Origin of the sequence: Mesorhizobium sp. M8A.F.Ca.ET.165.01.1.1 (assembly GCF_004792065.1) — a bacterium.
In the GTDB taxonomy this organism is placed as follows: Bacteria; Pseudomonadota; Alphaproteobacteria; order Rhizobiales; family Rhizobiaceae; genus Mesorhizobium.
The window spans coordinates 57,672-173,014 of sequence record NZ_SRTH01000013.1 but is presented as its reverse complement, the minus strand read 5'-3'; the positions used below and the strand labels follow the sequence as shown (position 1 = coordinate 173,014).

The window sequence follows — 115,343 nt, the reverse complement described above, 5'->3', positions numbered from 1 at the left end:
GTTGTCTCAACCTTCTAGAGATGCCATCGGCGGGACACCTGCGCATCTTTAGCGAGGAGGTCAGGCTGCGGGCAACGAACGGCAACCTATCAATCGCGGATCGCAAACAGGTCGATCGGCTCCGCACGCAAGTGGCGATGGTCTTCCAGAATTTTTGCCTCTGGAGCCATATGAACGTCCTCGATAACCTTATGGAGGCGCCGCTCCACGTCCAGCGCCGAAACCGCGCAGAGGTCCGGGACGAGGCCGAGGCCGTTCTCAAGCGGGTGGGCCTGCTGGAGCGGGCCAAGGCGTACCCAGCCCAGTTGTCAGGCGGCCAACAACAGCGAGCAGCCATTGCTCGGGCCCTGGTCATGAAACCGCGGGTCTTGCTCTTCGACGAACCGACATCCGCACTTGATCCCGAACTGGTTGGGGAGGTCTTGAAGGTAATGCGCGACCTAGCGGCGGAGGGCCGAACCATGCTCATCGTCACCCATGAAATGGCATTCGCACGCGACGTGTCGAGCCGAGTCTTGTTTCTGGATCAGGGGCGGATCGAGGCTGAAGGCAAACCCAATCGTCTGTTTGGTGGCGGCGCAAACGAGAGGTTCGACCGGTTTGTTTCCCGGTTTAACCAAGGTTGAGGCAAATACTCTGATCTGCAATAGATTCGGCCCTGGGGCTGCACCATGGCAAGGCCGTCCACCACGGATCAAGCGCGCGGCCGGAGGGAGCGGGCTAGGGGCCGACGTCACTGTGATGAAGCTGGAAGCTGACAGCCCGGTTCCGGCTCCAGCTGCCCGGCGGTAATGCGCCTCATCCCTGTCGTTCAGGGCCGCCTGTACACCCTCAGAAGCGGACATCGCAGGTGCCGACGATGCGCGGCTTGCGCCATTACGCGATACCGCAAATCAAAGCCTACACTTTTATTGTCAGGGTCGAGAGCTGGTCAGTGTCGTAACGGTCCCGCAAGTGGGCAAGCGCTTTCGGATCCGGAGAGCTGTGTGTAGCCAGTTTGGCAAGTTCTTCGAAATAGTGTTCATGCCCAGGCGGAGAGACGGTCATCAGCACCCGCGCAGGCTTTTCGCCGATATTGGTGATATTGTGCGGCGCCCCCGGTGGAATAAACAGGAAAGTACCTGGGGTCGCGTGGATCGTCTTGTTCCCTACATGCCACACGCATTCGCCCTCAAGCACAAAGAAGGTTTCCTCCTGCACGCGGTGAACATGAAGGCCGGTGGCGAACCCGGCCGGGATTGTCCAGTCGAACATACTCGTATGTTTCGTATCCTCGCCAGTGACGAGGAACACCATTGGATAGCCACGTAGCATGCCCCCCTTGTTCTCTTCGGGCATGCGAATGACGGGAGCGACGCTCATCTGATCCTCCATTGGTAACATGTGGGCAAGATGTGCTTGGCGTTTCGGCAAGTCCTTAGGCCGTTCCGAAATCGTTGCGAAAAATTCACAAACGGTATCTTCTTCGCAAATGCCAACACGCTTTGCATTTGGCCCGTTTCGCCTCGACGCCGATGCGGGAATTCTATTCCACGGCGTCGAGCCGACGCCGCTCGGCAAGCGGGCGGTCGCGTTGCTTGCGCGGCTTGTGGAAAAGGCGGGTGCGCCGGTTCAGAAAGAAGCTTTGATCGAGGCGGCGTGGTCCAGACAGGCCATTGAGGACAGCAACCTTACGGTCCAGATTGCGGCGGCACGGCGGCTCCTTGAGGACTTGGCGGGCGGCGCATGCTGGATCGAAACGCTGCCGCGACGCGGCTACCGCTATATCGGGCCGGCGGTCACAGCCGATAGCCGCGAACCGAGAGTCGATGGAGCAGAACCGGCAACGCTGACATTGCCGGACAAACCCTCGGTCGCGGTTTTGCCGTTCTCGAACCTAAGCGGCGATCCGGAGCAGGATTATTTCGCCGACGGTATGGTTGACGATATCATCACCGGCCTGGCGCGCATCAACTGGCTGCTCGTCATCGCGCGAAATTCGACCTTTGCCTACAAGGGCCGCGCCTTGGACGTGAAGCAGGTCGGCCGCGAGCTTGGCGTCCGGTATGTACTCGAAGGCAGCGTGCGGAGGGTCGGGGGCCACGTGCACGTGACCGGCCAGATGATCGATGCATCGACCGGCGCTCATGTATGGGCCGAGCGATATGACCGCAGCTCCGACGATATCTTCTCGCTTCAGGATGAGATCGCCATTTCGGCCGTCGGCGCAATCGCACCGAGCCTGCGGCGTGCCGAAATCGACAGGGTGAGGCGCAGGCGTCCGGATAACCTGGATGCTTATGACCTTGTGCTTCGGGCCCAGCTTGACGTTGATTCCGGAATGCCTGAGCGGGCGATGCGAGCGCTCGTGCTGCTCGAACGCGCCATCGAACTCGATCCGGCCTATGCGCTGGCGCACGGCAACGCTGCGATGTGTCACCACTGCCTCTTCCTCCGAAGGGGCTTGGAGGAAGCCCACCGCGCCGCATCGATACGCCATGCGCGCTCCGCCATCCTTCATGGACAGGACGATGCGTCCGCATTGACTCTCGCGGGATTTTCCCTCGGCATGGATGGTCATGACCGCAGCGCTGCTTTGACTGCAATGGAAGCCGCGCTTGCGATCAGCCCGTCATCGGCGCTGACCTACATTCTCGGCAGCGTCGTCCTCGGATGGAGCGGAGAAGCAGAGCGAGCCATCGAGTGGAGCGAACGAGGCATGCGGCTAAGCCCATTTGATCCTTGGGCCTTCGCCGCTTTCGACGCGCAGGCGATGAGTCATTTGCTGTGCGGCCGCTACGACGAAGCCTGTCGCGCCGCTTACAAGTCCGTTCAGGCCAATCCCGCACACAGCATCACTTATGTGCAATTGGCCGCTGCGCTTGCCAAACTCGGCCGGTTGGAAGAAGCGAGGGCAGCTGCCGCACGGGTGCTCGAACTGCACCCAACTTTTCGCTACGGTCGCCAGTTTGCGGGCGTGAACTGCGCTCAGGCGCTCGCGGAATGCCTTGGTGATGCGCTTCATGCTGCCGGGCTACCAGAATAGCGCGGCGCTCTCGTGAGTATGATCGGTCCGGGCCAATGAGCGGATGTCGCATGAGACGGCCGGTTGGCGGCGGTTCAATTCCGGTTGCCGGATTCTATGGGTGCAACCAAACTGGTGAAAAACGGCACTAAGCCAGGATTTTTGGTCCTTCATCCTGCCAATCGCCAAAATACATCAGGTGGTTGGATACCATCAAAAATACCAACACCGAGACGGGGGAAACCCACTTAATAATGGTGCCGGCCTTCATCGCGCCGCCGACCTAGCGGCCCCTCGAAACCTCTAGTGCAGGCGCAGGGCTTTCGTCCGCGTATTCGGGTATCGCCGCCTTGGCGTACCCCTGCCGGATGCGTTCGGCGTCGGCCGGATTGCTGAAGGGTAGCCGCCCCACGTGCTCTGAAAAGCGATAGCTCGGGTTTATCTCTTTTAGCTCGGCGCTCACGCGCCGTGCTTCATCGACGTCGCCGAGGTGGCCCAGCGCGGCAATAAGGAGCCCCCGCGACAGGTCGGTCTTGGGCGACACGCGGATACGCTCGCGAAATGCCTCGACCGCTTTCTGGTACTCCCCGGCCAGGAGGTAAGCCGAGCCGATGAAGTGCCAGGTCAAATGGCCCTGCAGCGGATCGAGGCGCAGCGCGTGCTCCAGATCCGGAATCGCCTCCAGCGGCGCGCCGTTGTAGATGTTGCCCACCCCGCGCAGGCCGAAGGCCAGTGCGAAGTTGGGGTTGAGAGCAAGCGCCTTCTCCACCTCCTCGCGATGTCCGGCCGGATCCTTCTCCCAAAACTTCACCAGCGCGGCCATGTAATGCCCATAGGGCAGGTTGGGGCCCTTCTCGAGCGCCAGCCGACTATAATGGGCAGAGAGTTCCTTGCTGTCGGTGCGCCCGCTCCAGTGGTTCTGAAAGTCGTGGTTGTAAGCGTGAGCCAGGCCGGCATACGGTTCGGCATAGTCGGGGTCGAGCTCAATCGCCTGGATGAACAAGGCGACCGCGCGCTCGAATGTCTCGTTTGTCTTATCAGGACCGGACAAGACCTCGCGCCCGCGCAGGAAAAGATCATGCGCCTGGATGTTTCTCGTTGGTGTATGGGCGATGCGCGCCGACTCGGCCGGGGTCAGGGCAACCCTGAGGGCTTCGACGATGCGGCGCGTCACGTCGTCCTGCAGCGCGAAGATATCGGTCATGTCGCGGTCGTAGCGGTCCGCCCAGACATGGGTCCCGGTCCGCGCATCGATCAACTGGGCATTGATCCTGACGCGGTTGCCGGCGCGGCGGATCGAGCCCTCGAGCACCGCAGTCACGCCGAGCTCGCGCCCGACCGTCCGGACATCGATGTTCTTGCCTTTGTAGGTGAAGCTGGAGTTGCGGGCGATGACCGAGAGGCCGGCGACCTTCGACAGGTCGGTTATGATGTCTTCGCTGATGCCGTCGGCGAAGTAGTCCTGCTCGGTGTCGCCGCTCATATTGGCGAACGGCAGGACGGCGATCGACAGCTTTGCCGACTTTGATCCTGCGGGCCGGCTCGTCGAGGGTTCCGACGTCGCGATCGCCTTCGCGCCGGCGGCACCGACCGCCAGCGAATAAACTCGGATCGGCTCGGCGATGTTCTTGAGCTGCGTGCTGCCGAGATCGGCGACCGAGAGGTTGAGCCTCGCTTTGACCTGGCGATAGGCATCTTCGGACAGGCAGATGGCCCCGGGCGCCGCAACGCCCTCCAGACGCGACGCGATGTTGACACCATCGCCCATCAGGTCGCCGTCGCTTTCCTCGACAACGTCTCCCAGATGAATGCCGATCCGGAACTCGATGCGACGGTCCTGCGGTACACCGGCGTTGCGCTCCACCATTCCGTTCTGCACCTCGATAGCGCAGCGCACGGCATCCACCACGCTGCGGAACTCGACAAGCGCTCCATCTCCGGTGCGCTTGATCACGCGCCCGTTGTGCACGGCGATGGTCGGATCGATCAGGTCGCTGCGTAGTGCCCGCAACCTCGCCAAGGTGCGATCTTCGTCTTCGCTGGCGAGCCGACTATATCCGACCACGTCTGCGGCTAGAATTGCGGCTAGCTTGCGATTCTCACCCATAGCGCCCTCCGCGGCTATCGAGGTTAGCACAACGAACCGTTGAGCGCCTCCCCATTCGATGGGTGCGATCCTGGCGAAAGTCGTCGTTGAAATTAGCGCGCCTAACGGCAGCTATTCAAGCTCGACGCCCGTAAGCCGACAGTCAGAACTCGGCCTCAAATCGGTTATCGGAAACGGCAGCGTATGATCGGTCTTGGCCACCTATCGGCGCTTTCCACCCTCGATCATCGCCCGCCGTTTAATTAGCCACGATGTCAGCATGCGTGACCCAACCGGTTGCGGATATTGTGATTGCGGCGGGTTATGGTTGGACCTCTGCGCCGAGCCGAGGTTGGACGCGTAGCGTGCTTTCAGTGCATATCCGACCTAAGTCCTGAGGTAGCGCCAGCGAAGGTCCTGCATTCGCCTTTTTCTGGGCATAGTGGGAATATCTCCGTCTCTTCTGCGTTGTCTCAATGTATTGAGGAGGAAACCTATCATGCAGAATCCAAAATTAACCCGAACCTTGCTGCTCGCCCTTCGGGCGTCAACTGTCCTGGCTTTGGTGGTGGCGCCCTATCAGCTCAGCTTTGTGAGCTCGGGCAAGATCCAAATAGCCGCCGCGTATGCCAAGAGCGAGGGTGGCGGCGGCAGTAGTAGTGGTGGTGAGGGTCATGGCGGCAACTCCGGGTCTGGCAGCGATGGAGATCACGACTCTGGGCACGGCGGCAACTCTGGCCGCAGTGGCAGCGACGATGGTGCAGACCACGATGCCGGTGACGACATTGGGCATGATGGGCAGGAGCACGTGAACGCGGCAGACGATAAGGTCGAGATTTCAGGTGACAAGACCGAAGTCACCCATCCCGACGGCACAAAGGAAGAGATTGAGAATGGCCGCCTGGAGGTGAAGGACCCTTCAGGGCGCACTATAGTTGAGCGTGCTGCAACACCCGAGGACATCGCGCGACTGCAGTCGCTGTAAGCACAGATCTGTATGGCACAACGCGTCAATTCACCTCCGTCTGCGGGCGAGGGCGCTCTGAAGCCTTTCAACAGCGTAACTTTTTGACGGACCCATGCGTCGGCTTTCGGTGCCGTAAGCAAAAAACCCAGCTAGATCAATGATCTAGCTGGGTTGAAACAATCGAGTCTGACCAATTCAGATCCACCCAAACGCCACATAAAGCTTCAAAGCATAAATGTTGGGGGAGCCCAAAGTTTGTGCTACAAATTGTGCTACCTATTGTGATATTGCGATGCTTATCCACTGGTTTGGACCTATTCGTCTCAGTCTCATTGATCGCACCCGTCACACTTACCTCAAGTACGAGGCGGCGCCGGACTGTGTCGAGGCGCTGGGTGCACTCAACCGCTGGCCCGGCCGAACCGGTATCCCGATCGCCGTGTATCTGAAGCGATGGGAGGCGAGCTGTGCTGAGCTTCAAGCCTCGCCCCGACTGCCTGTCCGCCTGCGCAAGCTGTTGCGCATCGCGTGATCAGCCCAAGCCAGCGAGTATTGTCATCTGGGATCGTCACGCGCGGAATAAAGTGCGGACCCGTCCGCTTGCGGGCTCAAGCCCTCGCGGCCACGCGCGCCAATGGCCGCTCCCATTGCGAGCGGAATTTCGCACCGATTGCACCGACCATAAGCTGCAGCCAGTCGTGCTGGGTCGCGCCGGAAGGTGTTCATCGACACAGTTTACGGCAGTTGCCCTGAATGTGCTACATATTGTGATAAAACTAAATAAAAACAACATTCTTATGTCGCATATCGACCCCAGCCAACGGGGCCTTATGACAAACGCGTCTCTTCGCTATGTATTGGCAAGCCCTGGGGTGAAAAATGCCTGGACTAAGCTTCGGGCCATAGGTCGAGTCCTCGTTCAACCCTTAGAACGTTTGACTCGCTCACGCACTGCGGAAAGGCGCCTTTCCTTCGCCTGAAGATTCTGCAGCGCGGCCTCCAGGTGGTCATATAGCGGAAGCCATGCCTCGCCTTGCTCGCCGCGTGCGACGATGATTTCTGCGATGCGGTCGAGAACTCGTTCGATGCGCTCGGTAGTGACCGGACGACGAGTGGTCGAGTGCGGTCTCACGAAATCACCCTCCTGCAAGGTCACCGGGTCAGCATCCCTCTGTAGTCGGATTTGGATCATGGGGGAAGGCTGGCGCAATATTGATCGATCGACAGCAGTAAGACATCGGCTGCTCTAGCCGCCTACGAGTGACTCTATAGTAATCGGCGATGCGCTCTCTTACGGACTTCCTTGCTAGCCTGCCTGGTATCATGCCCATTAAGACGAGAAGGCTCGTTCTTGAAGGAGATGTTCTGTCGAAAGCTGAGCGCGCCGACATCTACATACCCGAAAGGAATTGGCTCGATCTCGTTCTTGAGGTTGGTCCTGATGCAGCCGCAGCGATCCTGTTAGCCTACAAAAACGGGCGCCTTCCGATGAAGAGAGGCTGTACGCCAACGAATTCGCCTCAAGCAGAAGCTTATCTTGCCGAAGGAGACAAACTTAGGAAGCAACTCGCGGAGAGAAGGAGCAGAGCAAGCGGTTAAAGACCCATCGCTCATTCTAGAGCGAGATCTCATGCATCGCCTGATCGACAGCGTGTTTATTGCTAACATTGGCACCGGATCAGGTCCGATGGTGTTAGCGGGCATCACTGTGCATAAGCAGGTCATCGGCTACAAGAGCGATAGCGGGAAGAGCACAGGTTGGCGCCTTCGGTTGACTGGACAGGATCGGATGGTCAGCCCCGGCATTCCGAGACGGTCCCGCCGTAGGCCGACAATCGACGCAACGACCCTGATCGAAACTGGGGCTTGCATGAATGATGGCGCTACCAAGTGCCAATGGAGCAGGCTGGCTCTTTTGGTTGCGATGGATGGATCGCTCCAGCGGGGCGTGATAGACTGTGCTGACGGTACTTTTTGAGATCGGGTCGAGTGTGCGACTGAGCACCGAGAGAGCGAAAACCGACCGATTGGCTCCGATAGTCTATGAAACCTCAAAACTTTTTTTGCGGCGATTTTCCGTTTAAAGTCAATAGTGTAACTTTTTGAGGGGCCGTGTGTCGGCTTTCAGTGCCGCAGGAAAGAAAAAACCAAGCTAGATCAAGGTCCTAGCTGGGTTGGAAACGATCGAGTGGGAGCAGGGGAAACGGCGGCGATAGGGCGGGTTCGGCACTGTAGCCTTCGCTTCTACCCATTGCATCCAGTATCAGTCGCCTCCCAAAAGATGGTGGCAAAGCTGAATGCTGAACATGTCAAGCATTGATGTAAAGCGTCCTTAGAACCGTGTCGCGCTTTGGCGTACAATGACGTGCACATAGGCGGCTGAACCAGCAGCGATGGTTTGATATTGGAATCCTGCATCACTCGCTGCCTGCCGGCATGGCTTGAAAGTTTTCCTCGACAATCTGGCGCATCCGGCACTTCGGAATGGAATTGCCGCTCGTCTTGTCTTTGGCCATCCCATGACGAGGCCTTCCGACTTCACTGCACCCCGTCTCTGGGTTCAAGCTTGGTGAATGCGTCGGATCCGGACGGCCATGCCGGTGCGGTTAGACACTCATTGCGGATGGGTCTGCTCTGAGGTACCTTGCACATTCCGAAGGTGCCTGCTGCCGCGATGGTTTTTCAGTCTTTTTCCTGTTGCTGTTTCGGCGGATTGTGAGTTCTTCATCAGACCTTGATACCGCAATCTGGGGAGCTTGTGGTCGTCAGGTCGCGGCGGTTGAGGCGGTTGCCATGCTCCGGCTGTGCGGATTAATCGCGGTTTTCCTCGTGGCCGCCTTCACGACGTTCGATGCGTCGGCCGATCGAAGGGTCGCGCTGGTGATCGGCAATTCCGAGTACCGGGAAATCCCCGCCCTCAAGAATCCCGACAAGGATGCCGAGGACGTATCCAAGACGTTTCGGCTGGCCGGCTTCGAAGTGTTCGTTGCCAAGGACCTCACAAAGCTGCAATTCGAGGAGCAGTTCCGCAACTACCTTGCTGCGGCGGACGGCGCCGATCTGTCCGTCGTCTACTATTCCGGTCATGGCTTTCAGATTGGTGGCGAGAATTTCCTGATCCCCGTCGATGCCTCGCTGAAGAATGCAGCCGACATAGAGGTCCAGGCGGTCAAGCTGGATGATGTCCTGCAGCAATTGCGCGCGAAATCGAAGATCCAGGTGATCATCCTCGACGCCTGTCGCAACAATCCGTTTCCGCGCAAGGATTATTGGCTGAGGGACCAGCTGATCACGGCCGGCAACACCGGTCTTGCACAGGTCAAAAGCTCGCTGAATACGCTGATCGCCTTTGCCACCGAGCCAGGGGCGGTCGCCTATGATGGAGGCGGAGACCTCAGCCCGTTTTCGTCCGCATTTTCGCGTCGGGCGCTGGCGCCGAACCAAGAGATACGCACGGTCATGGCCGCGGTGCGCCGGGATGTGGTCGAGGCCACCGACGGCAAGCAGGTTCCCTGGGAAAACTCCTCGCTCATCGACGAAGTTGTCCTGATGCGCCGTGCCAGCCGGCCTTCGCTGCCGCCGGTTCTTGAGAAAGTCGTGCCGTCGGGTGTCGGGCCTGTTGCCCTTGACCTGCCGGAACCGGTCGATGTCGATGGCGGATCGATCACCGTCAGCATCGAAAGGCCGCCCGTGCTCGGACGCCTGCTGCTGGACGGCAGGGCCGTCGAGGTCGGCGAAGAGATTCAGGGCGTGGACCTGCCACGCCTGAAGATGGATGTGCCCAAGGGCGCCGGTGCGCCCGAAGAGGTGGACATGCTGGCCTACGCCACGCATGACAATTGGGGTGGCGAAGCCCGGGGCATCATGGTGTTCCGTGTCAAGGATGGCCACGGCGCCCAAGGCGAACAGATTGCGGCTTCGCTCGAGACCGAGCAGAAGCAGCAGGTGCTGGAGCGGGGCATTCATATCACCGGCGCCGCCGAGGCGATCGAAAACCGCGAGATCAGCGTCCCGGTCGGAGTAGGCCCGGTTCCGCTGAATCTGGATTTCCCCACAAAGGATCCCTCCGTCAGCCTGAAACTCGCGAGCTATCCGGCAACGGGAACGCTGTCCCTGCCGGATCGTGCCCTGTCGCCGGAGTCGAGCCTGATGGCGGACGAGGTCGACCAGCTGCGCTACGAACCCCAGATCGGTGCTGCCCAGCCGGTAGAGGTCGGCTTCGAAATCCGCGCCGACAGCAGTTCATCCAAGCCCGCCACCATGAAGCTGTCGCCACGCGTCGATCCTTGCGACCAGGCCGCCGGCGAGCCTCTCGACCTGCAAGGCGTCGTCCCCGGCCTGCTTCCGAATGAAATCGGCACCGAGGCCGTGAAGGCCTGCGAGGCGGCGGTGAAAGCCTATCCCGACGTCGCCCGCTTCCGCTACGAACTGGGCCGAGCGCTGCTGGCAGCCGGCAAGGTCGAGTACGCCAAGAAAGCCGTCCAGGCGGCAGCCGACAATGGTCACGTCCGTGCCGTGTTCGAGCTTGGCTACTTCAACGCGACGGGCACGGGAATGCCTGCCGACCGCAAGCAAGCCAATGCCTTTTATGCGGCGGCGTCCGACAAGGGCGATCCTTACGGGATGACGTCATGGGGACGTGCCCTGTTCAACGGCTATGGCGTCGAGCGCGACACTGGCAAGGGGCTGGACCTTCTGCTCAAGGCGGCAGCCATGGGCCATACCTACGCGATGAATGATCTTGCCGCGATCTTCACGGAGGGCCGCAATGGCGTGCCCGCCGATCCGGCCCGCGCCGTGGCCTTCTTGAAGGCGGGCGTTGAGCGGCAGGACATGTATTCGATGAACCTGCTCGGCCGAAATTACCTCGCCGGCGTAGGTGTCGGGAAGGATCCCAGCCAGGCGCACGGGCTCTTCCAGAAGGCCATGGATCTCGGCCAGCCTTACGCTCCGGCTAGCCTCGCGCGCATGTACCGGGACGGTGTCGGCGTCGGGCAGAACCTCGATGAAGCGCAGAGACTGTTCGAACTGGCCACGGCCCGCGGCGATCAGTCCGGCGCCTATGACCGGGCGGCTCTCGAAATGCAGAAGGGCGACAAGGCCGACCAGGCGATAGCGGTGCGCTACCTGGCCTTCGCGGTGGCACTCGATCTTCGCAAGGAATTGCCGGGCGCCCAGGCGACGCTGACAAAATTCGGCGTGAAGGCGAAAACGGCGGCGCTGAAGCAATTGCACGGCGAACTCAAGTCGAAGATCGCGGCGAACGGCTCGCTGGACGACCAACTGGTCAAGACGGCCAGAGCGGTCTGGGAGCAAGCCAATCCGCGTCGGGACTTGTTTTGATCACAAGGAGGCAATGGTGGGCACGGCAGTGAAGCAGGCATTGATTGCAACGGTTCTATCCGGTGCCCTGGCGGCGCTAGCGGGCTGCATGTCCGTTTCGCCCACGGCCGAACCAACGGTGACGACGACGAAGCACAGACAGAAGCTCGTTCGCACGACGTCCACGCCAAAGATCGACCAGCAGAAGAAGGTCACCGCCAAAAAGGTGATCAAGCCGGTTGAGGAAACGGCACCTGTCCCCCCGCCAGTCACTCCGTCCATGGGTGGAGGCGGGAACGGAGGTAGTGGAGGCGGCGGTTGGGGAGGTTGATCAAACCTCAAGAATGCCGGACGTAGCTACGACCATGTCCTGGTCGTGGCGGCACTGACTCCCGGATCGTTTCACACCGGCTTAGGCTTAGTTCAGGAATGGGGCAGCATCAGTTCTTCGCCGATTATCCTGCATTCTTAGGATTTGCAGCCGTACTCGCCAACCAACCGCGAGTGCTCTATGCTCCCCGCTTGATGTCGGGTCGATACGGTGGTCCTGGGCAGGGGCGTTCCATGTTCGAAGTCGTCGCATTCTGGTGGAAGACAACGTCGAAAGGCCTTGCTGCAGCAAGGGCTCTTGGCCTCACGTTGTTGCTGTTGCTCGGGTCGCAAGCCGCCAGCGCCGCGCCGAACTGGACGCTCGATCCCGCAGCTTCGGTGATCACCTACCAGTCGGTCAAGAAGAACACGATCGTCGAGACCAACAAGATCAGGAACATCACCGGCACGCTGAGCGCGGCGGGTGATGCCAAGGTCACATTCGACCTCAACTCGGTCGATACCGGCGTCGACCTGCGCAATGTTCGCATGCGCTTCCTGTTCTTCGAGACATTCAAGTACCCGACGGCCGAGCTGACGGCGAAGGTGGATCCCGCCGCATTCGCCGATCTCGCGACAAAGCGCAGGGTGAAGGCAACCTTGCCTTTCCGTCTCAATCTGCACGGCGTCGACAAGGACCTCGAGGCCAGCGTCGTCGTCACTATGATCAGCGACACCATGGTGTCGGTTGCTTCGGAGGCTCCGGTCGCTGTCCATGTCGAGGATTTCGGCCTGTTGCCGAACGTTGACAAGCTGCAACAGGCAGCCAATGTCACCAACATCGTGCCGACCGCGTCGGTATCGTCGATTTCGTCTTCACCGCTGACGGCAGCAAGCCGGCCGCCGCTCCGACCGCCGCGGCGAATTCAGCCGAGGTTGGCCCCGTTGCCACCGATGCCGCCAAGGCGAACTTCAGCGACGAGGAATGCCTGAACCGGTTCGCCGTGCTGTCGCGCACCGGCGCCATCTACTTCCGGCCGGCCAGCGCGCGGCTCGATGCGAAGAGCCGGCCGTTGCTTGAAGAGGTCGAAGGTGTCGTCGGCAAATGCCCGAGCCTCAAGGTCGAGGTCTCCGGTTACACCGATTCCGACGGCTCGCCGGAGGCGAACAAGCAATTGTCCGAACGGCGGGCCCAGGCGGTCGCCGATGCCATTGTTGCCGCGGGGATTGCGCGCACGCAGATCACGGCGACCGGGTATGGCGAGGAGCGGCCGGTTGCCGCCAACGATACGCCAAAGAACAAGGCGCTCAACCGGCGGATCGAGTTTTCCGCGACCAAGCTCTGAGGGTGCGGTGAGGTCCGGTCTGATCGCCCGTTGCGGCCGCTTCTTTCGCGCCGCCGGTCTCGTGGTACTCGCCTTGCTGTTGACTATGACGGCCGCCAGCGCCGAGCGCCGCGTCGCCCTTGTCCTCGGCAACGCCCAGTATCAGCACGCGGCACCCCTCGCCAATCCGGTGCGCGACGCCCAGGCCATGGCCGAACGCTTGAAGAAGCTCGACTTCGAGGTGGTTTCGGGCTTCGACCTGACCAAGCCGCAGACGCAGGCGACGATCGCCCAGTTCGCAAAACAGGTGCGCGGTGCCGATATCGCGCTGTTCTTCTACGCCGGCCACGGCTTGCAGGTTTCGGGCAAGAACTACCTGCTTCCGGTCGACGCCGCGCTGGAGGACGAGACTTCCCTCGACTTCGAGGCCGTGTCGTTTGATTTTGTTTTGCGCCAGATGTCACGCGAGACCAGCATCAGGCTGGTGTTCCTCGACGCTTGCCGCGACAATCCCCTCGCCGAAGTGCTGGCCAAGACTGCGGGCGTCCACGGTGCGATGAGCGGCCTGGCCGAGATCCCGATCGAGAACGGTGGCGCCGGCACGCTTGTCGCTTTCGCCGCCAGTCCCAATCAGGTCGCCTATGACGGGTCGGGCGAACATTCGCCGTTCACTGCGGCGCTGCTTCAGCACATCGGCGAAGCCAACGTCTCCATCACCGAGGCGATGAACCGGGTGACCGGTGATGTCTTCAAGGCAACCGCCGGCAAGCAGCGCCCCTGGCTCAACGTTTCGCTGACAACGGAGGTCGTCCTGCACAAGGTCGATCTCAATGCGCCATTGATCGTGGGCGAGGCGAGCACACCTCAAGCCGAAGGCGGCTCCGACGCGCGCAACACCAGCCCGGCTAGTCCGTCAGGCCCGAGCAACGACCAGCTTGCGCTCGATGTGCTGCGCCAGAAAATCCCCAAACTGGCGTCGGATGCCCCGATCCTTTTCAATCATCCGGTCGACTTCGGCGATGCGGCGATCGACGGCAAGAGCATCGCCGAACTGATCAAGGGCAAGCCCCTGTTCAGCCCGGTGGAGGGGTTGGACAAGTCGGTCTGGGAAGGCAAGCACTGCGACGGCTGCCATGAATGGAACGAGGCCCGGCTGTGCGATCAGGCGAAGAATTTCGCCGCCAATGATGTCTCTGTCTTGCGCCTGCAACATCCGCTGGGAACACGCTTCAAGGTGGCGCTGGCCAAATGGGCGCAAGGCGGCTGCAAGTAAGCGGCTCTAATAGGCATCAGCCGATTGGCGCGCCTCGATCTCCGCCATCTGGATGCCCATTTCGACAAATGCGGAAAGAACCGCAAACCGGTCCGCGAGAGCGACACGCGCCAGGCCGGCCAGAATCCCGGCATTGACGGCGTGGGCAGCAGGTAATGGCGGCAAGGCCGGTGTTGTCGTCGCGTCCATGGCCGAACCATTGTTCCGCCATCCAGCAGCCAGCGCAATCCAGCCGACTGGCGTTGTTGCTGGTGTCGTCGCGGCCGTGCGGACGGCTGCCTGATGGCGGGGATTGTCCGGTTCAGCCACCCAGTCGCGAACATGCGCAAGCAATTCCTGATCGGTTCCATCGAACAGCTCGGTCAGATGGCTCAGGCATTCATGCGCCCACCAGACCGCGGCCCGCTCGGCAAGCAGGTAGGCACAGAATGTGATCGCTTCCTCGGGAACGCGCCCGGCGAGCAGGTGGCGGCAAAACGCGATCGAGTTTTGGTCGGTTGGAAGGGTTCTCATGTCCTCGGCAATAGCCGGACAAGCCGTGAAAAGATCTCGTGCCGTCTTGAATCGGAGCCCATTGGCCATGACCGCCACGCTTTCATCGAGAAGCCTTGGTCACTCAAGCCTCAGGCGCGGCGCGGGTCAAGTCTCGACCAATGATCCGGTAACAGCCAACGGCACTATCGTGCCGCCGGCGTTTATCGACAGACAATTGCACTGGAATTTGGTATGATCGCCATCATCGAAATCGGATGCTCAGATAGGAGTAACCGTTATGCAGTGGGGCAGTTCAACTTTTGTCTTGGCGGTCGTGGTGTTTTTCTCGACCCACGCTTTCGCCGATCCTGTTCAGAAATCAGAAGACATTGTCAAGTTCTTTGCCGGCGCGGCCGATCTCGGCAAGTCGCGGGGAATTTGCGTCGGCACCGAGGAGGAGTGCAAGAGCAAGACCAAGACCAAGGCAAAAGAAGCGCCGGGAGAGAAATCGAGTCTCGATATGCTGATCAATTTCGGCCTAGATTCGGCCGCACTCGACACCACTGCGCGCTCTGAACTCGACGAGTTCGCCAAGGCGCTGAAGGACAGCCGGCTGAGCACGTTCAGCTTCGTCGTCGAAGGCTACACCGACGCCACTGGCACTGTGCATTACAATGAGGGCCTGTCGCAACGACGAGCGAAATCGGTGGCAGCCTTCCTGACGGCCAGTGGTGTCGATCCCGCCCGCATCGACGCCATCGGCATGGGCGAAAAGAATCCACGCAGCCCCAACCCGTATGATCCGGTCAACCGTCGCGTGGAAATGCGGATTAAGGCGCAGTAACGCGCGGCGGTCAGTGTTTGAGCACGCTGCCCACGGCCACACCAGCGCCGAAAATCAGTGCCCTGGCGAGAAAATTGTCCCGCGGCCGAGCAGGTTCATCCCGCCGCACCATGATCTCGCGGTCGCGCCACTTCTGAGCGACCTGCCGTTGTTTGCGGGGTCCTTGTGCCACCGGCTTCATCGCGCGGGCTTTCTGCACGACGGGCTTCCTCGGCTGTGCCGTACGGGCTTGATCGGCGTCATATCCGGCGCGCACGGCTGCCATCACGGGATCTGACTGGATCACCAGGAACGCCAGTTGCTCGCGCGTCAGATAGGTAGTTTGTGGCAGTCCGTTATCGGCTTGCCAGATGCCGATCGCCTCACGGGTCTGAGAGCCCAGGGTTCCGTCGATCAGCCCAAGCTCGTTGCCTAACGCTTCAAGCCGCAACTGCAGGTCGATGCGGCTCTGGCGGTCGAGGCCCATCGCACTTTCCGTCAACTCGGTGCCCGGCTTCTGCTTCATCTCGTCCGGAACGCTGACAGAGGTGCGCACGGCGGAGCCGGGACCGGCGTTCGCCTGGTTCGTATCGAGTGCCGCGACCTGCCGGTTTTGAGCGTTCGGGCCGTCCAATTCGTCGATGTTCAGCCGCGCTACGGTGGCGAAACGACCGTTCGGAAACTGGTCGAGATAGGCCTGGTAGAACGGACCAGAATTGTGCTTCGAGGCCTCATCCCAAAGACGTTGCTCGACTTCCCAGGAAAGAGAACCATTGGCGACAGGGGCAGGGGCGGATGTCGCGGATGCGTCGGCTACCGGATTTACGGCCGGCGGCGCCGCAGCGGCGACGGGTTTACCCAGGAAAACCTCGCGTCCCAGCGATGCGTTATGCCACGGCCGCTGGCGACCTTGCGTGGTTTCGGTCACCTCGCCGCGCACGCGCGTCAGCGCGCTCTGGATTTCGACGCCGGGCTCGGTCAGATGCCTGGCGAGCGCGGTGGAGTAAGGACTGTCGACCCCGTCGCCGTCGAAGGCGATGGCGCCCGGATCCGTTGCATAGGCAATAAGCAGGCCACCAGTATCGACGACGTCCGATCTTGCTTCGACCGGCGCCAGGCCGGTGCCCAACGAGGTGGATCGGCTTTTCGGCAGCGAGGCCGCCAGCGTCCTTGCCAGCGGATTGTCGCGGCAAGCGTCGAGGATGATGACGCCGATCGCCGGGTCGGGCGGAAGCGCGGCCATGAAGTCGTCGATCTGAATGGTGCGCGTCTTGAGATAGGCTGGCGATGTCAAATCGGCGTCGACCGGTATCAGGTAGTTCTTGCCGTCGACCTGCATGCCGTGACCGGCATAGAAAATGACCGCCAGGTCGGCGTCGTAGGCTTGCTCGGTGAACCGGCTGATGAGGCTGTGCATGCCTGCATTGTCCTGATCGACCCCTTCGATCACCTCGAAGCCGGCATCGCGCAGTGTCGATGCGATGAGGCGGGCATCGTTGGCGGGGTTGGGCAAGGTAACCGCATGGACATAGTTGGTGTTGCCGATCACCAGCGCGACGCGCTTGGCGTCAGGCACGGCTGCCTCGGCGCCGAAGGCGGCAACGAAAGCCAGGATAATCCCGCTCAGAAAGACTGTGATCGTTTTCATGGACCAGCCCTCTACCCACTGGGGGCACTGTTGATGTCTGCGGATGCCAGATTTCGTCGGCGACTGGGTCGCTTGTGCCAAAAATGGATCCTTGGACATATGTGATGCTGAGCCCAACTTTGGTTCACAGAGGCCCGAGAGATAGTGACACCAATGGCCTGAGGGGCTGATGCCGCACGGGCCGGGTCAAAGCGTATTCTGGATCGAGCTGATGAGGGCGGTGACGGCCTGCTTGTATTTTTCGAACTCCGGCGATGTCTGGCGGATCTCCGTAGTCGTCGACGGCGGGTTGGCGTCGGTGGCCACACGGCTCAGCTTCTGGCCCATCTTCCTTTCGGCCCAGTCCACCACATAGCTGGCTGTCTTGCCCGTGAGAAACGGGTTGGCCTGGATGACGGCGGACCCCAGCACGGCGCTCAATTGTGCCGAAGCTGGCGCCGACAGCACCTGATGCGCGCCTTCCATTCCCAGGAAATGACAGAGGTAGAGCCGGCCGGCCGTGATCTGGTGACCGCGCGCCCGAAGATACGCTTCGCCCTCGCGCGCCAGATTGCGAACCATCTCGCGCGAGATCGTGGCGTCGTAGCGCAGGGCGAGCAGGTCGGCGGTCGACAGCGAGCGCGCGAGGTCCGGACGGTAGGTATTCATCATCCGAATCCAGGTCTTCGTTATGAACTGGCCGGCGCCGGTCGCCGAGGAATTCGGGTTCTTGGCGCGGGCGCTGCCGCCACTCTCGACATGAACGATCCGCTCGGTCAGCGTTTCGACGGCGACATCGCCGGAATTGCCAGAATTGCCGGAATTGCCAGTCTCATAGGTGGCGACCGTGGTGGCAGTCCCTAGCGGATCGATCGCCTCGCCGTTCTGGTAGAGCTCGAAATGCAGATGCGGGCCGGTCGAGAGCCCGGTAGTGCCGATATAGCCAATGACGTCGCCGGCCTTCACCTTGGTACCGACTCCGCTCGCAATGGCGAATTTTTGCATATGCGCATAGCGCGTCTCGCGCCCGTTCGCATGCGAGATCTTCACCAGATTGCCATAGCTGCCGCCATCGCCCTGGAAGCTGATCTCGCCGTCGAAGGCCGCCATGATCGGCGTGCCGACAGGGGCTGCCCAATCCACGCCCTTGTGGATACGAACGACGCCGAGGATCGGGTGCTTGCGCGGGCCGAAGGTGGATGTCATGACCCCGTTCACCGGCGTGACCATGCCGTTGGCGACAGTTAGCGAACGCACCTCGTCATTGCCGGTGACGCAGGAGTACTGGCCGTCGCTCTGCTGGAAGACGAAACAGTCGATGGTCTTCTCACCGCCCTGGACGCCGACATAAAGCACCCGCCCGGACGTCTCATCCTTGCCACGCGGCGTCTGCGAGTAGATCAGCACTAGGCGCTGGTCCTCGCTGGTGAAGGCGTCGAGATCCTGTCCTCGCGACAGGTACATGATCGCCTCGCCGATGACGCCGGTCGGGACCTTGTTGCGCGCAGCCGTCGAATAGATCGCATCGAGCAGGCGGTATTGACGCTTGGGCCCGCCTTGATCTGCACCGGAGTAGTTGAACAGATCCTCTTGCACCCAGGGATCGACACCCGACACGAAGGCGCCAGGGGCATTGCGCGTCAACGTGCCGACAAAGACATTCTTGGCGTAGATCGAGACCTGCATGAGCGACATCGTCGTCGTTTCGCGGTTCGGCCGGAATCCGCGCATGGCGACGACATAACCCGCTTCCAGGCCGTCCCGGTTGAAGAGCGCCTTCAAGGCTTCGCCCGCCAGCTTGGCATCGTCGGCGGAGAAATGCGCATCGAGCGCAACGCTGTCCAGGCTGCGGTCGTTGAGGATCTTCACGAAGGTGTCTTCGGTCGCCTCGAAGCGCTGGTACTCGTTGGTCGCGGTTGCGACGGTCGTATTGTTCTCGATCTGGGTCTTCTTGAAGGCGGGCAGCGCTGCCTCGCCCTGATCGATGGTCTCTCCCCAGCCGGCCTCCGCGTCGCCGGCATCCGCCTTGGGCGCCGAACCGGCCGGGGCCTCGCTCGCATCGGGTGCAGCCAGCTCATTATCCAGGTCCCCCTGCTGGTCGTTCGGTGCCACCGGCGGGGCAGGCGGAGCGGCCTGCTCGGTGGGTGCGGCGGCCGGCGATGTCGGAGCGGTCCGCCGCTGTGCCTGGAAGAAGGCGAAGTCCTCCTGCGTCGACGGGATCGTCGTCATGAACTTTTCGCTGGCACTCAGCATGACGTCGGAGAGGATCTCGATCTGCGGTGAGGCGCCGGAACTGTCGAGTTCGGACGGGCGCGCTACCGCATGGCCCTTGCTTGCCGTGTCGGCGTCGGGCGCAAGCGTGATCCACATCGGATCTCCGGCCAGTTCGATAATGGCAGGCACATAGACGGATGCATCTGCCGGCACATCGTCCGTGCCTTCGACCGCGTGCAGCTCCTCGTCTTCGTCGCCGAACGACCAATAGTCCGCTGTGAGGTAGAAACCGGTGGCGATCGATAGCAGGACAACCACGGCGAAACCGGCAATGAGCCGGCGCCAGAGCGTGCGCCTGCGCAGCGCGGCGCGCGCCAGTTTTTTCTCCCTGAAGCTGGTGTCGATACTGTGCGTCACGGATTGCTTCCGGTCAGGAAGAAGGTCCACCGCACCTGTTCAAGCGTATCGACTTCGAGAAACTGCGCTGCGATATGGCCGCGCTGCCAGCACTCGTCGATGCCGCGGATCGAAAAACGCCGCCGCTCGATGCACATCTCGGTCGACCCGGTCAGGATCGCATGGCCAAAGACATCAGTCGCGTAGATGTAGATGTAGCGGTTCGTCAGTTCCTCGCGGATGACGTTCACGCATTGATTTGCGCCGATGGTCCACCAGCCGTCAGTCTGGTCCGCATTGTCGACCTTCTGGCCGACCGCGAGATTGACGACGTCGAGTGTCTGATTGCAGACCGTGAATTCGGCCCGCGCTTCGCCGGGCGCCAGCACGGCCAGCAATGCCGCCCCTGCCATGACCGCAAGCTTCATGCGGCCCGTCAGGGCAACCAGGGCTCGAGCCGGCTCACGCTGCCCCAAGGGCAGGTCGGCGGACGAGTTGGGGAAACGCGAGCGGCAGCGTTCCATCGGGCGCCCATGCTATCCGCCGAGCCGGAAATACTTGGCAGTGGCTGAAAATTGCGATCCGTCGGTCTCGATCTCTTCGAGAATCTTGGGCAGCAGCACCGAGGCCGGCGTCGGCGTCGCGAAGGCTGCCGCCTGAATATCCTGCGGACCCGTGATCACCATTATGATCTGCGGCACGGCCTTCCCGGCGGCCTTGTCGGCGGCGCCGAGGCCAATCGGGATGCTGAAGGTGGCCTTGTCGGATTGTGCGACGATGCGGTCGTCGAGATTGAACATCATGCCCTTGTGATCGATCAGCAGGACACTGGAGATGAGCCCGCCGTGCGTCACCAGCGTGCCGCTGATCGGCGTACCATCAGGCACCGATGTCCGGTCGAGAACAAGCTGCGGCTTGTCGGCCGTGGTCTGCCCGAGAAAGCGCAGAAAGTTGGTGACTTCGCATTGGCTCGGCTCGATGAGGCGGACGCTGATGTCCGGCTCTACGTGGAATTTTGCCTGGAAATCGCCAAGCATCCGTTCGAATGGCTGGACCGCCGTGCCAAAGCCTTCGATCGCGGCGGCCTTGTCGGTCGACGACGTCATGGTGGCATAGAAACAGTCGCCGCCGCCGAAGTCGCGAACCCAGGAGACACGTTGCGCGCTATCGTCGACGACCGGGGGGATCGCCGGTTTGGGTACGTTCAACGCGACGACTGGTAGGTCCGGCTGTTTGGCCGGCGGTGGCGAGGCGTTTTGGCCCTCGGCGTTCGCGGTATCCGTCTGGCTTACGCTTGGTTTGGGTGCTGGCACGGTCACCTTGGGTGCTTCCGGCTGGCTGATCTGTGGTTCGGGCTTTGGGGTCTCCACAACCTTTGGCTTGGCCGATGGCGGCGTTGCCACCTTCTCGGCTGGCGGGGCTGGAACTGCCGGTGCGGCTGGAGCTGTCGTCTCAGGCGCTGGAACTGCCGTCTGACTGTTGCTGACCATCGTATTCTGCTGGGGTGTCGGCGATGCCTTTGCGGACGGTTGCTGCGCATCCGTTGCCAATGGCGTTGGGGGTTCCATGGCTTGCGGGAGAGCAATAGGCTTCGCCGGCTCTGCCGTCTGCACGGCCTTGGCATCTGCCTGGTTTCCAGCCGGCGGTGCGCTCGCCTCTGTTTGCGGTTGGACTGCCATTGCCGGCGGCTTCGGGGCTTTAGCCTGCGAGGGGATTTCGGCGGGCTTGGCCGGCAGCGGCTGTTGGGTTGCCACGGCATCTGGCTGTTTTTCAGTAGGCTGGACGCTGGCTCCCGGCTCCGCGGCCGGACCTGTCATTGCCGGCTCGGGGGCGCTCGCGACCTTGTCCGTCGGCGCCGGCTTCGATGGTTCGGGCGAAAGCGATGTCTTGCCGGCAGTCGGCGTCACAGGTGTCATGAAGCCGCTCAGGTAAAGGCCGGCGACCGAGACGACAGCCAGCGTCGCAAGAGCAGCGATCGCGATGGTTCGGGTCTTCGCGGGTTTCCCGGGGACATTGCTCGCGGCCGTGCGCGGCGGGCTGGCGGCCGGCGAAGGCAACGGTTTGGACAGATGCGCTGGCCGGACATGCGGAACGAAGCCCTGCTCGCCCGGGCCCGTCGCCGCCGGCACGTTGTGCCCCGCGACATTGGATGGCTGGGGCTTGGGATCAGGAGCAAGGGTTTGCTCGGCTGGTGGCAAAGCCGGCCGGTCGCGGGGTGTCCTGGATGGGGGCGGTGTTGTCGCTTCGTCTTCGCCGCGCGTCATCCTGGCGATGTCAGCCATGCTGACCGGCCGGTCTTGCGGATCCGGTTGCACCATGGCTTCGACAATGTCACGAAAATCGTCGTCGATGTCAGAGAGATCAGGCACGGTTCGGCGCTTTTCGATGATCTCGTACTGCGATCCGCTCATGTCGATCGGCTTGCCGCGCAGGGCGGCGGCCAGCACCAGCCCAAGGCTGTAGATGTCGGACTGCTCGCTGACGTCGCCGCTGTACAGCCCGAGCTGTTCGGGTGAAACGTAGTTGTATTTTCCCGCGAACTTTCCGCCGATCAGCGTTTCCCCGCCCACCGTCGCTGATCGCGCGATGCCGAAATCGATGATCTTTGCGCGGTCGACCCGGCCCCCCGGCAGGATGATGTTGTCGGGCGACAGGTCGCGATGGATTGCTCCGGCTTGATGCACGGCGGCTAGGCCGGATGCGAGGCGATGGCAGAGCTTGCGCACCTCTTCCGTCGGCATCGGCCCCCTTCGCATTATGTCGAACAGCGACTCGCCGTCGACGAATTCCATGGCGAGGTAGGGCCGGCCGATTCCGGGATCGATGGTGAAGACGTGGTATCGCACGACCGCGTCATGCGACAAATGGTTGAGGATCGAGGCCTCCTTGCGGAACAAGGACAGGATCGTCTGGTCACGGGCAAACTCGGGCAGCACTATCTTGATCGCGACGTGGTCGCCGGTCTGGATGTTGTGGCCGCGATAGACCTCGCCCATGCCGCCAAATGCGATCCGCTCGTCAAGTTCGTAGATGCCGCTGAGCTGCGTGCCGACCGCGGTGTTGGCCACCTGCGGCGATATTCGCGTCTTGTCATCGGCGCTCATCGGCCTCAGCCCTCCGCTCTGGACAGATCAGGGTGGAGCGATTGTCCATTGCGCCCGGTTCCGATCTTCACCAGTACAATGGTCACATTGTCCGTTCCGCCCCGCGTCAGCACCGTTTGCAAGAGATTTTCGCAGGCCGCCTGAGGCGTTGCCGACACCACCGCGGCCTCGATCTCCGCATCTGTGACATGTGCCGTCAGCCCATCGGTGGCCAGCACGAAAATGTCCCCCGGCATCAGTTCGCCCTGCTGGAAATCGATGACGAAGTCGTCGCTGACGCCGACCGCATGCGTGATGACATTGCGGCGCGGCCAGGTCAGCGCCTCGGCCGCGCTGATCATGCCTCGATCCAATAGTTCCTGCACTTCGGTGTGGTCTTTCGAAATCTGCGAGATCGCGGCGTTGCGGATCAGATAGACCCGGCTGTCGCCAGCCCACAGGCAGGCAAACCGTCCGTCCATCGCCAACAGGGCGGCGACCGTGGAGCCGATGGTGATGCCGCGCGATTCCGATATGCCGCGGATCTCGGCATTGGCCCGGCTCAGTCTGTCCTCGAAGCGCGCCCGCAGGTCCGGAGCGGAGCTTGCGATGCCGATCGTGGCCAGGTGGTCGACAATGCTGGCCGAGGCGACTTCTCCGGCCTCATGCCCGCCCATTCCGTCGGCCACCACCCAAAGCCCGGTTCGTGGCTCGAGCAGGTAGTTGTCCTCATTGTGCTCGCGGACACAGCCTTTGTGGCTCACGCCGAAACTGTCAAAGGGAAGGGCGACATCGCTCACCTTGCCACCAAACGCTTCTCACGCGTCCTCTGCGGCCCAATCCCGGGCGCTCGCTCACGGCAGTCTGCCACAGGCTCGACCATTAAAGTATCGAAATTAAGGTCCGGGCGCCTGAGCCTCCCGAAGGGTGCTACCGCATTGAAAAGTTCGAAGCCCATCTCAAAACGCCTTCGGACAGCTGAATCCGGAAAGTGCCGGAAGCAGGAACGGGTTGGGGCCGGAGCCGGTCTGGATCGTATAGCTGACGTCGCGCCCGCCGATCACGAAGCGCGCTTGGACATTATTGTCGGTGCCGGTGATGGACGCCTTGTCCATGAGCCGCTTCAGCGCCCACGGCCCTTCGAACTTGATGGTGGATTCGCGGCCTGGCATCTCCGGCGTCAGCCTCAGGCTGGCGGAACCGGAAGCCGCGCCGCTGGGCCAGGTCACGATGCTCGGCGCGTTGCCCACCTGGTTGCTCTGGACGGTCTGGCCATCGACATCGAGCACCGCGGCATCAGCATCGCCATGCAGTGAGAACGGCGTGAAGGTGATGCTGATCGAGGGCGTCGAACCGCCTTGGGGAAAGAAGGCGCTGCGGATTTCGGCCGCCTGCTGGAAGATTTTCAGCGTCGATTTCGACAGGTCGCGCCCGAAGCGCACATCCTGTTTCCAGCTCCAGTCCTGGCCACTCATGTCGATCAGCGATGCGAGATTCTGCGCGAAGAACCGGTCCAGAAGCCCGCCCGGTGCGAACAGTTTCGCGAAATCCGCCATCGCCACATCCTCGGTGCCATCGCCGGCGAAAGGATAACGGCCGTTGACAGCCGCCTCGCAAGGAGCCGTGACCGCCCGGTCGAGCAGCTGGTTCAAATTCGCCACCGAAGTCTCGGCGACGTTGCCTTCGAATTCGTCCGCCGTCGCATTGACCATTCTGGCGAGTGGCTTGGGCAGGCGCGAGGAATTGGCACGAAGGGTGGCTATCTGCAGCTGCAGATTGGCGTTGACGCGATCCGTCTGCGACGGCACGTCGGTCGCCAGTTGCAGGCTCTTGTAGATGTCGCGGAAGTTCTGGGTCAAGGCATCGATCGGTCGGCGCCCGGCAGGACCGCTCACCAAGGCCTGGAACGATTGGAACTGCGCTTCAATGTTGCCCCCGGGGCTCTGGTTTTGCGCCGCCGCAGATCCCGTGCCGGCACGGCTTTGCGATTTTCCGGTAGCTATTTGTATGCCGATCCGAGCCAGACCCCTGGCCATCGACGGGCCTTGAACCGTGCCGGCTTCAACCCCGGTGGCTGGCTCCTTGCCAGAAGCAGCGCCCCGCGTAAGGGCAGTTTCGGCGGCGATCGCTGTAAACAGCTGTTCGATCGGCGAGGTTGGCGATGCGACGGCGGAAAGCGCGATATAGTGCGGCTTGTCCTTCAGCATCGCTTTGAATTTCAACCCATCGAGAACGCTGTTCCACGCGGTTGCGAACTCCTTGCCATAGCGATCGAGGAGCTGGGGGCCGAGCTTCAGCAACTCCTGATCGATGCCGCCCTGTTCGCCGCCGCCGCCAAGCACCCACTGGTCGTCGACGAGCATCTGCGCAATGCGCGAGAGCTGTCCGAGATAAAAACGGTTGAAGCCGGCATAGGTATAGAGGCCGGGAACACGAAGGCCTGACAGGTCGCCGCCATCGACACGCTCGAATACCAGCGGCGTTTCCGGTCCGCCCTTCGCTGAAACGGAGAAATCATCCAGCGCCGCCGCGTATACGGCAGACCTGATCAGCGCGGAGGCACGGTCGGCAAGGCTCATCCGCCCAAGCGAGCGTTGAGCCGCCTCGACGAGTGGTTGGTTGAGTTGGAAAACCGGATCATAGGCGTCGTCCAGCGCAAGCATGGCGCGCAAGTGCTTTTCAAGTTGCTCGCGTCCTGCGCGGTTGTTTTCGCCTGGATACCGGTTCTGCTCCCAATCCTGCTTCATCCAGGAGACGATCAACGCGTCGTCGACCTTCGGCGCCTTGCCGCCCAGCATCAGATAGATTTTCAACGGCTCGTAGAGCGCGGCGGGATCGGCCATCTTGGCCTGGATCGTCCGCTCCGCCTGGATCAGCAGACGCGATCGGAACATTCGTTCCAGCGCTTGCCGGTAAGCCGTCCTGGATGCCGAAAGCAGTCTTTCCCGTTGGCTGAGGCCGAACGTTTCCTCGATCGGTGTCGGCACGTCGCCGGTTTCGAACCCGGCCGGCAGATCGCGCAACTGGTCGAGTGGGCCAATGACGTTTTCGAGGTCGACATCGTTGACCTCGGTGCTCTTGAGCAGCGCGTCCGCCGTTGTGCGATACTGGCCCATGGCCTGCTTGGTGGAGGCGATCAGCGACCCGTTGGCGATGAAGCTTAGGGCCAGGATGCCGAGGGCCACCGCGGCGATCAACGCGATAGCGCCAAGCCCGGCAAATCTGGCGATCGCCGCCCGCCTTGCCGCCGATTTGTCGTACGAGACCCATCCGGATTCGGCAAAAATGACGCCTGTCAGCAGATCATGCAAAAAGAAGCTCTTGCCGCTTCCGGAAAGATGGGCGCTGGAATTGTTGCCGAAGTTGCGGCTGATCGCGCCCAGCACCTGATCGATGGGCGTTCCCTCCTGCGTGCCTGACGAAAAATAGAGTCCCCGCAGGCTGGCATTCACCTGGCTGCGGCCCGGATCGAGCAGGCCGGCGATAAAACTCGCAATTCGGCCCTTCAGCGCACCGAACTGTGCCGGAAAGCCAAAGACGGATATGCGCGCGACCGGGTCAGCCTCTTCTTGAAGTCGGTCGGGCATCTCCTCGACCAGGCGTCTCGCCAGCGCATCGAATTCGGCCGGGGCCTCCGCGGCCATGTTCTTCGTGCGATCGCTGGTCTGGAATGTCGCGCCCCAGACCTTGCGCCGGCGCGTCTCGTCGAAACCGCCGAAATAGTCCATGAACCCGACAACAAGATCGGCCTTGGTGAAAACCAGATACACCGGAAACTGGATTTTCAGCGTCTCGTGGATTTCGCGCAGACGGCTGCGTATCTCGACGACGTGAGCGTCAAGCTGCCGGTCGTCGAGGCCGATGAGATCGGCAAGGCTGATCGCCAGGATGACGCCGTTTATCGGTTGCCGTGTGCGGCATTTCTTGAGCAGCGACAGGAAGGCGAGCCAGCTCTTGCTGTCGCTCTGGGCATTGGACTCCTGCGTCGTGTAGCGTCCGGCGGTGTCGATCAGCACGGCCTGGTCGGTGAACCACCAGTCGCAGGCGCGCGTGCCGCCAACGCCGGCGACCGGCTGGGCATCACCCGAAACGGCCAGCGGGAAATTCAGGCCGGAATTGACCAATGCCGTTGTCTTGCCTGCGCCGGGCGGGCCGATGATGATGTACCAGGGGACCTCATAGAGGAAATTGCGCTTGCCGCTCGACCGTTTAAGCGCGGCGATCGCCTCGTTCATGCGCGCCTCGAGTACTTGCGAGTCGTCATCCCTGCCGTCGTTGCGGGCAACGGCGATCTCCAGCGCCTTTTGCGCCTTGCGCATCCGCCAGAAACGCAATCCATAGAAGAGCGCCACGGCCGCCACGATCACACCGATGATTGCCGCGCGCAACCAGACAGGTCCGAGGGGGCGGCTATCGGCGAAGCGGATCAAAGGTCCCGCAAACCACACCGCCGCCGCAAATCCGGCCAGCGCGATCATGCTGAATATCCACAGCAGCCAACGCTTCATCGGCGCTTCCAAACGGCCGTGCTCACAATGTTTCCTCCTTGGCGATCATCACATCGACACGGCGGTTAGCGGCGCGGCCTTCCGGCGTTGCATTGTCGGCGATCGGCTCGTCCTCGCCCTTGCCGTCGACGGTCAGTCGCGAGGGATCGCTGAACTTCGGCGCCATCATCGTTTCGACAGCCTTCGCCCGAGCCACGGAAAGGTCGAAGTTGGACTTGAACGGGCTCGATTTTCGCGGCTTCACATTGTCGGTGTGGCCGACGATCCTGATCGGTCCGCGCTCGGGTTCCAGGGCGGCAGCGATATCAGCGGCTATGGGCTGGAACTCTGGTTTCGCATCGGCCTTGCCGGACTGGAACAACAGGAGATTGTTAATTTCCACCACGATGAAGTCGCCCTTGGTGTCCACGGTCAGCCCGCCGGCTCCGACTTCCTTGGCCAGCGCCGAGCGGATGCGATCGATCTGCGTGGTTGTGGCAGGAGGCGGGGTGACTTTCGCCGGCTCGGCTAACGGCGCCACGCTGGCCCGTTCGATGGCGATCGGCGTCGATGGGTTGAGCGCCAGCAATTCATCCGCGGCGGCGTCGCCTTCATTGGTGATGAAGACCCGCAACGCGAAGAATGCGGCAGTCAGCAGCGCTGATGCCGCTGCCGCAACGACCCAGAGCGGCAGGCGCGTCGACGACTGCGTCACCGTCGCCGACAGGCCCCGCCAATGGGGCGAGATGTCTTCGTCCGCGCGGGGCTTGAAATAGCGAAGCGTTTCGAAGACGTCGCGCCGAACACGTTCGAGATTGGTGTCCTCGCGTGTCAGACCGCGATACTGGCCCTCAAACCCCAGCGACAGGCAGACATGCATCAGTTCGAGCAGATCGTAATGTGCCTCCGGGCTGGCTAGGACTTTGTTCAGCGCTTCGAAGAAGCCCGTGCCGTTGGGCTCGACGTGGAAGAACTGCGTCAGCATACTGTGCTGCACCCAGGCGTCTTTTCGTGGCCAAGGCAGGTTGCCGATGAGGTCGTCGGCTGTTTCGCACAGGACAAATTTCGCGATCCGCGCATCCTCTTCCGCGACCCCGGATTTCTCCATCGTTCGGTCGAACTTGTCTATCGCTTCGGCGACATGCTCCGCCAATGGCTCCGCTTGTCTCTCGACCGGGACAAGCCTGAGCTGGCCCAACAGCATCAGCAACGGTGCGGCCGCGGCAAGGATCGGGTTTGCCGCGGAATATCTGACACTTTCGGTGATATTGAGTAGGGTCTCCTGCCGCAGGGCCGGCGCCGGCGCCGCCGCAAGAGGAGTTCCCTGATACATCACGGTCCCGGATGTCCAGCCCGGCGGTGTCTGCCGGCCGACGCCGGGATCGAACACTGTCGAGTCCCTGATCTGCGAGGGTTGGCCGCCATCCGCGACAGGCTCCTGGGGGACCGGCGCCGGCTTTCGCTCGCGTCGTGGCGTGGCGCGAATGACGGTCTTGCCGGCCGGGCCGAAAGGATCGTCTTTCGAGCTCATGGCCAATCGTCCGTCCGCGCCTGACGCCCGCGCTCTTGCCGGCCAGGCGCAAAGCTTCTCGCGGTCAGGCAAAGCAAAGGCAGGCCCTGCAGGGCAGGGCTCTGTCTTAAGGAAAGTTGGCTATATTTTGCTATCCCGCCGTAAGATGACATTGTCGCAGACACCCAGGTCGACCAGCCTTACCCGTTTGGCGAATTGTCGTAAGCGATCGTAATCTCGGAAACTCTCGATTGGAACCGGATGCCACGCACCGAAGAGTTGTCTTCGTTGGCTGCAGCGCCACGGCTCCCCTGAAACGCCTATTTCTGCTTGTCGGCTTTTGCATAGGCTTCGCTGAAATAGGCCAGGAATATGTCCAGCATGCCGTTCTCGTGTGCTTCCTCCATGGTTCGCCAGGTCGTGACAAAAGCGTCCCATGCCTGGCTCTTCTTCGACGAGAACGATGTCGGCGGAAGCTTTCGTCCGATCGCTTCCGGAGACAGGTCGTCAAGCAGCCGCGACAGCGCGGCCTGCATGGCGGCATAGGTGGCGAATTCGTGGGTCTTGAGATCGCGGAATGCATCTTCGATGCTGCGCCTGGCATCGAGATAGCCGGCCCGGCGCCGTGCGAACATGATTTCGAGGATGTCGTCGGTTCCCGGAACGAACTTCAGGGGGTTGTTGTCGGCGGCACTGATCATCGTTCGCTGTGTGCTCTTGGCCAGCATCTTCGCCGCCGCGCGTGCCTTCAGCAGCAATGTCAGTTCCTCGACCACCGTTCGCAGCACCGCACCGATTTCGGCGGCAACTTCATGCGGGTCGCGCGATTGCAGCAATTCCGGCGAAATGCCGGCTCCGATGGCGATTTCCCTCAGCACTTCATCCCTGGTCGAGGGCAGGGGCGGTTGCGACGGGAACGTCGACGCCGCAACGCGCTGCCCGGACTGTTGCTCCGAGGGATCGAAAAACGGCCCATCTCCGAATTCCAGCGAGCGGCCTGCAGCGACCGGCATTTCGCGCTGCGTCGAACCGTGGCTGGGGTGACCGGTCGCAGCGCGCTCCTCATCGATCGACACAAAGACGACATAGCGGCCGATGAGCATCCGGTCGCCATTGGCCAGCCGCTGCGGGCTGGTCATGCGCTGGTTTGATCCGTTGATGTAGGTTCCGTTGCGCGAGACGTCGTGCAGCCAGAACGCGCCTCCCTCGTAGCGGACCTCGCAATGCCGGCCGGAGATGAACTTGTCGGGGTCCGACAAGGTCCAGTCGCAAGCATCGCGTCCGATCTCGAAGCTGCGATCCCGCGCCGCGTAGCCGGCCGAGATGCCCGCAGGCAAGGCGTCGACATTGTTGATTTGCAGACTGATGTACATCCAGGATCGCCGCCGAACACTGACCGATACTCCACATTCTAGCAGTTTGCACATACAACAGGACAGCAGCGTTTCGAGGCGATGCATCGACAGGTTAAGGTTTTCCGCCGTGCGTCCTCTTTGGTCGGCAGGACAACATGTGGTAGGCTCAACACGGCCTGGTGCGGCGGGCTCTCAAAAGTTCCTGGGCAGATGACGGGAGCTTCAAATCCACCGCGCCGGCGGCCGCGTCCAGGAGGGGCTCGACCCATGCCGAACGAACGTGCCACGGTTGTGCAGACGCCGGTCGGCGCCGAACTGACCTTCACGCATCTTGTCGGCCGCGACGAGATTAGCCGTTGCTTTGCCTATACGGTTGGCTTCGTCAGTCCCAGCTCCGAGATCGATCCGCTGAAGATGCTGGGAGGCATGGTTTCGGTCGAAGGGGAATCCGATCCGGAACGCTGGTTCTGCGGCCTGGTGTCCGAGTTTCGCCTGACTCGCATCGAGGACCGGCTGGCCTACTATGAAGCGGTCGTCAGGCCGTGGCTCTGGTTCCTCGGCAACGTCACCGATTGCCGGATCTTTCAGAACATGACCGCTGTCGAGATCGTTGAAAAGATCTTCTCGAAATACGGCACGGCGAAATTCGAGAAGCGGCTGCAAGCGTCGTACCCCTCGCGCGAATACTGCGTGCAGTACGACGAGAGCGACCTGGATTTCGTGCAGCGCCTGCTCGAACACGAAGGCATCTTCTATTTCTTCGAGCATGACGAGGGCAAGCACACGCTCGTACTGTGCGATGCGATGAGCAAGCTGAAGCCGGCGCCGGGCTACGAGAAGATACCTTATAACTTTGAGGGACAGGGCTCGCGGCGCGACGTCGAATACATCACCGAATGGATTCCGGGCAGTTCGGTGCGGCCGGGGGCTTATGCCCATACCGACTATGATTTCCAGAAGCCTGGCGCCGATCTGATGGCGAAGTCCGCCCAGCCGTTCAGCCACAAGGAAGCCTCCGGCGAGAACTATCGCCAGCCTGGGGCGCATCTCGATGTCGGGCGCGGCGACACCCTGGCCGGCATCCGGCGCGAGGAACTCCAGGCCGTGCACCAGCGCATCACCGCGGTCGGAACCGTGCGCGGCCTCCATTCCGGCTGTACGTTCAAGCTGGAAAGCTTTCCGCGCGATGACCAGAACCAGGAGTATCTGGTTGTCAGCGCCGAATACAGGTTGTTCGATCCGGGCTACAGGACCCAGAACGAAGCCCACAGTGAGAATTACAAGATCGTGCTGGGTGTCGCGCCGACTGCCTTGCCGTATCGCGCGCCGCGGATCACGGCGCGGCCGATCATGCGCGGACCGCAGACGGCGACGGTGGTCGGCCCTTCAGGCGAGGAGATATTCACCGACAAATATGCCCGGGTGAAGGTGCAGTTCCACTGGGACCGCCTGGGCAAGAAGAACGAAAACAGTTCCTGCTTCGTGCGTGTCTCGCAGACCTGGGCCGGCAGCGGCTGGGGCTTCATCCAGATACCGCGCATCGGCCAGGAGGTGATCGTCGACTTCCTCGAAGGCGACCCTGACCTGCCGATCATCACCGGCAGGGTCTACAATGCCTCGCAGATGCCGCCCTACGGCTTGCCGGGCAATGCAACGCAGTCGGGGTGGAAATCCAACTCCTCGAAAGGCGGCGGTGGTTACAACGAGCTGATGTTCGAGGACAAGGCCGGCTCCGAACTGGTCAATTTCCAGGCGCAGAAAGACCACAACCTTCTGATCAAGCATGACCGCACCAAGCTGGTCCAGCACGACCAGTCGGACCGCATCGACCACGACGCCAAGCATTCTGTCGGCCACAACCTCGACGAGGATGTCGGCAACAACAAGACGGTCAAGGTCGGCGTCGACCAGACCACGAATATCGGCTCGAACGACACCGAGACGGTGGGCAAGAACCGCTCGCTGACAGTGGGTGCAAACGAGACGATAGGCATCGGTTCGAACTCTTCGGAGACGATCGGCTCCAACCACTCGCAGACGGTGGGGATTGTCCAGACGGTCACTGTTGGCGCTGCTCGCATCGACACGGTCGGGGCGTCTGAGACACGAAGCGTTGGCGGGCCGCAAGAGAATACAATCGGTTCGACACGGTCGGTCACGGTCGGCGCGGCGCAGAGCCATACGATCGGGGCCAGCGACAGCTGGAACATATCCGCCAGCCAGAGCATCGAGATCGGCGCGGACCAGGGCATAAAAATTGGCGGCGCCCAGATGGCCGAGATCACCAAAACCCGCAAGACAGAGATAGGCGTCGACGACAGCACACAGGTAGCGGGCGCACATGAGCTGAAGGTCGGAAAAAAGAGCCTGGTCCAGATCGCCGACGACTCGGCCTTCAACGTAGGCAAGAATTATACGCTCGAGGCGAAGGACTCGATCACGCTGAAGTGCGGAAGTGCGGAGATCATCATGAAGAAGGATGGGACGATCAACATCAAAGGCAAGGATATTTCCATTGATGCTTCCGGAAAGATCAGCGGCAAGGCATCCGGCGATATCCAATTCAAGGGCAGCAAGATCCACCAGAATTAGAGGGACGAAGCATGGCTGAAGTTCGTGATCGCATCGATGGTGTCGTAATCGGCATTTTCCTGGGATTTGACGACACATCGCCGCTGGTCGTCTTTCCTGGAAACCCTGTCGAGACAGCGATCGCCGCGCGAAGCCTGATCAAACTCGATGCCAGCATGATCGGCGCTGAAGTTGCGCTGCTCTTTCGGGAGGGTGATCCCTTGCAGCCGCTGATCGTGGGTAAACTCGTGGAGCCTTCGCGTCGGGCTCACGCGCAGCAGATCGTGCGTGACGGTGAATTGGTCCACATTGTCGGCAATGAGCGCATCGAACTGCGTTGCGGCAAGTCCGTAATCATCATGGAGAAGGATGGCCACATCACCATCCGGGGAACCTATGTCACCAGCCACGCCAGTGCGGCCAATCGAATCCGCGGCGGCTCCGTGAACCTGAACTGATGCCGGTGCCAATCCTCTACGAAATCGTGCGCCAGCATGTGGAACAGGCAGCCTTCCTGTGGACGGTATACCATTACCATTTGCTGCATCCTGATGAAAACCCGGACATGGATGATGAGCGCCTTGCGAGGTTGATAGAGCGCCTTGAAGCTTTTCTCGATGGAGCCAGGGTCGCGGGTGAGGCCGGCCGAAAGATTGCGCAACAGCGCTTCGAAGAGTTCCCGGAAGCGGGAGAACTGTTCGTGGTTCAGATGCTCTCCGCCCAAAAGCCGATCCGCATCATCGACCTTGATCTTGCCAAGGTGCAGCGCTTTATAGAAGTCAATTTGGGAAAGGCCTGAGGTGACCCTCGACAGGGTAACGTTCCGAGGCAGACTATTCCGATCTTTCGAGAAGTTCGGGAGGCACAGGCATGAGAGTCCAGCCCATGCCGTCGTGACGAGCCAAGCCTTCACGATCGAAATACCAGATGATGCCTTGCTTGACCTCGATGTTCTTCGGGCTGCGATACTCGGCGGGCAGGGGTAGGGTGTCCAACAGGGTCAGCTTGGTGTCGAATATGAAGATTGCTGTCTTACCCAACACATAGAGTTTCGAGCTGTCGAGGCGGATACGGAGGAACTTCTCGCGCAAACCTTCGACGGAGGCGTCCTCCATCGTGCCAGGTCCTGTTCCCGTAACAATGGTACCGCCGCCGCCCACGGCAACGAGACGCGATGCGTCCACAAAGACAAGATCATACAAGGACTGATTGTTTGGGAGTTCTGCCTGGCCCCATTCCCCATCGTTGTAGAAGTAGAGGCAACCTCGTGCGGCATGCTTGGGGCGGCTGTGGGTGTATCCGCAGACCGCCAGTTTGTTCGGGCTGATCGCGGCGATGCCCTCCAGGAAATTGTTTGCCATTCCATCGACGTCACGCTCGCAAATCCGGACCCATTCATCCTTCCTGGGTCTGAAATAGACTTGGGAACCGTCGCCGCAAACATAGAGGATGCCCGCCTTCTGGGTGATGCCAAGCGTCGAACCAAGATCCTCGGCATCCTCGCTGAGGACGCCGGCACCGGGGATCTTTTCGTAGTCCACGTCCTCGGTCAGAAAGTAGAGGTCGCCCTCGTTGGTTAGAGCGACGAACACATTCTCGTTGTCGCTCTCGAATGGGTAGGCGCAAACGGAAACGACTGTTCGAGGGATGTCGACATCCGCGACCTGTTGCTCCGTCGTGTCCTGAAACATGAGGAAGCGCGAATACGGATCCTCGTCGTCGAGTTCGGTTGGGACCGCGGCGATAAGATCTGGAGCAATGTAGCCCGACGCTCGTATCTTCATCTGCGTACTCCTGGTGTGTCGGTCTATTTTCTGGGCTTTGGCGGCTTCATCGTCTTCTTGGCCTCCTTGCCGGGCAATGGGTTGGAGGTTCTACCCTTCTGGCTGGCCCCGAATGCGCTTTGCTGCTCCTCCACCGCTTCCTTTGCCTTCTTGATGCAATTCGCATTGAGATCCTGAAGGTCGTCGAGACATGAAATGGTTGCTTCGGTAATCTTGCTCATCGGCGCAACGCCGAGTTTGCCCTGCGCTTTCAACTTGGCTTTCGCATCCGCTAGTTTTTTGCCCTTGAGTTTGGCCAGGCCGGGTCGGCCCAGCGTTACGATCTGCTCACGGTCAGCCTCATGAATCCGTTCGTGATCATCAGGACTGAGACAGATGCATACCCCCTCTCCGAGCGTCGGAGCATTGGCGATGCGCGTCGATGTAACGTCCGCGTTCGCCCGACTACCCGTTCGGAAACACTTGTCCGGTACGATATGGTGTGCCTCGCCGCCATTGTCGTTGCAGACCGCGGCGATCGCGTCATAGGAGCCAATCAGGCATTTTTCCGTGCTGTAAATGACTCCGGCGCCGGTGGCCAGTTTCGGAAAGGTCAGCGTATTTCCCTGCGGTGAAGCATGATTGTTGGTGGACAGGTCCGTCATCCGGTTGACGGGCTCGCCGTCGGCCTTGACATTGCTCGACCAGGCGACGGCGTATTCCTTGCCGGTATTCTTCGATGTGATGATGCCCTTCTTGGTCGCGCAGCCCGCTTCAGTGCCACTTGTCTTGGTGTAGTAGGATTTGTTTTTCTGCGTGATCGTCTGGCCACCGATCTTGACGGTGCTGGTGCCTTTGTCCGTGTCGCTGTCGAAGCCGAAAGAAGGATAGGGAATCGGAACGCCAGGGGGCGTTGCCGGATTCTCCGGCGGCGTGAAGCAGACATCAGGAAAGGCCGCTATGACCTTGTTACCCTGCGCCTTGCAGGCGACTTCCAGACTGTTGGCGTAGACTGTCATCTATGCAGCCCTCGCAGCAAAGATGGCTGCGCCGCACGCGCCGGAGTCTTCGGACGCCTCGATCAGGACCGGATTACCGGCCGCGTAGCCCTTCCTTGCCGCCGCGAAGGCCATGCCGATCATCACAGGCACCGCCGCCGCTCCGATATTTCCAAGCGATTCACCCGGCGACCACAGGTCTTGAAAGTCATGCGCACCCCGCACGAGCCGAAGGCTTGCCAGGGCCGTTTGCTTGAACCAGTACTGCTCTCCGATAAGGTCCGAAATACGGAACCCCAACTGGTTCATCTCGATGCCGGCCTCCTTCAGCGCGTGCCGATAGGCGGTCGTCAACCCGTCCCCGCGCAGCGGTTCGTCAGCCTCGTTGTAGATGTATGCATTCTCTCGGGCGAGGCCCAGACCGTGCAGCCTTAGTCCGGATCCATGACCAGCATGGGTGCACAGCACAGCGGCCGCGGCCTCGCCTGGAATGAAGCCGTTCGGATTGTTGGTGGCCAGCAAGCGACGGTTCGCCAGATAGAACCCTATCGCCTCGGGAGTGAGGTAGCTGTCCACCCCTGCAACAATGACTGCTGAGGTTCCCCCTTCGGCCAGCAGCCGGCGCGCCTGCTCAAGTGCTACCAGTCCGGATGGCCGGCCATGCGATATGGTGCGCGATCGTGGGTCGACGGCCATCTCAAGGATCGCGCATACATTTCGCACGAGCGCGGAGGCATCCTGGACGGGTGAACCAGGCCGCGACGCCTCTGGAAGGCACAACAACATCGGCGTCCGTTCGCGTGCCTGTGGCACCGTGGTGCATATCTCGCTTATCGCGGCCGCCAGCATATGGGTCATACGCTTCTGGCCGATCCATTTTCGCGGCATGGTGACAGGGGAGCCAAGCAGCCACTCGCCTTCATCGTCGGCGTACTGCGTCTCCTTGAAGCCGTCCAGGCGGGCGCGGAGCGCCGCACAAGACGACGGCGCATCAAGGCCGACGGCCGTCACCATCCCGGTCGCTACGATGTCGAGCGCAGCCGTCATGCGTCCTCTGCCTCCGGCTGGATCGGCTCCGCGATCGGCCGGACATATGGCTTCTTGACGGCTTTGGCGTGGAGCATGCCTGGTGTCGGCGGCCCGACCCAGCATTCGGTAAAGTCGAGGATCGTGCGCTGGAGGCGTTGCGACACACGCCAGACCAATGAAAAGCGCCGATTTTCGGTGTCGAACAAAACAGTGTCCGGATGAATATCGGCCTCGAATGCCTTGGTGTAGCCCTTGAACATTGCAACTTTGATGGCCGTGGCTGGCATTCTGAAATGTTCGCGCCCCCTTGGCGTCAAATTGATCAGCTGCATTTCCTCGCCACCGCGCGGCGGATCGATTTGCTGGTCGGGCGGGGCCACCTGGAAGTAGCGTTCGTCGAAGTCCGGCGGCAGAAACGGGAAAATGTTGTTGGCCCAATTGTCGTCATAGGTGCCGCCATATTCGATACGGCCCGGCCAACCGCGGCCCATCGGGCCAAAGCTCATCGGCTTGTAGTCGCCGAAGGGCGAGCGGATCTCTTCGCCGACAGCTTGCGTGTTCGGCAGACGCAGGCCGGGGATGAGGCGCTGGTTCCTGATGCGCGACCACCCGGTTCCGACTGGGTTGTATTTGTAGCTGGCCGGCAGCTTGTCCTCCGGATCCAGCCTGTCGACGCCACCCCAGGCGACGTCATAGGAGATGGGCAGTTTCAGGAAGGGTTGCGGCGATGTGGCGCCAAAAACCGGGCCGATGGCGCGCCATTCGCGGTGGCCGACGACCTCGAACAGTTTTGACCAATTGCCAACCTTGATGCCGACCGGCACGCGCTCGGCCGGGCGCCCGCCCGGCGCATAGGCGCAGCCATTGGCGATCACGTCGCAGCGCGGTTTGCGGAAGGCGAAATCGGTTTCCCATAGCGTGGCGGAGTAGCCGGGTTCACCGGTTTGCGTGTCGGCAAAAACCAGCGGCACCTGTTCTGCCGATCTGTGCACCAGCCCGCCGGGCGTTGCGGGAAAGTCGAACGTGCCCTTGACCACCACGACGACCCACTCACGCCCGGTCGTGTCAGCGCTCACGCTGAACTCGTGCCGGTAACCCATCTGGTTCCAGATCCGCATCAGCTGGTCTCCCAACTGGCGGCGAGAATCTGTTCTAGCGTCGTTTGCGGCGATTGCGGATCGATGTCGAAAATGTCCGAACGGGCTGTCCACATCACCATGTCGCCGATGACTTCTTCATCCGGCTCGACAGGCGGCACCGGCAGTCCGGCCAGCGTGGCATCCAGCTCGTCTGGCGTCAGCTCACCGTTCTGGGCGGCGATGGCCGCCTCTTCGATCGCGGAAAACCACGCCTCGGCGTCGGCCAGCAAAACCGGAGCTTCAGAAAGCTGCGCAACGACGCTCAGAGGAAACTTCCTGCCGACCCTGTCGGCGCTTTGCACAATGATGCCTGCCGATGCGCCGAAGGACGCCGGGCCGGCCAGAAAGCGCAGCGCGGTTGTGCTTGGCCAAATTTCCGAGCCGAACAGCGGGACGAGATGCTGCGCCAGCCAGCGGTCCCAGCCGCGGACAAAGTCGCCCGACAGCCGCCGCGTCACGAAATCGCCGGTGGCGGGCATTTTGCCGTAGAAGCCGGGCAAGGTCATATCTGTGGCGGACATGAGAATTTCTTGAACATCTGCAAATTGTAGGGGTTCTCGACGCTGGCGGCCTTGAGTTCGAAATCGGCCCACATTCCCTTCGTGCCTAGGCGCAGGCTGTAGACATCGGAGAGCGATGTGCCGGCGAAACGGCCGTTGCGCAGCATCCTCAGCCACGCCCAGCTGCCAGTCTCGTTGAGCATGATTTCGGGCGAACCGTCGATCGGCTGGAAGGCGAGCGAGATGACCCCGGTGCCGTCCTTGCCCGGCCAGGTCATCGGTTGCGGCCGCGTCGCATTGTTGAAATAGACGAGGGTCTGACCATCGAGATTGAGCGTGACGCGCGTAACGTTGGGAGACAGGTCCTTCGGTTCGAGCGTGAAGCTCATCACTGGCCCAGTACCACCGGGAAAGAGATCGTCGCGGATATGCCTGGCCTGCTCGAACGCCGCCAGCGCCGAAGGATCGAGGCCGAAATCGGCACGCCATTTCCATGGCTGGCTGGTGGTGTCGACATAGTTGATCAGGTGGTCGTTGATGAAACCGTCGATCAATCCGGCCGGTCCAAACAGGCGGGCGAAATCATGCACATTGACATCCACCGCGCTGTCGGCGCTAAACGGATAGCGGTCGTTCAACGCCGCCTGGCAGAAAGGCAGTATGTCCGCGCGCCAGATGGCGTTGAGCTCCGATGTGACCGCCTTTTGCGTCAAATTGCTGGTGTCACCGGCAATTCCGCTAAGCCAGACATTGATGGGGTCCGGCAGGATCTGTGCTTGCCTCGCGACGGCACCGGTCAGCTCGGCGAGGCCGCCTTGCTTCTTGATGGCATCCTGCGGATTGGGGTTGGCGGTGACCGTCTGCAGGACGTTCGACAGCGCGGTCAGCGCGACAACGGCGGCATCCAGTGCCGGCGGCTGGCCGTCGACCTCGGCAATGGTGCTCTTCAGCGGTTTGAAATGTTCGGCCACCAGATTGCCGGTCAGGTCCACCTCGCTGGCTGACCCGGCGCGGGGCAGCAGCTTCGCACCGCTCGTCGCCAGCTTGCCGAGCTTGCCGAGCTTGCCGAGCAGTTTCGAGGCGCCCTTGGCCGCCGACTTATCGTCGGCGGGGGCCTCATCGGAGCGCGTCAGTTCGGTCTCCTGGACGACCGCCGTCAGCAGCCGTTTCAGCGCGGAATCGGCACTTGAGAGATCCTTCAGATTTTCGCTGGCGACATTGAGATCGGTTAGTGGCGCGAGCCGCATGTCTCGCAGGAAGCTGTCCCATTGTGCGATGTAGTCGTCATAGTAGAGTTTCAGAATATCCTCGGACAGCGCCGAGACCGAGGTCTCGGAGTTTTCCGAGCAGCCGCCGGCGAAAACCGCGCGATCGAGTGCCGCCTGGGCGGCGACATCGTCGATGCGGTCGAGAATGGCGTCGTGGAAGCCGGCATAGGTGAAGGCTCCGTAAATGCCGACGCGAAGTGTCTTGTCGGAACGCCTCGCAAACACCTTGCCACCATTGGGGCCGGCAAAATTGGCAGGGATCCACTCCTTGAGCCCGGCCACCTCCGGATCGGCCAGCAACTGCTTGTAGGCCCGCGCCGGCAACGAGATCGTGCACACCGTTTTCAACGCTTCGGCAACCAGCGCCTGGTCGGGCGCGACATAGCTTTCGTCGACCGCCATACGGCGGATCGCGGCAAGCTGATGCTCTTCGGCATCGGCGGTCGGAAAGGGTGCCGCGGCGGCGAATTCCGGCAGGCTGTTCACCCACCAGTTCTGGGCGAAATCGGTATCCATCTGCGACAGGCCCGTCATCATGCGATAGGTCTTCAACGCGCCGAGCATGAAATCCGGATCGCGGATCTGCCGCCACATGGTCGCCTCGAGCAATGCGACCATGCGTGGTTCAAGCACGTTGCGCAGGGCGTGGTCGTACGTGTCGGCCTGGGCCCGCACCAGTTCCGCCGAGGCCGATGGGCCCAGCAGATCTTGGGCGCTGCCCGGCGGTGCCGTCTTGGCATTCGCGACCGCGTCCATCGCTTCGAGAGCGCCGTCGATGGCGGGTTGCTGCACCGATGCCGGATTTGCAGCAGCGGAAGTCAGGGGCGCTTGCAGCGCTTCGAACTGGCCTGCCTGTGCCGTGATCGCGTTGCGGTTGTCAAAATAGGACCAGGTGAACAGCCCGCCGGCCAGCAAGGCCGCCCCCGCGCATGCAGCCGCCGCACCGCGCCAGATCCAGGCGCGGCGGCGCTGCGCCAGCGGATCGAACGTGCCGAGGCCGGCTTCCTTGAAGATGACCTCGGTGAGCAGGTTCTTCAGGAAGAAGCTGCGTTTCTCGACCCTCGGTGCGGGCAGGGCCCGCCGTGGCGGCAGGCCGAACGACGACGACAGCGCCGCGGTCAGTCGGTCGATGGGCGCTCCTTCCTGCGTCGCCGATGTCAGATAGAGCCCACGCAGCCAGGCGGCCTCTTCATACCGGCTTTCGCCGAACATCGCCTCGATCAGCACCTGGATCGGTTCGGACAGGCTGGACAGTTGGGCGGGAAACCTGAAGATCTCGGCACGGGCGGCCAGTTTGTCCTCATCCTCCAGGCGCGGCACCAGCCGCCGCTCGAGTTCCGTCGAGAGCGTCGAAATTTCGCGTTCGATGGTCTTGGCGTCCACACGCGCATCCAGCGCGAAGGTCGTTCCCCAGACCTGCTCGCGCGCGGGGGTGGACAGGCTGCCGAAGAAAGCCTCGAAACCCTTGATCAGATCGGCCTTGGTCAGCATCAGATAGACCGGGAGGCGGATTTCGAGCCGGTCGTTGAGTTCGGCCAGCCGGCGGCGGATTTTGCGGCCATGTGCCTTGATGGCTTCGTCACCCTCCGAAAGCACGTCGATCGACAGCGCGACGATCACACCGTTGAGCGCGCGGCGGCCGCGATGCTTCTTCAGAAGGTCGAGGAAGCCCAGCCATTCCGCCGCGTCGACATCGGGCTGGCTCTCCTGTTGGACATAACGGCCGGCGGTGTCGATCAGAACCGCGTTCTCGGAAAAGAACCAGTCGCAGTTGCGCGTGCCGCCGACCCCTTGCAAATCGTCGGTGAGGTCGATCGGGAAGTTCAGTCCGGACTGCCGCAGGGCCGTGGTCTTGCCGGTGGCTGGCGGCCCAACGATCACATACCATGGCATCTCGCGCAGGAACTTGCGCCCGCCGAGCTTGCGGCGCTTCAGTTCGGCCATCACCTCGGCGAATTTGGCACCCACGGCCGCGACGTTTTCTTCGCCAGGCCCGAGGGGCTTCTCCGCAACTGGTGGGGCGATCTCGGCGACGAACATGCGATTGGCGCGGATGGCGCGGCGCTGCGCGATAATCAGCCAGACCAACCACAGGATGATCAGCCCCGCGATCATGGCAATGCGCACATTGTCGGAATCGAAAGGCGAATAGGGACCGATCCTGACGATCGGACCGAACACCCAGATCACCAGCGAAAGCAGCGTGATGCCGATCAGCGTCCACAGCCAGCGCGATGTCAGGACCGCCCACAGGAAGCGCAGGATGAACATCTCACAGCCTCTTTTCGACGAGCACCTCGACACGGCGGTTCAAGGCTCGCCCCTCGCGCGTGCTGTCGCTGGCCACCGGGTCGGTGGCCGCGCGGCCTTCGGAATGAACGCGGTCCTGCGGCACCCCGTTCTGCACCAGCATGTCGGCGATCGTCTGGGCGCGCGCCTCCGACAGTCGCTGGTTGGTCGACAGCGGATTGGTCTTTTGCAGGGGAACACCGTCCGTATGACCGATCACGGTGATGTTTCCGATCAGCTCCTGATTGGCGAGGATTACCTTGGCGATCGAACCGATCAGGGGCTCGAAGCCGTCGCTCAGTTGGGGCCGCGACGACTGGAACAGTTCGGGGTTGGAGGCCTGGATGATCAGCTTGGCCAACGAAACGCTTTCGGTGCCGCTGAGGGCGGATTTGAGCTCGGCCGGCGCCCCGGCCTGGAATTCTGGCAACAGCGCAAAATCCACTTTTTCAGGGGGCGGGGCATCGACCTTGGGCGACGTACGGCTGATATCGCCGCGTGTGGGCGGCGGCAGAGCGCGCACAAGGGCGGAAAGCTCGACTGCCTGGCCGCTCAGCCCCATCGACAACCCGATATGGATGGCTGTGGCAACAACCGCCGCGCCGAGCGCCATGACCCAGATCGGAACGATGAAGCGCTGCGGCTCGTCGGATGCGATGACGCCCTTCCAGTTTGGCGACAGCGGCGCACCTTCGGCATCGGCATCGCGCAGGAAGCGTGCCGCGGTCAGGCGAACCGCATTGAGCGAGCGATCGCCTGACCGGCCGGGCACTCGATATTTTCCGCGGAAGCCGAGCGCCATGCAATCATACTGCAGCTCCAGCAATTCGCGATCGCGATTGGGATGGCGCTCCAGTTCGTCGAGCCGCGTGAAGAACTGCGTGCCGGCATCGACATCGCCCCGCAGCATCACCACAAGCGGCTGGCGCGGCCAGGCGCTGGCTCCGCCCCATGGCGTGTTCAGAGCTAGATCATCAAGCAACGCCGCCACGACCCAGGCTGCCTGATCGGCCCGCTCCATCGAGGACCCTGTCGACATTGCCGTGTCGCGTGCCCGAACCAGTTCCTCAAGCAGCCGGGTGCGCAGCGTTTCCGGGTTCTCCGGCGCCAGTGCGCTTTCAAGCTCCGGCGCGAATTCCAGCAAGGGCGCGAATGCGTTGACGAGCGCATTCGGGTGGGTGCGCGACCGCTTTACCGCCGCGCCCGGCAACAGCGGCGCCATCGGCCTCGGCGTCGGCGCGCCGGTCAGCCGTATGCGGGTGCGTTCGCGATCCTCCGACAGTCCGAAAGGATCATCGCGGCTCATGATCTCACCTGTTCACCGAGTAGCAGTCCACCTGCGGCTCGCTTGGCAACACGCCCGAAACGCCGATGACGAAGCCGGGAGCATCGAGCAGCGACGCCCAGTGCTCGCTTTTCTGGTCCAGCTCAAGGCATAGCCGATCGCCATCGTAGGGAATCTCGCGCGGCTGGGAATGAAGCGGTTTCAGCGGAATGCCGGGCAAACGCGATTTCCACAGGCCTTCGAACTGGTCGGCCGAACCGACTGTCGCCTGATTGACGAAGATCTTGCGTAGCGCGTCCTCCGACAGCTCCGAACCGACCCGGATGACGATGCGGCTGGCCACCAGCAGCTTCGGGTTGTCGATGCGGATTTTCCAGACATTGGTCGAATGCCGCATGACCGGCAGCGCACGCGATTTCGGTTCGATGTAGCGCAGGCTGAGGATAAGCGAGCGCAGCGCGTCGGCCAGCGCCATGTACGCGGGCCCCGGTGCCATGTGGTCGTAGGCGGGCAACTCGCCCAGCCGCCGCGCGCTCGATCCATAGGTCGCCATCGAACCGGCGAGTCCGGCAAGTTCCAGGTAAAGCTCGGCAGGATGGAAGACATCCTGCGCCAGCATGTGGGCCAGCCGCGGGCGCGCCGCATTGGCGAGGTTGAGCATCAGCAGGTCTTCGACGCTGCGCCCCGGCCCGCCCATCACCATCTTGCCGTGCGCCTCGGCGATCTGGTCGAGCCCCGTGACGACTTCCAGCAGCAATTGCCGGTACCAGGCCACGGCGCCGGTTACCAGTGTCGGCGGCAGGAAGGTCTCGTCCAGCGCGACGCCGCCATCGGCTCGAACCCCCTTGAGGTCGGCGATCGGCAGGGCGGTGTAGCCACCGACGGACTTGCCTGGTGCGAGCAGCAGCGCCTGCGGAACGGCGATTTCGATTTCTTCAGGGTCCGAACCGCCTTGGACGGCGTCACGTACCGAGACGATCCGCCCATGATAGCGTGCCCCCGAAGTGGCGGCGTGTGCTGGATCGAAGCCGACACCGCCGGGCGGTTCGAGCGGCAAGGCCACCAGCACCGGTCCGGCAGCCGTGTCTGGCGTCACCGGCAACGGCCGCGGCGCGTCCATCATCTCCGGAATGGCGAAAGGTGTTCCGTCCGGGAAGATGCCGCGAGCGGACAGGATGGCGATCTGGCCTGCATCGAGTAACGCCTGGTCCAACGTCAGCTGCTGAAAGCCGAACGTATGCAACTGCCCGGCCTGCAACGCGCCGCGCACGGTCGCCTCGAAGAAACGATCCTGCTGCTGAAAATGCTGGGTCCGCAGGAAAAGACCCTCGGACCACAGCACCCTGTTTGCATCGCTCATGCCGTTACTCTCTGCATTGAGCTTCCCTTGCCCTGGCCGCTAGGCGGAGATACCGCCCTTCCCAATCGTGACATTGATCGTGAATTTTGATCCCGACGACACCGACTTGGTTGTGCGCCAGTTCCTGCCGGTGGGCTCGCGGATCAATGCGACGAAGCCCAGCGCTGTCGCATCCGGCTCGACGGTGATGGTCTTGGACGCGGATTTTCCCGGCCCGACGGCGATCTGGTCGGATCCGATGAGATCGCCTGCCAGCGCCGATCCGGCATCGCCCTGCAGGGCAAAGTAGTCGGCGGAATTGAATTTGCCGGTGCTGCGCAGCCGCATGACGAGAACCGTCACCGGCCGGTCGCCGCCGCCTGGTCCAGGGTTCATGCCTGCCCCACCTGTCACATTGATGGTGATTACCGAAGGTTTCGGCGGACCGCTCTGGCAAGCCGCAAGCAGTCCGGTTGCGCCCAGGGCAACGATGAATTCGCGTCGGTCGATCATGTCTCACTCCTCCTCATATGCATCCCGAAAATCGGCGCCGATTTCGCCAAGAAAGCTTTTTTCCGCACTCTCGGCGATTTCACGATGGCGTTTCTGGTAGAGCTCCCACAGCTTGGCGCCGCGCCCGCCCGAAAGCAGGGTGCCGATCGCGGAATTCGATTTGAGCTCCTGCTCGATCGCTGCCGGCTCAAAACGGTCGACCATCCGCCGCAAGGCGGCCTGCACGCCGCGCCAGGCGCGCACGTGATGTTGCGCGAGATCGCGAACCGCGTCGGCGATTGCCGCTTCGCCGGCGAGAAAGCCGGGGCTGCGTTCGGCAATAAGAGTGACGATGGCGTCGTCGACCGTCGGCAGGAACTTCAGTGGATTGACTTCGGAAGCCCCTACCATGGTCTGGGCGACACGGGCATTGCCCTTTTCCTCGGCCCGCTTGCGCAGAAGCTGCATCAGGCCTTCCATCATCAGCCGGTATTCGCGGCCGAACTTCTCCATTTCCGCGATGCTGTCGCGGCCAGGGAAATCGGCTTCCTCGACGCCCATGCCGTGCAGGAATGCGGAGCGAAGCGCCTTGTCGCCCGGCCGGGCCACTGCCGGCTGGCGGGCGGGCGTAGCAGCAGCACCTGTCCGCGCCGGGACGGGGCTATCAGCCGCCTGCCCGGGAAAATCCCAGGGATTGGCGGGTCGCTGGGCGACGCGCTCGCGCTGGCCAGTCGAACCGACGCCGTTTGCCGAACCGGTCGCGGCGGCGGGTCCGAAACCAAAATCATCGCTGAAATCGGACGGTTTTCCATGAGCGAGTTGGGCTTCACGTCCGAGGGACGGCACGGGGTCGAGGCTGAATGGATCCGTTTGGCTCGCCGCGCCGCCCGGTTCGAGGTAAGGGGTGGCGTCTTTCGCCACAGGCGTCGAAACCGGATCGAGGCTGAACGGGTCATCGAAAGCAGGCGAACTGCGCCGGCTGGAGGCGGCACGCTCGAACGCGCCCGCAACCGGCTGCTCGAACGGATTCGGCAGATCAGCCGGACGTGGCCATCGCGGCTCCTCCTCGACCTTGGCGGAAAAGAAGTCGTCACGGCCGATGCTCACCGGCGCCCGCGATGCCGGCGGCAAGCGTTCCGCAACCGGCTGGCTGGCGGCAGGTGCCTGGGCAGTTGGCGTCTGTAGGTCGACATGGACGACGTAGTCGCCAAGTCTCAGCCGCATGCCGCTTTGAAGGCGCGTCGACTGGCCGGCACCAAGCGGGCTGTCGGAGTCGTTTATGAAAAGTCCACTGCTCGACATGTCTGTGACGAAATAGCCGTCTCGCCCGCCAGTGATCTTGCAATGGGCGCGGGAAACGAACATGTCGGGATCGTTGATCTGCCAGCCCGCGTCCGCACTGCGGCCGATCACCAGCTCACCTTCGTCAAGCCGGGTCTGCCGTACCGCCTGGGTGCGTGGCCCTTGCTCCAGCGTCAGCAGCAAGCTCATGCCGCGACCCCCGCCATTTCCGGCCGCCATCCGACAATTGTCCGCAGCCGCAGATCGTCAGCATCGCCCCTTTCGGCGGGCCGCGCAAGCCAGGCGGTCCGGCCAAGCTGGACCGCTCCGAGACGGGGTGGAGGCACCGCTTCAAGCGCCAGCACGATGCGCAGGTCGACGTCGAGTGATTCCCCGACCATGTCGCGAACGGCGTGCTTGAACAGTTTGAGACGCGCGCCTCCCGGTAGGAAGGCCTTGAACTCCTCAAAGGAGAGAGGGCCGACGCGCAGCTCGATCCTGCTTTGGCGGTTGAAAACGCGCGGGCCGATCGTCGCCCCCCGGCCGAGCCCCGCATAGGCTTTTGCGAGGCGGGTCTGCAGCCCGGTTGGTATGGTTATCCAGGCGGCGATGAACTCCTTGATCTGAACCGGCACCCTGAACGCTTCCGCCAGAAACAACGTCAGCCGTTCCGGACCGTCGACCTGGCTGGCGAGCGCTGCGGCTTGACGAAGCTTAACAATGTCGAGATCAGGATTTTTGGCGCCGGGAAGTCCGATCCCCGCCATCGCTTCAAGCATGGCGCGAACGCGGCCGCCGACCGCGCGCTCGACCTGGACCGCCGGATGCGCATCCGCCCAGGCCCGGTAATAAAGGGCAATCATACGGTGCTGGAGGATGTTGACGAAGTCTACGAAGGTCGTGTCGCTGGTCTGCTGTGCGTCGGCACCGGCGAACCAGCGCTGCGACAGGCGGTCAAGCACCCAACGCGTCAGATGCAGCGGCATCGGCCCTTCGGGCCCCAACAGACCGAGATTTGAAACGGTGACTCGGGCCGGTGCCTTGTCGGTGGCCTCGCGGAATTGCGCCAGGTCCCGCGCGGAAAAGGCGAGGCGCACATGCTGGCCGAGCCTTGCCGGCTCGCGGTCGGGGCGCCCTGAATGGCCGAACAGACCGCTCCGCTGTTCGAGACGGCGCAACAGTTCGAAAAAGTCGAACGCCTCAGACAGACCTTCGGCCCGGTCCGGGCCGCTACTGTCTAGATCAGGTAGCGATTGCCGGGCGTCATCGGCCATGGCACATCCTCCTGCTTCTGCAGCAGCCGCGTGCGGGTTCGCACGAAGCCGTTTATTCCGGCATGACGGGCAAACAGCCGCGCCAGCAAGGCCGAAAGCAGCAAGGTGCTTTGCCCGGCCAGCACCGACTGATCGACATGCAGCGTCACTTCAGTGCCACGCCCGAAGCACATCGGCCCGTCGATCTGCAGCCGTTCGATCACCGACCGCGAGTCGATGCGCACGATCGAGTGGACGTTGCGGGCAAGGCTCGGATCGCCCCGGTCGGCATAAAGATCAAGCAGCGCATGCAGCGGGTCGACGCCGCGGCCTTCCTTGGCGAGGCTGAGAAAGTTGAGCGCCAGCTGCGCCACCAGTCGCCAGGCGAGATCGTCGGCCCGGGAATCGCCTTCGGCCCCGGTGGGCAGTGCCGCGGGGATGGCCGGCTGCGGCGGACGCAACGCACCGAGCAGGCGAACAGATTCGACCGGATCACCGGCCTCCAGCGTCAAGGTCGGATTGTCGTCGAGGATCGGCAGGTCACGGTTGGTGCAAAGCGCCATGATGTCGAGACGCTTCAACGGCCGGTTCGCGGCGGTTCCAAGTGGCCGGGATACGGCCAGGAAGACATCGTCCCCGGTGTATGACGTGCGGGTCAGCCCATCGCGCCGTTCATCCTCAGTCGCCCGGCGTGGGCGCCGTTCCGTGGAATAGACCCAGCCACTGCCGCGGTTCTGCCCGAGGCTGAACAACTCAGGTATCTCGGCGTCGCTGCCTTCACTGTCGGCATCTTCGACGCGGAGGACACGATAGATCTCAAAGTCGCGCGCCCGCGTGCGGTCGGCGTGCAGCACCTGCCGCGTCTTGCGCGCGTCGAGTTCGACGACGTTGCACTCGCGCTCGAACAGATTGATGATCGGCGTCGCAAAAAGTTCGAAATCCGCCGGCGTCAGATCGGCGAGTTCGGGCGCCGGGCGGCGGAACAGGAAGATGATCTCGAGTCCGCCCTCGCATTTGCGCACCACCGGCTGCAGCGCCGAGACCCTCACATAGTGAAAGCGTTCCGGCATGACAAAGTATTCGCGCAGCAGGCGGTACCCTTCGAATGTCGGGCGGGTGCGCGGCATCAGGGCCTCGTCGTCGCTGATGCCGACCATTTCGGGTGCCGGCAAGGGCGACAGCCGGTTGGTCTTGCCTTCCGGCCTTGCGCCTATGGCCACGCAGGCGCCGAAGATCGCATCGAACAAAAGCGGCGCCTTGGTGCGTCCGGCAAAGTAGAGGTCAAGCTGGTCGAGCGCCAATTCGTCGAGTTTGCCTTTTCCGGTCCGCGTCAGAGCCAGACGCAGCGCCGCCTCGCCGCCGGTGTCGCCGATCGGCCCTATGCCGGCCGCCGCCAGCGCACTGCGATCCTGAAAATAGCTGACCGAAGTGATTGCTATCGGCCACAGCGTCATGTCTTGCGCTGTGGAGAAGGTGCAGCGCGTCGACAGGCCGGGCTGCAGGCTGGAGACCAGCCGCGTGTTGCGCTTGACGACGTGGCCGGCGGGCATGGTCTGCACCTGCTGGCCGGGTTTCAGCACGGCCATCGCTGTCGCCGGCGCCGGCGTGACCAGATCGGGATAGAGAACATCGAGCACGCTGCGCGAAAATCGCGAGCGCTCGGCGTCGACTTTCAGCCGGGTGCGTGCGGCGAGGAAGGCGACGCCGTCCAGCAGCCGTTCGACATAGGGATCCGGGCAGGGCACAGTATCGAGGGACAGGTTGCGCGCCACTGCCGGATGCATGTCGGCAAATTCCGCCGCAAGGCCGCGGATATGGGTCAGTTCCTCCTCGTAATATTCGACGAAAACCCGATCCATCTCAGGCGTCCCTAATTTCGGTCCGCGCCAAGCCGTTGTCGAGATTGATCGTGGTGCGCAGGCGCATGCGTTCCGGTGTCGGCGTCATGATCAGCACGGCATCGATCTCGATCTTTAGCCCTACGGTCTTATCACCAAGGGTGACGGTAACCTTCGTCGCACTTTCCTTGAGGCGGGGCTCGAAGGTGGCGAGCACCGAGCGGATTTCGCGCGCCAGCACGTCGCGGTCAAAGTCGCGGGACGAACGTCCCGAGAAGGAAGGCACGCCGTAATTGACCACGCTTCGGCGGACCTCCGGAAAATCGGCGAGCGACGGTGGGTTGTCCGCCATCTGCTCGTTCTCCAGGTCGGAAAGCAGCGGTGTGGCCTCGAAGCGCTCGGTGTTGAACAGAGCCTCGATGTCGCGCCGCACCGCTTCCCTGAGCACGCGGGCCGATACCACCACACCACGGCTCTCGATCTCGACGCGGTGCTGGGTCTGAAAGGCCAGGCGATGCAGACGCCGTTTCTGATCGGGCGTCAACTCCGCATCCGCGTCGATGCTCCGCGCACTGCCGGCAACCAGGGTGTCGAGACGGTCCGCGCCAAGCTCGTTCAGTAGGACATGGCGCAGCCCGTCTATCTCCGAGGTCAGGCCCGGCAGGTCGTTGACGAGGCGATCCCACAGCGACGGCTGGACGGCCTCGCTTTTCGCCCGCAGGCTGCCCGCGATCTGCTGCTTGCCCGCGCCGGGCCGCCGAACCTCACTTGCCGACATAGACATCCATTTCGGCTTCATCATTGCCGTCATAGACGAACTTGATCTTCTTGTAGGCGAAGCTGACCGCTTCCTCGATCAGGTCTGCCTCATCGTCAGCTTGCGACATGTCGTATTCCATGATCGAGGCGTCGGTCAGCGTAACGACCAGGTAATCCTTGCTTTCGCCATCGATGGTCCGACGTGCCGAAAACACCACCTCATTGAGGGCCTTGTTCTCGAACAACGCCTTTGCCAGGTAGGGCGAGGATTTGTCATAGTGTTTGGTGAACTTGATCATGCCCATGGACACGCGGCCACGGCGTGAGAGCGAATTCGGATCATAGGGTGCGACCATCTTGTAGTCGACGCCATGGACTTCGATCTCGTCCGAGTGGCCGTCGCGGGTGCTGGGGCCCTTGATATCGGGGACCTTCAGAAAGCCATCAATCTTCATGGTCGTGGGCATTTTCTCTCTCCACCGCTTTTAAAAACCAAGATGTTGTTGCTGCAAATCAAGTCTTCACGGACGGCAGTTCCGACACCAGTCGGAGCGAGGCATTGATGCCCTCCAGCTGGTAGTGCGGGCGCAGATAGAAGCGGGCATTGTAGTAGCCTGGCCGCCCCTCCACGCTGTCCACCTGGACCTCGGCAGCGGCAAGCGGACGCTTGGCGCGCGCCTTGTCGTCGGCAAAGGCCGGGTTGGCCAGCACGTAGCGGTTGATCCACTCGGTCAACCAGATCTGCATGTCGGAGCGCTCCTTGAACGAGCCGACCTTGTCGCGCGCAATGGCCTTGAGGTAGTGCGCGAAGCGCGAGACGGGGAAAAGATAGGGCAGGTTGGCGCTCAGCCGCTCGTTCGACTGTGCATCGGGATCGACCAGCCGGCCGGCACGCGTTTCGTCGTCCTGCAGCGAATGGGCGCCGATGAAGGCCGCCAGATCCGTGTTCTTACGGTGCAGGATCGGCATCAGGCCGAGCTTGGCCAGCTCGGCCTCGCGCCGGTCGTCGATGGCGACTTCGGTCGGGCATTTCATCGCGATCGAGCCATCATCGGTCGGGAAGCTGTGCACCGGCAGATTGAGCACGGTGCCGCCATTCTCGACGCCGCGGATTTGCGTGCCCCAGCCGAAAAGCTTGTGGCTGCGGTTGATGTTGACGCCCATCGGGAAGGCGGCGTTCATCCAGACGTATTTGTTGTGGTCGCCCTGCACCTCCTCCTCGAAGGTGAAGCCCTTCACCGGAACGGTATCGGTGCCATAGGGCAGCCTGGCCAGAACGCGGGGCATGGTCAGGCCGATGTAGCGGGCGTCCTCGCTCTCGCGCAGCGACTGCCAAGAGGCATAGGCCGGGTTGGAGACGATCTGCTGCAGGTCTTGCGGGTTCGGCAGTTCCTGCCAGCTGTCCATGCGGAACAGGCGCGGCGAGGCGGCTGCGATAAACGGCGTGTGCGCCGAGGCGCAGATGCCGGAGATATTGCGCAGCAGGCCGACGTCGCGCGGGTGGTTGGAGAATTCGTAGGCACCGATCACACAGCCGATCGGCTCGCCACCCAGCATCGAATACTCGTCCGTATAGACCTTCTTGAAGATCGGGCTCTGGTCCCACATCTGGCCTTCATAGTCTTCGAGCGTGTCGCCCAGCTGTTCCTTGGAGATGTTCATCACCCGGATCTTCAGCTTCTGGTCCGTCTCGGTGTTGTTGACGAGATACCAGAGGCCGCGCCAAGTGCCTTCCATCTCGCGCACTTCCGGTGCGTGCAGGATCTCGTTGACCTGTGCCGTCAGCATCTTGTCGATGCCCGCGATCAGCGACTTGATCGACTTGATCGCATTGGACGAAATGGTCGTGGTGTCGGAACGCGACTGCGCCGCGAGTGCCAGATTGCGCACGAGTTGCTGCAGCTTCTCGCTGTCGTCCTTCTTGACCTTGAAGTCCTTCTCGAGGAGGCCGCTGAATTCGTCGAGGTTTATGGCTTCGGCCTCGGCGGCGACGGCGGCGGTCTTTTGCTGTTCGGCCATGGTTTACTCCCCTGCCTTGTCGTCGTCGGCGAGCGCCTGGCCGGCGATCTTGCCAAGCAGCGGCTCGTTGTTCAGCAACTGCGCGATGCGTTTTTCGGCGTCGACACGGCCGTCCATGAAGCCGAGCAGTTCCTCGAGCTGGCGGCGCATCTTGAGGATCTCGGCCAATTGCGGCACCTGCGCGGCAATTTTGTCGGGAGCGAAATCACCCATCTTGGTGAAGGTGAGATCGAGCGCCAGTTCCTCGTCGCGCTCCTGGCCTTCGGCCTGTGGCAGCGTGTTCTTCACTCGGGCTTTGACGCGCGGCCCGAGCGCCTCCATGAATTTGGGGAAGCGGTTGGCGTCGGTCTCGACGAAGGATCGGTCCAGCACCGATTTTGACGCTTCCTTGGTCTGCGAAGCGCCGGAAAGGTCGGCCATCACCGCCATCACAAACGGCAATTCGATCGTGGTCGGGCTACCGTAGGTTTCCACGTCGTAGGCGATCTGCACCCGCGGCGCGCGATTTCGTTCGATGACCTTCGCTTTGCTTTCGGCTGGCATGTGCTGTTACCTTTCATCCTTCTGGGCCGTCTTCTTGACATCGGGAACGCCGGCAAGGAGCCGGAATTCCTTCAGCCCAGACGGGGCGAGATCTTCCATCAGTTCAACGAAATCCATGTGCACCATGCGGCGCACGCGCCGTGCCAGGTGCGGTATAGGGCTCGACGGTTCGGTGCGGTCGTAGAAGGCGACGACCAGGTCGAGGCACTTCACCACGTCGTCGCGCGAGGAGATCCGGTCGGGAAGCCCCGTGCTCGAGTCCGAGTAGCTTGCCGCACTTGTCATAGTATCGGCTCCACGACCGTTTCGAGCAGGCGTTGCCAGTTCTCCCGGGTTGGGCGTCTTGGCCGAGCCATTCGCCACGGCGCCGGCTGCCGAGTTCCGTTCGAGGGTCGTCAGCAAACGCTGGAGAAACCGCTTTAATTCCGGAACGGGAGCGCCGCCGCCTTCGAGGCGGGCGTTTAGGGCGGTTTCGACCGCGTCAAGAGCTGCGATCGCTGCCCTGGTGTCGGCGACGAGCGCGACCATCTCTGCGCCGGCCTGATCGATCTGTGCCGCACATCCGGCACGCACCCGGTTCAACAATTGTCCGTGGGCGCTGACCAGTGCGGCCTTTTCCGCCGTGTTCAATCCCGAGGCGGCTTCCTGGAGCATGATACGGTCGTCGAGCGCGCTTTGTTCCAGGTCGCGTCCGCTGATCGGTCCGATCGCGCGTGGCGTAAAGAAAATCATTTGCCGCAGGTTCGCCAGCAACCCGTCCTGACCATTCTGGAGGTCGAGCAGTGCGTTGATACGGCGCAAGGCAGCATCGCGAGGCGTAGCGTTGGGCCGCAGGGCCGGATGCATGGTTTCCCAATGCTGATCGAAGGTCTGCGCGATGAGGGTCAGACCCTGCGCGAGCCCGGCCAGTCCGTCTTCATTGGCCAGCGCACGCGTGACGATGACCAGCAGGCGCAGGTCGCGGCCATGCGCGCGCAAGTCCACCGCCTTTGCCAGCACTGCGGACCAGTCGACCGGAATGGTGCTTTGCGACGTGGGCTTGTTGTTGCCGTCGTGGACGACCTTGACCTCGGGCTCCGTCAGGCGCTCCAGCTCATGAAAAGCCGGGTCGTTGCGCAAATCCTCACCTGACGGGTTTCCACCGTCGAGCGGACTAAGCCAGAGCGCGGCATCAATCACTCAAACCCCCAGCGACCGACCTCATACCGTAAGTGACGCAACGTTATCACAGGGTTGCACTTTACCACAATTAAACGACGGCTCAAAAATTAACAGAAGCTAAACGCCACCGCCTCCAGAGTGCCGGAATCCTTGGTGTGGTGGCCGAAGCTGCAGGCGAACCGCATCGCGGAGGCCGTTTACAGTCAGTGGTGCGGGACTTTCCACAAATGGAAACGAGCCGGCTAAACCGGGCATTGCGACAGCGGTACATCAGGCGCTTTGTCAAGTGATGGCTTATGTGGCAATTTATCGGCTGGCAGACTGCAGGAGCACGTTCGATGGAACAGCGCCGGTCATCGCAGACTTTCAAGCGCAAGGAACTGGTCGGCAAGCTCAATCCTGTCGGTGTCCGCGCCTTCAAGGCGGCTGCGGACACCGCCAAACTGCGCGGCAACCCATACGTCGAACTCGTCCATTTCGTCGAGCAGCTGGTGCTTTCCGACCGCTCGGACGTGCAGATGATCATCGCCGATGCGGGCGTGGATGCGAGCCGGATCACCGCCGATATGACCCGCGCCGTCGACAAGCTCCCCTATGGCGCCACATCGATCGAGGAGTTCTCCGACCATATCTTTCATGCCATTCAGGAAGCCTGGAACCTGGCTACGCTTGAGTTCGGCGTGGAGGAAGTCCGCAGCGCCCATATTCTGCTTGCCTGCCTGAAGACGCCGGTGCTGGAAGGCCTGCTGTCGAAGATCAGCGGCGAGTTTAACAAGATCGATGCCGACGCGGTCATCGCGCGGTTCGCCGATGTCGTGGAGGGTTCACTCGAAGCCGGCACCTCGACCACGCTCTCCGTCGCGGAGGCGCCGAAGCGGGCTCCGGGCGGGGATTCGGCGCTGGCGAATTATGCCACCGACCTGACCCAGCGCGCCCGCGACGGCAAGATCGATCCGGTCGTCGGCCGCGAACCAGAAATCCGGCAGATCGTCGATATCCTGATGCGGCGCCGGCAAAACAACCCGATCCTGACCGGCGAGGCCGGGGTCGGCAAGACGGCGGTCGTCGAAGGCTTTGCCTTGCGTATCGCCGAGGGCGACGTGCCGCCCTCCTTGCAGAATGTCAGCGTGCGCATGCTCGACGTCGGATTGATGCAGGCGGGCGCCAGCGTGAAGGGCGAATTCGAAAAACGGCTGAAGGCCATTATCGATGAGGTTCAATCATCCGAAACGCCGGTCATCCTGTTCATCGATGAAGCCCACACCTTGATCGGCGCCGGTGGCGCGGCCGGAACCGGTGACGCGGCCAATCTCTTGAAACCGGCGCTGGCGCGGGGCGAACTTCGCACCATCGCCGCGACGACCTGGGCCGAATACAAGCAGTACATCGAGAAGGACCCGGCGCTGACCCGCCGTTTCCAGGTGGTCAAAATCGACGAGCCGTCGGAGGCGGTGGCCGTCCTCATGTTGCGCGGTGTGGCCGGTGTCCTGGAGCAGCACCACAAGGTGCAGATACTGGACGAGGCGATCGAGGCCGCGGTCGGCCTTTCACATCGCTATATCCCGGCGCGACAATTGCCGGACAAGGCAGTGAGCCTTCTCGACACCGCCTGCGCCCGCGTCGCCATATCGCAGCACGCCACGCCCGCCGAGGTCGAGGACATCATGCGCCGTCGCCAAGCGCTGGAGGTCGAAAGCGGCATCATCGGTCGCGAGGCTGCGATAGGCATCGAGGTGACTGACCGGCAGGCCCGGGTCGACACCGGACTTGCCGAAACCGAAATCACGTTGGCCGCGGCTCAGCAACGCTGGGATCGGGAAAAGGCATTCGTCGCCGAAATACTCGAACTGCGCGCCAGACTGCGCGGCGAGGGTGTTCCGCTCGATCCGGTGGAGACGCCGGAAAGCAATACCGCAACGGCGGGCTCCGACACAGTTGAGGCTCAGCCGCCGAAGACCGAAGCGCCTAAGGCCGAAGTGCCCAAGACTAAAACGACGAAAGCCAAAACAGCCAAGACTGATGTAGAAGGACCGGCCGCTGCCCCTCCATCTGATCCTGCCGCCGATCTCGGCCGGCTGCGCGAACTGATGGCCGAACTGGCCGAGGCGCAAGGCGAGACACCGCTGATCCTGCCGTCGGTCGATCGCAATGCCGTGGCGGCGGTCGTTCAGGACTGGACGGGCATCCCGACTGGGCGGATGCTATCGAGCCAGACCGAAAAGGCGCTGCGGCTCGCCGGCAGCCTGTCCGAACGCGTGGTCGGACAGGATCACGCCATGGAGATGATCGCCAGGCGGGTGCAGACCAGCCGCGCCGGGCTCGGCGCGCCCGAAAAGCCGGTAGGCGTCTTCCTGCTCTGCGGCCCTTCGGGCGTCGGCAAGACCGAAACGGCATTGGCGCTGGCCGAAACGCTCTATGGTGGCGAGCAGAACCTGATCTCGATCAACATGTCCGAGTTCCAGGAGGCGCACACCGTCTCGACGCTCAAAGGCGCGCCGCCGGGCTATGTCGGCTACGGCAAGGGCGGCATCCTGACCGAAGCGGTGCGCAGAAAACCCTATTCGGTGATCCTGCTCGACGAGGTGGAGAAGGCGCATCCCGACGTGCACGAAATCTTCTTCCAGGTTTTCGACAAGGGGATGATGGACGACAGCGAGGGCCGCCGGATCGACTTCAAGAACACGCTGATCCTGCTCACCTCCAATGTCGGCTCGGAGGTCATCATGGACCGCACCAAAAATGGCACGCTGCGGGCCGGGCTCGACGATCTGGACACCGCCTTGCGCAGCCCATTGCTGAAAGTCTTCCCGGCGGCCTTCCTCGGCCGGGTGGTGACCATTCCTTATTATCCGCTCTCGGATTCGATGATCGAAGCAATCACCCGTCACCAGTTCGCCAAAATCGCCCGCCGGCTGCGGGCAACCAATGATGCGGAACTGGTAATCGGCGACGGTGTCATGGATCTGATCAAGGCCCGCTGCACCGAGATTGAATCCGGCGGCAGGATGATCGATGCCATCCTGACCAACACGCTGCTGCCGGAACTGAGCCGCGGCGTGCTGAACCGCTCGCTCGAGGGCGAAAAGATGACTAAAGTCACCGTCGGCGCCTCCAAGGAAGGGTTCACCTATTCCTTCGAGTAGGAATGTTGATGACGATTTGCTTCGGCGTCTCGCGCATAAGCAGGCTGAGCCGGTCAGCTCGACGATTTTTGAAGGCATGGAAGTACCTGCCTGCCGTTCCATCTCGGGCCAAAGGGCGAGTTTGTGTGGCGTGATTGACCTACTGACGGTACTTTTCGCAGGGCAATGTCATCACGTCGAGACGCTTCTGTGTGCAAAAATCGAGCGATTGTTCCCGATAGTTGGTGAAACCTCAGAATATTTTTTGTCGCGATTTTCCCTTTAAAATCAAGAGCGTAACTTTTTGACGGACTGTGCGTCGGCTTTCGGTGCCGCAGGTAAGAAAAAACCCAGCTAGATCAATGACCTAGCTGGGTTGGGAACAATCGAGTGGGAGTAGGGGTTAGCGTAGTATAGAGTGCTCCGACGTAGTTTTTCGCAGAAAAAACAACGATTTGCGGATAGTCTCATTCACTATCGATGTCACATCATCAACGCAGTCTCCGACTGCCCTAAATCACTGATTTTTCTGACCCCATGCGAGCGAGGTCTCATTGGGATGTAGGGCCAGTAGATCAATCCGACGATATTTTTGACAGTACTCTTCCGCGCGGCTCAACGTCCGAGAAAAACTTGGCGGCCACACCGCGTTTCGCGCGGGAAACGTCGCTGATCAAGCCATCACCCGCCGCACCGAGCGTGCTGAAACCGAGATGGCGATGAACGCCAGCAGGATGACGCAGAAACTGCCGGCCAGCGACGAGACATGTGCGATCAGGCCCAGCAATCCAGGCCCCAGCAGCAATCCAGCATATCCCATCGTCGTCACGATTGACATTGCCCGAGCGGCCGATGCGCCTCCCGCACGGCCGGCGGCTGCAAAGAGGGTGGGCACGACGTTGGCAAGGCCAAGACCGCACACCGTGAGTGCAACCAGAACAACGGGAAGATTGCCGCCCATCAGGATCAGTACGAGCACCGAACCTGCGCAGATCGTTGCGCAATAGCTCAACATTGTCATCTGCCCGATACAGTTGGCAATGGCGTCACCGAACAGGCGGCCGGTTGCCATCATGGTCGCAAATGCCGCGAAGCCATAGGCGCCTGTGCTTTCTGCGCCGCCGGATCGCGTCACGATGTAAATGGCGCTCCAATCCATCATCCCGCCCTCGGCGAGCATCCCCAGAAATGCGAGGCCGCCAAGCAGGTAGAGGTGCTTCGTCAATGCGCTGTCCAACTTGCCGTCCGTCGCCTCTATCGCGTCCGCAGGCCCGTTGAACCGGGCTGCATTGTTCCACCCCGCGCAGGCGACAAGCGCCACTGCCCCCACACCGGCCCCCGTGACGCCAAGGCATACGCTCAAGGCGCCACCGTAGGACAGCATTTGACCGACCACAAACGCGCCGGCTAAGCTTCCGAAACTGAATACGGCATGGAAAGACGACATCACCTGCCGCCGCATGCGGCGCTCCAATGCCGAGGCATCGATATTCATCGAAACGTCGAGCGTTCCGAAACCGGCCCCCGCAAGAAACACAACCGCCGCCAGCGGCCAGGCGCCACCGACATAAGGGAGGGCTATCAGGGTGGCGCCAAAGGTAATCGATCCCAGTAAGCTGAGGACACTGCTTGGAACAATCGCTGCCAAGCGGCCTATATTGGTCATCATCGAGATGGCGCCGAGAGCAAAGCAGATCAGGACCAGCCCGAGTTGCCCTTTATCCAGGTTCATTTGAATGCTGAAGACTGGAAGGGACGAAGCCCAAGCCCCGATCCCGATACCGCCGCCGAGAAAGAACAGACTGCAGAAGAACCGGCTTCGTTTGATGCCTTGGGAAATCGTCGAGACATCGTTCACTATCGTAGGCCTCCGGACTGCTTGTCATTATCAGCCGGCTTGCGGGAGGCCGGCGAGCGCGTGAGGCTGATCTTGGAGATAGAACTGAGGCGCGTTCCTACTTGCCATGCTGGATAAAGTTCGCGGTCCTCTCGCCGATCATAATGCACACAGCGTTGGGGTTGCCGGATATGAGCGTCGGCATGACCGATGCATCTGCCACGCGAAGGCCTTCTACACCGTGGACGCGAAGCTCGGGATCGACGACTGCCATGCCGTCCTTGCCCATTCGGCAGGTGCCGGCCGGATGCAGCGCCGGGTGCGCGACCTCTTGGCAGAACTTTCTCACCTGCAGCGGAGTCGCTATGCCGGCGGACGGGATCTGCCTTGACGCAATGTAGCGACGGATGGCCGGCTGCTCCATGATATCGAACGCTCCCATCGTTCCTTCAACCACCGCATCGAGATCGTAGGTGTCGGAAAAATATCGCGGCGCAACACGTGGATTTTCGTAGGGGTCGGCGCTTCTCAGCGTCACTTCCCCTCGAGATCGCGGCCTGATCTGCCCAAGATTGATGGTGCAGCCATTCCCGCCCGGGACTGCATCGACACCTTCCTCGATGCCGGCTCCCACGACCATAAAGTATTGCACATCCGGGATGGCCTCGCTTGTATTGCCCCACCAGAACGCACCGCCTTCGATGAGGTTCGACGAAGCGGGCCCATCCCGGAACAGGAGGTAGTTCAGACCGGCAGCGGCCTTCCAGTGCGGCTTCTTGTATTTGTCGTAGCTGTGGGGGCCGTTCAACTGATAGACGAGAGATATCTCGATATGGTCCTGGAGGTTTTGCCCGACGCCCGGCAAGTCGGCAACGACAGGAATGCCATGTTCGCGCAAGGCCACGGCGGGGCCGATTCCAGACAACATCAGCAATTTCGGCGAGGCAATCGCACCGGCCGACAGGATAACTTCGCGACTGGCCATAAGCACCCATTTGCGGCCTTTTGCGACGTACTCCACTCCAACGGCACGCCCCTTCTCGACGATTATGCGGGTGACCGTGGAACCGGTTCGAATCTGGAGGTTGGGTCTGCGGCGGGCGGGTTTGATGAAGGCCGTGGCAGCACTGCTGCGCCGCTTGTTCCTGGCGGTGATCTGGTAAAGACCACAGCCGGCCTGGTCGCCGGAATTGAAATCCGGATTATAAGGCAGTCCAGCCTGCTGACAGGCCTGCAGCCAGGCGCGGGTGAGGGGGTGGATGTGGTCGATGTCGGAAACGCCGAGCGGTCCGCCCGCTGCGTGAGCCTGATTGCAGAACCGATTGTTGTCTTCGGAACGCAGAAAGAAGGGCAGTACATCAGCGTAGTTCCAGCCATCCGCGCCGAGCGCCTCCCACCGCGCATAGTCAGACGGAGCGCCGCGGATATAGATCATGGCGTTGACTGAACTGCCGCCGCCCAGCACCCGGGCCTGGACCATGGTCGGCTGTTCGCTTCGCGATTGGCTTGAGGTCGGTTCCCAGGCAATTCGTTTCAGGAGTGATCCTTGAGCAGTCTTGTAGTAGGCGCCCGGAATATGGATGTAAGGATTGAAGTCGCGCGGCCCTTCCTCCAACAGGAAGACCGAGGCATCGGGGTTCTCCGAGAGCCGCGAGGCAATCACGCAGCCGGTCGAGCCGCCGCCAATAACGATGTAGTCGCAATTGGTTTGCATCACTTCTTCCTGCGGACGTATACCCCAGAGGGCCGAGCCATGCGATGTCATGGGCCAAGATCCTAAAACAGCCGCCCCGGTTTTAGGGCCAGGGCGCCGCGCTCAATGTTTGATTGACCGCGGCGAACCTCGACAATACCGAGGCGTCGGCGGCTAGTAGGCAACCTTCGGGTATCGCTGACAACTTCGCAGGATGGCGAACTTAGACGCAACATGACGCGCCGAGAGAGGGGTCGCGCCTTGGCTCAGACATAGGACGCCCGGCAGGTTTGGCCTTCCGGGGCGATAGTTGGAAAGCGGCTGGCGTCAGTGCCGCTCTCGAAGGGCTAAAGGCCTTCGCAAATCGACGCATGAGGGGCGTCAAGTCACGACAAGAATCGTCATAACGCGCACTTCTTTCAGGTGCCACGTTATGGTTTGGTATGGTGAAAGTCACCCTGAGGATGGACGACAAACCCGTGCCCAACCAAACGAGAGACCTTTCGTTTGCCGACGACTTCATCTTCGCCAAACTCGTGGAAGATGTCCGCGACTATGCCGTCGAAGACGCCGTCGTTGTGAACATCAGCCCCAGCGCCATGATCACCGGTGACGAGCATCCGGCAATCGTGCCTGCCTGGAAATCGACATGGCTGAAGGGCGGGCAAATCAAGTCCGCGGAGCGCGCGGCGATCCTCAAGGTGCGAAAAGCCACCAATCTTGGCGGGTGCATGTTTCGCGGTTGGGATTGGCTGGGCAATCGCATCAAAAGCTTTCCGCGCGATACGCCGCTTTTCATTTCGTCGCAGGACGAGATCGGCACGGTGTCGACCGACCCGCTGGTCTTCACCAATGAGCGTGCCGCGCCAGGATCGCCGCAGACGTTCACGCTCAAGCTGAACCTGTGGTGGTCGCCTGGAGACACGGACTGCTTCATCCACAACGAGCACCCGTTCCTGGAAACGCATACGCAAATCCATGGCAGTGGTCGTATGCAGAAATTTCGACTGCGCGACGAAACCACGATTTACGAAGACGTGGTGATGCCTGTCGGTTATTCGCATGACCCGTTTTGCCGGATTACAGGCAAAAACCAGTGGACCTACCCCTGGCATCGCTATTACGCGGACACTGACTCGGTCTGGCTGGCTATAGAACTCCATCCATAACAGTAGTCACGCCATGGTCTCCCACGAGCCTTTCTCGTCTAGCGCCGTCGCGACCACCAGCCCTGTTTTCGTCGGCCATACAAAGGTGGACGAACCTGCATGAGAGCGGGACGACGGGGCTTTGGATCGCGCCCGGCTCTGGTCGCCGGCTGTCGGCCTTTGAGAGCAGGACATGATCAAAACGGCGCTCCACTCGGCGCAATCTCGCAAAGTGAAAGGAAGCACTAATGAAACTCGACAGCTTGCTCGTTGAAGGCACCGACAACGGCACGGCGACGATCCAGGACGATGTGGTGCGGCTTCGCGTCAATGGAAAAACGGATTGGTTCTTCGCTCCAAGCGGCAACAGCCGGATGGCAAATGTCACGCGACTGGTGGGGGAGGTCGAAGACAAGCATTTTGCATTGTCCGCAAAGGTCTCCGTCGAATTCGCGTTCGCCTTTGACGGTGGCGCTCTCTTCATCGAATGCGATGGTGACAACTGGGCGAAGATCGCTTTCGAGTTCTCAGCCGCGCGCAAGCCGACCATCGTCAGCGTGGTCACGCGGACTACATCAGACGATTCTGACGGCCCGGCCTTTCCCGGCGACCATGCGTGGCTGCGGGTCTACAGCGATGGGGAAGCAATCGCCCTCCATTTTTCGACCGACGGCAAATATTGGAACTTCCTGCGCTGGTTCACGCTGCCTGGCATTGCAAAGCGACCCATCCGTATCGGCATGGGGGTTCAATCGCCCACGGGCGAGGGGACGACCGCTGTCTTCTCGGACATCAAACTTTCCGTTGGCAAGATCGATGATCTGCGCAACGGACAATAGTCGAGCCGGCACTCATTGACGACGCCGGGCCGTAATCCGCAACGGCCCGGTTCCTACTTCCGTAGGTCCTGGAAAAGTGCCCATTGCGGCGGCGGTCGCTTTGTCGGCTGGTTGATACCAGGAGAGCGGGCCGGCACATTCGGCGCCGCGACTTCCTGCGGGAGCAAATACGGGCGCGCGGCTTTGTCCACGTCCTGGCGCGAACTGCATTGCGTCGGCCGCATCACGGGCGATGGCCCGGATATTGACGCCATCTCATTTGCCTCGCCTGCTTCCAGTTTGGCATTCTGATCTAGAGCCCGCAAAGCGGTTCCAAGCCAACAGAAGGCCGGAATCATTCGCGTTTCCTCGCCTTCCATTGAACAGAAGACCGGCGATCAACCTTGATGCACGACCATCCGAGGTTTCAAAAACCCGGCTGCGGAAATGTCGTTCGAGCCCGTTGCACGAAACGCTCTTGACAAGGGGAGCGCTTCACGGGATGTTCATTCAGTAATAGTGACTTTCACTGAGTGAAATAAGGATTGGCAATGACGACTGTGCTTCAAAAGGACGAGATCAAGGGGATCATCCCGCCGCTCGTTTCGACCTTCAAACCCGACGGTGATCTGGACCTTGACCTGTTCAAGGGCGAACTGAAGTTCATGGAGAGCGCGGGCATCAGCCTCGCCGTGGTCGGCGGCAGCACCGGTTCAGGTGATGAACTCTCCGCCGAAGAACTCGGCATCCTGGTGGAGACCGCAACAACCAGCAGCAAGCTGCGCGTCATTGCCGGGATAATCACGACCACCACACGCGACGCTATAAAACGTGGTCAAATCGCCAAGCAGAACGGCGCCTGCGCCCTCATGCTTGGACCGCCCATCTACAATACCCCGTCCGGGGAGGGGCTGGATAAGTTCATCCAGGATGTCGGGACGGCGACCTCGCTTCCCATCATCTACTACAATCATTTCTTCAACCCGCCGGCCGTCATGCAGCGCATTGCCGAGCTGCCTGAGGTCATCTGCCTGAAGGAAGTGGCGCTGGAGCCCGTGACGGAGCTGGTCCAGACCGTCGGAGACCGTGTTGTCATCGCCGCGGGTGCCGACAGCGTGAACATTGCTAGCTTCCTGTTTGGGGCAAAGGCATCGATTTCCGGCATCAACAGCGTGATCCCGAAGCAATATCTGGAAATCCATGACGCGCATGCGGCGGGCGACTATGCGCTCGGCCGCAGGCTTACGGACAAGATCGCGCCGCTCGCCCGCGAAATGACCAAGGGCGTCAATTTTCCCGCCCGCATCAAGTTCGCGATCAATGCCCAGGGCCGCAAGGTTGGTGAACCGCGCCTGCCGAATGGCAACCTGGCGAAGGAGGATCAGGACAACATCCTCAAGGCTCTCAAGCATGCCGGGCTGCTTGCCTGAGCCGGGATCGTCTGCAGCTGCCCGTCCGTTGGTCGATTAAACAGGCAAACAAAACAATCAAAACAGAGGGAATGTGGAAATGAGCAAGGACATCAATCGCCCTTACGCCGATCCGACGCTTATCGGGCGCCGGGATCTATTGAAAACAGGCTTGTTGATGGGCACGGGCATGGTGCTGGCGGGGGTCGGGCTTCGCCCGGCCCTTGCCGACGAACCGAAACGGGGAGGGACGCTGCGGGTCGGCCTTGGAGCGGCCGGCGCGAAGTCGTCGCTCAACCCTTTCATCTCGACCGGCGATATGGATTTCGCCGTCGCCCAGTCGATCTTCGATCGGCTCACCGACTTCGACAAGGATGGCAATCTCTACAACAAGCTGGCCGATGACTTCACCCACAACAGTGAAGGCAACATCTGGAAGATCAAGCTCAAGAATGGTGTCGTATGGCACGACGGCGCGCCCTTCACCGCCAAGGACGTCGCCTACACCATCCAGTACATCCTCAATCCCGACAACAAAGCCGATGCATACCCCAACCTGGCACCGCTCCTGGATTCGAAAGGCGTGCGCGCATTGGATGCAAGCACCGTCGAAATCGAACTGAAGCAGCCTTATGCCCTGTTGCCGCAGGTGTTGGGCAGCAAGGTGATGTTCCTCATCAAGGACGGCACGACCGACTTCGAAAAGCCGATCGGCACCGGACCCTTCAAGTTCGTGTCGTGGTCGCGCGGCCAGCGGGTGACACTGGCACGCAGCGATAATTATCGCACGGCAGGTCAGCCCTATCTGGATGGGGTCGAGTTCATCGCGATAAACGACCCCACCGCCCGCATGAATGCGCTTGTGGCCGGCCAGGTCGACGCTGTGGCACAGCTCGACGGAAGCCTCGCGCGGCTCATCGAAGCGAACCCCGCGCTTGTGCTCCTGCGTTCCAAGAGCGGCGCCACGACCGATCAATTCATGATGACAAACCTGAAACCATTTACCGACGTGAAGGTCCGGCAGGCGTTCAGGCTGATGGTCGATCGCCAGCAATTGCTCGACAATGCGCTGTCCGGCTATGGCAGGATCGGCAACGATCTGCATTGCATCACCGACCCGGACTATGCAGCCGAACTCCCGCAGCGTGCGTACGATCCGGATCAGGCCAAATCGCTGCTCAAGCAGGCGGGCTACGACAACAGCCAGGCAATCACCCTCTACACTTCCGACGCCGCTCCAGGCATGCAGGCGTCGGCCACGCTCATCGCCAACCAGGCGAAGAAAATTGGCGTGAACATCGAGCTCATGGTCGTCCCGCCAGACAGCTACTATTCCGGCCCGAACTTCAAAAAGACCCAGATGGGAAGTTCGGACTGGGGGCAGCACACCCTCGAATCCCAATTCGGCCAAGGCTACGCGCGGGGCGCCTACTGGAACGAACCGGATTGGACCAGCGACGCGTTCGACAAATGGGTAAACAAGGCAAGGGCCACATTCGATGCCCCCAAACGCCGCGAATATTACGTGGAGGCGCAGAAGGTGCTCTGGAACGAAGGAGCCTATATCATCTGGGGCTTCCGCGATCTCCTCGACGCCTCCAGCGCCAAGGTCAAGAACATCGTTCCCTCGACCCAGAGAAACCTCGGCTACTATCAATTCGAAGGTGTCTATCTCGCGTAAGCAGCAAGGCCGCCGTGTCGCCAATCAGGCCACGGCGGCTTCCTCTCCTATGAAGAGTGATAGCCCTTGAACAAGCCGTTGCTGCAGCTTTTGCTGACAAGAATAGCCCTGGCTTTCGTCACGCTATTTGCCGTCTCGGTCGTTGTCTTCACCGCGACCCAATATCTGCCGGGAGATCCGGCCCGTGCGGCTCTCGGCGCCAAGGCCGACCCCTCCGCAGTCGAGGCGCTCAGGCGCGAGTTCGGCATGGATCGGCCTGCGGTCGTGCAGTATTTCAGCTGGATCGAAGGCGCCCTCACTGGCGACTTCGGACGATCAATCCCCTCAGGCCGGCCGGTGTGGGAAGCGATCGGGCCTAGGGCCGTCAACACCATGGTGCTGACGGTCACCTCGCTGCTCTTGCTGATACCGCTCTCGTTCGTACTTGGCATTGTCGCTGCGATCTACAAAGACAGGTTGGCGGATCACCTGATATCTGTCCCGACCATCGTCACGGTTGCCTTGCCCGAGTTCGTCATTGGCACCGTGCTGATCGTGCTTTTCGCAGTCTATTTGCGCTGGTTGCCGCCGGTCTCGCTGATCAACGACAGCCTGCCCCTTTCATCCCAATCCAGCCTCTTCATCTTGCCGGTGCTGACGCTGCTCGGCACGACGCTCGCACAGGTCGTGCGCATGGTTCGGGCAGTGGCCCTCGAAGTGCTAAGCGCCGAGTACATCTACATGGTGCGGCTAAGAGGGATAAGTCCGGCGCGGGTATTGATATGGCATGTCCTTCCAAACACCATCACGCCGACCATTCAGACGATCGCGTTGAATGCGGCCTGGTTGGCGGGTGGGGTCGTGGTCACAGAATCCGTCTTTCAACTGCCCGGAATCGGCAGCGCGCTTTCTGACGCGGTCATCAACCGGGACATGCCGACAGTGCTCGCCATCACGCTGATCATCACGGCTACCTACGTGCTCATCAACCTGGTGTCGGAAGCGCTGATCCTTTTCCTCAACCCAAGACTGCGCGTAGCGCGCGGGAAGAACTGAGCCAGGGAGATCGGTCCATGTCCACCTCTGTCCTGCGCCTTACGCTGGCCAAGCCCGCCGCCCGCATCGCCCTGGTCCTGGTCCTGGTCATCGTCGCCCTTGCAACGCTTGGACCCTATTTCAGCCCATACGCCTTTGATGAAATCGTCGGCGCTCCGTTCGCGCCCATAACGCACGAGCATTGGCTCGGAACCGATTTCCTCGGCCGCGACACTTTCAGCCGTTTCCTCTACGGCGGCAGGACGGTGCTCGTTGTCGCACTGTGCGCGACCGTCGCGGCCTATATAGTGGCCGTGCCGTTGGGCATCTATTCCGGGCTGCGGCGGGGGCCTCTCGATGTCCTGCTGATCGCAATCTCCGATGTCATCTATGCCTTGCCGCCGGCCATCTTCCTCTTGGTGCTTCTCGCCTCGACCGGGCCGAGCCTCCCAACCGTCATAGTCGGCATCGTGATCCTGCATTCTCCCCGCATCTTCCGCATCGTGCGTTTGATTACGATGGATATCTCCAAGAACGAATATGTGGAGGCTGCCTTCGCCCGCGGAGAAAGTTGGACGGCGATTTGTTTTCTCGACATCCTTCCCAACGTGCTGACGCCGGTTCTCGCCGACTTCGGTGTGCGGCTTTGCGGATCGATCATTCTTTACGCCTCCCTCAGCTATCTGGGTCTGGGCCTGCCGCCGCCGGCCGCCGACTGGGGCCTGATGATCAGCGAAAACCGGATCGGCATCACCATCTCGCCATGGATCGCCATCGCGCCGGCGCTTGCGATTGCCGTCTTCTCCGTTGCCGTAAACGTTCTGACCGACAGCTTTGCGCGCTCGGTCGGTCGCTCGAAAGAGATTTGAAATGGCCGAAGCAATTCCGCTCGTCGTGCAATCGCTTTTCATGCACGATCTTAACGGCCGCGAGATCGTCAGCGACGTATCCATTGCCGTCAAGCGCGGCGAGGTTCTGGCCATCATCGGCGAGTCGGGATCTGGAAAGACCTCTGTCGCGCTTAGCTTGCTTGGCTTTGCGCGACCGGGAATGCGCATTTCGTCGGGCAAGATCATGATTGGCGGCACCGACATCCTCTCGCTTTCAGGGCGCGAGAGGCGTGCCTTTCAAGGCGGTAAGGTCTCGCTGGTTCCACAGAATCCGACCACCAGCTTCAGTCCGCGAATGTCCATCGGCAAGCAGATGGCCGAGCTTCTCACCGCGCATGGCCATTCGGGGCCTGGCGTGAAGCCGTTGCTGGCCGAAGCTCTGCGCAACGTCGACCTCCCCGATGATGAACGGTTTTTGAAGCGCTATCCCTTCGAGTTGAGCGGCGGACAACTTCAACGCATCGCCATTGCCATGGCCTTTATGACGTCACCGCAAGTGATCGTGATGGATGAGCCAACGACGGGCCTTGACGTCTCTACCCAGCAGACGATCCTTGAACTGATTGCCAGGCTGGTGAAGTCCAGCAACGCCAGCGTGGTGTATGTAACTCACGACCTTGCGGTCGTGAACGTCGTGGCCGATCGGGTGGCCGTCATGCTGTCCGGCAGGATTGTTGAGCAAGGTGGCCGCAAGCAGGTTTTCGCGGAGCCGCGCGACGACTATACGCGCATGCTGCTCGACGCCATACCGCGACTGGTGACCGATAGCCCGGGTCCTGCGGCGGATGACACGACCGTCAACTCCCTTGCATTCCGGAACGTCCTCGAGGTGAAGAACCTGCGCGCGTCGCATGGCCACGTCGAAGTTGTCCACGGCATCTCATTCTCGGTCGGCAAAGGCGAATGCGTGGGGCTGGTCGGCGGCAGCGGCAGCGGCAAGACCACGACAGGCCGCTGCGTGACGGGTTTGCATGGCAATGCCACGGGCAGCTTGTTGTTTGAAGGCCATTCGATACCCTTCGCCGTGTCGAGCCGCTCCAAAGCTGATCTGAGTGCCATGCAGATCGTGTTTCAGAACCCTGACCGCTCACTCAACCCCAAGGAATCGATTGCTCAAAGCATTGCCCGCGCCGTTCGCCTGACCGGGATGACAGACAAGACGAGGGTTGGTGCGGAGGTCCGGTCGCTGCTCGACCGCGTTCGACTGCCGCAAAGAGTAATCGACCTCTATCCCGCCGACCTGTCGGGAGGCGAGCGTCAGCGCGTCGCGGTGGCTCGTGCGCTGGCGTTGAAACCGAAGCTCCTGGTTTGTGATGAGATTACGTCGGCTCTCGACGTGTCTGTTCAGGCAGCGGTCGTCGAGCTTCTGCTCGACCTGAAGAAGGACGGCCTTGCGATGTTGTTCATCACGCACAACCTGCCGCTGGTCTCGGAAATTGCACAGTCCATCATAATCATGAAGGACGGGAACATCGTGGAGGCCGGGCGAACGAACGAAGTGCTCCATTCGCCGCAGGATCGCTATACAAGGATGTTGTTGGACGCCGCGCCTCGCCTTAATTGACGGCAAGCGCTTCTTGGAGCACCAAGAGGGCGATTGTCATGGAGATTCGCCGGAGCGATCTTGCCCACCGACCTTTCCACCGATGAGCAGAAAAGTGCCCGTTTCGACGCCGTCGATCGGGCGGTTGCCGTTCTGCGCGTTCTCGAACGGGCGGACCAGCCGATGTCGCTGTCGATGATTGCGCGCGAGGTCGGGCTGGGCCAGCCAACCACGTCGCGCTATGTCTCCAGTCTTGTCGGTCATGGCCTTATCGCCAAGGTAAATGGCAACCGCTATGTCCTGGGCATCGGGCTCTACATTCTGGGGCAGAAATCCCTCCATCGAAGGGATGTACGAACCGTAGCCCGTCCCTATCTCGAAACGTTGCACGAGCAGTTCAACGAGACGGTCAGCTTCGCTCTTTGGCTGCGCGATGAACTCATTGTCGTGGACTGTATCGAGGCTATGCAAACCTTGCGTCAGGGGGCATCCGTCGGCGTGACGAATCCATGGCACGCCAGCTCCTTGGGAAAGTCTATCCTCGCCTGGCTGGATGCGCATGAAGTCAACAGGCTCATCAAGGCATCGGGGTTGCCCCGCTACACCCAGAATACCCTGGTCACCCAGGACCAGCTGCGTGGCGAATTTCCGCTCATTCGGGAGCGGGGCTATGCGGTCGACAACGAAGAGTCGGCGATAGGTGGTCGCTGTATCGGGGCGCCTGTTTACGACGAAACCGGACGTCCGCTCGGCGCGATCAGCATCAGCGGGCCGATCGCGCGCGTCACCGACGAGAATCTCCCCTCGACAGGCAGGCGCATTGCCGAAATCGCCGATCAGATATCGCGCGCCATGGGGTATGAGGGGAAGATGTCCGCCTGACCCCCGGAGCGAGTGATAGGCGGCATCACCGTGCCTGTCGGTCACTTCGACAGCCGCGCGCGGCTACGGCCGAATTGCGATTGTTCGGCGCTTTGTCGCAGCCGTGGCCACCGCCTCGGCGGCCCGCAGGGCCGCGACATTATCCGAGCCTCGCGCCAGCCAGGACATTTTTCGCTCCCCGGCGCTGACAAAATCCTCGACGGTCGCGACATGGGAGTCTCCGTCGCGAACCGGAACGAGCTCATTCTTGGCGCCATGGCGTCGCATGAGCGTACCCGAAGCCTTCCCGTTCAGCGTGCCATGGGCGATCAGTGTGCCGCGATCGCCGGCGACCACCACCGTGCTTTCCATGTCCATGATCGCGAAACTCTCGAACGTTTGGAATATGCTGCCATCGTCGAGCTTGAAAGCATAGGAAATCTGGTTAGGACCATTGCCTTCATTCGCACCGAGGGCGGAAACTTCCTGAGGCTCCGCGCCCGTGAGGAATCTAGCCAGGTCGATGTCGTCGACGGACATGTCGAGATAGATGTCGCTGTCGCTTTCGAGATCGTCCATCCTGCGCTTGGCTGTCGGCTTGTATGGTCCCTCGCGTGTTATAAGGGTCGATTGAACCTTGCCGATTTCGCCGTCGACGATCAGCCTGCGCATGGTCTGGTGGATCGCCGAAGCCCGGAACGGGTGATGTACGGCAAGCACGATCCCGGCCGTATCGCACATTCGCACCAAAGCGGCCGCCGTCTTGCTGTTTTCAGAGATGGGACCGTCGCAAAGGACGTTCTTCCTGGCCTGCGCCGCGGCAGCGATATAGTGCCCTCGGCGCCCTATCCGCGCGCTGACATAGATGAACTCGACGTCAGGGTCGCCGAGTGCATTCGACAAGTTGGTTGTCCACTGTGGGATATCCAGGTCCTGGGCGAAATGCGCGGCGTCCAGTTTGCGCCGACTGACCACCCACAGGGGAGTATGCCCTTGCGCCCTGATGCCGGCGACCATCTGCTCCGAGGCGATGGTGCCGGTGCCCATAACCGACCACCCCGTCTTGCCGTGAGTTGCCATGCCGGGCGCTCCTTATTCGGTCCAAGTATGGGCGAATTCGCGTCGCGGAGCCAACTTCGCATCTGATTGAGTTCTGCATTAATGTGGCGTACACAGAGCGTCTAGTCGCGTCACCGGGAAGGCCGCCAGATTGAACCACCTCGCAGGGGATAATGCCGCGCTGGCGGCGAATTTGAGAACCCTCTGCGACCGTCACGGGTCTGTGGCTGCCGTTTGTCGCAAATTAAACGTCAACCGGCAACAATTTAACAAATATTTGTCCGGCGCCCACGTACCGTCGAGCGCCAACCTGCGCACGATCGCGAACTTCTTCGGGCTGAGCGTCCCGATCCTTTTCTCCAACCCGGAGGAATTTCGGACGCTGATCGACGGCAATTTTTTTCATGCAATGTCGACTGCCCGGCATTTGCCTGAGTTTGTGAATTTCCTCTCCAACATTGTTTTTGACAGCACCGTTCAGGATTCCGAGATCCTGGGTGTTTATGACCGGTATCAGTTTTCTTCGATCTACAAAGGCTTCATCCTGAAATCGGCATTCTGCTTGTACAGATCGGATAAGTTTCTGCAGCATTACTATATTGAACGGTTTCCGAGCTTCGACAAGCCGGGAAAAACCGAATATGTCTTTAAGTACTATGGTTTTAGTTTTCCGGTGGCGGACAGGCTATTCACAGCCGATTTCGAAGGCATTCAGAGCAATGAGCTCACCTTCGGCGTCTACGCCCAGGTGAAACGAAACGCCAAGCGCTTCATGTTCGGCATTGCTAGCGGCATCGCGGCCAATGCCTTTCGCCAACCCTACTCAACGAAGGTCGCTTTGCACTACAAAGGACCAGGCCTGCTCCAGCGCCGTCACCTCAAGGAGCTTACAGTGATCGACAGGGGCGACCCGAGCATCCCCAGGGAAGTGCTGCAGTACCTCGGTGACGGGTCCGACATGATCCAGATGTAGTCTCGGAGCCTTCACGGCACGAGGCTGTAGTCCAACGCTACCGCGAAGCCGGCCTATGCCGTGCCGACAAGCTCATTCAACGCCAACCGATGCAGCGCAGGCGTTGCTGAGGCCAGGACCGGCCCTCCCTCTTCGGCGCGGCCACCGTCGATACGGGTGACGACACCGCCTGCCTTTTCAATAATCGGTATCAGGGCTACGATGTCGTAGGGCTGCAGGGACGGCTCAAGCGATAGATCGATCCGACCCGCGGCCAGCATTGCAAAAGCGTAGCATTCCCCGCCATACCGGGTCATCTTCACCGCGCTGTTCAGCCGTTCGAATCCAGCCTTCAGATCGCCATGAAAATGTTCGGGCGAGTTGGTGTGGAGAATGGCGTCGGAGAGATTGTCGATGTTGCGCGTCTTGAGTGCTTTTCGCTCGCCGGCGCGCTGGCGCCATGCGCCCGTTGCGTCGGCCCAAAACCGTTCGCCGATATAGGGCTGGCTGAGCATCCCCATCTCGGCGTGGCCGCGATTGGTTAGACCGATGAGCGTCCCCCAGACCGGAATGCCGCAGATGAAAGGTCGCGTTCCGTCAACGGGATCGAGGACCCATCGCCAGTCGCTGCCGCCGCCCGTCTCGCCGAATTCCTCGCCGAGTACCGCGTGGTCCGGGAACTCTTTCACTATGGCGGCACGCAACGCGATTTCGGCCTCGCGATCTGCCTCGGTCACCGGATCGAACCTGTATCCAGCCTTCACCTTTGTCTCTACGGCGAGGTCGACCAGATAGCGGGGCAGGGTCTCGGCGTCCGCCAAATCAGCCAGATGGTGCAGGAAGGACGAGTCCGGGAGCTTTGACATGGGTTCCATCTCCAACTAGTCGAATGCGGCTGCCGCCTTGGGTCAAACGCTGGATCGAGTTTCAATTTTGAGGTGCGCCCTCTTGTCTGTCTAGAACAAGCACCGGGCAATTTCATCCAGCGCAGGTTTGCGCGACCGGTCGGTCCTCAGGCCGCCTGCAAGGACAGAGCAGAATCCCCAGCCAGCAGACGCACCGCGCTCGCCGCACGGGCAACGACACCTCGTTCGAGTTTGCCGGCGCGGACACTGGCGATGATAGTGTTTGCCACCTCATCGACCTGGGGCCCGCCCGCCAACAGAAGAAGGTCGACGCCGGCTTTGAGCGACGCCATCGCGGCTTCCGGAACCGTGCGGCCGCGCAACGTTCCAGGCAGATCGAGATCGTCCGAAACAATCAGGCCACGGAACCTGTGGGCACCGCGAAGCATCGCGACCACCTTTGCGGAAGTCGACGAAGGCTCGGTCGGATCGATTGCATCGACCGGTATGGGCCCGGTCATGATGGCGCGCACACCCGCCGCAATGGCCGCGTCGAAGCATTTCAGATTGGGTTTGAGCTCGTCCAGCGAGGCAGTGACCGACACAGTCGCGCTGTCGTGCGGGTCTTCAGGCACATGGGGATGGCCGGGAAAGTGCTTTGCTGTTGCCGCCACCCCCTGGCTCTGTACGCCTCAATGAATGCCGACGCGGCGCGACTGACTATGTCGCTATCCACGGAAAAGGTGCGGTCAAGCAGCCAGGGATTGCTTCCGGTTACCAGGTCTACGACGGGGGCCAGGAAGAAGTTGATGCCGCAGGATTTGGCGGCGCGAGCGGCCTCAACACCAAAGTGCTCGATCTCGGTCTCCTTCATCTCCAGAACTTCGCGCGGATGAGGAAGTTGGGGTCCGAGGGTGTGGAGGCGGTGTACCCCTCCCAGTTCGTAATCGATTGCGATCAGCACGTCGCCGGCAAGCGCCCGCGCGCGATCGTGGTAATCCAGGAGAAGCTGCTGCGTTTCCGATTGCTGCCTAACTGGCGACATGCGACGTGCCACATATTCCTCGCGCGTCGATCCGAGAAGGGAAGCGACGCCGCCGGCATTGAAGAAAGACGTCGACGCTTTGGTGAACTCGACCTTGTCATAGGCGGGCAGGAGTACTGCGTAAGCGTCGCGGGATAGGTCATCCATTTTGTTCAGTCCTGATTTGTCTTGGCTCTGAAAGCGAAGTGGTTCGATGCAAAGACCGTGCAGCCCGGGAGGAATGAGGCGGAGATGGGTGTGGCATTTGCGGTCAGCGTGCCGGCCAGGGTCCAATCATTGACGTTTGTCTGCTTTACGAACTTGGGAATGGAACCCAGGATTTCGACGCTGAAGACGTGACGCTGATCTCGGAAAGCAGAACGCCCCTTAGCCCTTCGTAGATATCGGGAACCGGCACCTGCAGCGCCCCTCGCCAGTTTCGGCCTGCCTCAAGCGCCGTCGCATAGTCGCTGTACAAGACAGCGAGCGCTTCGAGGTAGCCTTCGGGAGAGCCGGCCGGCAGGCTGGTCGCCAGTTTCGCGTCGGCCGACAGGTCGCCGTTTCCGCGACGATAGGTGAGGTCGCATTGGCCAAGACGGAAGACGCTAAGCGTTTCCGGCGCCTCCTGCCGCCATTCCATGGTGGCCTTGGAGCCGACGATCTTGAAGCGCAGGCCGTTGCGATGGCCAGGAGCGGCAAAGGAGGACCACAAGACGCCGTTGGCGTTGCCCTCGAATTCCAGCTGGATCAAGTCAGTGTCGTCCAACCCAAAGGAATCGACGGTTCGCATCAGGTTGGCGCTGAGTGCTGTGCATCGGAGCCCGGACACAAACTCGAGGATATTGAAAGCGTGCGTGCCGATATCCCCCAGCGCGCCCGTCGGTCCCGCCTTTGCCGGGTCGCCGCGCCATATCCCGCCCTTGCCCAGTTTCGAGGGGTCGTTGACCAGCCATTCGAGCAGATACTCAACGTGCATGAAGCGAACCTGCCCGATCTCGCCCGCGCGAATACGAGCGCGCGCGTCTCGGACCATGGGATAGCCTGTATAGGTGTATGTCACGGCAAAGAACGTGTCATTGGCCGCCGCTATCCGCTGAAGCTCGCGCGCCTGCTCCGACGAGTGGACCAGCGGCTTCTCGCAAATGACGGGGATACCCGCTTCGAGAAACGCCTTGCACGGTTCGAAATGCAGATGATTGGGCGTGACGATGATCGCGACTTCGATCGCATCGTCGCGTGCTGCCTCCGAGGCCGCCATGTCATGGAAGCTGAGGTAGTTGCGGCCCGCAGCCACCCCAAGCGCCTCGCCCGCTTCAACGCATGTCTGCGGGTCGGACGAGAAAGCGCCAGCTACAAGTTCGAAACGATTGGTAAGCCGCATGGCAGTTCGATGGCGGCTTGCGAAGAATGAACCACGACCGCCTCCGACCATTCCGGTGCGAAGACGACGTTTGCGGGGGATGTCATTCGTTAGAAGGCTCATAGGTACCCATTGCGCATTTCGGCCACTGTCTGGACCGGTCGGAGACGGATGTTGTACTCTTCCAATTCGACAGCGGCGGCGCCGAGGAAAAGTCCCAGGGTACCCTTCCACTCGCTAGATCAAGCGACAAGTTCGCACGGTTCCAATCTGTGACGCACAGTGACGCGATGCGCCTAGATCGCTGTCCATCGTGCATCGAGTCCAGACTCCCATTTGAGCGCCGCTCAGCCGCGATGGTATCCGCGCCCCGTAAGCGGTCGGACAGCACGGGTTGGTATGGTGGATACGATGTTCCGCGACCCGTTCCCCCTTTTCCCGCGTCGGAGATGGACGTCCAAATGCGTCAGGAATGATGACTGTGCGAAATTGCGTCGGTGAGCGGCAGGTAGTGAGACTTGTCGACCACATGATCGATGAGCAGCGCCCTTGGCTCGACAGGCAGCGCCGGTTCATGATGACATTGTGGCTTGGGACGGTAGGGAGTTATATCCTCTAGCGATGAAGACGAAATTGGAAGCTGCCCATGATCTGCCTGGGAGGTCTGGATGATGCTTTCGGAAGAGCGTCAGGCGATCATACGCGATAGATTGGCCGAGCAAGGCAAGGTCCTGGCCAATGCGCTAGCGCTTGAGTTCCGCGTGTCGGAAGACACCGTACGCCGCGATCTTCGCGACCTTGCCAAAGCCGGGATTTGCCGCAGGGTCTACGGCGGAGCGCTCGCCAAGGCATCGGCGGCCGGCACCGGAGGCGAGCGGTTGAAAATTTCCGCCACCGATCTCGCGGTGCTGACTGCTGCCGCAACTAGGCTCGTGCGACCGGGCGCAGTGATCCTGATGGATCAAGCAGCCCTAAACGTCGCCTGCGCTGGCGCTTTGCCCCGTGACATGACCTTGACGGTTGTGACGAACGCTCCGTCTGTCGCGACGGCATTGGCAGGGCATCGTCAAGCGCGCGTGGTTCTGTTGGGCGGCCTATACGACCAGGACAGAGGATGCTCTTTCGGACCCGTCTGCCTCTCGCAGTTGGAGCAGTTCCATGCCGATCTCTTCATTGCCGCCGATTGTGCCATAGATGCTTCCGTCGGCTTGACCGCGTTCGACCTTGCCGAGGCTGAAATCAAACGCGTCATGTGCAGGCGAAGTGCCGCTCGGGTGGTTTTTGCTACCGTCGACAGGATGTCGAGGGTTGCGCCCTTTCAGGTTTCGGGACCTGGAGAGATCGACCATTTGGTGGTTGGGCGCCAGCTAACTGCGGAGACCCTCGAATTGTTTAGCAAGCAGGGCACGGTGATCCACCGCGCATAGGGCGGTCCACATCGAAGCCTCCACGATTAAGGACCTCCGACAAGATCCTGCATGAGAGTTTTGAGATCGCGTGCGACCTCATAGCTGTTCATCTGATGCTGCTTGTTGCAGAACAGCTCGCAGCTCCACCAGCCATCGTAGCCGGTGGACTTCACGGCAGTCACCCACTCTCTGAGATCTAGGGCGCCTTTGCCTGTTTCCACGTCGCGCAGTACGGGCTCGTTGGGGACTCCACCCGCAAACGGGAGAGAGTCGCAGATGTGCACGCCGTAAATCAGATCCTTGTCCAATCGCGAGATTTGTTCGGGACCGTCGCCTGAGGTGTAACAGTGCCAGAAGTCGACGACGAGACGTATGTTGTCGCGCGCTGCTTTCCTGATGGTGCGAAGCTGCCTGTCGAGGGTGTTGAGCGGCGTCCAGGACAGCGCTTCGTGGTAGATGACCAGATTGCGCTGGGCGGCAATGTCGGCGACCGCGGCCAATCCAGACGCCGTAATGTCGATCTGCTCCTCTATCGGCAGGCCAACAACGCCTCGGTAGAGATCAGGTCGCCGCGTAACGCTGGTGGGATCCAGCGCCTCGAGACTGATTGGACCCGTAATGACCTGAATGCCCCTTGCTCCAACCGCCGCGGCAAGGTCAGTCAACGCTTCCGCGTCTTTTAGCAGGTCCTTTCGGGCGTCGCCGTAGCGTTCCACGTCGAGAAGAAAACCAATGCCTGGAATGAAGGTGTCACCGACAAGGCGCCGCAACTCCTGGGGACTGAAACCAGCGTCCAGGAAAGCGCGAATCTTGGCACCGGATGCTTCCAGCCCGTCGAAACCGATCTGGTGCGCGATATCGAGATCAAGTGCTAGCGTGCCGTATCGCGCGACAAGGGCATGCAGGACAATCTGGTTGCGCTTCGACATGGGTTCGACCGTCGTAAGTGGTTGACATTGCCAGCAAGCAAGCCATACGCCCTGTTGAGACGGAATTGCGCGGCGGTGCGAATTCTTGCGCGATATGCAGCACATATCGCGTTACCTCGCGTCGAAAATCGCCAGGAATCGTGACGCATGTTGCGCTTGGCTGGAGCCTGTATCGGCACATATCGCCCACCGGCCTCTGGAAGTGGTTAACCCCTACTGTCGCAACTCTTCTCTGATAGCGCGTCACATTGCTTCGAATAAACCTACCCTGCGAACTTGTCGCAGGGCCATGCTTGGCTGCTTACTAAGAGCATGGACGAGGAGCATATCTCGCAACCGCCTCGTCAGCCAAAAACATAAGAGGGTCGAACAATGAAACTGACCGGTGGGCAGATCGTCGCAAGAGCGCTCAAGGAATATGGCGTCGAATATGTGGCTGGCGTACCTGGACACGGCATCTGGGCCTTGTTCGATGCTTTTCTAGAAGACGGCTCGCAGTTACCCTTTATCCAGGTCATGCATGAACAGAGCGCCGTTCACATGGCGGACGGCTATTTCCGCGCCAGCGGCAAGCCCATGGCATGTTCGACGTCGGTAGGACCCGGCGCTACCAATACGATCATTGGTCTTGCGACAGCCTACTGCGACTCAACGTCATTGTTCTATGTCTCGGGCTCGCCACAGACCTACATGCATGGCCACGGCACCATGCAGGAGATCGAGCGCCAGCAGGACAACGCCTTTGCGCGCATCACCGAGCAGGTGACCAAACGCGCCTGGCAGGCGCAATCTGTCGAGGTTCTGCCGAGCATCATGCATCGCGCCTTCAACGAGATGCTCACCGGCCGTCCGGGCCCCGTGCATGTCGAGGTACCGATGGACGTGCAGGTCGAGGCGGCGGACGTTACCATTCATCCGCTGGACAAGCGCCTGCCGATCGGTGTGGCTTACCCGGATCCGAGCGCGATCGAGGCGGCGGTAAAGCTTCTGTTGACTGCCGAACGGCCGGTCATCGTCGCCGGTGGCGGCGCCATCACGGCCAACGCTTCGAATGAATTGACGCGTTTGGCCGAGCAGCTCGGCGCGGCGGTTTCAATCACCTGGAACGGCAAGGGCGCCATCTCGGAAGATCATGAGCTCTTCATCGGCGCGGTCGGCCAGACCGGCACGACCTGCGGCAACAAGATCACCGCGTCCGCGGACGTCGTGATCTCCGTCGGTTGCCGCTTCACAGATTGGTCGGCTTCTTCCTACGCCAAGGGCGTTTCGTTCTCGATCCCCCCGGGCAAGCTGATCCACATCGATCTTGACCCGCGCGAGATTGGCAAAACCTATCCGACCGAGGTGGGCATCGTTTCCGACGCAAAGGTGGCGTTGGAGGCAATCCTGGCGTTGATCTCGGAGGCTGATGCAAAGAAGGCCTTGGCGAAACGCGAGAAGTTCCTGGCCGACGTCCAGAAAGCGAAGGCTGACTGGATCGCTCTAGTGTCGCCGCGCGAAAACAGCCGCGAAACGCCCTTCACGTCGCAGCGCCCCCTGGTCGCTTTGCGCAAGGTACTCGACCGCAATGGCATCGTGGTTGTCGGTTCGGGCAACACCCAGGGTTCGGTGAAGCAAAGCTTCCCGGTCTACGAGCCGCGCACTCATCTGACCTCCGGCTCCTATTCGCCGATGGGCTGGGCGGTGCCGGCGGCGTTGGGCGCCAAGCTCGCATGCCCGGATCGTCAGGTCGTGGCGATCGTTGGCGACGGCGACTTCATGATGTCGCTGCCCGAAATGGGCACTGCCGTGATGAACGGCATCAACGTGGTGTTCCTGGTGTTGAACAACTCGGGCTACATGTCGATCCGCGGTGGCCAGCGCAAGTTCATGGGTCGCCACATCGCATCCGAATTTACCCATCACTCCGGCAATGGCCAGCCTTACTCGGCCGATATCGTGGCTTCCGCCCGCGCATTCGGGCTTGAGGCCTGGAAAGTCGAGAAGGATGAAGATCTCGAAAGCAGCCTGAAGGCAGCTTTGGATTGCGGCGGGCCGGCTCTCGTCGAAGTCATCGTCTCGCGCGACGCGGCGGGCCCGTTCGCGACCGGCTGGTGGGATTTTCCGTCGCCGGCCTACTACGAAAAAGAACAGGCCGGATACGCCGAGATGCGCGCCCGCGAGCAGCACCTCTAGCAGGACCGACGTGAGGGCGGGCCGTCCCCGCCCTCAAACTTCGCCACCCATCTCGTTGAGGATGCGGCGCCCACGCGCTCGCGAACGAAGAGCTATTGCCATGATACGCACCGTCAAATCCGCCCGAGGCAGTACCGCAGACGATGGTCAGCCGGCAGTTACCACGACGGTTCAGGCCTTGCTGGCCCAGGTGGAGAAGGGCGGCGACAAGGCGGTGCGCGAATTGTCCGTCCGCTTCGACAAGTTCGACAGGGATGACTATCGCCTGACCAAGGCCGAGATCGACGGATGCATCAACGCGTTGACCAAGCGCGAACGCGAGGATCTCGATTTCGCGCAGGATCAGGTGCGCAGGTTCGCCGAAGCCCAGCGCGCGACCCTTCTTGATCTGGAGATCGAAACGCTGCCTGGGGTCGTTTTGGGCCACAAGAACGTACCGATCCAGAATGTCGGATGCTATGTCCCGGGCGGTAAATATCCGCTGCTTGCGTCCGCCCACATGACCGTCTTGACCGCCCGAGTGGCTGGCTGCGAGCGCGTCATCACTTGCGCCCCGCCGTTTCAGGGCAAGATCGCCGAAAAGATTGTCGCCGCCCAGGCGCTCGCCGGTGCCGACGAAATTTACTGCCTCGGTGGCGTCCAGGCGATTGCCGCCATGGCCTACGGCACGGAGACGATCGCTCCCGTCGATATGCTCGCCGGCCCGGGCAATGCCTACGTCGCGGAAGCCAAACGGCTGCTGTTCGGCAAGGTCGGCATCGACCTCTTCGCCGGTCCGACCGAGACGCTCGTGATTGCCGACGACAGTGTCGACGGCGAGATCGTGGCCACCGATCTGCTTGGCCAGGCGGAGCATGGCGTCAACTCGCCTGCTTTGCTGATCACCAACTCGGAGAAACTTGCCCGCGACACGCTCGATGAAATCGAGCGTCTGCTGAAAATCCTGCCGACCGCGGCTGTCGCGGCCAAAGCCTGGGAGGATTTCGGCGAGATCATCCTGTGCGATACGATCGACGAGATGGTGGCCGAGGCCGATCGCATCGCCTCGGAGCATGTCCAGGTCATGACACGTGATCCGGACTACTTCCTTGAGAAGATGAAGAACTACGGCGCTCTGTTTCTGGGTGCCCGCACGAATGTGTCGTTTGGCGATAAGGTCATCGGCACCAACCATACGCTGCCCACCAACAAGGCCGCGCGCTACACCGGCGGACTCTGGGTCGGCAAGTTCCTCAAGACCTGCACCTATCAGCGCATCCTGACCGACGAGGCCTCGGCCCTGATCGGTGAGTACGGCTCGCGTCTGTGCCTGATGGAAGGGTTCGCGGGGCATGCCGAACAAGCCAACATCCGGGTCCGCCGCTACGGCAGAAAGAACGTCGGCTACGCCATGCCGGCTGATCCAAGCTGACTCCAACCCGCCCGATAACAGCGAAAATGCGACCGGGCATTTCAAACCTCAACAGGGGAATAACGATGACCAAACTCAAGAGAATGCTGCTCGCCGCCGCGCTGGGAATGCCCATTGCGGGTCAGGCAATGGCACAGACCAGAATCGAAGGCCTGCATGTCTGGACGTCGGCCAGCGAGGTCGGGGCCCTGAAGGTGATTACCGACAAGCTCAAGACCATGGGCTTCGAATGGCAGGATAGCGCGGTCGGCGGCGCCAACGGTGCCAACGCCCAGCAGGCACTGCGCACTCGTGTCGCCGCCGGCAATCCGCCTGCGGTGATGCAGTTCCTCGGCTTCGAAGGACTGGGCTGGGCCAAGGAAGGCGTGCTGCGTTCGCTGAATGCCCTGTATGCCAAGAACAACTGGAAAGCCGCCCTTCCGCCGGTGATGCTGCAATTCCTGCAGCAGGATGACACCTTCTTCTCGACCCCAATCAACATGCATCGCCAGAACTGGGTTTGGGCGAACAAGGCCGTCTTCGACAAGGCCGGAATCGCCATTCCCACAACCTGGGACGAGCTTATTGCCAGTGCCGAAAAGCTGAAGGCGATTGGCGTTACGCCGATCGCAATGAGCGACGAGAGCTGGCAGATCGAAGAGCTGTTCGAGTCCATGCTCATCGACGTGAACGGCCCGGATTTCTACAAGAAAGCCGCTATCGATCTCGATGAAACGGCGCTGTCCAGCCCGGAGATGATCAAGACGTTTGAACTGCTGGGCAAGGTGCGTGGATTGCATGACGCCGGCTTCACCGGCCGTGACTGGGCGGCTGCGACCAATCTGGTCGCCAACGGCCAGGCAGGCATGCAGATCATGGGCGACTGGGCGAAGGGCGAATTCCTTGCCAAGGGGATGAAGCCGGGTGTCGATTTCCTCTGCTTCCCGACACCGACCGCAACGCCGAACTACAAGTTCGTGTTCGATACTTTCGGCGGCTTCAAGATCAAAAATGCCGATATCGAAAAAGGGCAGGACGCGGTCGCCGAAGCGATCATGGACCCCGAGGTTCAGAAGAAGTTCAATCTGATCAAGGGCTCGATCCCGGCTCGTCTCGATGTGGCGATGGACGATTTTGACGACTGCGCCAAGCGCAGCTTTTCGGACCGCGTCGCTGCCATAAAGAACAACGCCATCTACGGATCGCTCACCGACGGCTTTGCCGTCGAGCCCCGGTTCTCCGGCGTGTTCCAGGACGTCGTCGGAAAGTTTTTCGTCACCGATATGAGCGCGGAAGACGCGGTCAAATCCCTGGTCGACGGGATCAACAACGCACGCTGAGGCGTGCGTTCGCTGCCGGGGCAATGCCTCCCATGAGGTCCCGGCAGCGCTTCCTCGCAGCTCCATTGACCCAACCTGAGGGCAAGCCGATGAGCAGATCCACCCCTTTGTCGAACCGTATCGAGAATTGGTTGCCACGGCTGGTGTTGGCGCCCAGCCTCTTGGTTGTGCTGGTTGCGGTCTACCTGTTCATCTGCTGGACGGGTTGGATTTCGCTCTCGTCTTCCATGATCGTGCCGAAATACGATTTCGTCGGCCTGAACCAGTATGTCCGTCTGTGGTCGACGCCGCGCTGGCACACGGCGGTGTTCAACCTGTTCGTCTTTTCAACGCTGTTCCTGGCACTGACCACCGGTCTCGGACTGTTGATGGCAATCCTTCTCGATCAGAAGATCCGCGTTGAAGGCACATTGCGGGCGATTTTTCTCTATCCGATGGCGCTGTCCTTCATCGTCACCGGCACGGCCTGGAAGTGGATTCTCAACCCCGCTCTGGGCGTGCAGAAAGTGGTCAATGATCTGGGCTGGACCAGCTTCGTGTTTGACTGGATCGCACAGCCGACCTTCGCGATCTATTGCGTGGTGATTGCCGCTGTATGGCAATCGACCGGCTTCGCCATGGCGATCTTTCTGGCGGGCCTGCGCGGCATCGACAATTCGGTCATCAAGGCCGCCCAGATCGAGGGTGCAAGCCTGCCGCGGATCTACCGGACCATCGTCGTGCCGATGCTGCGCCCCGCCTTCCTGAGCGTGATCGTCCTGCTCAGCTATATCGCAATCAAGAGCTTCGATCTCATTCTGGCGCTAACCAACACCGGCCCCGGTTCCGCAACCGAAATGCCTTCCACCTTCATGTACTCCGCCACCTTCCGGCGTGACCAGATGGGCGTCGGTGCAGCCAGTGCGATGATGATGCTCATGACCGTCGCCGCGATCATCGTTCCGTATCTCTATTCAGAGCTGAAGGAGACCCGCGATGGCCACTAATACCGCGTCCTTGGCCACCAATCCCGCGCTCTTGGCTACTAAAGCCGCATCCTCCCGTCGGCAGCATCGAATCGGTCGTGCCGTCATCTACGGCAGCCTGTTCTTCATGGCCGCGTTCTACCTGATGCCGCTGTGGGTGATGATCACCACTTCGGTGAAGCATCTGGACGAGATCTATGCCGGCTCTTTTATCGGTCTGCCGCAGCAAATCACCTTCGACGCCTGGCGCACCGCCTGGTCGGAGGCTTGCAACGGGACCGCCTGCAAAGGACTGAAACCCTATTTCATCAACTCGCTGCTGTTGACGATCCCGGCCGTGATCATGTCGACCGGCATCGGCGCGATCAACGGCTACGTCATTACCAAATGGCGGTTTCCCGGCTCAAACGTGATTTTCGGGCTGCTGTTGTTCGGTTGCTTCCTGCCTTTTCAAGCCGTGATTCTTCCCATGGCGCAAACTTTGGGAATCCTTGGTCTCGCCGGGTCTCTGCCGGGGCTCGTTCTGGTCCACACGGTCTACGGCATCGCGTTCACGACACTCTTCTTCCGCAACTATTTCGTCAGCATTCCCGATGAACTTGTCAGGGCGGCGAAGATCGACGGTGCCGGCTTCATCAGGATCTTCGTATCGATCATGCTGCCGGCGGCCCTGCCGATCATCGTCGTGTCCTGCATCTGGCAGTTCACCCAGATCTGGAACGACTACCTGTTTGGTGCCTCATTCACCGCCGGTGAGAATGCCCCCATCACCGTAGCCCTCAACAACATCGTCAACGTCTCGATGGGGCGCAAGGAATACAACGTCGACATGGCTGCCGCCATGATCGCCGCGCTGCCGACCCTTTTTGTCTACGTCGTCGCTGGACGATATTTCGTGCGCGGCCTTACCGCCGGCGCCGTGAAAGGCTGATGCTATGTCAACTCTTGAAATCGATCGTGCCCGCAAGCTTTATGGTGACCTCGAAGTTCTGAAAGAGGTCAGCATCTCCATCGGAACCGGTGACTTCCTGGTACTGCTCGGCCCTTCGGGCTGCGGCAAGTCCACCCTGCTCAACATGATCGCGGGCCTGGAAGAGATATCGGGCGGAGAAATCCGTATCGCCGGCAAGGTCGTCAACGACCTCTCGCCGAAAGACCGGGATATCGCGATGGTGTTCCAGTCCTACGCGCTGTACCCCACGATGACCGTGCGCCAGAACATCGAGTTCGGCATGAAGATACGCGGAGTGTCGCAGGCCGAGCGGGATAAAGCCGTGAAGACCGCGGCCGACCTGCTCCAGATGACACATCTTTTGGAGAGGAAGCCGTCGCAACTGTCCGGTGGCCAGCGACAGCGTGTAGCGATGGGTCGCGCGATCGTGCGGCAACCCAAGCTGTTCTTATTCGACGAACCTCTCTCCAACCTGGACGCCAAGTTACGCGTCGACATGCGCACGGAGATCAAGCGTCTCCACGCACGATTGGGAACAACCATCGTATACGTCACCCACGACCAGATCGAGGCCATGACGCTCGCAACGCGCGTCGCCGTGATGAAGGACGGCGTGGTCCAGCACCTCGACGATCCGCAGTCGGTCTACGACCGGCCGGCAAACGTGTACGTGGCCAAGTTCGTTGGCTCGCCATCGATGAACATCATTCCGGCGAAGCTCGAGGTGAAAGAAGGTCGCGCGGTGGCTGTGATCGACATCCCTGGAGCGGCGCCAACTCAACTCGCCGGAATTCCGGTCTCATCGCAGGCGGCTGCCAAATACGCCGGGCGCAGTGTCCTTGTCGGGATCCGTCCTGAACTTTTCAGCGTCGCCGGCGCGCAGTCTGCGGAAAAGTTGTCTGTAAACATCGACGTTGTCGAGCCCACCGGACCCGACACGCTTGCCCTGTTCCAGGCAGGCGGCGTCGAGGTCACGGCGCGCGTGCCACCCCGGGCCGTCGCAGCCCGCACGCCCGCGACCCTCGCTGTCGAAACTGCCAAGATCGTGCTGTTCGATGCTGAGACCGAACAACGCATAGATTGAGGCGCCGACTTGGATCAGACAGCAGATATCGTCATCATCGGGTCGGGGATAGGAGGCGCGTCCCTGGCCTACAGCCTTGCCGATAGCGGCAGGCGCATCGTGATCCTGGAACGAGGCGAGCACCTGCGGGATACCCCCGAAGCGCGCGATGATAAGGCGATATTCCTCAAGGGATTTTACCGGTCGACTGAGGAGTGGGTGGGCACCGACGGCGAGGCCTTCCTGCCGGGCAATTATTACTATGTCGGCGGCAATTCCAAGTTCTTTGGCGCGGTCTTGTACCGCTACAGACAGGAAGATTTCTCGCCTCGCCCGCACATGGATGGCGCCTCGCCAGGGTGGCCAATCACCTATAACGAACTCGAGCCGTGGTACGAGCGGGCCGAGACGATCTTCAAGGTGCGCGGCGATGCCTCACAGGATCCGACCGAGCCGCCGCGCTCAAGCCCCTACCGCTTTCCCCCGGTGCAGGACGAGCCGGCCATCGCCGCTGTGCGGGCTCGCCTGAACGGGGCAGGAGTGCACCCCTCCAGTCTTCCTCTGGCCATCGACATCGATGAATGGCTTCGCCGCGCCAAGACCGGATGGGATGCGTTTCCCAATACCGGATCCGGCAAGATCGATGCCGAGGCCGGCCCGCTGGCGGCGGCGCTCAAGCATGGCAATGTCAGCCTCTTGACTGGGGCCAATGTCTTGCGCCTGGAGACTGATCCGGCCGGTCAGCAGGTGATTGCCGCGGTGTTTGTGAAGGATGGCGTTGAGCAGCGCATCAGCGCTGGCGTTTTCGCCGTTGCGGCCGGCGCCGTCCAGACCGCGGCGCTGCTGTTGCGGTCTGCCAATGCCGCGCACCGGCGCGGGCTGGCCAACGGCTCCGACCAACTCGGCCGCAATTTCATGAACCACAACACCACCGCCATGCTGGCGATCGATCCGCTATCCGCTAATACATCGGTTTATCAGAAGACGCTTGCGTTCAACGACTTCTACAATGCCGATCCGGAGACCGGATTTCCGCTGGGAAACGTCCAGTTGCTTGGACACATTACGGGAAACATCCTGAAGGCCAACGCACCATTGCTGCCGCGCTGGCTGGCCGGACTGATTGCCCGCAATTGCTATGGCTGGTTCCTGACCAGCGAGGACCTGCCCAATCCCGACAGCCGCGTCACGGTCAGCAACGGCCGCATCGTCATGCATTGGGTGCGCAGCAACATGCGGGCGCACGAGACCCTCATCCGCAAAACGCGTCACATCATGCGCACGGCTGGCTTCCCCATCGTGCTCACCCGAACCTTCGGCAGGAAGACGACCTCGCATCAGTGCGGCACCGCTAGACTTGGAAACGATCCGCAGACGTCGGTCGTGTCCACGGATTGCCGTTCGCACGAAATCTCAAACCTCTATGTAACCGATGCTTCGGTGCTGCCTACATCGGCGGCTGTGAATCCCGCACTGACCGTCGCGGCCCTCGCCATCAAAGCTGGCGCCGCAATAAAGCAGAGGTGAAGGCGTCGCCTGCGGTCGTCAAGCCGATCTGCTGTCCAGAGGCAAGTGATGAGGCGGTGCGTCGTGCCGGGATTTTGTGCTGAGAGAGGTAGCAATCATGTTTGTCGAACGCATCGAATCCGATCTGATCGGACCGCTCGCTATCCCTGGCAATGTGCTCTACGGCGTGCACACCCGTCGGGCGGAACAGAACTTTGATGTATCCGGGCTGCGCCTGAGGGATTTCCCCGAGCTCATCCAGTCGATGGCCATGGTGAAAAAGGCCGCCGGCCTGGCGAACATGGAACTCGGCCTGCTTTCGCCCGAAAAGACAGAGGCCATATCGGACGCCTGTGACGAACTGATCGGACTCCGTGCGATCGAAGAGAATTTCCCCGTGGACATGATGCAGGGCGGAGCCGGCACGTCCACGAACATGAACGTCAACGAAGTTGTGACGAACCTGGCCTTGATCAAGCTCGGCGCAGCCGTTGGCGACTATACAAGACTCCACCCCAACGACGACGTAAACCTCTCCCAGTCGACCAACGATGTGTATCCGACCGCGATCCGCCTCACTGTGCTGCGAGCCTGCGAGGGGCTGGTATCCGCACAGGTCGGTTTGCGTGAGGCCTTCCGCGCGAAAGCGCTGCAGCACGCAAATGCTCTGAAGGTCGGCAGAACTCAGCTTCAGGATGCCGTTCCGATGACAGTCGGGCAGGAGTTCGGGGCCTTTGCCGAACTGATCGACGAGGACATCATCCAGCTTCAATCGGCATCGAGGTTGTTGCTGGAAATCAACCTCGGCGGATCGGCGATCGGCACGTCGATCAACGTGCCCCGCGAATTCCCCGGCATCGTTTGCCGTCATCTGTCGCAGATATCCGGAATCCAGCTTATCGCCGCGCGCAACTTTATCGAGGCAACGTCCGACACCGGCGGGTTTGTCTCCTTTTCAGGCATGCTGAAGCGCATTGCGGTCAAGCTGACCAAGATCTGCAACGATCTGCGTCTTCTGAGCAGCGGACCGCTCGGCGGCCTTGGGGAGATTCGTTTGCCGCCGGTACAGGCCGGCTCTTCCATCATGCCTGGCAAGATCAACCCGGTCATTCCGGAGATGATGAATCAGCTCAGTTTCCAGGTCATTGGGAATGATCTTGCCGTAACGCTCGCCGCGAGCGCCGGGCAGCTCCAGTTGAATGCGATGGAGCCGGTGATCGTCTTGAATATCCTGCAGTCCATGCGGTTGTTGACCAAAGGAATGCGGATTTTCAAAGAGCGCTGCATCGACGGGATCGAAGTCAATGAGGATCGCTGCAAAGCCTTGCTGGACCAATCCCTTGCTTTGGCCACGCCGTTGGCGAAGCTCATCGGCTACAGCAAGGCTGCCGAATTGTCGAAGCGCGCTTTGGCTGGCAAGAGAAATTTGCGCCAAGTCGTTGAAGACGAGGGTGTTCTGCTGCCTGAACAAATTGAGCAGATATTCGGTAACAGTGCCGAGTTCGCGGGTCTCTCGAACGCCGCCTCGGCTTGAAGCGCAATCGGCCTCGCTGCGATAAACGATAGAGAAGGAAAAGGCCGGCGCCCTGCGCGTCGGGTGGCGGTCAGACAATCATCGACTCTTGTTCGACTGTGTTGCCTGATGTTTCGGTGAGTGATATCGTTGTTTGGCAGGTGTAAAATACGAGTCGCTTCACCCATTGTCGAGGTTTCCCGTTCGGGCATTGGGGCAGCGGGACCGCTTCAGCACTGAATATCTCTGATTGAGCGCTTGCTGACTTAGGCAACGGCCAATTTTGCTGGCGTCTGCCCATGCCTCATTCGGAGTTGGCTAGTTGACAGAACCATCACAAAATTTGACCGAGAAAGTCCGTTTCGACGCTGTTGATCGGACGATGGCGATCCTGCGCGTCCTTGAGAAGGCGGAAGGGCCATTGTCTCTATCCGCGATCGCCAGGGAGGTTGACCTCGGTAAACCAACGACGTTGCGATATCTGGCAAGCTTGGTCGGCCATGGGGTCATCGAGCGCGTCGACGGAAATGGCTACACGTTGGGTATCGACCTGTTTATGCTGGGACAGAAAGCGTTGCACCGCCGTGACATTCGCGCCGTGGCTCGCCCTTATCTGCAGAAATTGTATGAACACTTCAATGAAACCATAAACTTGGCACTGCTAGTCCGCCAGGAAGTCGTGGTCGTCGACAGTATCGAGACAACACAGATGCTGAGGCAGGGCGGGGCGGTTGGTTCAGTGAATCCCTGGCATGCGTCATCCCTGTCCAAAAGCATATTGGCGTGGCTCGATCGCGGCGAGGCCAACCGGTTGCTTCAGCGGTGCAGTTTTGACCGTTACACGCCGCGGACATTGACCAGCGCAGCCAAGGTCCTGGCCGAATTGCCGGAGATCGTCGAACTTGGTTACGCCGTGGACAATGAAGAGGCCACGATAGGCAGCAGGTGTGTCGGGGCAGCGATATTCGATGCCTCGGGTCGACCGATCGGAGCAATTAGCATCTCCGGTCCGACGACCCGCGTTGTTGACGATGCGATCCCGTCCGTGGGGGCCCATCTGGTCGAGGTTACTGCGCAACTGTCGCGAGCAATTGGATTCCACGGCAGAAGGGATTCCCGCGTCGGCGCTTGAGAATCGGACGCCATCGCTAGCGGAAAAATCGCGTACTGTAGAGAGGCGGGATCGTCTACCTCGAGAGTGAGACGACCCGCCCAGAAAATCTTCTTATCGCAGTCCGGCGACCCTGAGAGCGTCGTCGATGGCCGCTTTATCAGTTTCGCCAATCCGGTCCAGCGGACGGATGGGCGTCCCGACATCCCGGCCAAGCATGCCGATCGCGTACTTTATGCGGGTGGGAAAATTGGTTGCCTGACTGACTTCGCGGCAAATCGGGCCGATGGCTTTGGTCAACTGCATCGCTTCTGCGATATTGCCGTCCTTGAACGCCCGATAGATATCGACGTTCTGCTTCGGCAATACCGCGTGAACGCCGCAGATCGAAGCCTCCGCGCCCATCACATAGCCGGCAAGTGTGATCGGGTCATAGCCGGCAGCTATAGTCACGTGATCGCCGACAGTCTGCACAAGCTCCCCTATGTTCTGGAATACACACTTGATTGCAATGACTTCAGGCAGGCGAGCAATCGTCTTCAAGAGATCGACGGAATAATTGAAGTGGTCGTAAAAGACGATTGGCAACTCGGATGCGGCAGCCACATCTGTGATAAATGCAAGCGCCGATTCGTCTGTCATGCCGTTGTAAGTCGGTGGGCAGAGTAGCAACGCGGCGGCGCCTGCCTCTTTCGCAAGCAGAGACCGGTGAATGGCGTCCTTGGTCGTATCGGGGATGATGCCGGCGATGACGCGCAGATTGCTCTTGGTCGTCGCGGTGCGGATCAAGGTCGCCAGCTCCTCGGCGTTCAGCTCGTTGCCGGATCCGGTGCTGCCGCCAATGATGATTACCCTGATGCCGGATGCTTCCATGAACGAAAGTTCGCGTTCAAAGCAATCGAAATCGATTGTCTCATCGCGGTTAAACGGCGTGACGATCGGTGTAATAACGCCTCTGACTTCTTCGCGCCTTAGTGCTTCAACCATTTGCATTTCCTGCTGAGAGGGATCGTTGTGAAACCAGCGGACCGCTCGGCCCCGGCGTCGATGATGTGCTCGGGCGGTCGCCAATGTTTCATTCAATGAAACTGTATATTGACTAGCGCAAAATCGCTCTGCCGTGGAGCCTTTGTCAAGAAGAATTTCGATGAGTGATTCTGCCGGAAATTTTCGGCTATCGCAGTGGCTGCGCCTTTGTGCATCACATAGCGTCAGTTTCCTGCCGAGTGCGCAATTGCTGGCACTGTTCCGTTGTATGAACCTCTATACCGGTGAGCGGAAAACCTACATGGCGAGCTTACCGGGGCAGGCGCGGGACGCAGGTTGCAAGCGCTCTGTACTCATCGCAATTCGGAGATAGTTGGGGAGAGGAAATGCGTAGTCGGACTCTGTTACTGGCCGCCGCCATATGCGGCATGATGTCTGCCACGGCCCAAGCGGAAGAAAAGTCCATTGAGGTCATTCACCATTGGGTGTCCGACAGCGAAGTGGCCGCGGTCAATACGATCAAGCAGGAGCTGGAAAAGCGCGGTGTCATCTGGAAGGACGCCGCTATAGGTGGAGCAAATGGTGTCAATGCGGAGCAATCGCTCCGCGCACGAATCGTCGCCGGCAACCCACCGGGCGCGATGCAGATGCTGGGCTACGACGCCTCGACCTGGGCCAAGGAAGGCGTTCTGCGGGACCTGACCGATTTGGAAACCGCGAATGGCGGCGCTGACTTGATCCCGCCCGACTATAAGCGTCTTGCGGCGCCCGACGGCAAGTGGGTCGAGGTGCCGATCAATCTGCATCGTTCCAACTGGATCTGGGCAAACAAGAAGGCGTTCGACGCCGCGGGTATAGGCATTCCGAAAACCTGGGACGAGCTCATCGCGTCGGGCGAAAAGTTGCGCAAGGCGGGTATCATCCCTCTGGCAGCCAGCGACGAGGCATGGCAGGTCGCCAAAATCTTCGACAGCCTTATCATCGATTTGAATGGACCCGAGTTTTACACGCGGGTCGCGCTCAAGGTTGACGACAAGGCCATTCGCAGCCCGGAAATGGTCAAGGTTTTCGAAAAGCTGCGCCAGGTAAGGGGTCTCGTCGACGACAATTTTGTCGGCCGTGACTGGGCTGTTGCGAGTGAAATGGTGGCGAGCGGTAAAGCCGGCATGCAGATCATGGGAGATTGGGCGAAGGGCGAGTTTCTCGCAAAGAACCTGAAGCCCGGCGTGGACTTCCTGTGTTTCCCGACCCCCACGTCAACGCCGAATTTCCTTTGGGCGATGGACTCGTTCAGCATGTTCGAGACCACCGATCCGAACCTTCGGGCCGCGCAGGACGAACTGGTCAAGGTGATCCTCGATCCGGAAGTGCAGATAAAGTTCAACTTGATCAAGGGGTCGATCCCGCCTCGGCTCGGTGTCGACATGTCGAAGTTTGACGAATGCGCCAAGCAGGCCGCAGCGGACCTCAAGACGGCGATCGACAACAGATCGTTCCTCGGCACCCTGTCTGGCGGCTATGCCGCCGAACCTCAATTCGCTGCGATTTTCAAGGAAGTTGCAGGGAAGTTCTTCGTGTCGGACATGAGCGCGCAAGATGCGGTGACGCTTCTCGCGGACGAAATCGATAACGCTCGTTAGGCGTGATTGACAACGACCGGAAGGCCGCCGATGGCCTTCCGGCTGGCGTTCTGCTTGAACCTGAATTGGCCGGGCAATTCGAGGAATGACATGGTTCGAAGGACGGATATCAAGCGATACTTCGCCGCCCAGTTGCCAAAAATCGTTCTGGCTCCGAGCGGATTGATTATACTCGTAATTACGTACGGATTCATCGCGTGGACTGCAAGTATTTCGCTTAGTTCATCCAGGGTGATGCCGATATACGATTTTGTGGGTCTGGAGCAGTTCATCCGTCTTTGGTCGACCCCGCGGTGGTACATAGCCGTCAAGAACTTGTTTATCTTCTCGGCACTCTACCTGTCGATCGCGACTTTCTTTGGCCTTTTCATCGCCATTCTCCTCGATCAGCGGATTCGGGCGGAAGGCTTTCTCAGAACCGTCTTCCTCTATCCGATGGCGCTGTCATTCATCGTTTCCGGCGTCGCCTGGAAATGGGTCTTGAACCCCGGTCTCGGCATCCAGAATGTGGTTCGGAGCTGGGGCTGGACCTCCTTCACATTCGATTGGCTGGTGAATCCCAACTACGCCCTCTACACCGTCGTCATTGCCGCGGTATGGCAGTCGTCCGGCTTCGCGATGGCCATTTTTCTCGCCGGCCTGAGGGGGATCGACAATTCGATCATAAAAGCCGCTCAGATGGAGGGCGCTTCTCAGGTCCGCATCTATGTCAGCGTCGTCGTGCCGATGCTTCGACCGGCGTTTCTCAGCGTCGTCGTCCTGCTTGGCCAGATCGCCATCAAGACGTTCGACCTCACATTCGCCCTGACGAATGGCGGGCCGGGCGGGGCAACCGAGATGCCGTCGATGTTCATGTTTTCCGCGACGTTCGAAAGAAACCAGATGGCAGTCGGCGCGGCGAGCGCGATGATGATGCTGGCCGCGGTGGTGGCGATTATCGTTCCGTATCTTTACACCGAACTTCGGAAGCCAGCCAATGATCATTAAGATGCGCAAATTCGAGCGCTACGGCGGCAGGCTGTTTGTCTATGGCTGCCTGGCTTTCCTGGCTACGCTCTACCTGGTGCCGCTCTGGGTCATGTTGATTACGTCGTTCAAGCCACTGGATGAAATCTATTCCGGCTCGCTTATCGGCCTCCCAAAGCAATTCACGTTCGAAGCGTGGTCGAAAGCCTGGAGTACGGCTTGTATCGGCACCAACTGTGTCGGCCTTTCGCCCTTCTTTCTGAACTCGCTGATCATTACTGTCCCGGCGGTTTTCGTGTCCACGGCCATCGGCGCCATCAATGGCTACACGCTGGCCAAGTGGAAATTCCGCGGATCAGACCTTTTCTTCGCCTTCATGTTGTTTGGGTGCTTCCTTCCGCTGCAAGCGGTCCTGCTGCCTATTGCACGAGTGCTCGGCATGTTGCATTTGTCGGGGTCCACCGCGGGCCTCATACTGGTTCACACGGTCTATGGTATCGCATTCACGACAATGTTTTTCAGGAACTACTTTGTCTCGTTCCCTGATGAGTTGACCAAGGCGGCTTTGGTCGACGGCGCTGGCTTCTTCAGGATATTCTTCAGCATTGCCCTGCCTACGGCCATTCCTATCGCCGTTGTGTGCTGCATCTGGCAGTTCACGTCGATATGGAACGATTTCCTGTTTGGCGTATCGTTTTCCGCCGGTGGAAGTTCACCGATCACTGTTGCATTGAACAACGTCGTGAACGTAACCCTTGGGCGCAAGCAGTATAACGTGGACATGGCGGCGGCACTGATAGCCGCGCTTCCGACGCTGATCGTCTATGTCCTGTCCGGAAGGTACTTCGTCCGGGGCCTGACGGCCGGCGCGGTCAAAGGATAATCGCGCCGCCAACAGCCAGCCTGCGATCTCTCCAACCGGTCAAATGAGCCAGCACAGGCATACTCAGTCGATGGGATTTCCAATGTCAGTGTCGAAGCAGCCGCTGCCGACTGCCTTTGTCCAAGAGATCGCAAAGCTGCTTGTCGACCGCTTCACCACCAACACGGCGCTCAGGCAGCAGCACTGCGGTGGAGAGGGGTTCCACGCGGTTGAAGCACCAGACGCCGTCTGCTTTGCCGAGAGCGAAGCGGAGGTCGCGGCGATCCTCAAGAACGCCAATGCCCATCGCGTAGCGGTCATTCCCTTCGGAGCCGGAACGTCGTTGGAAGGCCATTTGAGCGCCGTCCACGGCGGAGTAAGCCTAGATGTCAGCCGCATGAATCGAATACTTGCTGTGCATCCCGACGATCTGGACGTGGTCATCGAACCTGGCGTTACGCGACAGGCGCTTGATAGGCATCTGAAGGATCTGGGGCTGTTTTTCCCCATCGATCCCGGCGCGGAGGCAACGATTGGCGGGATGGCAGCTACGCGTGCGTCCGGCACCAATGCCGTGCGCTATGGAACGATCCGCGAGAACGTACTGTCCTTGCGTGTGGTATTGCCCGATGGGCGGGTCATCAAGACGGGGAGCCGGGCTCGGAAATCGTCGACAGGCTACGACCTGACCAAGCTTTTCATCGGCTCGGAAGGCACTCTCGGCATCATCACGCAACTCACCATCCGCGTGCATGGCGTCCCAGAGGAGACGGTTGCGGCCGTGTGCGGCTATCCATCTTTAAAGGCCGCGGTCGATACGGTCACTCAAATAATTCAGCTGGGCTTGCCGATTGCGCGAGCGGAGTTGATGGACGAGCCGGCCATGCGGGCATGCGTCGAGTACTTCAAGCTCGATTATGAAATACGGCCTACCTTGTTTTTCGAATTCGCCGGCGCGTCCCAAGCCGTTGCCGAACAGATAGCCACTGTCGGGGCGATATCCACGGAAATGGGCGGAGGCGAGTTTCGCTGGGCCAGGGATCAGGAGAGCCGGGCTGCGCTGTGGCGCGCGCGCCATCGCATGCACAATGCCTTGTTGGCCAGCCGGCCCGGCGCGAAAGTGATGCCGACGGATGCTTGTGTGCCGATCTCCCGCCTGACCGAATGTGTCGTGGAAACCAAGGCCGACATCGAAACGGCCCCGTTCTTCGTGTGTCTGAACGGACATGCGGGAGACGGGAACTTCCACCTTGGTCTGGTGATCGATCCGGATAGCCAGGAAGAATACGAGATCGCGAGCGGCATCAGTTCCCGCTTGGCCTATCGCGCCCTGGCAATGGAAGGGACCTGCTCCGGGGAACATGGCATAGGATTGGGCAAACTCAGATACATGGAAGCCGAACATGGGCCAGCCCTGGACATCATGCGCGCTATCAAGGGTCTTTTTGACCCGAACGGCATCATGAATCCCGGCAAACTCATTCCCGGGTTGGCTCCGCGGGGCTCAACAACGTCGTAAGCCGGCAGGGATGTAATTAATAGGCGTCTGGATGCTCACGGCGCGGTTCTAGAACCCGGGTCGCGCCCACTTTGCAGGCTGTAAGATATAGCGATTGAAAGCTGGGGGCCGAGGACGCTTCCGGCAAATCCGCGATGCGTGGACTCAAAATCCAAGCAGTCGGGTAGCATCAGTCAGGTCGGGAAGGGGCAGGACTTCTTCCGGGAAATTCGTTGGCGATGGGCCGTTGCGGATTCCCAGGAACGGTATTCCCAGTTCTATCGCAGCCGAACATTCGGTGATGGAATCGCCGACAGCCACCACCGTTTCCCGGGCCAGGCCCAAGGCAAGGATCCGGGTAAAAGCCTCATGCTTTTTGGTAGGCGCGCCGATGACGATTTCGAAATAGGAATCCAGGGCGCGTTGTCGGACGATCTCGACAAGTTCTTCCTGTGGCGTACCCGAGACGACAAAAAGCCGAGAGTGATCGCGAGCCGCATCCAGCAGCGATCTGGCTCCCGGAATGAAAGGTGCGGAAAGTACCTTCTTGAAGACGATATCCGTGAACCTTTGGGATAGGAAAGAAAGCCTCTCCTCGGTCGGCTCCTGGCCGAGTATCGTTTTGTCAAAATGTTTGAACTTTTCCCGGCGCGATACGCCTCCATGCATGCGCTGATAATCCAGGATGAAAGCAGCCCATTCTTCGCCGTGCCCGGAATAGATTTCTGCAAAAGCCTGAGCCTTGATCTCGGCCGAATCCAAGATGACGCCGTCGAAATCGAAAATTATTGCCGCAGGGCGGGCCGGAAGAAGTGTCTTATGGGGCAACGCCTTACCTCTTGATCACACTGTTTCCGGGGCAGCAGCGCCGATGGTCTACACGGCGCTGGCGAGGCGCAGTTGCTTCAGGCCTCGTGGTGGGCAGGCGGATTTTCTCACGATTAGATGAGAGTCCAGCCGCACAAAGCGAGGAGACTCCCCTGTCGAGAGCGACATGTGAAGCATATCGGCGCTCAGGCGCCCCATCTCTTCGGCAGGTACGGCAATCGTCGTCAGCGGCGGGTCCAACTGTGCAGCATACTCTGCGTCGTCGAACCCCACGACGGAGATATCCTGGGGAATGCGAATCCCAAGCCGGCGGCTTTCGCTGAGAGCACCGAAGGCAACCACGTCGGTATTGCAAACCAATGCGGTTGTGTCGGGATATTTATCCAGCAGGGCGCGCATCGCTTCGGCGCCGTCGCGAATGGTAAAGTCGCGAATAATAATGTTCTCCTCACCCTCCAGTTGCCTCGCCGCGATGAAATCCCTGTAGGCGGCAATTCGGGTGCGCTGACGATCGCTCCCCTTAGGACTGCCGGCGATCATGGCAAAATTTCTATGACCAAGATCCGCGAGATATTCCATCGCGCTCTGGGTAGCGGCGTAGTTGTCGAAGCCGATGCAGGGCACGATCTCCTCTGGAATATAGGAGTAGGTCGTGACGACCGGAATATGCGGCTCCTTCAGGTAGCGCACCAATGCCGGATCCTCTATCGCGCCAACCAGCAGCAGCGCTTCGGCGCCGCGATCGACCAGCGTCTTGACCTTCTCGAACACGTTGGCGTGCTCGAAACCTGTCGTGGCGACAATCGTGATGTAGCCATGCTGGGCGAACGTATCCTGGAAGTGATTGATCATCTTTGCAAAGATGGCGTAGTCGAGCGTGGGAATGGCAGCGCCGACAATGTGTGTCTTGCGCGAACGAAGCGCCTTGGCGGCCGGATTGGCGGCGTAGCCGAGGCGTTGCGCGGTCGCCAGCACACGCCGGCGCACATCCTCGCTGACTACATCGGGCAGGTTGAAGGCTCTCGACACTGTCGCGACGGATACGCCTGCCTCCCGGGCAACATCGAACACACCAGCTCGTTTCTTGAGCCTTGGCTGTTTCGTCTTTTTACCGGGCATACGCCGCCACCGTGATCGTTGGTTTCATCTACCTTCAGCCTTTGTCTTCGACTTCGCCCGCCTTGACAAGTCTTAAAGCGCTTTTGGTGAAATCGTTTACATATTTCAAGAATGGCGCTTGACAAGGGGTAGCAGGGTCGTAAAAATGAAAACGTTTACACGATTTGGGAACGCTAAGGCGTACTCGTTTCGCCTTGCATGAAAACAGGAGGAGCAACAAGTGACCGCCCCGATCAGACTGCCCTTTTCCCGTCGCAGCTTTTTGAAGGCTTCCGCCGGTCTCGCCGCGGCGATGGCAGCGTATCGCGCTTCATCCGCCTATGCGGAGGAGGTGACACTCAACATCCTCAACAGCAACTCGGTGTGGGCCGGTGCCCTGACCGACCAGGTGGCGAAGGCCTATACGGCCGCAAAGATCACGGGGGAGTCCAACCCATATGAGTCCCACTACGAAAAAATGCTGATCGAACTCTCGCAGGGGTCGGAGACGTTCGACATCATCACCACCGACAGCCTCTGGGTTCGCCAGCCGCAGCGCAACAAGTGGGCGCCGACGATGGAAGACATCAAGGCCGCAACCCCGGGTCTTCCCGACATCAACTACGGGAACGTCACCGAAGGCTCGCTCCAGTACTCGATCTATCAGGGCAAGCACTACGGCCTGCCGCTTGCCATGACAATTCCTGTGTTCATCTATCGCCGGGACCTGTTCGAAAAGGCCGGCATCGACAAGGTGCCTGTCACCTGGGATGAGTATGTCGCGGCCGCCAAGAAGCTGCACAGTTCGGATGTGGCCGGAAACACTCTGTGTCTGGGAGGGCAGGACGCCCACATGTCCGGCGACTGGATGACCCGTGTCATGGGCATGACGAAGCTGGCGCCCACGGATGACGGTTGCTTCAACGATGCCAATGAACCCGTCTTCAATTCGGAAGGGCAGGGCGAGCATGCCATCGAGCGGCTGAAGGAGGTCTTGCAGTATTGCCCGCAGGGCGTGTCCGGGTTCGACTATCCTGAAGGCCAGTCGGCGATCGGCCAAGGCACGGCAGCCATGATCATATCCTGGTCGGACGCGCTCTCCGGAATTGAAAGTGGTCCGCATGCTGGCAAGTTCGGCTACGCCGTGGCGCCCACGGAGAAGTTCCAGCAGTCGATGATTGGCGGCTGGACCGTGGTGTTGAACGCCGCGAGCAAGAAGCAGGCCGAAGGCTACAAGTTCCTGGCTTGGCTTGCCGATGGTGGCTACAAATATTTCTCGGAGGCTGGCGAAACCTCGATTTGCTACAAGCCGGATCTGGAAAATCCCGAGATGATCAAGAAGATCCCCGGGCTCCATGTCTTCGAGGACTTCAAGACCCGTGGCACGCAGCCGATCGCTATCCCGCCGTATCGCCTCACCAACGCGGTGGAAGTGCAGCGGGCAATCTACGAGGAAGTCCTCGCCGGCGTGACCGGGCGAAAGACGCCCAAGACAGCCATGGTCGATGCCGTTGATCGAGCGGCTAAGCTCGTCAAGGGCTGAAGTCGCAGCACCGGTGCGTCGGGATATCCCGACGTTCGTTGAACAGGAAAGCGCCGCGGGCGGATGCCCGCGTGCGCCCTGGAGACCAAGGAAACATGACAGCCAGCTTAGAGAGTTTGCCAATCGCAAGCGACCGCGCTCAGCGCGCCGGGGAGCGCTACACGGGCATGGTCCTGCTTGCGCCGACCATGATCATCATGACTGTCGTCGGCCTGTTTCCGCTCCTCCACTCCCTCTACATGAGCATCACTGGCTACAGGCCGGCGGATCCTGACAAGTTTCAGGGATTTGTCGGTCTCGGCAACTATGCGGATGCGCTCACCGACGCCCAGTTCCTGCATTCAATCCTGCTGACGTTGCTGTTCACGGTGCTCTCGGTCGGACTGTCCCTCACCTTGGCGATTCTGCTGGCCCTGCTCTTCAACCTCAGGCTCAGGGGTTTCACCGTTCTAAGGACCATCATCATCGTGCCGATGCTGATCACGCCGATCGCGGTCGGCATCACATGGCGCATCATGATGATGCCCGACCTCGGGGTGCTCAACTACTTGCTCAGCCTCGCAGGTATCCCGCCGCAGCCGTGGGCCGGTGAGAAAATCAGCGCCATGGCTTCCATGGTGCTGGTCGACGTCTGGCAGTGGACGCCGTTCATGTTCCTCATCATCTTTGCCGGCCTGTCGGCGCTGCCGAAGAGCCCGTTTGAGGCAGCGGCAATTGACGGCGCCTCGCCCGTTCAGACCTTCTTCATGGTCACGCTTCCGATGCTGAAGCCGGTAATCGTCATCGCCAGTCTGCTGCGGATCGTCGACGCCATCCGAACCTACGATACCGTCTACATCATCACCCGAGGCGGGCCTGACTTCGCCACCGATCTGCTCAGCATCTATCTGGCGCGCGTCAATTTCCGTTTCTTCAATCTCGGATATGGCGCGGCACTGTCCTGGCTCACGCTGCTGATAATCCTGGCCGTGGTTCTGATCTTCGTGAAGTACACCGGCTTCATGCGCATGGTGAACGAAAAGGAGGCACGCTGATGTCGAGTTCGACTGCGCCACGTGGATCCCTCTTCGGCGGCATCGGCTACTATCTGCTGGCCCTGATCGCGACTGCTTTCTTCGCCTTTCCCATCGTCTGGATGACGCTGTCTTCGCTCAAGTCGGATGTCGACATATCGGCCTATCCGCCGAAATGGATCTTTTCGCCGACACTGGAGAGCTTTCGCAAGCTTTTCACCGAGCTGAATGCGATGGATGCCTTGATCAACAGCACCTTCATCGTATGCCTCGCCACGCTGTTTGCAATGATCGCAGGCACGCTCGCTGCCTACGGGCTGGCCCGGTTTGACGTGAAGAACAAGAACTTCATCGCCTTCGAGGTGCTGTCGATCCGCATGCTGCCGCCCATGGTGAGCGTCATCCCGCTGTTCATCATCGCCAAGCAACTCGGCATCTTCGACACACCGTGGCTGTTGATCGCCGTCTATACGCTGAACGGCTTGCCGTTCGTGGTCTGGGTCATGCGCGTCTTCATCCAGGAGATTCCGCAGTCGATCGAAGAGGCCGCGCTGATCGACGGTTGCAGCCGCTTCGAGTGTTCTGGCGCGTAACCTTGCCGCTGCTTTTGCCGGGCCTCGCGGCGACCATGGTCATCATCTTCATGTTCGCCTGGAACGAATTCCTGCTCGCCAGCATCCTGACCTCTTCGGAGGCGCGCACCTTGCCTGTGATCGCGGCCAGTTCGATCAAGGCCAAGGCCATATCGTGGGGGTTGGGATCGGCCGCGGGCGTGCTGATGTCGTCGCCGGTCGTCGTGCTCGTGCTGTTGATGCAAAAATACCTGGTCAGGGGTTTGACCCTCGGCGCCGTGAAGGGATGAGGAAGAGATAATGGGTATCGAAGTCAAATCCGTATACAAGCGCTTTGGCGCCTTTACCGCCGTCAACGGCGTCTCGGTCGACATCAAGGACGGCGAGTTCTTCGTCATGCTTGGCCCCTCCGGCTGCGGCAAGACCACGACCTTGCGGATGATCGCCGGACTGGAGCTCCCCAGCGACGGCCAGATAAAGATCAATGGCCGTGACGTTACCTACGAGGAACCTCGCCATCGCGACATCGCGATGGCTTTCCAGGACTACGGGCTTTATCCGCACCTGTCGGTATTCCAAAACATCGAGTTCCCGCTGAAGGTGCGAAAGATTGCCGAGGGCGAGCGCAAAAAGAAGGTGCAGGCGACCGCGGAGAAACTGGGAATTGCCGAGTACCTGGACCGCAAGCCAGGGCAGATCTCCGGTGGGCAAAGGCAGCGCGTGTCCTTGGCGCGCGCTCTGGTCCGCAACCCGCGTGTCTTCCTGATGGACGAGCCTCTCTCGAATCTCGATGCCAAGCTGCGAGCCACAATGCGCACCGAGATCAAGAAACTCGTGACTAGCCTCGGCATCACCACCGTCTACGTGACCCACGATCAGATCGAAGCCATGTCGATGGCTGACAGGATCGCGGTCATGCGCCGCGGCGACATGGTGCAGGTCGCAACCCCGCTCGAAATCTATGACAGGCCGAAGACCGAATTCGTTGCCGACTTCATCGGGTCGCCTCCCATGAACCTGTTTCCTGCGCACTTTGATGGCAAGAAGGGAATCGCCGCTTCCGTGCAGCCTTTTGCCGACAGTCTGGCGGGCGACGTCGCCGACAGGGCAAGCAGCTTTGCCGACGCCCAGGGACAATTCTATGTCGGCGTCCGCCCCGAGCATCTCATGATCGTCCGCGACGGTATTGAAGGCGCAGCCTCGGCAAATGTCGACTTCGTGGAGCCCCTGGGCCAGACAACCAATGTCTACGTCGACTGCGGTGGTCACAAGTTCATCGTCGTGACAGATCGCACCGAAGCCAAGATCGGCGATGTTGTCGGTATAGCCGTAACACCCGGCAAGAGCCGGCTAGTCGCGCGCAACTGACAAGGAATGTGAACTGATGAACGTGCGCGAATACGAGAACTGGATCGATGGCGCCTGGGCGAAGTCCGATCGCAAGGTGGAACGCAAGTCACCGGCCCATGGCGAACTGCTTGCGCGGTTCGCGCAGAGCGACGAGAGCGCTGTCAACGCCGCGATCGAAGGTGCCCGAAAAGCCTTCGATAATCGATCCGTGTGGTCAGCCATTCCCGGCGCCGAAAGGGCCAAGGCTCTCGGGCGCTGGGTGGATCTGCTGACCGGTGAGATCGACAGGCTTGCCCTGATTGAAGCCGAGGAGGTTGGCAAGCCGATCCGCTTCGCCAAGGCCGAGGTCGAGTGGTCGATCGAGCTTGCGCGCTATGCTGCAGCGCTCGCCTGGCAAATCCCGGGTGACCTGGTCTCCAATATCGGGGACGCAAATCTGGGCCTTGTGACCCGCGAGCCACGCGGCGTGATCGGAATGATAACGCCTTGGAACTTCCCCTTGGTCACGCTGTTCCAGAAGCTGCCCTTCGCGCTCGCGGCCGGCTGCACGGTTGTGATCAAGCCATCCGAGCTGACCTCAGGGTCGACGCTGGAAATCGCCAGGCTGGCAAAAGAAGCGGGCATTCCAGACGGTGTTATCAATGTGGTCACCGGTTCAGGCCGCACCGTCGGCGAAATGCTGACCGGGCATCGAAAGGTCGACATGATCTCGTTTACTGGCTCGACCGCGGTCGGCATCAGGATCGCACAGCGCGCTGCCGAACAGGTCAAGCGCGTTGGCCTCGAACTGGGCGGCAAGGCGGCAAATATCGTCTTTGCCGATGCCGATATCGACGCCGCGCTGGATGGCATCCTGCTTGGCTATGTCCTCAACCAAGGCGAGGAATGCGTTCAAGGGACCAGGCTGCTGGTCGAGGACAGAGTCGCGGATACCTTCCTGGATAAGTTGGTCGAGCGCTCGAAGAAGATCCGGCTCGGCCTGCCGACGGATGAAAAGGCGGATGTCGGAGCGCTGATCCATGAAAAGCACATGGAACAGGTGCTATCCTACATCCAGAGCGGCATAGATGAGGGCGCTACACTTTTGCTCGGCGGCAGTCGGGTAACGGAAAACGGCCTGGGCAGGGGCTTTTATGTTGCCCCCACGATCTTTTCCGATGTCACCCCCGATATGACGATCTTCCGTGAAGAGATTTTCGGGCCGGTTCTGGCTGTCACCCGTTTCACCAGCGTGGACCAGGCGATTGCCCTTGCCAACGACACGAACTATGGCCTCGGCAATGGTGTCTGGACGAAGGATATCGACAAGGCAATTCGCGTTTCCCGTGAACTCCGCAGCGGGACGGTTTACGTCAACACCTTTCTCGAGACTGCCGTTCAGATGCCGTTCGGAGGGTTCAAGGAGAGCGGGATCGGTCGCGAAAACGGCCTGGACGGATTGCTCGAGTTCACCGAGGTAAAGTCGACCTTTATCAAGCTAGGGCAGCGCCCGCACGCCTTGCCGCACACCTTGGCGAACTAAACAGTAAGGAGTGACCTTCAGGTGGTAGACAAGAAGACGTTCGATTACATCGTCATCGGCTCCGGCTCGGCAGGTTCGGTAATCGCTTCTCGCCTCGCCGAAGACCCTTCCACGACTGTCCTTCTTTTGGAAGCAGGGCCTTCGGATCAGCATATCTACATCCGCATGCCGGCGGCTCTCGGCTTTCCGTTGATGAACGACCGCTTCAACTGGTTCTACAATTCGGAGCCGGAACCACATCTGCAGGGACGGATCGTTCATGAGGCGAGGGGGCGCGTGCTGGGCGGCTCGTCCTCCATCAATGGCATGAATTGGGTCCGTGGCAATCCATGGGACTATGACAATTGGGCGAGCATCGGAGCTGGCGGGTGGTCGTATGCCGAATGCCTGCCTTACTTCAAGAAAGCCGAGACATTCGACAAGGGAGCGAACGCCTATCGCGGCGGGGCAGGGCCAATGCAGATCGAAACCTGCAAGGCGGAAAATCCCCTCTATCACGCCTTCCTCAACGCCGGAGTTGAAAGCGGGCTGAAGCATGTTGCCGATCACAATGCGTACCAGCAGGAAGGTGTGCACATCACCCAGCGCAACGTCCATGACGGCATCCGTTGGAGCACCTCGCAGGGCTATATCCATGCGCAGCCGCGCAAACCAAATCTTACCGTGCTGACTGGTGCAAGGGTCACGGGCATAGAGACAAGCAACAAGCGCGTCGTGCGGGTTGCGGTTTCTACGAAATCCGGCGCTCAGCAGTTCGAGCCGGAGCGTGAGACGATTCTGTGCGGCGGCGCCCTGAACTCGCCGCAACTCTTGCTTCTTTCCGGCATCGGGCCGGCCGAGGATCTCAAAAATGCCGGCATAGCTGTGAAGCATCATCTGCCGGGTGTCGGCCGCGGACTGAAGGATCACGTCGCGGCGCCGGTCATGTATCGCGCGACCAAGGACGTCTCGGCAGCAAAGGACTTGTCCACCTTGGGCAAGGCCAAGATTGGCCTCCAGTGGCTGCTGTTCAAGAAAGGGCTCGGCGCGACCAATTTCTTCGAGGTTGGCACGTTCATGCGGACGCGCAACGAAGAGGCCATACCCAATGTGCAGTTTGAGTTCGTCCCGATGCTGGGTGAATTCCAGCACGGCAACGTCAAGCTCGAGAACGGCTTTCAGTACTTCCTCAGCCTCATGCGTCCCAAGAGCGAAGGGCGCGTCTGGGTGGATTCGGCGGATCCGGCTGCCGCCCCAAAATTCGTTTTCAACTATCTGCAGCATCCCGACGACATGGTGCAGGCGGTCCAGGCCGTAAAGGCAATTCGCAACGTGGTCCACCAGCAGGCCTGGGACGAATTCCGGGGCGTTGAAGAAATGCCAGGGCCCTCCGTCGCGACCGACGATGACATCGCCAATTGGCTGCGCGGCGTTGCCGGCACGAACTACCACCCGTGCTGCACCTGCCGAATGGGCGAGGGCGACGACGCCGTCGTCGACAAGGACGCAAAAGTGCACGGCATCGAGGGTCTCAGAGTTGTCGATGCCTCCATCATGCCCGAGATCGTCAGCGGCAATCTCAATGCGCCGGTTATCATGATGGCGGAGAAGGTCGCGGACGCCATCCGAGGCCGCGTCACGTTGCCTGCGGATCCACAGCCGTACCACACCGCCTGAAGACAGTGAGAGGTGCAATGTCGAGGTGCTTGATGTCTACTATGAAAACGATTACATAAATCAAAACTCGTGGAAAGAAATATTGCTGCAGAAAAACTGCAGCCAAAGGGCAGTATATCGACGAATTTATGTTTGGAGCGCCAGCTGGGGCCGTCGTTTCTGACCGCGGTCTTCGTTGAAATCTTGAACAAATCCGATCTCGAAAAAGGAGCATGGACGTGAGCGAACTAAAAGGAATCTGCGTGCCGATTTGCACGCCATTCAAGGACAAGGGTGCGGCACTCGATGAGGGGGCTCTGGGCGCAAACATCGATTCGCTGATCGATGCGGGCATTCACATCATCGCGGTCAATGGCGGGACGGGTGAGTTCCCGTTTCTGACTGAAAGCGAGAAGCGGCGTATCGCGGAGGTTGCCGGCAAGCGCATCAACGGCCGCGCCAAGCTGATCGTCCAGACATCTGCCTTGCGCACCGAAGACGCCATCGAAAACTCGAAACATGCGAGCGACGCTGGCGCCGACGCTTTGCTCATACTCCCGCCCTTCTTCGAGGGGCCGGGCGAGCCAGGTGTTCGCTATCACTACGAACAGATATCCAGCGCCGTGAACACCCCGATCATGGTCTATAATATTCCTCAGTACACCGGCTTCGACATCACGCCTGACGTCTACAAGCGCTTCAGCGAGATCGACACCATCAAGTACATCAAGGACAGCACGTCCAATATGATGCGCATCGACCAGCTGTCGGCACAGGGTGCGAAGGTGTTCAACGGCTGCGACTATCTGAATTTCTACAGCCTGCTGAGCGGCGCGCCGGGTGTTTTTACCGGCTCCGGCAACGCTGTTCCGCAGCAACTCGTGCGGCTCTATGATCTGGTTCAGAACAAGAACCTGGCCGAAGCGACCGCGCTGTGGCTCAAGCTGCGTCCCCTGTCACTGCTGCTCTGGACCGCCCCCTTCAATCCAGTCGCCAAGTCAGCAAGCACCAAGACGGGTCGCCCTGTCGGCGAGTGCCGCCTGCCGGTTCTCCCCTTGACCACTGAGGAGGTTAAACTGGTTGACAAGGCGCTTGCAGCGGCAGCTGCCTGACGCGATCCGGTCGTTCCCGGGGCTTCGTCGCCCCGGGGATCCGGCTGCTGCAACTGGTCCTGGACATTCGTTTTTCCTTGTCCAGCATCGGCTGCACGACTTCAGGGCCGGCCCAGGCAGAAAGGATTGAGGAATGAGATTGTCGCGGATGATCAACGTTGTGGGCGCCCACGCCGAGGGCGAGCCGAACGACGTCATTACGGGCGGTGTTATAGATGTTCCCGGCAAGACCATGTTCGAGAAGGCACGATGGCTGGAAACCAAAGGTGACGACCTTCGAGCCTTTCTCCTGCATGAGCCCCGCGGGAAGGTCACGCTCTGCACCAACCTTGTGCTGCCCTCGTCTCACCCTGACGCCCAGATGGGTTATGTCATCATCGAACCGGCCTCCTATCCGCCGATGTCGGGCACGAACACGATATGCACGGTGACCGTTCTCCTGGAGACAGGAATTATCCCGATGCAGGAGCCCGTCACCAGGCTGACGCTCGAGGCGCCGGCCGGCCTTATTGAGGTCGAAGCACGGTGCCGGGACGGAAAGTGCGAAAGCGTCAAGTTCAGGAATCAGCCGTCTTTTGTCATGCACCGGGACCGGATGATCGAGGTCGAAGGCATAGGCTCGCTCCGCGTCGACGTTTCCTACGGGGGGATGATCTACGTGATTGTCGATGCTCAGGACTGCGGCTTCGAGATCGAGCCGTCCGAAGCGCGCGATCTTTCGGACGTTGGCGAAAAAATCAAGCGAGCGGCGGCCGAGCAACTACCATCCGTCCACCCCGAGAATCCAGAGATACACACAATCAACCAGACGCTTTTTGCCGGTCCGCTCGCGGTAGTCGACGGGATCAAGACATCCAGGAATGGGGTCATCGTCTCACCAGGCAGACTGGACCGCTCGCCATGCGGGACCGGCACCTGCGCGCGATTGGCGTTGCTGCACGCGCGTGGTGAAATCGCTGCCGGCGAACAATTCATCCATGAGTCGATCATAGGCACGAAATTCGTCGGCGAGATATTCGAGACGTCCAAGGTCGGAGGTCTCGACGCCGTGTCTGTCGCCATCACCGGACGGGCCTGGATCACCGGCTTCCATCAGTTCGTGCTCGACCCGAGCGATCCGTTTCCGAGGGGCTACACACTTTCCGATACCTGGCCCGGAGCCTGACCAATATCCATCATTGTCATTTGCAGGAGTTCAAGATGAACGTGCACGCAGACTTCCACGCCCAAGCCGAAAGGCTGAAATTCGAAACGCGGGCCTTTATCGACGGCGCCTATGTGACGGCAAAATCGGGGGAGACGTTCGAAACCGTCAATCCTGCCACCGGCAAGCTCCTTGCTAATGTCGCCGCCGGCGGCGCTGCGGACGTCGACCTTGCGGTCAGTGCCGCACGCCGCAGTTTCGAGGCCGGCAGTTGGTCGGGCATGCCGCCGCGGGAGCGCAAGAAAGTCTTGCTGCGCTTTGCCGATCTGATCGAGAAGCACAGCGCCGAACTCGCGCTCATCGAAACGCTCGATTGCGGCAAGCCGATCAACGATTCCCTCAGTGTCGACCTGCCAGACTCCGTCGAGACGCTGCGCTGGCATGCGGAGGCGACGGACAAGATCTACGATCAGATGTCGCCGGCCCCGCGCGACGTCGTGTCGATGATCGTGCGCGAGCCGATCGGCGTCGTCGGGGGCGTCATTCCCTGGAACTTCCCTCTGTTCGTCGCGATGTGGAAGTTGGCGCCCGCCCTGGCGGGAGGAAATTCCCTCGTGCTGAAGCCGGCCGAACAGACGTCTTTGTCGCTGATCAGGCTGGCAGCGCTGGCATCCGAGGCAGGCATTCCGGACGGCGTCTTCAATGTCGTCCCGGGTCTGGGGCCGACTGCCGGCCAGGCTATCGGCCTGCACCGGGATATCGACTGCGTGAGCTTCACGGGCTCTGGCGAGGTCGGTCGGCTCTTCCTAAAATATTCCGCCGATTCCAACATGAAGAGGATCATCCTCGAGTGCGGCGGCAAGAGCCCAGCAATCGTCATGAGCGACGTCAAGAACTTCGCCCCGATCGTCGAAAATGTCGCGACGGGCATTCTGTTTTGCCAGGGCGAGAACTGCTCTGCCGGCTCCCGCCTCATCGTCCACGAGAGCATCAAGGACCGTCTCCTTGATGAGCTGAAGCCGGTGTTCGAATCCTGGACGGTCGGCGATCCGCTCGAGCGCTCGACGCGCATCGGCGCGATGATCGAGGAGGATCATCTCGCCAAGGTCTTGTCCTACATCGAGACCGGACGCAATGAAGGCGCCAAGGTAGCATTGGGCGGAAATCGAGTGCTGGCCGAAACAGGTGGTAGCTTCGTTGAGCCGACGATCTTTGACGGCGTCTCCAACACCATGAAGATTGCTCGCGAAGAGATCTTCGGGCCTGTCCTTTCGGTGATTTCGTTCAAGGACGAGGCCGAAGCGGTTCGCATCGCGAACGACACCAACTACGGCCTTGCCGCTTCCCTCTACACCGACGATCTCAACACGGCGCATCGCGTCGCCAAGTCGATCCGCGCCGGCACCGTCTCCGTGAACTGCTATTCGGAAGGCGATTTCGCCGTGCCCTTCGGTGGCTACAAGGAATCCGGCTTCGGCGGCAAGGACAAGGGCCTTGCTGCGCACGACCAATACACTGAGACCAAGGCCGTCTGGATCCAGCTGCGCTGACGGCACGCGGTGGCCCGGCCCCTCTTGGCCGGCCACCAGCCCTTCGCGGGAAATCGGTGCGTCCATGGGCTTGCAGGCGCCCTGTTGGTTTTGAGGGAAGTCAATGACATCCGTTGCAGTGCTTAGGGAAGAACGGCTGAGCGCCCAGCGTTTGACCGCGTCCGGCAGACCGCGGCGAACCGCAAATCCGTTTTCCGGCATCGGCCCTATCACCGATCTCGCCCTTGACGAGATCGGCGCGCGCCTGCTTCGTCTCGAGTTCGACGGCGGGCTCCATTTCGGCTTCCCGAAGACGACCCAGATGGCGTTCGGGCTAGGCGGTGGCCACAGGACCTTCCAGCAGGGCGCCTTCTGATGGCCAGGCAAGCCTCACTCCGCAAGCTCAGTGTTGCCTCCCAACGGGACGGGGACCTGCTGCCCACCTTTGAGTTTTTCCGCAAACTAGCGGATGCGGCTGCTGCGGAGATTATGCCGACGTTTCGCAACAGGTTGGCCGTCGAAGCCGAGGTCAAACCCGGCCTGCAACACGATCCGGTCACGGAGGCCGACCGCAATGCTGAAAGGGCCATCCGCGACATCATTTCGGGCGAGTATCCGATGCACGCGACATTGGGCGAGGCGTTCAGCCCGTCGGGATCCGGGCCTCTCAAATGGGTGATCGACCCGATCAACGGGATGAAACCCTACCTGTGCGGGCTTCCGGTCTGGGGAACCCTGATAGGCTTCACCGTCGATGGCCGCTCCGTATTGGGAATGATGAACCAGCCCCATACCGGGGAGTGCTTCTGGTCCGATGGCACGAAATCGATCTGTCATTCAGCCCATGGCGAGACCGTCTTGAGGACGAGCGGCACCCAACGTCTTTCCGATGTGATATGCCACACGAATTCTCCAGAACCCTTCGCACGCCGTCCGGGTCGAGGGTTTGCCCGGCTGGCGTCGTCGGTCAAATTCACCCGCTACGGCGGCGAATGCTACGCGTTCGCCATGCTCGCCGCCGGTCAGATCGACCTTTGCGTCGAGCTCGCCCTGACGGCCTATGACGTCGTTGCGCTTATTCCGCTCATCGAGGCCGCCGGTGGTGTCGTCACTCGCTTCGACGGCGGTCGCCCGGAGCGGGGCGGCAACGTTCTGGCCTCGGCAAACGCCATCCTGCATGAGGCTGCGCTGCGGATGCTCAACGACATCTGAACCCCTGCCCGAGACATCTTGAATGGACAGCAAGAACGAGATCGAGCGAAAGGACGAGGATAACGCTGCCGAACGACGAGCCCGTTTCTGGGGCTGGTTTTGGATGGCGGTCGCGACAGCGGCCATGTACCTTCTGGTCTGGGTAACCCGTTGAAGAGAAGAGTCGCCGCCCACCGTTGACGCCTCAATCCAATCACGCATTCGCGCTTTGCGTGTGTCAAAGGGCGCGTAATTGCTTCCATGTCTCGGCCTCGATGGCGATGCCGCGCTCGGCCGCCAATTTGCGGGCGGCGAGCCTGCGTTCACCTGGAAGGCGCGTCTGCCCGGCTTCGGCTATCGCCTCGACCAATTCCTCGATCCGCCCTGTGAACATTCCCAGGCTACCATTTCCTTTCGTCGGGTCGATCAGGATAATCGTTTGACCGGTATGAGCGGAGTCCGCCCCCGGATAGGCCGACGAATTGACTTGATGGGAGAAGTTGCTGCCAGTCAGCGCACCGCCAAGGATGTCGATCATCATGGCGATGGAGGAACCCTTGTGTCCGCCGAAAGGCAGCAGCGCGCCCCCGTCAAGTATGGCCTGCGGGCTGCTGGTTGGCAGCCCCGAGGCGTCGAGGCCTATCCCTTCGGGAAGGACCTTGTTTTCACGCGCTGCAGCCTTCACTTCGCCATGAGCCATCGCTGCCGTCGCTTGGTCGAACAGGAGAACCTGTCCATCGGCGCGCGGTACGGCGAAGGCCATCGGATTGGTTCCGTAGAGCCGCTTGTGACCGCCATGAGGGACGACATAAGTGACGCTGTTGACGACACTGAGGGCGATCAGTCCCGCCTCCGCGAATGGCTCGACATCCAGCCAGAGCGGACCGTTATGATGGGCATTGCCGATGGCGAGCACACAGGCGCCGGCCGACCGCGTCTTGTCGATGGCTTGTGGCATGGCCGCCTCCAGCGCCGGTCTGGCATAGCCATTGCCGGCGTCGGCGCGAAGGAAGGCGGCTCCAGCGTCTTGGATTTGTGGAATGGCGCGGCCGTCGACGAAGCCGCTCTTCAGATTGCTCACATAGCCCGCCATCCGGAACAAGCCATGGCTTCGCGAGCCGTCGCGTTCGGCGCTCGCGCAGTTCGCCGCCAGCACTCGGGCGACGCTGTCGGACGTTCCGTTGCGCACGAAGATAGTTTCCAGCATGCCGATGAGCTCGGGCAGGCTGCAATAGATGGCTGGCTCATGCGACAACGATGGGGCCATGACAAATCACGCATTTCAACAAAGCAACGCGCCTCCCTGCGTGACTCGCCTATCGGGGCCGCCAACGGCTGCATAGCAATGCCCGTTGGCGGCAGAGTGCCTTGCGTAGGCTGGGGGCGGGCCTGTGCTTCAGCACTCAACGCCATGGCACGTGCTATTCGTTGACGTAACGCCGCGCACAGCCATGGCCTAGTGAAATCAAGACTTCATGCTCGATCGTTCCGCAAGCCTTCGCCAGATCGTGATCACGAACATGGGGGCCGAGGATTTCGACCGGACTGCCTGGTACTAGCGCCCAGTCGGGGACCCCCGATACGTCGACGGTCAGCAGATCCATGGAAACGCGTCCGACAACCTGGGCGGCAAAACCCGCAACGGACACGGGTGCGCGGCTTGAGCCGGCCCGGGAATAGCCGTTCGCGTATCCGATCGCGACCGTCGCGATCTTGGCTTGCTCGGTCAGGCGGTAGGTCGAGCTGTAGCCGACAGGGGCACCGCGCTTCATCGTCTTGACCTGAATGATCGGCGCGACGACGCGAGCTGGCTGCAACATGGGATTTGGGCGCCCTGTCAGCGGGTTTATCCCGAATGTCGCCTTGCCGGGCCGGACCATGTCGAACGCGTGGTCCGCGCCCAGATAGGTGCCAGCCGAATTGGCCAGCGACATTTTCGCGATGGGAAGCCCGCTCACCGCGCTCAGGAAAGCCCCGCGCTGGAATTCGCACCTGTCGAAATCGAGGTCGTCGGCTGCCGAAAGGTGCGACATGTAGAGGATAGGCGGGATACGCGACAGCAGCGGCAAGTTCTGGCGAAGCCACGCGACATCATCGGCCAGCAGTCCGAGCCGGTTCATTCCCGTGTCGAAATGGATAATCGAGGCAAGAGGACGCTCCACCCCGACGGCAACCTTTTCCCATTCCTCGATCTGATTGCGACTGTTGAGGACGGGTACCAGGTTGGCGCCGACGAATGCCCCTCTTTCCTCGGGCAGGAAGCCGCCGAGCACGCAAATCTCTGCTTCTTGAAGAGCAGCTCGGAGCGCCACGCCGTCATTGGCCGTTGCCACGAAAAACGTCCTGGCGCCTGCTTGCCTCAGTGCCAGCGCGCTCGGGATCATGCCATGGCCGTAGGCGTCGCCCTTCACGACGGCAGCGCAATCGGCTCCGCCCGCCATGGCGCTCAGTCGCCTGTAATTTTCCCGCACTGCCTCTAGGTCGACGATCATCTCAGCCTGATTGATCAGACCCTGAATTCCGCCTTGAAAGGACGAGGGATGACTTCCGATCGTATCGAGATGCACTCACGCCTCCAGGTTTGTTCTAGTAAACGTTTACACGTCTCAAAGGCTACCGCGCCAAATTTGGTTGGTGCGTACCGCAGCTCGTGCGTTTGCCAAGGCGTGCCACCGGTCTTGCGTCTACTAAGGGCAATCGCGTTCGACGGGGCACGTCACCGGATCGAAGCGCGCTTGGATTTAGTTCAGCAGGATCGACAGATAATGCTCCGCCGCCTTGGACTGCGCCTGGGCGATCATGCCGCGCTGAACACTTTGGTCGGCAAGTATCGCCATCGCCGTCGGGCTAAGCTCTGCAAACATAAAAAGCGCGAGAAGAGCGGTGCAAAACTTCGCTAGCTGCAGGAACACATTGCGCGTTTGATTGTGATGGTGCATGGCGCGCCCTTGAGGTTTTTCCACTAAATGCCTCTCGATCATGAGCCGACCGGTGCCGACAATGTCGCTTGGACAGTGTAAACGTTTACAAATTCGTGTCAATGAGTCTGGGACGATATAGGGTCGGCTCGATCAAACATGCCTTTGCCTTAGAGGCGACAGCCACTTGCTCAAGAACCGCCAGCGATGGAGAGGAATTTCCACAATTCAGAAGCGACTGGCGACGCGGACGAAAGCCGTTCCGGTAAGCAGGAACAACACGGCCAGCAACAAGTAGATATTGGACAAGGCGGTTGCCTCGGCGAGGATCCCGAAGCTGGGCGCTGTGGCCAGGGCAACTATGTAGCCCGTCGCGAAGACCACCACTATGTTTGATGCGTCGCCGCGTCGCCCCGCCATGCTCAACAGTGTGGGAAAAATATTCGATACGCCGATGCCCAACAGGACAAACCCGAACAGCGCCACAGGCACGATCTTGGCGAAGGCGACAATCGAGAGACCGACGATCACCAAGCCTGTCGAGATTGCAAGAAGTTGTTTCTCGCCCACGACCGTTCTGACGCGATCGCCAGCCAGCCGACAGATTGCCATGGAACTGGCGAACGCCGCATAGCCTAGTCCCGAGAAGCTGAAATCAAGCGCAAAATGGCCAGTGAGGTAGAGGGGGCTCCAGTCACGGACCGCTGCGTCTGTCGACATGCACACGCCGGCAAGCAGGCCCGCGACAACCAGCAGCCACATTGGGCTGATTGGCCGAGCGCCCGTAGCGCCCTCACTTGGCCTTGCGGCAAGAAGCTTGCTCTGGTTTGCCACGAAGAGAAGCGAGAGTAATAGCGCAGCTATCAGCGCGCCCATCGAACTCCCCGCAAATTTGACAAGCAGGCCTCCCGAGGCAGCACCTGTAAGCCCGCCAAGGCTCCACATGGCGTGGAACGTGGACATTAGGGCTTTTTGGGATAAGCGCTCTGCCTCGACCGCCTGCGCGTTCATGGCGACATCCATGAAATTGCCGGCAAGCCCCAGCATCAGCAGCACCAGGGGGAACAAGGTTGGGACATTCGTGAACGAGGCCAGCACGACTGTCGCCAAGAGAAGGGGCGCCGACACTCGAACCACTTGTTTGCTGCCGAAACGCGTGATGAGAGACCGGCTCGCCAGCATGGCGAAGAGTGAGCCCACGACAATCATGAACAGCGACCAGCCGAATTGACTGTCTGGTATCGAGAGACGCGCCTTGATTGTCGGCACAAGGGAGGACCAGGTGCCGAAGATGCAGCCATGCAGGAAGAAGATGGAGAAAATAGCCGTGCGGCTCTTGCGGTGGTCTATTGAGGGCCAGGCAGGTTGATCTGCGAAGCGCTTCGGAATTTCTAACACGGTTTGGTTCTCCAGTGACGCCTCGCGCCTCGGTCAATGCGACCCGACGGGATGCCGGGCTCGGCCAACGCGTTCCGACTGCCCGCCTCGTCTACGAAGGTGGACTTTGGATACACGCTGAGAACGCCTGCATGCATCATGTGCTGGTCCGCTCAGCGCACCTATATTTACATCGGGGTGGCCACATCACGATTTCGCAGCTAGAGCTTTGCATGCGCGATCTGAAGCGCGGGAAACGTCAGTCCGAGAATTTAGGCTCGAGGGATGTCGCGAGACATCGTGCCGCCTTCAACGGCAATGCGAGCATGGCGAAATGCACCTCCACCCAGATCGGTCCGTAATGGAAATAGTTGGTTTCGCGCGTTTCTGATGCGCCCCGAAATGATCTGACTTCTTCGTTAGGGCGAACCCTCCGATCAATCTCGCCATGACTCTGACTCATAGACGCTTTCCCGGACTGCCGTTGCTCAAGCCGGTCATTTCGGCAATCTAGGCACCTCACAGAGTATCGGAGCATTCAGGAAGTATGCGCGAAGCTGATTTGAACTTCGATTTCATCGTCGTAGGCCGCGGGTCGGCGGGGTGCGTGCTGGCCAGCAGATTGAGTGCCGACCCAGCCAACCGGGTTCTACTGCTCGAGGCAGGCAACAGCGGTCGCGATCCGAGCTACGATCTGCCGTTCATCGCGGGCAAGCTGTTCGAGTTCGAACGCAACAACTGGGCTTTCCGGAGTCAGCCGCAGAAAAATCTGAATGGCAGAAGCATGTACTTTCCCCGCGGCAAGATGCTGGGTGGATCGTTCATCTTCAACGGCGCCCAGTACATTCGAGGCAACAGATCGGATTTCGATCATTGGCGTCAGCTCGGCAACGCCGGTTGGTCCTACGACGACGTGCTGCCCTATTTCACGAAGAGCGAGAGTTACGAGGGCGGCGAGAGTGCCTACCACAATGACTGCGGCGGCCTGCCGGTGGGCAAGCCACCGACCGTCTCGCCGTTGACGGCCCCCTATCTGGAGGCCTGCAGGCAGGCGGGATATCGCCTCAACGACGATTTCAACGGGCCCGAGCAGGAAGGCTTTGGTATTTATGATTTCAACATCCGCGGCGGGCGCCGTGTCACCACGGCCAAGGCGTTCCTGCGGCC

92 protein-coding genes and 1 pseudogene (2 of these 93 cut by a window edge) are annotated in these 115,343 nt (G+C 60.8%); 50 read left to right on the top strand and 43 right to left on the bottom strand.

From position 1 onward, the window contains the following. On the top strand, window positions 1-626 hold the 3' portion of the coding sequence (locus tag EN808_RS27375) for an ATP-binding cassette domain-containing protein (RefSeq protein WP_135907034.1). Its footprint begins 184 nt before the window's first position; only the last 626 of its 810 coding nucleotides appear in the window; the start codon falls outside the window, past its left edge; its stop codon occupies window positions 624-626. A gap of 274 nt (window positions 627-900) precedes the next feature. Here the strand turns inward: EN808_RS27375 and EN808_RS27370 are convergent, their stop codons facing one another. After that, complete coding sequence (locus EN808_RS27370) at window positions 901-1,362, bottom strand: cupin domain-containing protein (protein ID WP_135917258.1); 462 nt, start codon at window positions 1,360-1,362, stop codon at window positions 901-903. Window positions 1,363-1,471: 109 nt separating this feature from the next. Between EN808_RS27370 and EN808_RS27365 the strand changes: the two genes are divergently transcribed. Then, a complete protein-coding gene (locus EN808_RS27365; protein WP_135917257.1) occupies window positions 1,472-3,025 on the top strand; it encodes a winged helix-turn-helix domain-containing protein in 1,554 nt (517 codons plus the stop codon). 262 nt (window positions 3,026-3,287) lie between these two features. Here the strand turns inward: EN808_RS27365 and EN808_RS27360 are convergent, their stop codons facing one another. After that, window positions 3,288-5,111, bottom strand: coding sequence for an adenylate/guanylate cyclase domain-containing protein (locus EN808_RS27360; RefSeq protein ID WP_135907040.1), 1,824 nt, complete (start codon window positions 5,109-5,111; stop codon window positions 3,288-3,290). A 478-nt stretch (window positions 5,112-5,589) separates the two neighbouring features. Between EN808_RS27360 and EN808_RS27355 the strand changes: the two genes are divergently transcribed. Continuing rightward, entirely contained in the window at window positions 5,590-6,075 is a 486-nt protein-coding gene (locus EN808_RS27355) for a hypothetical protein (RefSeq protein WP_135917256.1), read from the top strand. A 274-nt stretch (window positions 6,076-6,349) separates the two neighbouring features. Then, window positions 6,350-6,589, top strand: a complete 240-nt coding sequence (locus tag EN808_RS27350; RefSeq protein ID WP_135880709.1) for a hypothetical protein — start codon at window positions 6,350-6,352, stop codon at window positions 6,587-6,589. A gap of 387 nt (window positions 6,590-6,976) precedes the next feature. Here EN808_RS27350 and EN808_RS27345 read toward each other — a convergent pair whose 3' ends face one another. After that, entirely contained in the window at window positions 6,977-7,213 is a 237-nt protein-coding gene (locus tag EN808_RS27345) for a hypothetical protein (RefSeq protein ID WP_135917255.1), read from the bottom strand. A gap of 1,637 nt (window positions 7,214-8,850) precedes the next feature. On the opposite strand from EN808_RS27345, the gene EN808_RS27335 reads away from it, so the two are divergent. The 4 genes from EN808_RS27335 (at window position 8,851) to EN808_RS27320 (ending at window position 14,286) form a co-directional block, all read left to right on the top strand. Next, window positions 8,851-11,400, top strand: coding sequence for a caspase family protein (locus tag EN808_RS27335; RefSeq protein ID WP_135907044.1), 2,550 nt, complete (start codon window positions 8,851-8,853; stop codon window positions 11,398-11,400). A gap of 543 nt (window positions 11,401-11,943) precedes the next feature. Further along, on the top strand, window positions 11,944-12,681 hold the full coding sequence (locus EN808_RS27325) for a YceI family protein (protein WP_245525136.1): 738 nt from the start codon (window positions 11,944-11,946) through the stop codon (window positions 12,679-12,681). A gap of 11 nt (window positions 12,682-12,692) precedes the next feature. Next, window positions 12,693-13,034 carry an OmpA family protein gene (locus EN808_RS37190; RefSeq protein ID WP_245525135.1) on the top strand — a complete coding sequence of 114 codons (342 nt, stop codon included), beginning with the start codon at window positions 12,693-12,695 and terminating at the stop codon, window positions 13,032-13,034. A 7-nt stretch (window positions 13,035-13,041) separates the two neighbouring features. Beyond that, a complete protein-coding gene (locus EN808_RS27320; RefSeq protein WP_245521047.1) occupies window positions 13,042-14,286 on the top strand; it encodes a caspase domain-containing protein in 1,245 nt (414 codons plus the stop codon). A gap of 6 nt (window positions 14,287-14,292) precedes the next feature. Here EN808_RS27320 and EN808_RS27315 read toward each other — a convergent pair whose 3' ends face one another. Then, window positions 14,293-14,868 (bottom strand): hypothetical protein, encoded by a 576-nt coding sequence (locus EN808_RS27315; protein ID WP_189521918.1) that lies wholly within the window; start codon window positions 14,866-14,868, stop codon window positions 14,293-14,295. 190 nt (window positions 14,869-15,058) lie between these two features. Here EN808_RS27315 and EN808_RS27310 point away from each other — a divergent pair, with 190 nt between their 5' ends. After that, a complete protein-coding gene (locus tag EN808_RS27310; protein ID WP_135880703.1) occupies window positions 15,059-15,604 on the top strand; it encodes an OmpA family protein in 546 nt (181 codons plus the stop codon). A gap of 10 nt (window positions 15,605-15,614) precedes the next feature. On the opposite strand, the gene EN808_RS27305 is transcribed toward EN808_RS27310, so the two are convergent. The 8 genes from EN808_RS27305 to tagH (EN808_RS27270) form a co-directional block, all read right to left on the bottom strand. After that, window positions 15,615-17,231, bottom strand: a complete 1,617-nt coding sequence (locus EN808_RS27305) for a caspase family protein (RefSeq protein ID WP_135907087.1) — start codon at window positions 17,229-17,231, stop codon at window positions 15,615-15,617. Between the two features lie 186 nt (window positions 17,232-17,417). Beyond that, window positions 17,418-19,841, bottom strand: a complete 2,424-nt coding sequence (locus EN808_RS27300; protein ID WP_135907056.1) for a M23 family metallopeptidase — start codon at window positions 19,839-19,841, stop codon at window positions 17,418-17,420. Continuing rightward, window positions 19,838-20,344: a DUF1036 domain-containing protein gene (locus EN808_RS27295; RefSeq protein WP_245511664.1), complete on the bottom strand. Its 507-nt coding sequence runs from the start codon at window positions 20,342-20,344 to the stop codon at window positions 19,838-19,840. Before EN808_RS27295 ends, EN808_RS27300 begins: the two co-directional genes overlap by 4 nt. Window positions 20,345-20,356: 12 nt before the next feature. Further along, complete coding sequence (locus tag EN808_RS27290) at window positions 20,357-22,924, bottom strand: serine/threonine-protein kinase (RefSeq protein ID WP_135917254.1); 2,568 nt, start codon at window positions 22,922-22,924, stop codon at window positions 20,357-20,359. 5 nt (window positions 22,925-22,929) lie between these two features. After that, window positions 22,930-23,703 (bottom strand): PP2C family serine/threonine-protein phosphatase, encoded by a 774-nt coding sequence (locus tag EN808_RS27285; protein WP_135880699.1) that lies wholly within the window; start codon window positions 23,701-23,703, stop codon window positions 22,930-22,932. Window positions 23,704-23,862: 159 nt separating this feature from the next. Further along, entirely contained in the window at window positions 23,863-27,411 is a 3,549-nt protein-coding gene (tssM, locus tag EN808_RS27280; protein ID WP_135917253.1) for a type VI secretion system membrane subunit TssM, read from the bottom strand. A gap of 22 nt (window positions 27,412-27,433) precedes the next feature. Next, a complete protein-coding gene (gene tssL / locus EN808_RS27275) occupies window positions 27,434-28,921 on the bottom strand; it encodes a type VI secretion system protein TssL, long form (RefSeq protein WP_135880697.1) in 1,488 nt (495 codons plus the stop codon). Between the two features lie 299 nt (window positions 28,922-29,220). Beyond that, window positions 29,221-30,273 (bottom strand): type VI secretion system-associated FHA domain protein TagH, encoded by a 1,053-nt coding sequence (tagH, locus tag EN808_RS27270; RefSeq protein ID WP_135917252.1) that lies wholly within the window; start codon window positions 30,271-30,273, stop codon window positions 29,221-29,223. A 249-nt stretch (window positions 30,274-30,522) separates the two neighbouring features. Between tagH (EN808_RS27270) and tssI the strand changes: the two genes are divergently transcribed. Genes tssI through EN808_RS27255 form a run of 3 tightly spaced genes read left to right on the top strand, consistent with a single transcriptional unit; the run spans window position 30,523 to window position 33,625 of the window. Next, window positions 30,523-32,847, top strand: coding sequence for a type VI secretion system tip protein TssI/VgrG (gene tssI, locus EN808_RS27265; protein ID WP_135917251.1), 2,325 nt, complete (start codon window positions 30,523-30,525; stop codon window positions 32,845-32,847). A gap of 11 nt (window positions 32,848-32,858) precedes the next feature. Continuing rightward, window positions 32,859-33,284, top strand: a complete 426-nt coding sequence (locus tag EN808_RS27260) for a DUF6484 domain-containing protein (protein WP_135907062.1) — start codon at window positions 32,859-32,861, stop codon at window positions 33,282-33,284. After that, entirely contained in the window at window positions 33,284-33,625 is a 342-nt protein-coding gene (locus EN808_RS27255; RefSeq protein ID WP_135880693.1) for a hypothetical protein, read from the top strand. The genes EN808_RS27260 and EN808_RS27255 overlap by 1 nt, the downstream gene beginning before the upstream one ends. A 34-nt stretch (window positions 33,626-33,659) precedes the next feature. Here EN808_RS27255 and EN808_RS27250 read toward each other — a convergent pair whose 3' ends face one another. Genes EN808_RS27250 through tssA form a run of 17 tightly spaced genes read right to left on the bottom strand, consistent with a single transcriptional unit; the run spans window position 33,660 to window position 53,800 of the window. Continuing rightward, a complete protein-coding gene (locus tag EN808_RS27250; protein WP_135917250.1) occupies window positions 33,660-34,610 on the bottom strand; it encodes a hypothetical protein in 951 nt (316 codons plus the stop codon). A 23-nt stretch (window positions 34,611-34,633) separates the two neighbouring features. Then, window positions 34,634-35,608, bottom strand: a complete 975-nt coding sequence (locus tag EN808_RS27245) for a DUF4150 domain-containing protein (RefSeq protein WP_135880691.1) — start codon at window positions 35,606-35,608, stop codon at window positions 34,634-34,636. Continuing rightward, complete coding sequence (locus EN808_RS27240) at window positions 35,609-36,634, bottom strand: beta-ketoacyl synthase N-terminal-like domain-containing protein (protein ID WP_135880690.1); 1,026 nt, start codon at window positions 36,632-36,634, stop codon at window positions 35,609-35,611. It abuts the gene before it with no gap. Beyond that, window positions 36,631-37,734 carry a DUF2169 domain-containing protein gene (locus EN808_RS27235; RefSeq protein ID WP_135917249.1) on the bottom strand — a complete coding sequence of 368 codons (1,104 nt, stop codon included), beginning with the start codon at window positions 37,732-37,734 and terminating at the stop codon, window positions 36,631-36,633. The genes EN808_RS27240 and EN808_RS27235 overlap by 4 nt, the downstream gene beginning before the upstream one ends. Then, window positions 37,734-38,261 (bottom strand): type VI secretion system-associated protein TagF, encoded by a 528-nt coding sequence (gene tagF / locus EN808_RS27230; protein ID WP_135907063.1) that lies wholly within the window; start codon window positions 38,259-38,261, stop codon window positions 37,734-37,736. Before tagF ends, EN808_RS27235 begins: the two co-directional genes overlap by 1 nt. Next, complete coding sequence (gene tssM / locus EN808_RS27225) at window positions 38,258-41,794, bottom strand: type VI secretion system membrane subunit TssM (RefSeq protein ID WP_135880687.1); 3,537 nt, start codon at window positions 41,792-41,794, stop codon at window positions 38,258-38,260. The genes tagF and tssM (EN808_RS27225) overlap by 4 nt, the downstream gene beginning before the upstream one ends. A 1-nt stretch (window position 41,795) precedes the next feature. Further along, window positions 41,796-43,118 carry a type IVB secretion system protein IcmH/DotU gene (gene icmH / locus EN808_RS27220; protein WP_135880686.1) on the bottom strand — a complete coding sequence of 441 codons (1,323 nt, stop codon included), beginning with the start codon at window positions 43,116-43,118 and terminating at the stop codon, window positions 41,796-41,798. A 4-nt stretch (window positions 43,119-43,122) separates the two neighbouring features. Beyond that, window positions 43,123-44,457, bottom strand: coding sequence for a type VI secretion system baseplate subunit TssK (gene tssK, locus EN808_RS27215; protein WP_135880685.1), 1,335 nt, complete (start codon window positions 44,455-44,457; stop codon window positions 43,123-43,125). A 39-nt stretch (window positions 44,458-44,496) separates the two neighbouring features. Beyond that, the gene (gene tssJ / locus EN808_RS27210; RefSeq protein WP_027059521.1) at window positions 44,497-44,949 is read right to left on the bottom strand and encodes a type VI secretion system lipoprotein TssJ; all 453 of its coding nucleotides are present in this window, start codon (window positions 44,947-44,949) and stop codon (window positions 44,497-44,499) included. Between the two features lie 3 nt (window positions 44,950-44,952). Then, on the bottom strand, window positions 44,953-46,419 hold the full coding sequence (gene tagH, locus EN808_RS27205; RefSeq protein WP_135917248.1) for a type VI secretion system-associated FHA domain protein TagH: 1,467 nt from the start codon (window positions 46,417-46,419) through the stop codon (window positions 44,953-44,955). Continuing rightward, window positions 46,416-47,483: a type VI secretion system baseplate subunit TssG gene (gene tssG, locus EN808_RS27200; RefSeq protein ID WP_135880683.1), complete on the bottom strand. Its 1,068-nt coding sequence runs from the start codon at window positions 47,481-47,483 to the stop codon at window positions 46,416-46,418. The genes tagH (EN808_RS27205) and tssG overlap by 4 nt, the downstream gene beginning before the upstream one ends. Further along, window positions 47,447-49,321 (bottom strand): type VI secretion system baseplate subunit TssF, encoded by a 1,875-nt coding sequence (gene tssF / locus EN808_RS27195; RefSeq protein WP_135917247.1) that lies wholly within the window; start codon window positions 49,319-49,321, stop codon window positions 47,447-47,449. Before tssF ends, tssG begins: the two co-directional genes overlap by 37 nt. Window position 49,322: 1 nt before the next feature. Beyond that, window positions 49,323-50,078 (bottom strand): type VI secretion system baseplate subunit TssE, encoded by a 756-nt coding sequence (tssE, locus tag EN808_RS27190; protein WP_135881127.1) that lies wholly within the window; start codon window positions 50,076-50,078, stop codon window positions 49,323-49,325. Then, window positions 50,065-50,526 (bottom strand): Hcp family type VI secretion system effector, encoded by a 462-nt coding sequence (locus EN808_RS27185; protein ID WP_032926026.1) that lies wholly within the window; start codon window positions 50,524-50,526, stop codon window positions 50,065-50,067. The genes tssE and EN808_RS27185 overlap by 14 nt, the downstream gene beginning before the upstream one ends. Before the next feature lie 46 nt (window positions 50,527-50,572). Further along, window positions 50,573-52,078 (bottom strand): type VI secretion system contractile sheath large subunit, encoded by a 1,506-nt coding sequence (gene tssC / locus EN808_RS27180; protein WP_027033815.1) that lies wholly within the window; start codon window positions 52,076-52,078, stop codon window positions 50,573-50,575. 3 nt (window positions 52,079-52,081) lie between these two features. Next, window positions 52,082-52,621 (bottom strand): type VI secretion system contractile sheath small subunit, encoded by a 540-nt coding sequence (tssB, locus tag EN808_RS27175; protein ID WP_027033816.1) that lies wholly within the window; start codon window positions 52,619-52,621, stop codon window positions 52,082-52,084. 6 nt (window positions 52,622-52,627) lie between these two features. Continuing rightward, window positions 52,628-53,800, bottom strand: a complete 1,173-nt coding sequence (gene tssA, locus EN808_RS27170; protein WP_135907066.1) for a type VI secretion system protein TssA — start codon at window positions 53,798-53,800, stop codon at window positions 52,628-52,630. A gap of 320 nt (window positions 53,801-54,120) precedes the next feature. On the opposite strand from tssA, the gene tssH reads away from it, so the two are divergent. Next, on the top strand, window positions 54,121-56,925 hold the full coding sequence (tssH, locus tag EN808_RS27165) for a type VI secretion system ATPase TssH (protein WP_135917246.1): 2,805 nt from the start codon (window positions 54,121-54,123) through the stop codon (window positions 56,923-56,925). 652 nt (window positions 56,926-57,577) lie between these two features. On the opposite strand, the gene EN808_RS27160 is transcribed toward tssH, so the two are convergent. Next, a complete protein-coding gene (locus EN808_RS27160; protein ID WP_189522873.1) occupies window positions 57,578-58,762 on the bottom strand; it encodes an MFS transporter in 1,185 nt (394 codons plus the stop codon). Window positions 58,763-58,859: 97 nt separating this feature from the next. After that, a complete protein-coding gene (locus tag EN808_RS27155; protein WP_127871034.1) occupies window positions 58,860-60,455 on the bottom strand; it encodes a GMC family oxidoreductase N-terminal domain-containing protein in 1,596 nt (531 codons plus the stop codon). Between the two features lie 443 nt (window positions 60,456-60,898). Between EN808_RS27155 and EN808_RS27150 the strand changes: the two genes are divergently transcribed. From EN808_RS27150 to EN808_RS27115, 8 genes are all read left to right on the top strand, one after another. Beyond that, a complete protein-coding gene (locus tag EN808_RS27150) occupies window positions 60,899-61,603 on the top strand; it encodes a hypothetical protein (RefSeq protein ID WP_167531280.1) in 705 nt (234 codons plus the stop codon). Between the two features lie 227 nt (window positions 61,604-61,830). Beyond that, a complete protein-coding gene (locus tag EN808_RS27145) occupies window positions 61,831-62,421 on the top strand; it encodes a DUF1349 domain-containing protein (RefSeq protein WP_127870949.1) in 591 nt (196 codons plus the stop codon). Window positions 62,422-62,951: 530 nt separating this feature from the next. Beyond that, on the top strand, window positions 62,952-63,830 hold the full coding sequence (locus EN808_RS27140) for a dihydrodipicolinate synthase family protein (RefSeq protein WP_127870950.1): 879 nt from the start codon (window positions 62,952-62,954) through the stop codon (window positions 63,828-63,830). Between the two features lie 79 nt (window positions 63,831-63,909). Beyond that, complete coding sequence (locus tag EN808_RS27135) at window positions 63,910-65,490, top strand: ABC transporter substrate-binding protein (protein WP_245511665.1); 1,581 nt, start codon at window positions 63,910-63,912, stop codon at window positions 65,488-65,490. 66 nt (window positions 65,491-65,556) lie between these two features. Beyond that, window positions 65,557-66,525: an ABC transporter permease gene (locus tag EN808_RS27130; protein WP_127870951.1), complete on the top strand. Its 969-nt coding sequence runs from the start codon at window positions 65,557-65,559 to the stop codon at window positions 66,523-66,525. Between the two features lie 17 nt (window positions 66,526-66,542). Beyond that, on the top strand, window positions 66,543-67,373 hold the full coding sequence (locus EN808_RS27125) for an ABC transporter permease (RefSeq protein WP_127870952.1): 831 nt from the start codon (window positions 66,543-66,545) through the stop codon (window positions 67,371-67,373). Between the two features lies 1 nt (window position 67,374). Continuing rightward, a complete protein-coding gene (locus EN808_RS27120) occupies window positions 67,375-68,958 on the top strand; it encodes an ABC transporter ATP-binding protein (protein WP_245525134.1) in 1,584 nt (527 codons plus the stop codon). Between the two features lie 60 nt (window positions 68,959-69,018). Then, on the top strand, window positions 69,019-69,819 hold the full coding sequence (locus tag EN808_RS27115) for an IclR family transcriptional regulator (protein ID WP_245525133.1): 801 nt from the start codon (window positions 69,019-69,021) through the stop codon (window positions 69,817-69,819). Between the two features lie 63 nt (window positions 69,820-69,882). On the opposite strand, the gene EN808_RS27110 is transcribed toward EN808_RS27115, so the two are convergent. Next, on the bottom strand, window positions 69,883-70,878 hold the full coding sequence (locus EN808_RS27110; RefSeq protein WP_135917245.1) for a Gfo/Idh/MocA family oxidoreductase: 996 nt from the start codon (window positions 70,876-70,878) through the stop codon (window positions 69,883-69,885). Between the two features lie 130 nt (window positions 70,879-71,008). Between EN808_RS27110 and EN808_RS27105 the strand changes: the two genes are divergently transcribed. Further along, window positions 71,009-71,830 carry a helix-turn-helix transcriptional regulator gene (locus tag EN808_RS27105; protein ID WP_127870954.1) on the top strand — a complete coding sequence of 274 codons (822 nt, stop codon included), beginning with the start codon at window positions 71,009-71,011 and terminating at the stop codon, window positions 71,828-71,830. 53 nt (window positions 71,831-71,883) lie between these two features. On the opposite strand, the gene hisN is transcribed toward EN808_RS27105, so the two are convergent. The 3 genes and pseudogenes from hisN to EN808_RS27085 form a co-directional block, all read right to left on the bottom strand. Further along, a complete protein-coding gene (hisN, locus tag EN808_RS27100; RefSeq protein WP_245520800.1) occupies window positions 71,884-72,684 on the bottom strand; it encodes a histidinol-phosphatase in 801 nt (266 codons plus the stop codon). A gap of 137 nt (window positions 72,685-72,821) precedes the next feature. After that, a pseudogene (locus tag EN808_RS37185) lies at window positions 72,822-73,699 on the bottom strand (glycoside hydrolase family 3 N-terminal domain-containing protein). A 292-nt stretch (window positions 73,700-73,991) separates the two neighbouring features. Continuing rightward, the gene (locus tag EN808_RS27085) at window positions 73,992-75,110 is read right to left on the bottom strand and encodes a Gfo/Idh/MocA family oxidoreductase (protein ID WP_281041826.1); all 1,119 of its coding nucleotides are present in this window, start codon (window positions 75,108-75,110) and stop codon (window positions 73,992-73,994) included. A gap of 596 nt (window positions 75,111-75,706) precedes the next feature. On the opposite strand from EN808_RS27085, the gene EN808_RS27080 reads away from it, so the two are divergent. Continuing rightward, entirely contained in the window at window positions 75,707-76,465 is a 759-nt protein-coding gene (locus EN808_RS27080; protein WP_135917242.1) for a DeoR/GlpR family DNA-binding transcription regulator, read from the top strand. Window positions 76,466-76,491: 26 nt separating this feature from the next. On the opposite strand, the gene EN808_RS27075 is transcribed toward EN808_RS27080, so the two are convergent. Beyond that, the gene (locus tag EN808_RS27075; RefSeq protein WP_135917241.1) at window positions 76,492-77,376 is read right to left on the bottom strand and encodes a sugar phosphate isomerase/epimerase family protein; all 885 of its coding nucleotides are present in this window, start codon (window positions 77,374-77,376) and stop codon (window positions 76,492-76,494) included. A 372-nt stretch (window positions 77,377-77,748) separates the two neighbouring features. Here EN808_RS27075 and EN808_RS27070 point away from each other — a divergent pair, with 372 nt between their 5' ends. The 9 genes from EN808_RS27070 to EN808_RS27030 all read left to right on the top strand — a co-directional run bounded on the left by EN808_RS27070 (window position 77,749) and on the right by EN808_RS27030 (window position 89,412). Continuing rightward, a complete protein-coding gene (locus EN808_RS27070) occupies window positions 77,749-79,551 on the top strand; it encodes a thiamine pyrophosphate-binding protein (protein WP_135917240.1) in 1,803 nt (600 codons plus the stop codon). A 100-nt stretch (window positions 79,552-79,651) separates the two neighbouring features. After that, complete coding sequence (gene hisD, locus EN808_RS27065; RefSeq protein WP_135917239.1) at window positions 79,652-80,962, top strand: histidinol dehydrogenase; 1,311 nt, start codon at window positions 79,652-79,654, stop codon at window positions 80,960-80,962. A gap of 65 nt (window positions 80,963-81,027) precedes the next feature. Next, on the top strand, window positions 81,028-82,281 hold the full coding sequence (locus EN808_RS27060) for an ABC transporter substrate-binding protein (protein ID WP_189524173.1): 1,254 nt from the start codon (window positions 81,028-81,030) through the stop codon (window positions 82,279-82,281). An 89-nt stretch (window positions 82,282-82,370) separates the two neighbouring features. Further along, window positions 82,371-83,267 (top strand): sugar ABC transporter permease, encoded by an 897-nt coding sequence (locus EN808_RS27055; protein WP_127870960.1) that lies wholly within the window; start codon window positions 82,371-82,373, stop codon window positions 83,265-83,267. Next, a complete protein-coding gene (locus EN808_RS27050; RefSeq protein WP_210235459.1) occupies window positions 83,257-84,177 on the top strand; it encodes a carbohydrate ABC transporter permease in 921 nt (306 codons plus the stop codon). Before EN808_RS27055 ends, EN808_RS27050 begins: the two co-directional genes overlap by 11 nt. Window positions 84,178-84,181: 4 nt before the next feature. Next, window positions 84,182-85,282, top strand: coding sequence for a sn-glycerol-3-phosphate ABC transporter ATP-binding protein UgpC (gene ugpC / locus EN808_RS27045; RefSeq protein WP_127870961.1), 1,101 nt, complete (start codon window positions 84,182-84,184; stop codon window positions 85,280-85,282). Window positions 85,283-85,291: 9 nt separating this feature from the next. Continuing rightward, on the top strand, window positions 85,292-86,788 hold the full coding sequence (locus EN808_RS27040) for a GMC family oxidoreductase (RefSeq protein ID WP_135917238.1): 1,497 nt from the start codon (window positions 85,292-85,294) through the stop codon (window positions 86,786-86,788). A 97-nt stretch (window positions 86,789-86,885) separates the two neighbouring features. Continuing rightward, complete coding sequence (locus EN808_RS27035; RefSeq protein ID WP_135917237.1) at window positions 86,886-88,301, top strand: aspartate ammonia-lyase; 1,416 nt, start codon at window positions 86,886-86,888, stop codon at window positions 88,299-88,301. Window positions 88,302-88,602: 301 nt separating this feature from the next. Further along, on the top strand, window positions 88,603-89,412 hold the full coding sequence (locus EN808_RS27030) for an IclR family transcriptional regulator (RefSeq protein WP_245525131.1): 810 nt from the start codon (window positions 88,603-88,605) through the stop codon (window positions 89,410-89,412). A 93-nt stretch (window positions 89,413-89,505) separates the two neighbouring features. Here the strand turns inward: EN808_RS27030 and EN808_RS27025 are convergent, their stop codons facing one another. Further along, window positions 89,506-90,378: a dihydrodipicolinate synthase family protein gene (locus EN808_RS27025; protein WP_167531282.1), complete on the bottom strand. Its 873-nt coding sequence runs from the start codon at window positions 90,376-90,378 to the stop codon at window positions 89,506-89,508. Window positions 90,379-90,764: 386 nt separating this feature from the next. On the opposite strand from EN808_RS27025, the gene EN808_RS27020 reads away from it, so the two are divergent. The 4 genes from EN808_RS27020 (at window position 90,765) to EN808_RS27005 (ending at window position 95,365) form a co-directional block, all read left to right on the top strand. Beyond that, the gene (locus tag EN808_RS27020; protein ID WP_127870965.1) at window positions 90,765-92,018 is read left to right on the top strand and encodes an ABC transporter substrate-binding protein; all 1,254 of its coding nucleotides are present in this window, start codon (window positions 90,765-90,767) and stop codon (window positions 92,016-92,018) included. Between the two features lie 90 nt (window positions 92,019-92,108). Beyond that, window positions 92,109-93,005 carry a sugar ABC transporter permease gene (locus EN808_RS27015; RefSeq protein WP_127871042.1) on the top strand — a complete coding sequence of 299 codons (897 nt, stop codon included), beginning with the start codon at window positions 92,109-92,111 and terminating at the stop codon, window positions 93,003-93,005. Beyond that, window positions 92,995-93,867: a carbohydrate ABC transporter permease gene (locus tag EN808_RS27010; protein ID WP_127870966.1), complete on the top strand. Its 873-nt coding sequence runs from the start codon at window positions 92,995-92,997 to the stop codon at window positions 93,865-93,867. Before EN808_RS27015 ends, EN808_RS27010 begins: the two co-directional genes overlap by 11 nt. Before the next feature lie 82 nt (window positions 93,868-93,949). Next, window positions 93,950-95,365 (top strand): FAD-linked oxidase C-terminal domain-containing protein, encoded by a 1,416-nt coding sequence (locus EN808_RS27005; RefSeq protein WP_210235458.1) that lies wholly within the window; start codon window positions 93,950-93,952, stop codon window positions 95,363-95,365. Between the two features lie 144 nt (window positions 95,366-95,509). Here EN808_RS27005 and EN808_RS27000 read toward each other — a convergent pair whose 3' ends face one another. Together EN808_RS27000 and EN808_RS26995 are read right to left on the bottom strand one after the other, a co-directional pair. Further along, window positions 95,510-96,172, bottom strand: a complete 663-nt coding sequence (locus EN808_RS27000) for an HAD hydrolase-like protein (protein ID WP_135917236.1) — start codon at window positions 96,170-96,172, stop codon at window positions 95,510-95,512. 48 nt (window positions 96,173-96,220) lie between these two features. Then, on the bottom strand, window positions 96,221-97,291 hold the full coding sequence (locus EN808_RS26995; RefSeq protein WP_127870969.1) for a LacI family DNA-binding transcriptional regulator: 1,071 nt from the start codon (window positions 97,289-97,291) through the stop codon (window positions 96,221-96,223). 220 nt (window positions 97,292-97,511) lie between these two features. Between EN808_RS26995 and EN808_RS26990 the strand changes: the two genes are divergently transcribed. The 13 genes from EN808_RS26990 (at window position 97,512) to EN808_RS37680 (ending at window position 110,056) form a co-directional block, all read left to right on the top strand. Continuing rightward, entirely contained in the window at window positions 97,512-98,813 is a 1,302-nt protein-coding gene (locus tag EN808_RS26990) for an extracellular solute-binding protein (protein WP_127870970.1), read from the top strand. Between the two features lie 95 nt (window positions 98,814-98,908). Then, window positions 98,909-99,847, top strand: a complete 939-nt coding sequence (locus EN808_RS26985; protein ID WP_127870971.1) for a sugar ABC transporter permease — start codon at window positions 98,909-98,911, stop codon at window positions 99,845-99,847. Next, on the top strand, window positions 99,847-100,419 hold the full coding sequence (locus EN808_RS26980) for a carbohydrate ABC transporter permease (protein ID WP_135917235.1): 573 nt from the start codon (window positions 99,847-99,849) through the stop codon (window positions 100,417-100,419). Before EN808_RS26985 ends, EN808_RS26980 begins: the two co-directional genes overlap by 1 nt. Then, window positions 100,404-100,688 carry an ABC transporter permease subunit gene (locus EN808_RS26975; RefSeq protein ID WP_189524172.1) on the top strand — a complete coding sequence of 95 codons (285 nt, stop codon included), beginning with the start codon at window positions 100,404-100,406 and terminating at the stop codon, window positions 100,686-100,688. Before EN808_RS26980 ends, EN808_RS26975 begins: the two co-directional genes overlap by 16 nt. A 10-nt stretch (window positions 100,689-100,698) precedes the next feature. Then, the gene (locus tag EN808_RS26970; protein ID WP_127870973.1) at window positions 100,699-101,766 is read left to right on the top strand and encodes an ABC transporter ATP-binding protein; all 1,068 of its coding nucleotides are present in this window, start codon (window positions 100,699-100,701) and stop codon (window positions 101,764-101,766) included. 16 nt (window positions 101,767-101,782) lie between these two features. Further along, window positions 101,783-103,270: an aldehyde dehydrogenase family protein gene (locus EN808_RS26965; RefSeq protein ID WP_127870974.1), complete on the top strand. Its 1,488-nt coding sequence runs from the start codon at window positions 101,783-101,785 to the stop codon at window positions 103,268-103,270. A 21-nt stretch (window positions 103,271-103,291) separates the two neighbouring features. After that, a complete protein-coding gene (locus EN808_RS26960) occupies window positions 103,292-104,926 on the top strand; it encodes a choline dehydrogenase (RefSeq protein WP_135917233.1) in 1,635 nt (544 codons plus the stop codon). Between the two features lie 212 nt (window positions 104,927-105,138). Further along, the gene (locus EN808_RS26955) at window positions 105,139-106,017 is read left to right on the top strand and encodes a dihydrodipicolinate synthase family protein (RefSeq protein ID WP_127870976.1); all 879 of its coding nucleotides are present in this window, start codon (window positions 105,139-105,141) and stop codon (window positions 106,015-106,017) included. A gap of 133 nt (window positions 106,018-106,150) precedes the next feature. Then, a complete protein-coding gene (locus EN808_RS26950; protein WP_127870977.1) occupies window positions 106,151-107,182 on the top strand; it encodes a proline racemase family protein in 1,032 nt (343 codons plus the stop codon). A 35-nt stretch (window positions 107,183-107,217) separates the two neighbouring features. Then, window positions 107,218-108,711: an aldehyde dehydrogenase gene (locus EN808_RS26945; protein ID WP_135917232.1), complete on the top strand. Its 1,494-nt coding sequence runs from the start codon at window positions 107,218-107,220 to the stop codon at window positions 108,709-108,711. Window positions 108,712-108,814: 103 nt separating this feature from the next. Then, on the top strand, window positions 108,815-109,066 hold the full coding sequence (locus tag EN808_RS26940; protein ID WP_127870979.1) for a hypothetical protein: 252 nt from the start codon (window positions 108,815-108,817) through the stop codon (window positions 109,064-109,066). Then, the gene (locus EN808_RS26935) at window positions 109,066-109,902 is read left to right on the top strand and encodes an inositol monophosphatase family protein (RefSeq protein ID WP_135917231.1); all 837 of its coding nucleotides are present in this window, start codon (window positions 109,066-109,068) and stop codon (window positions 109,900-109,902) included. The genes EN808_RS26940 and EN808_RS26935 overlap by 1 nt, the downstream gene beginning before the upstream one ends. 22 nt (window positions 109,903-109,924) lie before the next feature. Beyond that, window positions 109,925-110,056 (top strand): hypothetical protein, encoded by a 132-nt coding sequence (locus tag EN808_RS37680; protein WP_281015743.1) that lies wholly within the window; start codon window positions 109,925-109,927, stop codon window positions 110,054-110,056. A 63-nt stretch (window positions 110,057-110,119) separates the two neighbouring features. Here the strand turns inward: EN808_RS37680 and EN808_RS26930 are convergent, their stop codons facing one another. The 4 genes from EN808_RS26930 to EN808_RS26915 all read right to left on the bottom strand — a co-directional run bounded on the left by EN808_RS26930 (window position 110,120) and on the right by EN808_RS26915 (window position 114,197). Continuing rightward, window positions 110,120-111,148: an Ldh family oxidoreductase gene (locus tag EN808_RS26930; RefSeq protein ID WP_135917230.1), complete on the bottom strand. Its 1,029-nt coding sequence runs from the start codon at window positions 111,146-111,148 to the stop codon at window positions 110,120-110,122. 154 nt (window positions 111,149-111,302) lie between these two features. Next, window positions 111,303-112,448, bottom strand: coding sequence for an alanine racemase (gene alr / locus EN808_RS26925; protein ID WP_127870982.1), 1,146 nt, complete (start codon window positions 112,446-112,448; stop codon window positions 111,303-111,305). A gap of 174 nt (window positions 112,449-112,622) precedes the next feature. Next, a complete protein-coding gene (locus EN808_RS26920; protein ID WP_135917229.1) occupies window positions 112,623-112,862 on the bottom strand; it encodes a hypothetical protein in 240 nt (79 codons plus the stop codon). 165 nt (window positions 112,863-113,027) lie between these two features. Beyond that, window positions 113,028-114,197: an MFS transporter gene (locus tag EN808_RS26915; protein ID WP_167531284.1), complete on the bottom strand. Its 1,170-nt coding sequence runs from the start codon at window positions 114,195-114,197 to the stop codon at window positions 113,028-113,030. A 526-nt stretch (window positions 114,198-114,723) separates the two neighbouring features. On the opposite strand from EN808_RS26915, the gene EN808_RS26910 reads away from it, so the two are divergent. Next, a protein-coding gene (locus tag EN808_RS26910) for a GMC family oxidoreductase N-terminal domain-containing protein (RefSeq protein WP_135917228.1) crosses the window boundary here: on the top strand, window positions 114,724-115,343 show its 5' portion. Its footprint extends 1,000 nt past the window's final position; 620 of the gene's 1,620 nt are visible here — the first part of the coding sequence; the start codon lies at window positions 114,724-114,726; its stop codon lies off the right edge, out of view.

Bases quoted from the DNA above. Each gene is read 5' to 3' on its own strand.
- EN808_RS26965 (WP_127870974.1), top strand. From the start codon at position 101,783: ATGAACGTGCGCGAATACGAGAACTGGATCGATGGCGCCTGGGCGAAG.
- EN808_RS27350 (WP_135880709.1), top strand. From the start codon at position 6,350: ATGCTTATCCACTGGTTTGGACCTATTCGTCTCAGTCTCATTGATCGC.
- EN808_RS26940 (WP_127870979.1), top strand. From the start codon at position 108,815: ATGACATCCGTTGCAGTGCTTAGGGAAGAACGGCTGAGCGCCCAGCGT.
- EN808_RS26955 (WP_127870976.1), top strand. From the start codon at position 105,139: ATGGACGTGAGCGAACTAAAAGGAATCTGCGTGCCGATTTGCACGCCA.
- EN808_RS27315 (WP_189521918.1), bottom strand. From the start codon at position 14,868: ATGGCCAATGGGCTCCGATTCAAGACGGCACGAGATCTTTTCACGGCT.
- tssI (WP_135917251.1), top strand. From the start codon at position 30,523: ATGCCGAACGAACGTGCCACGGTTGTGCAGACGCCGGTCGGCGCCGAA.
- EN808_RS26980 (WP_135917235.1), top strand. From the start codon at position 99,847: ATGTCGAGTTCGACTGCGCCACGTGGATCCCTCTTCGGCGGCATCGGC.
- EN808_RS27355 (WP_135917256.1), top strand. From the start codon at position 5,590: ATGCAGAATCCAAAATTAACCCGAACCTTGCTGCTCGCCCTTCGGGCG.
- EN808_RS26945 (WP_135917232.1), top strand. From the start codon at position 107,218: ATGAACGTGCACGCAGACTTCCACGCCCAAGCCGAAAGGCTGAAATTC.
- EN808_RS27310 (WP_135880703.1), top strand. From the start codon at position 15,059: ATGCAGTGGGGCAGTTCAACTTTTGTCTTGGCGGTCGTGGTGTTTTTC.
- tssF (WP_135917247.1), bottom strand. From the start codon at position 49,321: ATGGATCGGGTTTTCGTCGAATATTACGAGGAGGAACTGACCCATATC.
- EN808_RS27335 (WP_135907044.1), top strand. From the start codon at position 8,851: ATGCTCCGGCTGTGCGGATTAATCGCGGTTTTCCTCGTGGCCGCCTTC.
- EN808_RS27015 (WP_127871042.1), top strand. From the start codon at position 92,109: ATGGTTCGAAGGACGGATATCAAGCGATACTTCGCCGCCCAGTTGCCA.
- EN808_RS26985 (WP_127870971.1), top strand. From the start codon at position 98,909: ATGACAGCCAGCTTAGAGAGTTTGCCAATCGCAAGCGACCGCGCTCAG.
- EN808_RS27060 (WP_189524173.1), top strand. From the start codon at position 81,028: ATGACCAAACTCAAGAGAATGCTGCTCGCCGCCGCGCTGGGAATGCCC.
- EN808_RS27035 (WP_135917237.1), top strand. From the start codon at position 86,886: ATGTTTGTCGAACGCATCGAATCCGATCTGATCGGACCGCTCGCTATC.
- EN808_RS27010 (WP_127870966.1), top strand. From the start codon at position 92,995: ATGATCATTAAGATGCGCAAATTCGAGCGCTACGGCGGCAGGCTGTTT.
- EN808_RS27240 (WP_135880690.1), bottom strand. From the start codon at position 36,634: ATGACGGCTGCGCTCGACATCGTAGCGACCGGGATGGTGACGGCCGTC.
- tssE (WP_135881127.1), bottom strand. From the start codon at position 50,078: ATGTCGGCAAGTGAGGTTCGGCGGCCCGGCGCGGGCAAGCAGCAGATC.
- tssL (WP_135880697.1), bottom strand. From the start codon at position 28,921: ATGAGCTCGAAAGACGATCCTTTCGGCCCGGCCGGCAAGACCGTCATT.
- tssK (WP_135880685.1), bottom strand. From the start codon at position 44,457: ATGAGCGATGCAAACAGGGTGCTGTGGTCCGAGGGTCTTTTCCTGCGG.
- tagF (WP_135907063.1), bottom strand. From the start codon at position 38,261: ATGACCTTGCCCGGCTTCTACGGCAAAATGCCCGCCACCGGCGATTTC.
- EN808_RS27070 (WP_135917240.1), top strand. From the start codon at position 77,749: ATGAAACTGACCGGTGGGCAGATCGTCGCAAGAGCGCTCAAGGAATAT.
- EN808_RS27365 (WP_135917257.1), top strand. From the start codon at position 1,472: ATGCCAACACGCTTTGCATTTGGCCCGTTTCGCCTCGACGCCGATGCG.
- tssH (WP_135917246.1), top strand. From the start codon at position 54,121: ATGGAACAGCGCCGGTCATCGCAGACTTTCAAGCGCAAGGAACTGGTC.
- tssB (WP_027033816.1), bottom strand. From the start codon at position 52,621: ATGCCAGCCGAAAGCAAAGCGAAGGTCATCGAACGAAATCGCGCGCCG.
- EN808_RS27020 (WP_127870965.1), top strand. From the start codon at position 90,765: ATGCGTAGTCGGACTCTGTTACTGGCCGCCGCCATATGCGGCATGATG.
- tssC (WP_027033815.1), bottom strand. From the start codon at position 52,078: ATGGCCGAACAGCAAAAGACCGCCGCCGTCGCCGCCGAGGCCGAAGCC.
- EN808_RS27110 (WP_135917245.1), bottom strand. From the start codon at position 70,878: ATGGCAACTCACGGCAAGACGGGGTGGTCGGTTATGGGCACCGGCACC.
- EN808_RS27370 (WP_135917258.1), bottom strand. From the start codon at position 1,362: ATGAGCGTCGCTCCCGTCATTCGCATGCCCGAAGAGAACAAGGGGGGC.
- tssJ (WP_027059521.1), bottom strand. From the start codon at position 44,949: ATGATCGACCGACGCGAATTCATCGTTGCCCTGGGCGCAACCGGACTG.
- EN808_RS27260 (WP_135907062.1), top strand. From the start codon at position 32,859: ATGGCTGAAGTTCGTGATCGCATCGATGGTGTCGTAATCGGCATTTTC.
- EN808_RS27325 (WP_245525136.1), top strand. From the start codon at position 11,944: ATGTTCGAAGTCGTCGCATTCTGGTGGAAGACAACGTCGAAAGGCCTT.
- EN808_RS27295 (WP_245511664.1), bottom strand. From the start codon at position 20,344: ATGGAACGCTGCCGCTCGCGTTTCCCCAACTCGTCCGCCGACCTGCCC.
- EN808_RS26970 (WP_127870973.1), top strand. From the start codon at position 100,699: ATGGGTATCGAAGTCAAATCCGTATACAAGCGCTTTGGCGCCTTTACC.
- EN808_RS26920 (WP_135917229.1), bottom strand. From the start codon at position 112,862: ATGATCGAGAGGCATTTAGTGGAAAAACCTCAAGGGCGCGCCATGCAC.
- EN808_RS27235 (WP_135917249.1), bottom strand. From the start codon at position 37,734: ATGCGGATCTGGAACCAGATGGGTTACCGGCACGAGTTCAGCGTGAGC.
- tssG (WP_135880683.1), bottom strand. From the start codon at position 47,483: ATGGCCGATGACGCCCGGCAATCGCTACCTGATCTAGACAGTAGCGGC.
- EN808_RS27075 (WP_135917241.1), bottom strand. From the start codon at position 77,376: ATGTCGAAGCGCAACCAGATTGTCCTGCATGCCCTTGTCGCGCGATAC.
- EN808_RS27290 (WP_135917254.1), bottom strand. From the start codon at position 22,924: ATGAGCGCCGATGACAAGACGCGAATATCGCCGCAGGTGGCCAACACC.
- hisN (WP_245520800.1), bottom strand. From the start codon at position 72,684: ATGGAACCCATGTCAAAGCTCCCGGACTCGTCCTTCCTGCACCATCTG.
- EN808_RS27145 (WP_127870949.1), top strand. From the start codon at position 61,831: ATGAAACTCGACAGCTTGCTCGTTGAAGGCACCGACAACGGCACGGCG.
- EN808_RS27050 (WP_210235459.1), top strand. From the start codon at position 83,257: ATGGCCACTAATACCGCGTCCTTGGCCACCAATCCCGCGCTCTTGGCT.
- EN808_RS27085 (WP_281041826.1), bottom strand. From the start codon at position 75,110: ATGGTCGGAGGCGGTCGTGGTTCATTCTTCGCAAGCCGCCATCGAACT.
- EN808_RS27250 (WP_135917250.1), bottom strand. From the start codon at position 34,610: ATGAAGATACGAGCGTCGGGCTACATTGCTCCAGATCTTATCGCCGCG.
- EN808_RS27185 (WP_032926026.1), bottom strand. From the start codon at position 50,526: ATGCCCACGACCATGAAGATTGATGGCTTTCTGAAGGTCCCCGATATC.
- icmH (WP_135880686.1), bottom strand. From the start codon at position 43,118: ATGAGCCGCGATGATCCTTTCGGACTGTCGGAGGATCGCGAACGCACC.
- hisD (WP_135917239.1), top strand. From the start codon at position 79,652: ATGATACGCACCGTCAAATCCGCCCGAGGCAGTACCGCAGACGATGGT.
- EN808_RS27245 (WP_135880691.1), bottom strand. From the start codon at position 35,608: ATGACAGTCTACGCCAACAGTCTGGAAGTCGCCTGCAAGGCGCAGGGT.
- tssM (WP_135880687.1), bottom strand. From the start codon at position 41,794: ATGTTCATCCTGCGCTTCCTGTGGGCGGTCCTGACATCGCGCTGGCTG.
- EN808_RS27155 (WP_127871034.1), bottom strand. From the start codon at position 60,455: ATGCAAACCAATTGCGACTACATCGTTATTGGCGGCGGCTCGACCGGC.
- EN808_RS27360 (WP_135907040.1), bottom strand. From the start codon at position 5,111: ATGGGTGAGAATCGCAAGCTAGCCGCAATTCTAGCCGCAGACGTGGTC.
- tagH (WP_135917252.1), bottom strand. From the start codon at position 30,273: ATGTACATCAGTCTGCAAATCAACAATGTCGACGCCTTGCCTGCGGGC.
- EN808_RS27055 (WP_127870960.1), top strand. From the start codon at position 82,371: ATGAGCAGATCCACCCCTTTGTCGAACCGTATCGAGAATTGGTTGCCA.
- EN808_RS27125 (WP_127870952.1), top strand. From the start codon at position 66,543: ATGTCCACCTCTGTCCTGCGCCTTACGCTGGCCAAGCCCGCCGCCCGC.
- ugpC (WP_127870961.1), top strand. From the start codon at position 84,182: ATGTCAACTCTTGAAATCGATCGTGCCCGCAAGCTTTATGGTGACCTC.
- tagH (WP_135917248.1), bottom strand. From the start codon at position 46,419: ATGAGCTTGCTGCTGACGCTGGAGCAAGGGCCACGCACCCAGGCGGTA.
- EN808_RS26935 (WP_135917231.1), top strand. From the start codon at position 109,066: ATGGCCAGGCAAGCCTCACTCCGCAAGCTCAGTGTTGCCTCCCAACGG.
- EN808_RS27120 (WP_245525134.1), top strand. From the start codon at position 67,375: ATGGCCGAAGCAATTCCGCTCGTCGTGCAATCGCTTTTCATGCACGAT.
- EN808_RS27255 (WP_135880693.1), top strand. From the start codon at position 33,284: ATGCCGGTGCCAATCCTCTACGAAATCGTGCGCCAGCATGTGGAACAG.
- tssM (WP_135917253.1), bottom strand. From the start codon at position 27,411: ATGAAGCGTTGGCTGCTGTGGATATTCAGCATGATCGCGCTGGCCGGA.
- EN808_RS27150 (WP_167531280.1), top strand. From the start codon at position 60,899: ATGGACGACAAACCCGTGCCCAACCAAACGAGAGACCTTTCGTTTGCC.
- EN808_RS26950 (WP_127870977.1), top strand. From the start codon at position 106,151: ATGAGATTGTCGCGGATGATCAACGTTGTGGGCGCCCACGCCGAGGGC.
- EN808_RS27080 (WP_135917242.1), top strand. From the start codon at position 75,707: ATGATGCTTTCGGAAGAGCGTCAGGCGATCATACGCGATAGATTGGCC.
- EN808_RS27025 (WP_167531282.1), bottom strand. From the start codon at position 90,378: ATGGTTGAAGCACTAAGGCGCGAAGAAGTCAGAGGCGTTATTACACCG.
- EN808_RS37680 (WP_281015743.1), top strand. From the start codon at position 109,925: ATGGACAGCAAGAACGAGATCGAGCGAAAGGACGAGGATAACGCTGCC.
- EN808_RS27135 (WP_245511665.1), top strand. From the start codon at position 63,910: ATGAGCAAGGACATCAATCGCCCTTACGCCGATCCGACGCTTATCGGG.
- EN808_RS27305 (WP_135907087.1), bottom strand. From the start codon at position 17,231: ATGAAAACGATCACAGTCTTTCTGAGCGGGATTATCCTGGCTTTCGTT.
- EN808_RS26930 (WP_135917230.1), bottom strand. From the start codon at position 111,148: ATGGCCCCATCGTTGTCGCATGAGCCAGCCATCTATTGCAGCCTGCCC.
- EN808_RS26995 (WP_127870969.1), bottom strand. From the start codon at position 97,291: ATGCCCGGTAAAAAGACGAAACAGCCAAGGCTCAAGAAACGAGCTGGT.
- EN808_RS27140 (WP_127870950.1), top strand. From the start codon at position 62,952: ATGACGACTGTGCTTCAAAAGGACGAGATCAAGGGGATCATCCCGCCG.
- EN808_RS27005 (WP_210235458.1), top strand. From the start codon at position 93,950: ATGTCAGTGTCGAAGCAGCCGCTGCCGACTGCCTTTGTCCAAGAGATC.